Annotated in this window: 100 protein-coding genes and 3 tRNA genes (1 of these 103 only partly in view); 65 read left to right on the forward strand and 38 right to left on the reverse strand. The window is 71.6% G+C overall.

Features of this window, described 5'->3' with window-relative positions:
- The first annotated feature begins 215 nt into the window (after positions 1-215).
- Together hemW and ABZX40_RS17385 are read left to right on the forward strand one after the other, a co-directional pair.
- The gene (gene hemW / locus ABZX40_RS17380; RefSeq protein ID WP_355731526.1) at positions 216-1,448 is read left to right on the forward strand and encodes a radical SAM family heme chaperone HemW; all 1,233 of its coding nucleotides are present in this window, start codon (positions 216-218) and stop codon (positions 1,446-1,448) included.
- A 102-nt stretch (positions 1,449-1,550) separates the two neighbouring features.
- Entirely contained in the window at positions 1,551-2,123 is a 573-nt protein-coding gene (locus tag ABZX40_RS17385) for a Uma2 family endonuclease (RefSeq protein ID WP_355731528.1), read from the forward strand.
- On the opposite strand, the gene ABZX40_RS17390 is transcribed toward ABZX40_RS17385, so the two are convergent.
- Both ABZX40_RS17390 and ABZX40_RS17395 read right to left on the reverse strand, forming a co-directional pair.
- Positions 2,107-2,922, reverse strand: coding sequence for a DUF3097 domain-containing protein (locus tag ABZX40_RS17390; RefSeq protein ID WP_355731530.1), 816 nt, complete (start codon positions 2,920-2,922; stop codon positions 2,107-2,109). The two genes, ABZX40_RS17385 and ABZX40_RS17390, sit on opposite strands and share 17 nt — an antisense overlap.
- 42 nt (positions 2,923-2,964) lie before the next feature.
- Positions 2,965-3,696, reverse strand: a complete 732-nt coding sequence (locus tag ABZX40_RS17395) for an MBL fold metallo-hydrolase (RefSeq protein ID WP_355731532.1) — start codon at positions 3,694-3,696, stop codon at positions 2,965-2,967.
- 196 nt (positions 3,697-3,892) lie between these two features.
- Between ABZX40_RS17395 and hrcA the strand changes: the two genes are divergently transcribed.
- The 8 genes from hrcA (at position 3,893) to ABZX40_RS17435 (ending at position 14,404) form a co-directional block, all read left to right on the forward strand.
- Positions 3,893-4,909 carry a heat-inducible transcriptional repressor HrcA gene (gene hrcA / locus ABZX40_RS17400; RefSeq protein WP_355731534.1) on the forward strand — a complete coding sequence of 339 codons (1,017 nt, stop codon included), beginning with the start codon at positions 3,893-3,895 and terminating at the stop codon, positions 4,907-4,909.
- Positions 4,910-6,046 carry a molecular chaperone DnaJ gene (gene dnaJ, locus ABZX40_RS17405; RefSeq protein WP_355731536.1) on the forward strand — a complete coding sequence of 379 codons (1,137 nt, stop codon included), beginning with the start codon at positions 4,910-4,912 and terminating at the stop codon, positions 6,044-6,046. It abuts the gene before it with no gap.
- A gap of 968 nt (positions 6,047-7,014) precedes the next feature.
- Positions 7,015-8,091: a nitronate monooxygenase gene (locus ABZX40_RS17410; protein ID WP_355731538.1), complete on the forward strand. Its 1,077-nt coding sequence runs from the start codon at positions 7,015-7,017 to the stop codon at positions 8,089-8,091.
- Complete coding sequence (locus ABZX40_RS17415) at positions 8,088-8,831, forward strand: 16S rRNA (uracil(1498)-N(3))-methyltransferase (RefSeq protein ID WP_355731540.1); 744 nt, start codon at positions 8,088-8,090, stop codon at positions 8,829-8,831. Before ABZX40_RS17410 ends, ABZX40_RS17415 begins: the two co-directional genes overlap by 4 nt.
- A 148-nt stretch (positions 8,832-8,979) precedes the next feature.
- A complete protein-coding gene (locus ABZX40_RS17420) occupies positions 8,980-9,555 on the forward strand; it encodes a hypothetical protein (RefSeq protein WP_355731542.1) in 576 nt (191 codons plus the stop codon).
- Between the two features lie 99 nt (positions 9,556-9,654).
- Positions 9,655-12,855, forward strand: coding sequence for a S41 family peptidase (locus tag ABZX40_RS17425; protein WP_355731544.1), 3,201 nt, complete (start codon positions 9,655-9,657; stop codon positions 12,853-12,855).
- Between the two features lie 280 nt (positions 12,856-13,135).
- Complete coding sequence (locus ABZX40_RS17430; protein ID WP_355731546.1) at positions 13,136-13,489, forward strand: histidine triad nucleotide-binding protein; 354 nt, start codon at positions 13,136-13,138, stop codon at positions 13,487-13,489.
- A 6-nt stretch (positions 13,490-13,495) separates the two neighbouring features.
- Positions 13,496-14,404 carry a ribonuclease Z gene (locus tag ABZX40_RS17435; protein ID WP_355731548.1) on the forward strand — a complete coding sequence of 303 codons (909 nt, stop codon included), beginning with the start codon at positions 13,496-13,498 and terminating at the stop codon, positions 14,402-14,404.
- Here the strand turns inward: ABZX40_RS17435 and ABZX40_RS17440 are convergent.
- Complete coding sequence (locus tag ABZX40_RS17440; RefSeq protein ID WP_355731550.1) at positions 14,401-15,648, reverse strand: MFS transporter; 1,248 nt, start codon at positions 15,646-15,648, stop codon at positions 14,401-14,403. The two genes, ABZX40_RS17435 and ABZX40_RS17440, sit on opposite strands and share 4 nt — an antisense overlap.
- Positions 15,649-16,143: 495 nt before the next feature.
- Between ABZX40_RS17440 and ABZX40_RS17445 the strand changes: the two genes are divergently transcribed.
- From ABZX40_RS17445 to era, 8 genes are all read left to right on the forward strand, one after another.
- Positions 16,144-17,265, forward strand: coding sequence for a PfkB family carbohydrate kinase (locus ABZX40_RS17445; protein ID WP_355731552.1), 1,122 nt, complete (start codon positions 16,144-16,146; stop codon positions 17,263-17,265).
- 160 nt (positions 17,266-17,425) lie between these two features.
- Positions 17,426-19,567: a PhoH family protein gene (locus ABZX40_RS17450; protein ID WP_355731553.1), complete on the forward strand. Its 2,142-nt coding sequence runs from the start codon at positions 17,426-17,428 to the stop codon at positions 19,565-19,567.
- Between the two features lie 13 nt (positions 19,568-19,580).
- Positions 19,581-20,078 carry an rRNA maturation RNase YbeY gene (gene ybeY / locus ABZX40_RS17455; protein WP_355731555.1) on the forward strand — a complete coding sequence of 166 codons (498 nt, stop codon included), beginning with the start codon at positions 19,581-19,583 and terminating at the stop codon, positions 20,076-20,078.
- Positions 20,075-21,409: a hemolysin family protein gene (locus ABZX40_RS17460; RefSeq protein WP_355731557.1), complete on the forward strand. Its 1,335-nt coding sequence runs from the start codon at positions 20,075-20,077 to the stop codon at positions 21,407-21,409. Before ybeY ends, ABZX40_RS17460 begins: the two co-directional genes overlap by 4 nt.
- Positions 21,410-21,419: 10 nt before the next feature.
- Positions 21,420-21,782, forward strand: coding sequence for an MmcQ/YjbR family DNA-binding protein (locus tag ABZX40_RS17465; protein ID WP_355731559.1), 363 nt, complete (start codon positions 21,420-21,422; stop codon positions 21,780-21,782).
- A 33-nt stretch (positions 21,783-21,815) separates the two neighbouring features.
- Positions 21,816-22,169: a cytidine deaminase gene (locus tag ABZX40_RS17470; RefSeq protein ID WP_355731561.1), complete on the forward strand. Its 354-nt coding sequence runs from the start codon at positions 21,816-21,818 to the stop codon at positions 22,167-22,169.
- A 239-nt stretch (positions 22,170-22,408) separates the two neighbouring features.
- Complete coding sequence (locus ABZX40_RS17475) at positions 22,409-22,900, forward strand: hypothetical protein (protein ID WP_355731563.1); 492 nt, start codon at positions 22,409-22,411, stop codon at positions 22,898-22,900.
- Positions 22,901-23,006: 106 nt separating this feature from the next.
- A complete protein-coding gene (era, locus tag ABZX40_RS17480; protein WP_355731565.1) occupies positions 23,007-23,957 on the forward strand; it encodes a GTPase Era in 951 nt (316 codons plus the stop codon).
- Between the two features lie 312 nt (positions 23,958-24,269).
- Here era and ABZX40_RS17485 read toward each other — a convergent pair whose 3' ends face one another.
- A complete protein-coding gene (locus ABZX40_RS17485; RefSeq protein WP_355731567.1) occupies positions 24,270-25,130 on the reverse strand; it encodes a helix-turn-helix transcriptional regulator in 861 nt (286 codons plus the stop codon).
- Positions 25,131-25,288: 158 nt separating this feature from the next.
- On the opposite strand from ABZX40_RS17485, the gene ABZX40_RS17490 reads away from it, so the two are divergent.
- Complete coding sequence (locus ABZX40_RS17490) at positions 25,289-26,143, forward strand: NAD(P)-dependent oxidoreductase (RefSeq protein ID WP_355731569.1); 855 nt, start codon at positions 25,289-25,291, stop codon at positions 26,141-26,143.
- A gap of 13 nt (positions 26,144-26,156) precedes the next feature.
- On the opposite strand, the gene ABZX40_RS17495 is transcribed toward ABZX40_RS17490, so the two are convergent.
- The 3 genes from ABZX40_RS17495 to ABZX40_RS17505 all read right to left on the reverse strand — a co-directional run bounded on the left by ABZX40_RS17495 (position 26,157) and on the right by ABZX40_RS17505 (position 29,038).
- Positions 26,157-27,575 (reverse strand): GH1 family beta-glucosidase, encoded by a 1,419-nt coding sequence (locus ABZX40_RS17495; RefSeq protein ID WP_355731571.1) that lies wholly within the window; start codon positions 27,573-27,575, stop codon positions 26,157-26,159.
- 104 nt (positions 27,576-27,679) lie between these two features.
- The gene (locus tag ABZX40_RS17500) at positions 27,680-27,946 is read right to left on the reverse strand and encodes a protealysin inhibitor emfourin (protein WP_355731573.1); all 267 of its coding nucleotides are present in this window, start codon (positions 27,944-27,946) and stop codon (positions 27,680-27,682) included.
- Positions 27,947-27,967: 21 nt separating this feature from the next.
- Complete coding sequence (locus ABZX40_RS17505; RefSeq protein WP_355731575.1) at positions 27,968-29,038, reverse strand: M4 family metallopeptidase; 1,071 nt, start codon at positions 29,036-29,038, stop codon at positions 27,968-27,970.
- 327 nt (positions 29,039-29,365) lie between these two features.
- On the opposite strand from ABZX40_RS17505, the gene leuA reads away from it, so the two are divergent.
- The 6 genes from leuA to ABZX40_RS17535 all read left to right on the forward strand — a co-directional run bounded on the left by leuA (position 29,366) and on the right by ABZX40_RS17535 (position 37,651).
- Positions 29,366-31,087: a 2-isopropylmalate synthase gene (gene leuA, locus ABZX40_RS17510; protein ID WP_355731577.1), complete on the forward strand. Its 1,722-nt coding sequence runs from the start codon at positions 29,366-29,368 to the stop codon at positions 31,085-31,087.
- A gap of 183 nt (positions 31,088-31,270) precedes the next feature.
- Positions 31,271-31,966 (forward strand): TerB family tellurite resistance protein, encoded by a 696-nt coding sequence (locus ABZX40_RS17515; protein WP_355731579.1) that lies wholly within the window; start codon positions 31,271-31,273, stop codon positions 31,964-31,966.
- A 221-nt stretch (positions 31,967-32,187) separates the two neighbouring features.
- Positions 32,188-34,293, forward strand: coding sequence for an MMPL family transporter (locus tag ABZX40_RS17520; RefSeq protein ID WP_355731581.1), 2,106 nt, complete (start codon positions 32,188-32,190; stop codon positions 34,291-34,293).
- Positions 34,294-34,360: 67 nt separating this feature from the next.
- The gene (locus tag ABZX40_RS17525) at positions 34,361-35,599 is read left to right on the forward strand and encodes a histidine kinase (RefSeq protein WP_355731583.1); all 1,239 of its coding nucleotides are present in this window, start codon (positions 34,361-34,363) and stop codon (positions 35,597-35,599) included.
- The gene (locus ABZX40_RS17530) at positions 35,596-36,282 is read left to right on the forward strand and encodes a response regulator transcription factor (RefSeq protein WP_355731585.1); all 687 of its coding nucleotides are present in this window, start codon (positions 35,596-35,598) and stop codon (positions 36,280-36,282) included. The genes ABZX40_RS17525 and ABZX40_RS17530 overlap by 4 nt, the downstream gene beginning before the upstream one ends.
- A gap of 118 nt (positions 36,283-36,400) precedes the next feature.
- A complete protein-coding gene (locus ABZX40_RS17535) occupies positions 36,401-37,651 on the forward strand; it encodes a sialidase family protein (protein ID WP_355731587.1) in 1,251 nt (416 codons plus the stop codon).
- Here ABZX40_RS17535 and ABZX40_RS17540 read toward each other — a convergent pair.
- The 5 genes from ABZX40_RS17540 to ABZX40_RS17560 are packed head-to-tail and all read right to left on the reverse strand — an operon-like array spanning position 37,595 to position 44,202.
- Positions 37,595-38,521: a dihydrodipicolinate synthase family protein gene (locus tag ABZX40_RS17540; RefSeq protein WP_355731589.1), complete on the reverse strand. Its 927-nt coding sequence runs from the start codon at positions 38,519-38,521 to the stop codon at positions 37,595-37,597. The genes ABZX40_RS17535 and ABZX40_RS17540 overlap by 57 nt on opposite strands.
- Positions 38,521-39,588 carry an ABC transporter ATP-binding protein gene (locus ABZX40_RS17545; protein WP_355731590.1) on the reverse strand — a complete coding sequence of 356 codons (1,068 nt, stop codon included), beginning with the start codon at positions 39,586-39,588 and terminating at the stop codon, positions 38,521-38,523. Before ABZX40_RS17545 ends, ABZX40_RS17540 begins: the two co-directional genes overlap by 1 nt.
- Before the next feature lie 28 nt (positions 39,589-39,616).
- Positions 39,617-41,605, reverse strand: coding sequence for a dipeptide/oligopeptide/nickel ABC transporter permease/ATP-binding protein (locus tag ABZX40_RS17550; protein WP_355731592.1), 1,989 nt, complete (start codon positions 41,603-41,605; stop codon positions 39,617-39,619).
- Positions 41,602-42,564 carry an ABC transporter permease gene (locus ABZX40_RS17555; protein ID WP_355731594.1) on the reverse strand — a complete coding sequence of 321 codons (963 nt, stop codon included), beginning with the start codon at positions 42,562-42,564 and terminating at the stop codon, positions 41,602-41,604. Before ABZX40_RS17555 ends, ABZX40_RS17550 begins: the two co-directional genes overlap by 4 nt.
- A 21-nt stretch (positions 42,565-42,585) precedes the next feature.
- The gene (locus ABZX40_RS17560; RefSeq protein ID WP_355731596.1) at positions 42,586-44,202 is read right to left on the reverse strand and encodes an ABC transporter substrate-binding protein; all 1,617 of its coding nucleotides are present in this window, start codon (positions 44,200-44,202) and stop codon (positions 42,586-42,588) included.
- A gap of 749 nt (positions 44,203-44,951) precedes the next feature.
- Between ABZX40_RS17560 and ABZX40_RS17565 the strand changes: the two genes are divergently transcribed.
- From ABZX40_RS17565 to ABZX40_RS17575, 3 genes are all read left to right on the forward strand, one after another.
- Positions 44,952-45,176, forward strand: coding sequence for a hypothetical protein (locus ABZX40_RS17565; RefSeq protein ID WP_355731598.1), 225 nt, complete (start codon positions 44,952-44,954; stop codon positions 45,174-45,176).
- Positions 45,177-45,353: 177 nt separating this feature from the next.
- Positions 45,354-46,100, forward strand: coding sequence for a DNA repair protein RecO (recO, locus tag ABZX40_RS17570; protein ID WP_355731600.1), 747 nt, complete (start codon positions 45,354-45,356; stop codon positions 46,098-46,100).
- Between the two features lie 113 nt (positions 46,101-46,213).
- Positions 46,214-47,047: an isoprenyl transferase gene (locus tag ABZX40_RS17575; RefSeq protein ID WP_355731602.1), complete on the forward strand. Its 834-nt coding sequence runs from the start codon at positions 46,214-46,216 to the stop codon at positions 47,045-47,047.
- A gap of 108 nt (positions 47,048-47,155) precedes the next feature.
- Here the strand turns inward: ABZX40_RS17575 and ABZX40_RS17580 are convergent, their stop codons facing one another.
- From ABZX40_RS17580 to ABZX40_RS17595, 4 genes are all read right to left on the reverse strand, one after another.
- Positions 47,156-47,578 (reverse strand): transcriptional repressor, encoded by a 423-nt coding sequence (locus tag ABZX40_RS17580; RefSeq protein ID WP_355731604.1) that lies wholly within the window; start codon positions 47,576-47,578, stop codon positions 47,156-47,158.
- A 62-nt stretch (positions 47,579-47,640) separates the two neighbouring features.
- Positions 47,641-48,543: a metal ABC transporter permease gene (locus ABZX40_RS17585; protein ID WP_355731606.1), complete on the reverse strand. Its 903-nt coding sequence runs from the start codon at positions 48,541-48,543 to the stop codon at positions 47,641-47,643.
- Positions 48,543-49,325 carry a metal ABC transporter ATP-binding protein gene (locus ABZX40_RS17590; protein ID WP_355731608.1) on the reverse strand — a complete coding sequence of 261 codons (783 nt, stop codon included), beginning with the start codon at positions 49,323-49,325 and terminating at the stop codon, positions 48,543-48,545. Before ABZX40_RS17590 ends, ABZX40_RS17585 begins: the two co-directional genes overlap by 1 nt.
- A 32-nt stretch (positions 49,326-49,357) precedes the next feature.
- On the reverse strand, positions 49,358-50,305 hold the full coding sequence (locus ABZX40_RS17595) for a zinc ABC transporter substrate-binding protein (RefSeq protein ID WP_355731610.1): 948 nt from the start codon (positions 50,303-50,305) through the stop codon (positions 49,358-49,360).
- 196 nt (positions 50,306-50,501) lie between these two features.
- Between ABZX40_RS17595 and ABZX40_RS17600 the strand changes: the two genes are divergently transcribed.
- Positions 50,502-51,884 (forward strand): glycine--tRNA ligase, encoded by a 1,383-nt coding sequence (locus ABZX40_RS17600; protein ID WP_355731612.1) that lies wholly within the window; start codon positions 50,502-50,504, stop codon positions 51,882-51,884.
- A gap of 239 nt (positions 51,885-52,123) precedes the next feature.
- Positions 52,124-52,735: a LysE family translocator gene (locus ABZX40_RS17605; RefSeq protein WP_355731614.1), complete on the forward strand. Its 612-nt coding sequence runs from the start codon at positions 52,124-52,126 to the stop codon at positions 52,733-52,735.
- A gap of 16 nt (positions 52,736-52,751) precedes the next feature.
- Here the strand turns inward: ABZX40_RS17605 and ABZX40_RS17610 are convergent, their stop codons facing one another.
- Positions 52,752-53,831 carry a chitinase gene (locus ABZX40_RS17610; protein WP_355731616.1) on the reverse strand — a complete coding sequence of 360 codons (1,080 nt, stop codon included), beginning with the start codon at positions 53,829-53,831 and terminating at the stop codon, positions 52,752-52,754.
- 305 nt (positions 53,832-54,136) lie between these two features.
- Between ABZX40_RS17610 and ABZX40_RS17615 the strand changes: the two genes are divergently transcribed.
- The 3 genes from ABZX40_RS17615 to ABZX40_RS17625 all read left to right on the forward strand — a co-directional run bounded on the left by ABZX40_RS17615 (position 54,137) and on the right by ABZX40_RS17625 (position 56,961).
- Positions 54,137-55,147, forward strand: coding sequence for an aldo/keto reductase (locus ABZX40_RS17615; protein ID WP_355731618.1), 1,011 nt, complete (start codon positions 54,137-54,139; stop codon positions 55,145-55,147).
- Between the two features lie 26 nt (positions 55,148-55,173).
- Positions 55,174-55,764: a TetR family transcriptional regulator gene (locus ABZX40_RS17620; RefSeq protein WP_355731620.1), complete on the forward strand. Its 591-nt coding sequence runs from the start codon at positions 55,174-55,176 to the stop codon at positions 55,762-55,764.
- 219 nt (positions 55,765-55,983) lie between these two features.
- A complete protein-coding gene (locus tag ABZX40_RS17625) occupies positions 55,984-56,961 on the forward strand; it encodes a zinc-binding dehydrogenase (protein ID WP_355731622.1) in 978 nt (325 codons plus the stop codon).
- A 147-nt stretch (positions 56,962-57,108) separates the two neighbouring features.
- Here the strand turns inward: ABZX40_RS17625 and ABZX40_RS17630 are convergent, their stop codons facing one another.
- Together ABZX40_RS17630 and ABZX40_RS17635 are read right to left on the reverse strand one after the other, a co-directional pair.
- Positions 57,109-57,330: a hypothetical protein gene (locus ABZX40_RS17630; protein ID WP_355732120.1), complete on the reverse strand. Its 222-nt coding sequence runs from the start codon at positions 57,328-57,330 to the stop codon at positions 57,109-57,111.
- A gap of 424 nt (positions 57,331-57,754) precedes the next feature.
- Entirely contained in the window at positions 57,755-58,228 is a 474-nt protein-coding gene (locus ABZX40_RS17635; RefSeq protein ID WP_355731624.1) for a hypothetical protein, read from the reverse strand.
- Positions 58,229-58,804: 576 nt separating this feature from the next.
- Here ABZX40_RS17635 and ABZX40_RS17640 point away from each other — a divergent pair.
- On the forward strand, positions 58,805-59,461 hold the full coding sequence (locus ABZX40_RS17640) for a GntR family transcriptional regulator (RefSeq protein WP_355731626.1): 657 nt from the start codon (positions 58,805-58,807) through the stop codon (positions 59,459-59,461).
- A gap of 138 nt (positions 59,462-59,599) precedes the next feature.
- On the opposite strand, the gene ABZX40_RS17645 is transcribed toward ABZX40_RS17640, so the two are convergent.
- The gene (locus ABZX40_RS17645; protein ID WP_355731628.1) at positions 59,600-61,057 is read right to left on the reverse strand and encodes an MFS transporter; all 1,458 of its coding nucleotides are present in this window, start codon (positions 61,055-61,057) and stop codon (positions 59,600-59,602) included.
- 95 nt (positions 61,058-61,152) lie between these two features.
- On the opposite strand from ABZX40_RS17645, the gene dusB reads away from it, so the two are divergent.
- Complete coding sequence (dusB, locus tag ABZX40_RS17650) at positions 61,153-62,319, forward strand: tRNA dihydrouridine synthase DusB (RefSeq protein WP_355731630.1); 1,167 nt, start codon at positions 61,153-61,155, stop codon at positions 62,317-62,319.
- 46 nt (positions 62,320-62,365) lie between these two features.
- Here the strand turns inward: dusB and ABZX40_RS17655 are convergent, their stop codons facing one another.
- From ABZX40_RS17655 to ABZX40_RS17665, 3 genes are all read right to left on the reverse strand, one after another.
- Entirely contained in the window at positions 62,366-63,931 is a 1,566-nt protein-coding gene (locus tag ABZX40_RS17655) for a CDP-alcohol phosphatidyltransferase (RefSeq protein ID WP_355732121.1), read from the reverse strand.
- A 259-nt stretch (positions 63,932-64,190) separates the two neighbouring features.
- Positions 64,191-66,131: a glycogen debranching N-terminal domain-containing protein gene (locus ABZX40_RS17660; protein ID WP_355731632.1), complete on the reverse strand. Its 1,941-nt coding sequence runs from the start codon at positions 66,129-66,131 to the stop codon at positions 64,191-64,193.
- On the reverse strand, positions 66,128-67,576 hold the full coding sequence (locus ABZX40_RS17665; RefSeq protein ID WP_355731634.1) for a hypothetical protein: 1,449 nt from the start codon (positions 67,574-67,576) through the stop codon (positions 66,128-66,130). The genes ABZX40_RS17660 and ABZX40_RS17665 overlap by 4 nt, the downstream gene beginning before the upstream one ends.
- 121 nt (positions 67,577-67,697) lie before the next feature.
- On the opposite strand from ABZX40_RS17665, the gene ABZX40_RS17670 reads away from it, so the two are divergent.
- On the forward strand, positions 67,698-68,921 hold the full coding sequence (locus ABZX40_RS17670; protein WP_355731635.1) for an ROK family protein: 1,224 nt from the start codon (positions 67,698-67,700) through the stop codon (positions 68,919-68,921).
- A gap of 1,791 nt (positions 68,922-70,712) precedes the next feature.
- Positions 70,713-73,511, forward strand: coding sequence for a pyruvate, phosphate dikinase (gene ppdK, locus ABZX40_RS17675; protein ID WP_355731637.1), 2,799 nt, complete (start codon positions 70,713-70,715; stop codon positions 73,509-73,511).
- A gap of 213 nt (positions 73,512-73,724) precedes the next feature.
- Here the strand turns inward: ppdK and ABZX40_RS17680 are convergent, their stop codons facing one another.
- On the reverse strand, positions 73,725-73,928 hold the full coding sequence (locus tag ABZX40_RS17680; protein WP_355731639.1) for a ferredoxin: 204 nt from the start codon (positions 73,926-73,928) through the stop codon (positions 73,725-73,727).
- Positions 73,929-74,187: 259 nt separating this feature from the next.
- On the opposite strand from ABZX40_RS17680, the gene ABZX40_RS17685 reads away from it, so the two are divergent.
- Complete coding sequence (locus ABZX40_RS17685; protein WP_355731641.1) at positions 74,188-75,348, forward strand: alkaline phosphatase PhoX; 1,161 nt, start codon at positions 74,188-74,190, stop codon at positions 75,346-75,348.
- A gap of 166 nt (positions 75,349-75,514) precedes the next feature.
- Positions 75,515-76,492 (forward strand): superoxide dismutase, encoded by a 978-nt coding sequence (locus tag ABZX40_RS17690; RefSeq protein ID WP_355731643.1) that lies wholly within the window; start codon positions 75,515-75,517, stop codon positions 76,490-76,492.
- A gap of 12 nt (positions 76,493-76,504) precedes the next feature.
- On the opposite strand, the gene nirD is transcribed toward ABZX40_RS17690, so the two are convergent.
- Together nirD and nirB are read right to left on the reverse strand one after the other, a co-directional pair.
- On the reverse strand, positions 76,505-76,858 hold the full coding sequence (gene nirD, locus ABZX40_RS17695) for a nitrite reductase small subunit NirD (protein ID WP_355732123.1): 354 nt from the start codon (positions 76,856-76,858) through the stop codon (positions 76,505-76,507).
- Positions 76,859-76,860: 2 nt separating this feature from the next.
- Complete coding sequence (gene nirB / locus ABZX40_RS17700; protein ID WP_355731645.1) at positions 76,861-79,476, reverse strand: nitrite reductase large subunit NirB; 2,616 nt, start codon at positions 79,474-79,476, stop codon at positions 76,861-76,863.
- 402 nt (positions 79,477-79,878) lie between these two features.
- Between nirB and ABZX40_RS17705 the strand changes: the two genes are divergently transcribed.
- Positions 79,879-80,661: a TSUP family transporter gene (locus ABZX40_RS17705; protein WP_355731647.1), complete on the forward strand. Its 783-nt coding sequence runs from the start codon at positions 79,879-79,881 to the stop codon at positions 80,659-80,661.
- A 74-nt stretch (positions 80,662-80,735) separates the two neighbouring features.
- Here ABZX40_RS17705 and ABZX40_RS17710 read toward each other — a convergent pair whose 3' ends face one another.
- Positions 80,736-81,644, reverse strand: coding sequence for an NAD(P)-binding domain-containing protein (locus ABZX40_RS17710; protein ID WP_355731649.1), 909 nt, complete (start codon positions 81,642-81,644; stop codon positions 80,736-80,738).
- A 124-nt stretch (positions 81,645-81,768) separates the two neighbouring features.
- Here ABZX40_RS17710 and ABZX40_RS17715 point away from each other — a divergent pair, with 124 nt between their 5' ends.
- Together ABZX40_RS17715 and ABZX40_RS17720 are read left to right on the forward strand one after the other, a co-directional pair.
- Positions 81,769-82,119 (forward strand): helix-turn-helix domain-containing protein, encoded by a 351-nt coding sequence (locus tag ABZX40_RS17715; protein WP_355731651.1) that lies wholly within the window; start codon positions 81,769-81,771, stop codon positions 82,117-82,119.
- 156 nt (positions 82,120-82,275) lie between these two features.
- Positions 82,276-82,803, forward strand: a complete 528-nt coding sequence (locus ABZX40_RS17720; protein WP_355731653.1) for a DapH/DapD/GlmU-related protein — start codon at positions 82,276-82,278, stop codon at positions 82,801-82,803.
- 51 nt (positions 82,804-82,854) lie between these two features.
- Here ABZX40_RS17720 and ABZX40_RS17725 read toward each other — a convergent pair whose 3' ends face one another.
- Both ABZX40_RS17725 and ABZX40_RS17730 read right to left on the reverse strand, forming a co-directional pair.
- The gene (locus tag ABZX40_RS17725; protein WP_355732125.1) at positions 82,855-83,475 is read right to left on the reverse strand and encodes a class F sortase; all 621 of its coding nucleotides are present in this window, start codon (positions 83,473-83,475) and stop codon (positions 82,855-82,857) included.
- 138 nt (positions 83,476-83,613) lie between these two features.
- Positions 83,614-84,198 carry a hypothetical protein gene (locus ABZX40_RS17730; protein ID WP_355731655.1) on the reverse strand — a complete coding sequence of 195 codons (585 nt, stop codon included), beginning with the start codon at positions 84,196-84,198 and terminating at the stop codon, positions 83,614-83,616.
- A 371-nt stretch (positions 84,199-84,569) separates the two neighbouring features.
- Here ABZX40_RS17730 and ABZX40_RS17735 point away from each other — a divergent pair, with 371 nt between their 5' ends.
- Together ABZX40_RS17735 and ABZX40_RS17740 are read left to right on the forward strand one after the other, a co-directional pair.
- Positions 84,570-85,175 carry an NAD(P)H-dependent oxidoreductase gene (locus tag ABZX40_RS17735; RefSeq protein WP_355731657.1) on the forward strand — a complete coding sequence of 202 codons (606 nt, stop codon included), beginning with the start codon at positions 84,570-84,572 and terminating at the stop codon, positions 85,173-85,175.
- Positions 85,176-85,334: 159 nt separating this feature from the next.
- Positions 85,335-85,790, forward strand: a complete 456-nt coding sequence (locus tag ABZX40_RS17740; protein ID WP_355731659.1) for a gamma-glutamylcyclotransferase family protein — start codon at positions 85,335-85,337, stop codon at positions 85,788-85,790.
- Between the two features lie 76 nt (positions 85,791-85,866).
- Here ABZX40_RS17740 and ABZX40_RS17745 read toward each other — a convergent pair whose 3' ends face one another.
- Positions 85,867-86,547 (reverse strand): ElyC/SanA/YdcF family protein, encoded by a 681-nt coding sequence (locus ABZX40_RS17745; RefSeq protein ID WP_355731661.1) that lies wholly within the window; start codon positions 86,545-86,547, stop codon positions 85,867-85,869.
- A gap of 211 nt (positions 86,548-86,758) precedes the next feature.
- Between ABZX40_RS17745 and ABZX40_RS17750 the strand changes: the two genes are divergently transcribed.
- From ABZX40_RS17750 to ABZX40_RS17770, 5 genes are all read left to right on the forward strand, one after another.
- Complete coding sequence (locus ABZX40_RS17750) at positions 86,759-87,505, forward strand: sirohydrochlorin chelatase (RefSeq protein WP_355731663.1); 747 nt, start codon at positions 86,759-86,761, stop codon at positions 87,503-87,505.
- Positions 87,506-87,708: 203 nt separating this feature from the next.
- Entirely contained in the window at positions 87,709-88,992 is a 1,284-nt protein-coding gene (locus tag ABZX40_RS17755) for a deoxyguanosinetriphosphate triphosphohydrolase (protein WP_355731665.1), read from the forward strand.
- A 192-nt stretch (positions 88,993-89,184) separates the two neighbouring features.
- Complete coding sequence (locus ABZX40_RS17760; RefSeq protein WP_355731667.1) at positions 89,185-90,450, forward strand: FAD-dependent oxidoreductase; 1,266 nt, start codon at positions 89,185-89,187, stop codon at positions 90,448-90,450.
- Between the two features lie 29 nt (positions 90,451-90,479).
- On the forward strand, positions 90,480-92,381 hold the full coding sequence (dnaG, locus tag ABZX40_RS17765; protein ID WP_355731669.1) for a DNA primase: 1,902 nt from the start codon (positions 90,480-90,482) through the stop codon (positions 92,379-92,381).
- A gap of 187 nt (positions 92,382-92,568) precedes the next feature.
- Positions 92,569-93,870: an RNA polymerase sigma factor gene (locus ABZX40_RS17770; protein WP_355731671.1), complete on the forward strand. Its 1,302-nt coding sequence runs from the start codon at positions 92,569-92,571 to the stop codon at positions 93,868-93,870.
- Between the two features lie 94 nt (positions 93,871-93,964).
- Here ABZX40_RS17770 and ABZX40_RS17775 read toward each other — a convergent pair whose 3' ends face one another.
- From ABZX40_RS17775 to ABZX40_RS17790, 4 genes are all read right to left on the reverse strand, one after another.
- Positions 93,965-95,893 (reverse strand): ABC transporter ATP-binding protein, encoded by a 1,929-nt coding sequence (locus tag ABZX40_RS17775; protein ID WP_355731673.1) that lies wholly within the window; start codon positions 95,891-95,893, stop codon positions 93,965-93,967.
- Positions 95,893-97,626 (reverse strand): ABC transporter ATP-binding protein, encoded by a 1,734-nt coding sequence (locus ABZX40_RS17780; protein ID WP_355731675.1) that lies wholly within the window; start codon positions 97,624-97,626, stop codon positions 95,893-95,895. The genes ABZX40_RS17775 and ABZX40_RS17780 overlap by 1 nt, the downstream gene beginning before the upstream one ends.
- A gap of 225 nt (positions 97,627-97,851) precedes the next feature.
- Positions 97,852-99,309: an FGGY family carbohydrate kinase gene (locus tag ABZX40_RS17785; protein ID WP_355731677.1), complete on the reverse strand. Its 1,458-nt coding sequence runs from the start codon at positions 99,307-99,309 to the stop codon at positions 97,852-97,854.
- 271 nt (positions 99,310-99,580) lie between these two features.
- Positions 99,581-99,886: a YtxH domain-containing protein gene (locus tag ABZX40_RS17790; protein ID WP_355731679.1), complete on the reverse strand. Its 306-nt coding sequence runs from the start codon at positions 99,884-99,886 to the stop codon at positions 99,581-99,583.
- 155 nt (positions 99,887-100,041) lie between these two features.
- Here ABZX40_RS17790 and ABZX40_RS17795 point away from each other — a divergent pair.
- The 3 genes from ABZX40_RS17795 (at position 100,042) to ABZX40_RS17805 (ending at position 100,445) form a co-directional block, all read left to right on the forward strand.
- A tRNA-Asn gene (locus ABZX40_RS17795) sits at positions 100,042-100,114 on the forward strand.
- A gap of 5 nt (positions 100,115-100,119) precedes the next feature.
- Positions 100,120-100,192 (forward strand) — tRNA-Asn (locus tag ABZX40_RS17800).
- Positions 100,193-100,368: 176 nt separating this feature from the next.
- Positions 100,369-100,445: transfer RNA gene (locus tag ABZX40_RS17805), tRNA-Ile, on the forward strand.
- A gap of 70 nt (positions 100,446-100,515) precedes the next feature.
- Here ABZX40_RS17805 and ABZX40_RS17810 read toward each other — a convergent pair.
- Together ABZX40_RS17810 and ABZX40_RS17815 are read right to left on the reverse strand one after the other, a co-directional pair.
- Entirely contained in the window at positions 100,516-102,087 is a 1,572-nt protein-coding gene (locus tag ABZX40_RS17810) for a site-specific integrase (protein ID WP_355731681.1), read from the reverse strand.
- A gap of 93 nt (positions 102,088-102,180) precedes the next feature.
- On the reverse strand, positions 102,181-103,104 hold the full coding sequence (locus ABZX40_RS17815; RefSeq protein WP_355731683.1) for a helix-turn-helix domain-containing protein: 924 nt from the start codon (positions 103,102-103,104) through the stop codon (positions 102,181-102,183).
- Positions 103,105-103,318: 214 nt separating this feature from the next.
- On the opposite strand from ABZX40_RS17815, the gene ABZX40_RS17820 reads away from it, so the two are divergent.
- From ABZX40_RS17820 to ABZX40_RS17860, 9 genes are all read left to right on the forward strand, one after another.
- Positions 103,319-103,543 carry a helix-turn-helix domain-containing protein gene (locus tag ABZX40_RS17820; protein WP_355731685.1) on the forward strand — a complete coding sequence of 75 codons (225 nt, stop codon included), beginning with the start codon at positions 103,319-103,321 and terminating at the stop codon, positions 103,541-103,543.
- Between the two features lie 336 nt (positions 103,544-103,879).
- Positions 103,880-104,635 (forward strand): phage antirepressor N-terminal domain-containing protein, encoded by a 756-nt coding sequence (locus tag ABZX40_RS17825; RefSeq protein WP_355731687.1) that lies wholly within the window; start codon positions 103,880-103,882, stop codon positions 104,633-104,635.
- A complete protein-coding gene (locus ABZX40_RS17830) occupies positions 104,632-104,865 on the forward strand; it encodes a hypothetical protein (protein WP_355731689.1) in 234 nt (77 codons plus the stop codon). The genes ABZX40_RS17825 and ABZX40_RS17830 overlap by 4 nt, the downstream gene beginning before the upstream one ends.
- Positions 104,862-105,122: a hypothetical protein gene (locus ABZX40_RS17835; RefSeq protein ID WP_355731691.1), complete on the forward strand. Its 261-nt coding sequence runs from the start codon at positions 104,862-104,864 to the stop codon at positions 105,120-105,122. Before ABZX40_RS17830 ends, ABZX40_RS17835 begins: the two co-directional genes overlap by 4 nt.
- The gene (locus tag ABZX40_RS17840) at positions 105,119-105,571 is read left to right on the forward strand and encodes a hypothetical protein (protein ID WP_355731693.1); all 453 of its coding nucleotides are present in this window, start codon (positions 105,119-105,121) and stop codon (positions 105,569-105,571) included. The genes ABZX40_RS17835 and ABZX40_RS17840 overlap by 4 nt, the downstream gene beginning before the upstream one ends.
- A gap of 2 nt (positions 105,572-105,573) precedes the next feature.
- On the forward strand, positions 105,574-105,816 hold the full coding sequence (locus tag ABZX40_RS17845; protein ID WP_356162577.1) for a hypothetical protein: 243 nt from the start codon (positions 105,574-105,576) through the stop codon (positions 105,814-105,816).
- Positions 105,813-108,470 (forward strand): hypothetical protein, encoded by a 2,658-nt coding sequence (locus ABZX40_RS17850; protein ID WP_355731697.1) that lies wholly within the window; start codon positions 105,813-105,815, stop codon positions 108,468-108,470. The genes ABZX40_RS17845 and ABZX40_RS17850 overlap by 4 nt, the downstream gene beginning before the upstream one ends.
- A 367-nt stretch (positions 108,471-108,837) precedes the next feature.
- On the forward strand, positions 108,838-110,457 hold the full coding sequence (locus ABZX40_RS17855) for a DEAD/DEAH box helicase (protein ID WP_355731699.1): 1,620 nt from the start codon (positions 108,838-108,840) through the stop codon (positions 110,455-110,457).
- A gap of 285 nt (positions 110,458-110,742) precedes the next feature.
- Complete coding sequence (locus tag ABZX40_RS17860; protein WP_355731701.1) at positions 110,743-111,297, forward strand: hypothetical protein; 555 nt, start codon at positions 110,743-110,745, stop codon at positions 111,295-111,297.
- Here the strand turns inward: ABZX40_RS17860 and ABZX40_RS17865 are convergent.
- Positions 111,248-111,427, reverse strand: coding sequence for a hypothetical protein (locus ABZX40_RS17865; RefSeq protein ID WP_355731703.1), 180 nt, complete (start codon positions 111,425-111,427; stop codon positions 111,248-111,250). The two genes, ABZX40_RS17860 and ABZX40_RS17865, sit on opposite strands and share 50 nt — an antisense overlap.
- Before the next feature lie 159 nt (positions 111,428-111,586).
- Here ABZX40_RS17865 and ABZX40_RS17870 point away from each other — a divergent pair, with 159 nt between their 5' ends.
- Together ABZX40_RS17870 and ABZX40_RS17875 are read left to right on the forward strand one after the other, a co-directional pair.
- Positions 111,587-112,360 carry a hypothetical protein gene (locus tag ABZX40_RS17870; protein WP_355731705.1) on the forward strand — a complete coding sequence of 258 codons (774 nt, stop codon included), beginning with the start codon at positions 111,587-111,589 and terminating at the stop codon, positions 112,358-112,360.
- Positions 112,361-112,368: 8 nt separating this feature from the next.
- Entirely contained in the window at positions 112,369-112,878 is a 510-nt protein-coding gene (locus ABZX40_RS17875; protein WP_355731707.1) for a winged helix-turn-helix domain-containing protein, read from the forward strand.
- A 51-nt stretch (positions 112,879-112,929) separates the two neighbouring features.
- Here ABZX40_RS17875 and ABZX40_RS17880 read toward each other — a convergent pair whose 3' ends face one another.
- Positions 112,930-113,151: a hypothetical protein gene (locus tag ABZX40_RS17880; protein WP_355731709.1), complete on the reverse strand. Its 222-nt coding sequence runs from the start codon at positions 113,149-113,151 to the stop codon at positions 112,930-112,932.
- A 50-nt stretch (positions 113,152-113,201) separates the two neighbouring features.
- On the opposite strand from ABZX40_RS17880, the gene ABZX40_RS17885 reads away from it, so the two are divergent.
- Positions 113,202-113,402, forward strand: coding sequence for a hypothetical protein (locus ABZX40_RS17885; RefSeq protein ID WP_355731711.1), 201 nt, complete (start codon positions 113,202-113,204; stop codon positions 113,400-113,402).
- A 221-nt stretch (positions 113,403-113,623) separates the two neighbouring features.
- Positions 113,624-113,964, forward strand: partial view of a hypothetical protein gene (locus ABZX40_RS17890; RefSeq protein ID WP_355731713.1) — the 5' portion only. 76 nt of this gene lie beyond the right edge of the window; the window shows 341 of its 417 coding nt (coding positions 1-341); the start codon lies at positions 113,624-113,626; the stop codon falls past the right edge of the window.

Consider the following 113,964-nt stretch of genomic DNA (forward strand, 5'->3'; position numbering starts at 1 on the left):
CCCCCCAAGCCATCAACTCGACAGGGGGAGAGAGTCATGCCAACTCCGGAGGCCGGGCGCCCCATTGCGGGGCCACCAAGAAGGTAATGGGGGGGGACGAGGGGCAGGACGGCCGTCCCTGACCACCGCCCGGACGACCGCCCCGGGACCCGGCATCGGTGTGCGGGACAGACGACCGGCCCGGGACCCGGCATCCGTGCGGGACAATGGAGGACATGCCCTCCGCCCTTCCCGACGGCGACCCCGTCCCCGCCGACGGCTCGCTGCCCGCGTCCGCGCTCGCCGGGGCCGCGGACCGCCCCCTCGGCTTCTATCTCCACGTCCCGTACTGCGCGACCCGCTGCGGCTACTGCGACTTCAACACCTACACCGCGACCGAGCTGCGCGGCTCGGGCGGCGTCCTCGCCTCCCGGGACAACTACGCCGACACCCTGATCGATGAGATCCGCCTCGCCCGCAAGGTCCTCGGCGACGACCCCCGCGAGGTCCGCACGGTCTTCGTCGGCGGCGGTACGCCGACCCTGCTGGCCGCCGGTGACCTCGTCCGGATGCTGGGGGCGATCCGTGCCGAGTTCGGGCTCGCGGCGGACGCGGAGATCACCACCGAGGCGAACCCGGAGTCGGTCGACCCGGCGTATCTGGCGGCCCTGCGCGAGGGCGGCTTCAACCGGGTCTCCTTCGGTATGCAGAGCGCCCGCCGGCACGTCCTGAAGGTCCTGGACCGCACCCATACCCCCGGCCGCCCCGAGGCATGCGTGGCGGAGGCCCGCGCGGCCGGCTTCGACCACGTCAACCTCGATCTGATCTACGGCACCCCCGGCGAGTCCGACGACGACTGGCGCGCGTCCCTGGACGCGGCCCTGTCCGTCGGTCCGGACCACATCAGCGCCTACGCCCTGATCGTCGAGGAGGGCACCCAGCTGGCCCGCCGGATCCGCCGCGGCGAGGTCCCGATGACCGACGACGACGTCCACGCCGACCGCTATCTGGTCGCCGACGCCGTCCTCGCGGAGGCCGGATTCGACTGGTACGAGGTGTCCAACTGGGCCACCTCGGACGCCGGGCGCTGTCTGCACAACGAGCTGTACTGGCGCGGCGCCGACTGGTGGGGCGCGGGGCCCGGCGCCCACTCCCATGTGGGCGGGGTGCGCTGGTGGAACGTCAAGCACCCGGGCGCGTACGCGGCGGCACTGGCCCAGGGCCGCTCACCGGGTGCGGGCCGTGAACTCCTCTCCGCGGAGGACCGCAGGGTGGAGCGGATCCTGCTGGAACTGCGCCTGCGCGAGGGCGTCCCCCTGGCCCTGCTCCGCAAGAAGGGCCGAGAGGCCGCCGAGGACGCCCTGGCCTCCGGCCTCCTGGAACCGACCCCGTACGCGGAGGGCCACGCGGTCCTGACCCTGCGGGGACGGTTGCTGGCGGACGGGGTGGTCAGGGATCTGGTGGACTGATCACCCGGGGGAGTGACGCGGCGCGGAACGGGAGTTCGGGCCCTAGCCTGATCCGTAGGCTGTCCGCGTTCTTGCGGCGGCGGAGAGCGGAGGATCACGGAGATGACCGCTGTGGATGATCGCCAGACGCACGAAGCCTACGAGAGTCTCGTCATTCCCGAAGGCTTCAAAGCCGAGCTCATCCGGGGGGAAATCGTGATGATGGCCGGGCCCGACAAGGTCCACAACCGTATCGTCCAGTCCGTGCAGGACCAGATCCCCGCCGACCGCTGGGACCGGCTCCAGACTCAGGACGTGGCCTTTCCTGAGCTGAACAGCGAGCCCCAGCCGGATCTCGTCGTCATGGAACTCGGCGCTGACGACAGCGCGGGACGCCTCGTCCCCGCCCCGGCCGTGACCCTGCTGCTTGAGGTCGTGTCCCGGACCAGCGCCAACCGGGACTATGTGCGCAAGCGGGCCCTCTATGCCGCGGGACGCATTCCCGTGTACCTCATCATCGATCCGTTCCAGGCCAAGTGCGTCGTGCTGTCGGAGCCGTCCGGTGACGGACTCACGGCCGACTACCTGGACGAGCACTCCCGGAAGTTCGGGGACCCGGTCTGGCTGCCCCTCGTCGAGATCGAGCTGGACACCAGCAAGTTCGGCACCCTCCCACCGCTCACTCTGGTGCCGTGACGAAATCGATCAGCTCCTCCACCCTCCCCAGCAGCTCCGGCTCCAGGTCGCGGTAGGAGCCGACCCGTTCCAGGATCGCCTGCCAGACCGCGCCCGTGTTCTCCGGCGGCCAGCCCAGTGCCCGGCACACGCCCGTCTTCCAGTCCTGGCCGTGGGGGACCTTCGGCCAGGCGGGGATGGAGAGGGCGGCGGGCTTCACCGCCTCCCAGATGTCGATGTAGGGATGGCCCACCACCAGGGCGTGGTCGCTGGTCACGGACTGGGCGATCCGCCACTCCTTGGTGCCGGGCAGCAGATGGTCCACCAGGACGCCGAGACGGGCGTCGGGGCCGGGATCGAACGCGGCGACGATCGCCGGGAGGTCGTCGACGCCCTCCAGGTACTCCACGACCACGCCCTCGATCCGCAGATCGTCGCCCCACACCTTCTCGACCAGCTCGGCGTCGTGCCGTCCCTCGACATAGATACGGCCCGCGCGGGCCACCCGCGCGCGGGCGCCCGGTACGGCGACGGAGCCGGAGGCGGTGCGGGTGGGCCGTACCGGAGCCGTGCCCGTGCCGGACGGGCGGACCAGGGTGACCACCCGGCCCTCCAGCAGAAAGCCGCGCGGCTCCAGCGGGAAGACCCGGTGCTTGCCGAAGCGGTCCTCCAGCGTGACCGTGCCCGCCTCGCAGCGGATCACCGCGCCGCAGAAACCGGTGCCGGGCTCCTCCACCACGAGACCGGGGTCCGCGGGGACCTCGGGAACGGGCTTCGGCTTCTTCCACCCAGGGGTGAGATCCGCAGAGTACTGGCGCATTCGGATGACGATAGTTCCGGGCGGGGAGAAGCCGGTGCCCGGTCAGGGCGACACGCCGAAACGGGCCGCCAGCGCGGCCCGCTGTTCCCGGACGAACGCCGCCCCCACCACCGCCCCGTGACCGGGCACATACAGGGCGTCCTCGCCGCCCAGCGCCAGCAGCCGGTCCAGCGCCCCCGGCCACCGCTCCGGCACGGCGTCCGGCCCCGCCTGCGGAGCGCCCGACTCCTCGACCAGGTCACCGCAGAACACCACCGCCGGATCACCCGGCACCAGCACGGCCAGGTCGTACGCGGTGTGCCCGGGACCGGCGTTCACCAGCAGCACCCGCGGGCCGCCGCCCAGGTCGAGGGCCCGCTCGCCGGTGATCTCGTGGGCGGGGGCGGACAGACGGGCGGCGGCCCGCGCCGCGTCCGCCTCCGGCAGCCCGTGGCGCACCGCGTCCGCCCGCAGCTCCTCCCGCGCCCCGGGGGCGGTGAGCGCCGCCGCCAGCCCCGTCGCGCCGAACACCTCCGCCTCCCCGAACGCCGCCATGCCGAGCACATGGTCGAAGTGCGGGTGGGTGAGCGCGAGATGGGTCACCGGGCCGTCCGCCAGCCGCCGCGCCTGATCGCGCAGTGCCGTGCCCTCGCGCGCGCTCGACCCCGCGTCGATCAGCAGCGCCCCGCCCGCGCCGCGCACCAGCCCCACCGTGCAGTCCCAGCCCGGCAGCCGGGACCGTCCGACGCCGGACCGCAGCCGCTCCCAGCCCAGCTCTTCCCAAGTGACCCTCATACGGCGACGCTAGCGGTACGCCCCGCCCCACAGCCCCGTACGGCCCGTCCGGACCGGCCTTGCCCGGCCCGCACCCCACCGCCGTACACTGGGCCGGGCAGGGTTGGCACTCGGTGATGCAGAGTGCCAGGGACAGTGCCGGGGTAGACGGTGGTGGACGGGGCGCGGGACGACGGCCGCAGGAGGTGTGCGCGGGATGCTCAGTGAACGAAGACTTCAGGTGCTGCGCGCCATCGTCCAGGACTACGTCGGCACCGAGGAGCCGGTCGGTTCCAAGGCGCTCACCGAGCGGCACAACCTGGGCGTCTCCCCGGCCACCGTGCGCAACGACATGGCGGCCCTGGAGGACGAGGGCTTCATCGCGCAGCCGCACACCTCCGCCGGGCGCATCCCGACGGACAAGGGCTACCGCCTCTTCGTCGACAAGCTCGCCGAGGTCAAGCCGATGTCCGGCGCCGAGCGGCGCGCCATCCAGAGCTTCCTGGACGGCGCCGTCGACCTCGACGACGTCGTGGGGCGCACGGTACGGCTGCTCGCCCAGCTCACCCGGCAGGTCGCCGTCGTCCAGTACCCCTCGCTGACCCGGTCCACGGTCCGCCATGTCGAACTGCTGGCGCTGGCGCCCGCGCGCGTGATGCTGGTGCTGATCACCGACACCGGGCGGGTCGAGCAGCGGCTGGTGGACTGCCCGGCGCCGTTCGGCGAGGCGTCGCTCGCGGATCTGCGGGCCCGGCTCAACAGCCGGGTGGCCGGCCGCCGCTTCCCGGATGTGCCGCCCCTGGTCCAGGATCTGCCCGAGAGCTTCGAAGCCGAGGACCGGGGGACCGTCCAGACGGTACTCTCCACACTCCTGGAGACGCTGGTCGAGCAGACCGAGGAGCGCCTGATGATCGGCGGCACGGCCAATCTCACCCGCTTCGGACATGATTTTCCCCTCACCATCCGCCCCGTCCTGGAGGCGCTGGAGGAGCAGGTCGTCCTCCTCAAACTGCTGGGCGAGGGGATGGATTCGGGCATGACCGTCCGGATCGGTCATGAGAACGCCCATGAGGGACTCAACTCCACCTCCGTCGTGTCGGTGGGCTACGGTTCGGGCGGCGAGGCGGTTGCCAAGCTCGGCGTGGTCGGACCGACCCGCATGGATTACCCGGGAACGATGGGAGCGGTACGCGCAGTGGCACGGTACGTCGGACAGATCCTGGCGGAGTCGTAAGTGGCCACGGACTACTACGCCGTTCTCGGCGTGCGCCGCGACGCGTCGCAGGAAGAGATCAAGAAGGCGTTCCGCCGGCTCGCACGCGAGCTGCACCCGGACGTCAACCCCGACCCGAAGACCCAGGAGCGGTTCAAGGAGATCAACGCCGCTTACGAGGTGCTCTCGGACCCGCAGAAGAAGCAGGTCTACGACCTCGGCGGCGATCCCCTCTCGCAGGCGGGCGCCGGTGCGGGCGCGGGCTTCGGCGCGGGCGGCTTCGGCAACTTCTCGGACATCATGGACGCGTTCTTCGGCACGGCGTCGCAGCGCGGACCGCGCTCGCGCACCCGCCGGGGCCAGGACGCCATGATCCGCATCGAGATCGAACTGGACGAGGCCGCCTTCGGCACGACCAAGGACATCCAGGTCGACACGGCGATCGTCTGCTCCACCTGCAACGGCGAGGGCGCCGCCCCCGGCACCACCGCGCAGACCTGTGACATGTGCCGCGGCCGGGGCGAGGTCTCCCAGGTCACCCGGTCCTTCCTGGGCCAGGTCATGACCTCCCGCCCCTGCCCCCAGTGCCAGGGCTTCGGCACGGTCGTACCGACCCCCTGCCCGGAGTGCGCCGGCGACGGCCGGGTCCGCTCCCGGCGCACCCTCACCGTGAAGATCCCGGCCGGTGTCGACAACGGCACCCGGATCCAGCTCGCCGGTGAGGGCGAGGTCGGCCCCGGCGGCGGCCCCGCCGGTGACCTCTACGTCGAGATCCACGAACTGCCGCACTCCGTCTTCCAGCGCCGCGGCGACGATCTGCACTGCACGGTGACCATCCCCATGACCGCGGCCTCCCTCGGCACCAAGGTGCCGCTGGAGACCCTCGACGGCATGGAGGAGGTCGACATCCGGCCCGGCACCCAGTCCGGCCAGTCGATCCCCCTGCACGGCCGGGGCGTCACGCATCTGCGCGGCGGCGGACGCGGCGATCTCATCGTCCATGTCGAGGTGCAGACCCCGACCAAGCTGGACCCCGAGCAGGAACGGCTGCTACGGGAGCTCTCCAAGCTGCGGGGCGAGGAGCGGCCCACGGGCCAGTTTCAACCCGGCCAGCAAGGGCTGTTCTCCCGACTGAAGGACGCGTTCAACGGGCGCTGAGACGCCGGGAGGGGATGGGGCGGCTGCCGCCGGGGCTTCGGCTTCGGGTCCGGTGGGCGGCCCGGTCTTCGGGGCGGTGCGGGGCGGTTCGGTGCGGGGCTGGTCTGCGGTCCGGGGCCGCACGGTCTGCGGCCGGGTGCACGGTCCGGTCCCCGGCGTGGTGCGGGGCTGATCTCCGGCGTGGTGCGGGGCTGGTCTCCGTCCGGTGTCGGCCCGATGCGCGGTCCGGTGTACGCGCCCGGTCGGTCTCCCTCCGGCGCGGCGGGTGGTCCGTGGTCCAGGGTGCGACTTGGTGGGCGGTCCCGAGCCTGACCGGCGCGGTCCACGGCGTGGCTCCGTCCGCCGGCCCGGAGCGTCGCCCGGCGCGGTCCAGATCCGACCCCGTCCGGCCGAGGGTGACCTGGCGTGGTCCGCCGCGTGGCCCCGTTCAGCCCGGAGCCTGACCCTGGCGTGGTCCAGAGCCAGCCCTCCGCCCGGCCCGGAGCGCCGCCCGGCGTGGTCCACCACTGCGGCCCGTCCGGCCCGAGCGTGTCCCGCCGTCGTCCCAAGCCAGCCCCGCCCGGCGTGGCCCAGGGCCGACGCCACCCGCCCCCCACCGTCGCCCGGCGTGGTCCGGAGTCCCACCCCGTGCCGTCCACACTCCGACCCTGCGTGGTCCAGAGCCCGGCCCCCGCGTGGTCCACGACGTGACCCCCGTCCGGTCCCCAGCGCCACCCCGCGTGGTCCACAGCATCGCCCCCACCCGGTCCACACCGTGACCCCGCATGGTCCACAACAGCGCCCCCACCCGGTCCGCACCGTGACCCCGCATGGTCCGGAATCCGGCCCCGTCCGGTCCACCCCACCACCCCACCCCCCGGCCCCGAAATCCGCCCCCGCGTTTGTCCCCATCCGTCCCCATGCCTCTGGCCTATGCCGGGCGTAAGGGCGGATTCGGAGCTTCACGGGGGACGTGACAACATGCGGTCATGTCCTCCGCGCTGACCGATCTCTTTCCGCACCCGATCGTGCAGGCCCCCATGGCGGGCGGCGTCTCCGTGCCGCATCTGGCGCTCGCCGTGTCCGAGGCCGGTGGGCTCGGGTTCCTCGCCGCCGGGTACAAGACGGCCGACGGCATGTACCAGGAGATCAAGCAGCTGCGCGGGCTCACCAACAAGCCCTTCGGCGTCAACCTCTTCATGCCCCAGCCCGACACCGCCGACCCCGCCGCCGTCGATGTCTACGCCCATCAGCTGGCCGGTGAGGCCGCCTGGTACGAGGCCGAGCTGGGCGACCCCGACAGTGGCCGCGACGACGGCTACGACGCCAAGCTCGCCGTACTCCTCGACAACCCCGTACCCGTGGTCTCGTTCCACTTCGGGGTGCCCGCGCCCGAGGTCCTGGAGTCGTTGCGCCGGGCCGGGACCCTCACCCTGGTCACCGCCACCACCCCCGAGGAGGCCCTCGCCGTGCAGCGGGCCGGGGCGGGCGGTGTGATCGCCCAGGGCCTGGAGGCCGGTGGCCACCAGGGCACCCACCGCGACCTCGCCGAGAACGACGGCTCCGGACTCGGCCTGCTCTCCCTCGTCGCCCAGATCCGCGAGGCCGTCGCCCTGCCGATCGTGGCCGCCGGCGGCATCATGCGCGGCTCCCAGATCGCCGCCGTCCTCGCCGCAGGCGCCCAGGCCGCCCAGCTCGGCACCGCCTTCCTCATCACCCCCGAGTCCGGCGCCAACCCCCTGCACAAGCGGGCCCTCACCGACCCCCTCTTCGGCCGTACCCAGCTCACCCGCGCCTTCTCCGGCCGCCCCGCCCGCGGCCTGGTCAACCGCTTCCTGCGCGAGCACGGCCCCTACGCCCCCTCCGCCTACCCCGAGATCCACCATCTGACCTCGCCGCTGCGCAAGGCCGCCGCCAAGGCCGGGGACGCCCAGGGCATGGCCCTGTGGGCGGGGCAGGGCCACCGGATGGCCCGGGAGATGCCCGCCGCCCAGCTGATCGAGGTACTGGTCGCCGAACTCGCCGTGACCGGCGCCGCGGTGTCCGCCCAGGGCGGTGCCGGATGACCGCCCCGGTCTTCGTCGTCGCGCACTTCCACGCCGGGGACGGCGGACGGTTCGTGCTGGACGGCGCCGAGGGCCGCCACGCGGTCTCCGTGAAGCGGCTGCGGCCCTGCGAGGACGTGATCCTCACCGACGGCGCCGGACGCTGGGCGGACTGCGTGGTCACCGGCACCGAGGGCAAGGACCGGCTGATCGTCCAGCTGGACAGCGTCGCCGAGGACCCCGCCCCCGAGCCCCGCCTCACCGTCGTCCAGGCGCTGCCCAAGGGCGACCGCGGTGAGGTCGCCGTCGAGACCATGACCGAGGTCGGGGTCGACGCGATCGTGCCCTGGGCCGCCACCCGCTGCATCACGCAGTGGAAGGGCGAACGCGCTGCCAAGGGCCTGGCCAAGTGGCGGAACACCGCCCGCGAGGCCGGTAAGCAGTCCCGCCGCACCCGCTTCCCCGAGATCGCCGCCCTCCACACCGGCAAGGAGGTCGCCGATCTGCTCGCCGCCGCCGACTTCGCCGCCGTGCTCCACGAGAGCGGCGAGAACGCGCTCGCCACGGCCGAACTGCCCGCCACCGGCACGATCGTGCTGGTCGTCGGACCCGAGGGCGGTGTCACCCCCGAGGAGCTCGCGCTGTTCGAGGCGGCCGGGGCCCGGCCCCACCAACTCGGACCGACCGTGCTGCGCACCTCGACCGCAGGCACCGCCGCCGCGGCCCTGCTGCTGGGCCGCACCGGCCGCTGGTCGTCCTGAACGGCCTTCCCCGAACCGCCACTCGCACCGTCACCCGAACCATCACTCGAACCATCACCCGGACTGTCACCCAGAACGAGACCCCGCAATCCCGTGCGCCCCGAAGGCGTACTACCGCGACGGCCCCGACGATGGCACGCTGCCTTCCATGGGGGCAGCAGCGCACCGGGCATGGCGGACGGCACGGCAGACGGTACGGCGGACCCCGGCGGGGCGCCGGGCGCGGCGGGCGGCCGGTGCCGCCCTGGGCGTGCTGCTCGGCGTGGGCGCGACCGTCGCCTGCGAGCCGGTGAACACCCTGTCCACCGCGACGATCACCTTCACCAGCGACCAACTCCTCACCCGGGAACTGGAGCGCCGCGACACCCGGGTGCGCTGGCTCACCTGCACCGCCGACTACGGCGACCGCGCCACCCCCAGCCCCTCCGCGAGCGAGAACACCGTCGCCGATGTCGACTGCGAGGGCCATACCACCGACGGCAAGGACATCACCGTCACCGGCAAGGTCACCCGGGCGGTGAGAGGGGCCTGCATCCGCGGTGACCTCACCGCCAAGGTCGACGGCAAGCAGCTCTTCCAGATCACCGCCCTCGGCGACTGCGACGCCACCGGCGCCCCGCCGGTCAATCAGCCGGGCGGCGGCGCCGGACCCACCGCCACGGTCACCGTCACCCGGACCGTCTACTGCCAGAGCGACCCCCAGTGCTGGCCAGAGGGCAAATGAACCCTCCCTTCCGGGCGCCGGGGCCCGCTCCGCGCCAAGGCCGCGGCAAGTGATCCCAAACCCCTGTGCGGAATCGCCGCACCTGCATAGGGTGATCGGGTGATTCAGTCCCCAGCGCCTGCGTACCTCCGGTTTCCGCATGTCCAGGGCGAGTTGGTCGCCTTCGTCGCCGAGGACGACGTCTGGATCGCCCCGCTGGAGGGCGGGCGGGCCTGGCGCGTCAGCGCCGACAACATGCCCGTCACCATGCCGCGCATCTCGCCCGACGGCACCGCCGTCGCCTGGACCTCCACCCGTGACGGCGCCCCCGAGGTCCATCTCGCCCCCGTCGACGGCGGCCCCTCCCGGCGGCTGACCCACTGGGGCAGCGCCAAGACCCAGGTCCGCGGCTGGACCCCCGACGGCCGGATCCTCGCCCTCTCCACCCACGGCCAGGCCAGCCTGCGCCGCACCTGGGCCCGCGCGCTCCCGCCCGACGGCGGCCCCGCCGAGACCCTCCCGTACGGCCCCGTCGGCGATGTCGTCCACGGCCCCGCCACCGTCCTGCTGTCCGCCCCCATGGGCCGCGAGGCCGCCTGGTGGAAGCGCTACCGGGGCGGCACGGCCGGCAAGCTCTGGATCGACCGCGACGGCGACGGCGGCTTCGTCCGGCTCCACGAGGACCTCGACGGGAACCTGGAGTGCCCGGTCTGGGTGGGGGAGCGGCTCGCGTTCCTCTCCGACCACGAGGGCACCGGAGCCCTCTACTCCTCCCTCGCCGACGGCACCGGCCTGCGCCGCCACACCCCCCTGGACGGCTTCTACGCCCGCCAGGCGTCCGGCGACGGCACCCGGGTGGTGTACGCGTCCGCCGGTGAGCTGTGGCTCCTGGACGACCTGGACCCCGGCACCGCGCCCCGCCCCCTGGACGTACGCCTCGGCGGGCAGCGCACCGACCGCCAGCCCTACCCCGTCAACGCCGCCCGCTGGTTCGGCGCCGCCTCGCCCGACCACACCGCCCGCGGCAGCGCGGTCGCCGTCCGCGGCGCCGTCCACTGGGTCACCCACCGCTCCGGCCCGGCCCGCGCCCTCGCCGCCGACCCCGGCGTCCGCAACCGGCTGCCGCACACCTTCCGCGTCGACGGCGAGGAACGGGTGGTGTGGGTCACCGACGCCGAGGGCGAGGACGCCCTCGAATTCGCCCCCGCCACCGGCACCGCCCCCGACGCCACCCCCCGCCGCATCGGCGCCGGGCAGCTCGGCCGGGTCCTGGAGCTGGCCGTCGCCCCCGACGGCAGCCGGATCGCCGTCGCCGCGCACGACGGACGGCTGCTGCTGGTCGAGCGGGAGAGCGGCGAGATCCGCGAGGTCGACCGCAGCGAGGACGGCGACGTCGCCGACCTCGCCTTCTCCCCCGACTCCGGCTGGCTGGCCTGGTCCCACCCCGGCCCCCGCCCGCTCAGCCAGCTCCGCCTCGCCCACACCACCGACCTCACCGTCACCGAGGCGACCCCGCTGCGCTTCCAGGACTACGCGCCCGCCTTCACCCCCGACGGCAAGCACCTCGCCTTCCTCTCCAACCGCTCCTTCGACCCGGTCTACGACGAACACGTCTTCGACCTCGCCTTCGTCGTCGGCGACCGCCCCCACCTCATCACCCTGGCCGCGACCACCCCGTCCCCCTTCGGACCGCAGCGCCACGGACGGCCCTTCGAGGCGCCGGACAAGGACGAGACCCCCGAGGGCGAGGGCACCCCGGCCACCCGGATCGACCTCGACGGCCTCGCCGACCGGATCGTCCCCTTCCCGGTGGAGGCGGGCCGCTACTCCAACCTCCGGGCCGCCAAGGACGGCGTCCTGTGGCTGCGCCACCCCGTGCAGGGCGTCCTCGGCGCCTCCCGGGCCACCCCGGACGCCCCCGACCCCAAGACCGAGCTGGAGCGCTACGACCTCGCCCAGCAGCGCATCGAGCATCTCGCCGCCGACGCCGACCACTTCGAGGTCAGCGGCGACGGCAAACGCGTCCTGCTGTGGACCGACGGCCGCCTCAAGGTCGTCCCCAGCGACCGGCGGGCCTCCGGCGACGACGACAGCGACAGCAACATCACCGTCGACCTCGCCCGCATCCGCCAGCAGGTCGACCCCGGCGCCGAGTGGCTCCAGATGTACGACGAGACCGGCCGCATCATGCGCGACCACTTCTGGCGCCCCGACATGAACGGCGTCGACTGGACCGCCGTCCTCGACCGCTACCGGCCCCTCGTCGACCGGATCGCCACCCACGACGACCTGGTCGACCTCCTCTGGGAGGTCCAGGGCGAACTGGGCACCTCCCACGCCTATGTCATCCCCCGCGGCCACGGCGGCGGCTCCGCCCGGCAGGGCCTGCTCGGCGCCGACCTCTCCCGCCACGAGGACGGCACCTGGCGCATCGACCGGATCCTCCCCTCCGAGACCTCCGACCCCGACGCCCGCTCCCCGCTCGCCGCGCCCGGCGTCGCCGTCCGCGCCGGGGACACGATCACCGCCATCGGCGGCCGTCCGGTCGACCCGACCACCGGCCCCGGACCCCTCCTGACCGGCACGGCGGGCAAACCCGTCGAGCTGACCGTCTCCCCGGCCGACGGCGGCGACCCCCGCCACGCCGTCGTCGTCCCCCTCGCCGACGAGGAACCGCTCCGCTACCACGCCTGGGTCGCCGACCGCCGCGCCTACGTCCACGACCGCTCCGGCGGCCGTCTCGGCTACCTCCACGTCCCCGACATGCAGGCCCCCGGCTGGGCCCAGATCCACCGCGACCTGAGGGTCGAGGTCGCCCGGGAGGGGCTCGTCGTGGACGTCCGGGAGAACCGGGGCGGCCACACCTCCCAGCTCGTCGTGGAGAAACTGGCCCGCCGGATCGTCGGCTGGGCGGTCCCGCGCGGAATGCGGCCCTACAGCTACCCCCGGGACGCCCCGCGCGGCCCCGTCGTCGCCGTCGCCAACGAGTTCTCCGGCTCCGACGGCGACATCGTCAACGCGGCGATCCGCGCCCTCGGCATCGGCCCGGTGGTCGGCACCCGCACCTGGGGCGGGGTGATCGGCATCGACAGCCGCTACCACCTGGTCGACGGCACCCTGATCACCCAGCCGAAGTACGCCTTCTGGCTGGAGGGCTACGAGTGGGCCGTGGAGAACCACGGCGTCGACCCGGACGTGGAAGTAGTCCAACGCCCCCAGGACTGGGCGGCCGACCTGGACCGCCAACTCGACGAGGCGATAGCGCTGGCGCTGGCCGCCCTGGACACGACCCCGGCGAAGACACCACCGAGGGTGGGCTGAGGGGGCGGGCCCCTTACAACAGGCGGGAGGGGCCAACGCCCTGCTTTTCAGGGGCGCGGGGCTGGTTCCGATGTGCGGCTCCGCCGCGGATACGCCGCAAGGGCCATCGCCCTGCTTTTCAGGGGCACGGGGCTGTGTCGACGTGCGGCTCCGCCGCGTGGGCGCGACCAGCCAGCCACCCACCCGCACTCACCCCCCACCCCCACCACCCCCCACCCCCCAAACACCCACCGACGCTACGATGCAGGTCGTACGCCGCCCACCCCCCGGAGGGACCACCATGGCTGGGGAGCCCCAGGACGACTGCCTGTTCTGCAAGATCGTCGGGGGTCAGATCCCGGCGACCATCGTGCGCGAGACGGAGACGACCGTAGCCTTCCGGGACATCAACCCCCAGGCACCCACCCACGTCCTGGTCATCCCCAAGACGCACTACGCCAACGCTGCCGACCTCGCCGCCGCGGAGCCCCAGATCGCCGCGGACATCCTGCGCGAGTCCCGTGCCGTCGCCGACGACGACCACCTGGAGAGCTACCGCATCGTCTTCAACACCGGCACCGGCGCCGGCCAGACCGTCTTCCACGCGCACGCCCACGTCCTCGGCGGACGCGGCATGCAGTGGCCCCCGGGATAACGCCGGGTGTCCGTCCGTGAACTGGTGGTGCTCGGCACCGCGAGCCAGGTGCCGACCCGCCACCGCAACCACAATGGCTACTTCCTCCGCTGGGACGGCGAGGGCATCCTCTTCGACCCCGGCGAGGGCACCCAGCGCCAGATGCTGCGCGCCTCCGTCGCCGCCCACGACGTGCACCGCATCTGCGTCACCCACTTCCACGGCGACCACAGCCTCGGCCTCGCCGGAGTGATCCAGCGCATCAACCTCGACCGGGTCCCGCACCCCGTCACCGCGCACTTCCCCCGCTCCGGACAGCACTACTTCGACCGGCTGCGCCACGCCACCGCCTACCGCGAGACCGTGTCGCTCACCGAGGCCCCCGTCGACACCGACGGCGACCTCGCGGTGACCCCCGCCTACACCCTCCAGGCCCGCCGTCTCTCCCACCCGGTGGAGTCGTACGGCTACCGGCTGGTGGAACCCGACGGGCGGCGGATGCTGCCCGAACGGCTCGCCGCGCACGGCATCCGGGGCACGGACATCGGCCGGATCCAGCGCGAGGGCACGCTGGACGGGGTCGGGCTCGACCAGGTCAGCGAGGTCCGCCGCGGACAGCGGTTCGCGTTCATCATGGACACCCGGCTCTGCGAGGGCGTCCACGCCCTGGCCGAGGGCTGCGACCTGCTCGTCATCGAGTCGACGTTCCTGGACGAGGACGAGCGGCTCGCCGTCGAGCACGGGCATCTGACGGCGGGCCAGGCCGCCCGCGTCGCCCGCGACAGCGGCGTACGGCATCTGGTGCTCACCCACTTCAGCCAGCGCTACCCCGACCCGGAGGAGTTCGAGCGGCAGGCGCGGGACGCCGGCTTCACGGGCGATCTCACCGTCGCCCACGACCTCCAGCACGTCCCGTTCCCCAAACGCCGGACCTAGCCGCCCTCCCCCGCCGTCCCGGCCGTCCCGTACGCCCGCTGGGAGCTGGGCACGGCCGGGGTGCCGACGGCGATCTCCAGGACCTCCACGGGCTCCTGGGCGCGCGGGCCGCCCGTGCGCACGGCGACCAGGGTCATCGGGACGGCCACCACCGCCAGCCCGGCCGCCAGCACGACCCCTATCGCCGGGAACCCCGCCCACGCGGCCAGCGCACTGCCCACCAGCGGCCCCGCAGCCGTCCCCAGGGACGCCGCCGAGCCCACCAGCACCGCCCACCGGCCGCGCGCGTCGAGCGAGGCGGCGAGACCGATGACATGGGCCAGGACGACCGGATAGACGGCGTTCCAGGCGATCTCACCGACCGCGAACGCGGTCAGACCGGTCGCGGCGGCGCTGAGCGCCATACAGCCGGCGATCAGCGCCGTACCCGCCCCCAGCGACACCGCCGGTCCGAGCCACTGCCCCAGCGCACCCGCCACCAGCACCCCGACCAGCCCCGCACCCAGACCGAGCGCGAGCACCACCCCCACGGTCGCCTCGTCCAGCCGCGCCTGGGTGACGCCGATCCGGCCGCTGACCCCCCACAGCGCGTTCTGCGCCATCGCCCAGAACGGCATCGCGCCGACCAGCAGCAGCCCGTACCGGAGCCGGGCGGGCGGCACGCGCGCGGGCACCGGTTCGGCGGCCCCCGGCACGGACCCGGCCGTACGCGCCTCCAGGCGCCCGGTGAGCGGCCACACCGCCAGCGCGGCCAGCGCCATCACGGCGAACGGCAGCCCATGGCCGGGCCCCAGGTGCGGGGCCGTCACGAACACGGCACCCGCGAGCGTGGACACCGACAGCAGACCGAGCGCGGTCGCCCGGTGCGGTACGGGCCGGGCGGCGATCCCGGTGGCGGCGACCGCCGCCGCCGTACCCGAACCGGCCCCGCCGAGGACCGCGCCGAGGACGACCGCCGGTACGGAGGCGGTCAGCGCCGCGCCGCCGTAGCCGAGCACGGCGAGCGCCAGCCCGGCGCGGGCGAGGAGCCGGGCGCCGATCCGGTCGACCCGGGAGGCCAGCACGAACCCGGCCGACGCCGAACTCAGCAGCAGGGCGCTGCCCATGGCACCGGCCTGGGTGGCGGAGACGGCGAGCCGCGCGTCCAGCCGGCCGACGATGGTCGGAAGCAGATAGGGGGCGAGGTACCCGGCCGTGAACAGGGCGACCAGGGGCCGGGGCGAGGGAGAACGGGGCGCGGACACGGGCGTTCCAAGGCATGCGGAAGGAGCGGCGGAGGTGAGGGGAGCGCGACGACCGTCCAGGGACCAGGGCAAGGACCACGACTGGGACCACGACAGGGACCCGTACAGCGACCAGCACCAGCACCAGCACCAGGACAAGGGCGGGAACGGGGACGCAAACGGGGACCGGAAGGGAACAGGGACGAACCGGAACCCCGACGCCAGGGACGGGAACGCGCGGGCAATTTGTATCAAGCGGGGACAACGGGACGGGAGAGCCGCACGCGTGACGCGCAACATTTTGTTGAGGAGGGGCGTGTCCGCACGGACGAGCGCCCTCACGTACCTCCGGGACCGCTCCCGTACCCCCTCGTACCCCCGCCGTATCCCCTCCGTCCCTCCCCGTACCCCTCCGTACCCCTGACGCGCGCTCCCGCGCGCCCCGCCCCGGGTCACGGACCACTGTCAGTGCCGTGGTGCACACTGACCAGACCCGCACCACGTCAGGGAGCGCAAGTGAACGCCTCCAACGCCACCGCCCGAAAGGCGCCGCCGCACTGCCAGGTCGACCCACTGGCCGAACTCCGCAGACCGGACGACCCCCCGTGGGACGTCTACCTCACCGGCACCGTCTTCCTCGACATCATCTTCACCGGCCTCGACTCGGCCCCCGTGCGCGGCACCGAGTCCTGGGCGCGCGGCATGGGCTCCAGCCCCGGCGGCGTCGCCAACATGGCCACCGCCCTCGCCCGCCTCGGCCTGCGCACCTCCCTGGCCGCCGCCTTCGGCGACGACCACTACGGGGAGTACTGCTGGGACGCCCTGGAGACCGGCGAGGGCATCGACCTCACGCCCTCCCGCTCGATCCCCGGCTGGCACTCCCCGGTCACGGTCTCCATGGCCTACGACGACGAACGCACGATGGTCTCGCACGGCCACGAACCACCCCCCGCCGAAACCACCGCCCCCGACCACCCGCCCCACGCCCGCGCCGCCGTCGCCTCCCTCACCCCCGGCGTCCGCGCCCCCTGGATCGAACAGGCCGCCCGCAAGGGCACCCGGATCTTCGCCGACGTCGGCTGGGACGACACCGGCGCCTGGGACCTGGCCGGCCTCGCCGACCTGGAGCACTGCGAGGCGTTCCTGCCCAACGCCCAGGAGGCGATGCGCTACACCGGCACCGACTGCCCCCGCCGCGCCGCCCACGCCCTGACCCGCCACGTCCCGCTGGCCGTCGTCACCCTGGGCGCGGAGGGCGCCTACGCGGTGGACGGCCGGACCGGCGAGACCGCCGAGGTGCCCGCCATCGCCGTGGAGGCCCTGGACCCCACGGGCGCGGGGGATGTGTTCGTCGCCGGATTCGTCACCGGCACCCTCGCCGACTGGCCGCTCGCCGACCGCCTCGCCTTCGCCGGGCTGACCGCCGCGCTCTCCGTCCAGGAGTTCGGCGGCTCGCTGTCGGCGCCCGGCTGGTCGGAGATCGCCGCCTGGTGGCGCACGGTCCCGTCCCTGCCGGGCCAGGACCCCACGGCCCTGAGACGGTACGCGTTCCTGGACGGCCTGGCCCCCGGCGAACGCGCCAGACCCTGGCCGCTGCGCAGGGCGGTCCCCACCATCGGTTTCGGCCGTACGACCTGACCCCGGCCCGACCCCGCCCTGACCCCCTCGGGACCCGGAGCGACAGCCGCCGAAAAGCCCTACGGCGATGTCAGTGCCCCGTCGTACCCTGGGAACCGCGAGGCCGCCCTCAGCGACGCGGCCGTATCAAGGAGGAAAAGCAGGCGATCTGCGCCGGCCCATGACTCAGACACCCACAGCTCACACCCCCGCGCAGCAGCAGGCGAGAGCAGAGATCACGGTCCCCGCCCAGCACCCCATGGTCACCGTCCTGGGGTCCGGCGACTCGCTCCTGCGCGTGATCGAGAAGGCCTTCCCGGCAGCCGACATCCATGTCCGGGGCAATGAGATCAGCGCGACCGGTGACCCGGCGGAGGTCGCCATGGTCCAGCGCGTGTTCGACGAGATGATGCTGGTGCTCCGCACGGGGCAGCCGATGACGGAGGACGCCGTGGAACGCTCGATCGCCATGCTCAAGGCGAGCGACAACGGGGAGAGCGACGGGGCGGAGACCCCGGCGCAGGTGCTGACACAGAACATCCTGTCCTCGCGAGGCCGCACGATCCGCCCCAAGACCCTCAACCAGAAGCGGTACGTCGACGCCATCGACCACCACACCATCGTCTTCGGCATCGGCCCCGCCGGTACCGGCAAGACGTATCTGGCGATGGCCAAGGCGGTCCAGGCCCTCCAGTCCAAGCAGGTCAACCGCATCATCCTGACCCGCCCGGCGGTGGAGGCCGGCGAGCGCCTCGGCTTCCTCCCCGGCACCCTCTACGAAAAGATCGACCCCTACCTCCGCCCCCTCTACGACGCCCTGCACGACATGCTCGACCCGGACTCCATCCCCCGCCTGATGGCAGCCGGAACAATCGAGGTGGCACCGCTGGCGTATATGCGTGGCAGAGCGCAACCCGTTTTCACGAACGTGTTGACACCGGACGGCTGGCGGCCCATTGGTGACCTTCAGGTCGGTGACCTGGTCATCGGCTCCAACGGAGAGCCGACCCCGGTCCTCGGCGTCTACCCACAGGGCGAGAAGGACATCTACCGCGTCACGGCCCAGGACGGCTCCTGGACCCTGGCCTGCGGTGAGCACCTGTGGACGGTCAGGACGCGGGACGACAAGCGCCGGGACAAGCCGTGGCGGGTCCTGGAGACCCAGGACATGATCGGGAACCTGCGGGCGGGGCATTACCGCCGGTATGAGCTGCCGATGCTGACAGCTCCGGTCAGTTTCCCGGAGCGAGAGGTTCCGATGGACCCGTACGCTTTGGGTCTGCTCTTGGGTGACGGTTGTATCACCGGCAACATCACACCGATGTTCAGCACCGCCGACTCAGAGTTGGCATCTGCGCTGGAGACGGCCATCCCCGGCGTCAGGGTGCGTCACCATGCCGACTACAGCTACTTCCTGAATCGTGTGCCCACTCCGGGTGCTGCTGGTAGCCGGGTGTCCAATCCGGTCACGGCAATGCTGCGTTCTCTGGATCTCCTGGGCACACGTTCGCAGTCAAAGTTCGTACCGGATGACTACCTGCACAATTCTGCGGGAGTCCGGCTTGCTGTGCTCCAGGGTCTTCTGGACTCCGATGGCGGCCCCGTAACCCAGAAGGGCCGCACTTGCCGGGTCCAGTACACGACTACCTCCATCCTGCTCCGCGACGACATGATTGCACTCGTCAGGTCGCTGGGCGGGGTCGCGTACTCGCGCCGCCGAGCTGCCCAAGGGCGTAGTCCCGGAAAGGCCAACGGGCGAGATGTCCACCACCGCCGAGACACCCACGTCGTCGACATCCGCCTCCCCGAAGGCATCGAACCCTTCCGTCTCACCCGCAAACGCGACAAGTACCACGCGGCCGGTGGCGGCGGGCGTCCGATGCGGTTCATCGACGCGATCGAACCCGCGGGGCGGGAGGAGACTGTCTGCATCCAGGTGGCCGCCGAGGACTCGCTGTACGTCACACAGGACTACCTGCTGACGCACAACACCCTGAACGACGCCTTCATCATCCTGGACGAGGCTCAGAACACGAGTCCCGAGCAGATGAAGATGTTCCTCACCCGGCTCGGGTTCGATTCGAAGATCGTGATCACGGGTGATGTGACCCAGGTCGATCTGCCGAACGGGACCAAGTCGGGGCTGCGGCAGGTGCAGGACATCCTGGAGGGGCTGGACGACGTGCACTTCTCCCGGCTGTCGTCGCACGACGTCGTCCGGCACAAGCTGGTGGGCCGTATCGTCGACGCGTACGAGCAGTACGACAGCCAGAACGGCACGGAGAACGGCGCCCACCAGGGTGGTCGGAACAAGCGGAAGTAGACAAGCCAGCACTATGTCGATCGACGTCAACAACGAGTCCGGTACCGAGGTCGGCGAGCAGCGGATCCTCGACATCGCCCGCTACGCGCTGGCCCGGATGCGGATCCACCCGCTCTCCGAGCTGTCGGTGATCGTCGTGGACGCCGATGCGATGGAGCAGTTGCACATCCAGTGGATGGATCTGCCGGGCCCGACGGATGTGATGTCGTTCCCGATGGATGAGCTGCGTCCGCCGTCGAAGGACGACGAGGAGCCCCCGCAGGGGCTGCTCGGGGACATCGTGCTCTGTCCCGAGGTCGCCGCCAAGCAGGGCGCGGAGGCGGAGACCCAGCACTCCATGGACGAGGAGCTTCAGCTGCTCACCGTCCATGGGGTGCTGCATCTGCTGGGGTACGACCACGAGGAGCCGGACGAGAAGGCCGAGATGTTCGGTCTCCAGGCGGCCATCGTGGACGGCTGGCGCGCGGAGCAGGGCCTGACCGGTCCCTCCCCGGCCCCCACGGTGTCATGAGTATCCCGCTGATCACCGGGGCCGTGGCGCTGGTCGTCGTGGCCTGGCTGGCGGCCTGCGCGGAGGCCGGGCTCGCCCGGGTCTCCAGCTTCCGCGCCGAGGAGGCCGTACGGTCCGGGCGGCGCGGGAGCGCCAAGCTGGCGCAGGTCGCCGCGGATCCGACGCGGTATCTGAATGTGGCGCTGCTGGTGCGGGTGGCCTGTGAGATGGCCGCCGCCGCGCTGGTGACGTACGCCTGTCTCCAGGAGTTCCCGGCCACCTGGGAGGCGCTGCTGGTCGCCATCGGGGTGATGGTGCTGGTGTCGTATGTGGCGGTGGGGGTATCGCCGCGGACGATCGGGCGGCAGCATCCGCTGAACACGGCGACGGCGGCGGCGTATGTGCTGCTGCCGCTCGCGAGGATCATGGGGCCGATCCCGTATCTGCTGATTCTGATCGGTAACGCGCTGACGCCGGGCAAGGGGTTCCGGCGGGGGCCGTTCGCCTCCGAGGCCGAGCTGCGGGCGCTGGTGGATCTGGCGGAGCAGGAGTCGCTGATCGAGGACGACGAGCGCCGGATGGTGCACTCGGTCTTCGAGCTGGGCGACACCCTGGTCCGTGAGGTGATGGTGCCGCGGACCGATCTGGTGGTCATCGAGCGGTACAAGACCATCCGCCAGGCCCTCACCCTCGCCCTGCGCTCCGGCTTCTCCCGGATCCCGGTGACCGGTGAGAGCGAGGACGACATCGTCGGGATCGTCTATCTGAAGGATCTCGCGCGCAAGACGCACATCAGCCGGGACGCGGAGTCGGAGCTGGTGTCGACGGCGATGCGGCCCGCGTTCTTCGTCCCGGACACCAAGAACGCCGGGGATCTGCTGCGCGAGATGCAGAAGGAGCGCAACCATGTCGCGGTGGTGATCGACGAGTACGGCGGTACGGCCGGGATCGTTACCATCGAGGATATTTTGGAGGAGATCGTCGGCGAGATCACCGACGAGTACGACCGTGAGCTGCCGCCCGTGGAGGATCTCGGCGCGGGCCGCCATCGGGTCACGGCCCGGCTGGACATCGGCGATCTGGGCGAGTTGTACGGGCTTGAGGCGTATGACGACGAGGATGTGGAGACCGTCGGCGGGCTGCTCGCCAAGTGTCTGGGCCGGGTGCCGATCGCGGGCGCGAGCGCTGTGGTCGAGCTGCCGGACGGGCGGGCGCTGCGGCTGACGGCGGAGGCCGCGGCGGGTCGGCGGAACAAGATCGTGACGGTGCTGGTGGAGCCGGTCGGTCCGGACGGGTCGCCCGAGGGGGCGGCCGGGAGACCGGCGGTGTCGGCGCGGGAGCAGCAGGGGTGAGGGGCGCGGGATGACACCGCAGGAGCTGCGGGCGTTCTGTCTGTCGTTCAACGCGGCGGTGGAGGACTTCCCGTTCGGGCCGGAGACCTCGGTCTTCCGGGTGCTGGGCAAGCTGTTCGCGCTCAGTCATCTGGACGGGCGTCCGCTGACCGTCAATCTCAAGTGCGACCCCGAGGACGCGGTGCGGCTGCGGGCGGATCATCCCGGGCTGATCGTTCCCGGCTGGCATATGAACAAGCGGCACTGGAACACCGTGACGGTGGATGATGCGGAGCTGCCGGACCGGCTGGTCAGGGAGTTGGTGGAGGACTCGTACGACCTGGTCGTGGCGGGGTTGCCGCGGGCCGAGCGGCTGCGGCTGGACCGTCCCTGACGCGGGTGCGCGGGGGGTTCGTATGCTTCGGGCATGACCGACAGCAGCGCGCTCGACGCCGAGGACCGCAAGATCGTCACCCTGGCCCGTTCCGCCCGTGCCCGCAATGGGGTGCCCGAGGGGGCCGCCGTGCGGGACGAGACGGGGCGGACGTATGTCGCCGGGACGGTGGCGCTGGAGTCGCTGCGGCTGAGCGCGGTGCAGACGGCGGTGGCGATGGCGGTGGCGTCCGGGGCGCGGTCGCTGGAGGCGGCGGCGGTGGTGAGCGAGGCCGGGGAGATCGCCCCGGCGGATCTGGCGGCGGTGCGGGATCTGGGCGGGGCGGGGACGCCGGTGTTTCTGGCGGGGCCGGACGGGGAGGTCCGGGTGCGGGTGAGTGCGGGCTGATCGCTTCGGCGGCCCCTTCGATTCTGGTTCACCGCGTGTGACGCGCGTGAGCCGTATGACTTACCGGCGGTAACCTGGCCGGTTTTCGTCCTTACCCCGGTCCGTCGCTCCGGTATCAATAAAACCGCTGGTTCCGGCGGACCGTCAGAAACTCGACGCGTGTCCATGGTCGACGCGTGGCGTGCCGTCTCCCGTTCACCCCCACATGGCATCCCCCTACGGGAAGGGAACGCATCCCCATGAGCATCCCCCTGACACGCAAGCGAACAGGTATGAGCGCGGCCCTCGTGGTCGGCGCCCTCGCGGTCACCGGACTCGCCCTGGCGCCCACGGCGCTCGCCGTCACCCCCGCCACCGCCACCATCGACGCCGACTGCGGCAGCCTCGGCGGCGGCGCGGCCACCCTCACCGCCACCCAGAACGGCTCGGCGGCCACCGTCACCCTCACCTCCACCGACATCACCGCCCCGGTCGCCCTGGGCGCCGACTCCATCGTCGCCACCCTGACTCTGGTGAAGGCGGGCGGCGGCACTGTCGCCTTCTCCGGCACCGAGAACCCCGCCATGAACGCCGGTGACCCGGTCACCGTCGGCCCGCTGAGCGGCACGGTGGCCTCCGGCGACCGGCTGGAGGCGTTCGGCGGCGAGCTGAAGATGACCATCTGGGGCTTCATCACCCTCACCTGTACGGCGACCGCCCCGCAGTCGCCGGGACCGTTCGTGTTCGACTGACCGACCCCCCACGGGCCGGGCCACGGGCCGGGCTGCGGGCCGGGTGTCCTCGGGCGTCCGGCCCGCACGTGCGGCGGCTCCCTGTGGATCAGGGACAATGGGCGCCATGAGCGTTCGAACCCCGTCCTCCGAGCCGTCCGCGGCATCCCACCGCGCCGGCTTCGCCTGTTTCGTGGGCCGCCCCAACGCGGGCAAGTCCACCCTCACGAACGCTCTGGTCGGGCGGAAGGTCGCGATCACCGCGAACCAGCCGCAGACCACGCGGCACACCGTCCGCGGCATCGTGCACCGCCCCGACGCCCAGCTGATCCTGGTCGACACCCCCGGCCTCCACAAGCCGCGCACGCTGCTCGGCGAGCGGCTCAACGATGTCGTCCGCACCACCTGGGCCGAGGTCGATGTCATCGGCTTCTGCCTTCCCGCGAACGAGAAGATCGGGCCCGGCGACCGGTTCATCGCGAAGGAACTGGCCGGGATCCGCAAGTCGCCCAAGGTCGCCGTCGTCACCAAGACCGACCTGGTCGACTCCAAGACCCTCGCCGAGCAGCTCATCGCCATCGACCAGCTGGGCAAGGAGCTGGGGTTCGAGTGGGCGCAGATCGTGCCGGTGTCGGCGAAGTCCGGCAAGCAGGTCGAGCTGCTCGCGGATCTGCTCATCCCGCTGATGCCGGAGGGGCCCGCCCTGTATCCCGACGGTGAGCTGACCGACGAGCCCGAGCAGGTGATGATCGCGGAGCTGATCCGTGAGGCGGCGCTCGAAGGGGTGCGGGATGAGCTGCCGCACTCGATCGCGGTTGTGGTCGAGGAGATGCTGCCGAGGGCCGACCGGCCGGTGGATCGGCCGTTGCTGGACATCCACGCGTATCTGTACATCGAGCGGTCGAGCCAGAAGGGGATCGTGATCGGTCCCAAGGGGAAGCGGCTGAAGGATGTGGGGATCAAGTCGCGCAAGCAGATCGAGGCGTTGTTGGGGACGCCGGTGTTCTTGGATCTGCATGTGAAGGTGGCGAAGGATTGGCAGCGGGATCCCAAGCAGCTGCGGAGGCTTGGGTTCTGAGGGTTGCGGGTGCGGTGGCCGTGGCGGTGGCGGGGGCGGGTTGTTGGGTGCGGGTGCGTTGTGGCTGGTCGCGCAGTTCCCCGCGCCCCTAAAAGCCTGGGTTCTGGCCCGCGCTTCCTGGCAGCCGAAGAGCCTGAAAGCCTGGCCACTGGCCCGCGTTCCCTGGTAGCCGAAGAACCCCAAAGCCCAGCCCTAGACCCGCGTTCCCTGGCACCCGAAGAGCCTGAGAGCCCAGCCCTAGACCCGCTTCCCCGGCACCCGAAGAACCCCCAAGCCCGGCCCCCGACCCCCGTTCCCTGGTAGCCCAAAGACCTAAACGCCCTCCCCGCCTGCCGTAGAAGCGAAGTTCTGCGTGCCGATCACCCTCAGCAGCCTCAGGCGTTCATAGGTTTCCGTGTTCGGGCGGGCCGTGTGGATGATCAGGAGGTGGCGGTGGCCGTGGCTCAGGAGGATCTCGCAGTCCAGTTCCAGCAGGCCCACCACCGGGTGGATGAACCGTTTGGTCGCGCTGTCGCGCTGGGACACCTCGTGCTCCGTCCACAGGGACGCGAACTCCTCGCTGCGGGAGCGGAGTTCGGCCACCAGTGCCGCCGGTTCCGGATCGTCCGGGTGGGCCGCGGCCACCGCCCGCAGGCTCGCCACATGGCCCCGGGCCAGCGCCGCCCGGTCCTCCTCGGGGAACAGCGCCCGCGCCCCCGGGTCCAGAAAGAAACGGCGCCGTAGATTCCGATTCCGTCGCGGCTCGGCCATCACATCGCCGATCATCGCCTTGGCCAGCGCGTTCTGCGCGAGCAGCTCACCGCAGTCGTTGACGATGTGCGCGGGCGCGTCGTCCAGCCGGTCCAGGACCAGCAGCAGCCCGGGGCGGACATGCGCCGACGCCATCTCCCGCCGGGGCGGCTCCTCACCGGTCAGATGGAAGAGATGGTCGTGCTCCACCTCCGTCAGCCGCAGCGCGCGGGCCAGGGCGGTCAGGGTCTGCCGGGACGGCCGCGGGCCGCGTGACTGCTCCAGCCGCGTGTAGTAGTCCACGGACAGCCCCGCCAGCCCCGCCACCTCCTCCCGCCGCAGTCCGGGCGTACGGCGCCGGGGGCCCGCCGTCAGGCCCACATCGGCCGGGGTGATGCGGGCCCGCCCCCGGCGCAGGAAGTCCGCGAGTTCCGTTCGGTTCACCCCTCCACCCTGCAACGTTCCGCCCGTCTTATCCAGGGACTCCCGATCCCCCGATCGACAGGTCTCTCCCGCCGCCCCCGTCCCCACCCGAGGCTGGACACGGCGATCACCACGATCGCCACCATCACCACCATTACGGCGAGAGAAGGCGAGTGCCCATGCCCACAACACTGGTGACCGGTACGACCGGGCAGGTCGGGCGGCGTTTTCTGCCCCGGCTCCTGGCCCGGCGGCAGGGGAGCGACCAGGTGAGGATCCTGGTGCGGGACGCGGCCCGCGCCGCGCCCTTCGCGGAGCTGGGCGCCCAGGTCGTCGTCGGCGATCTGCGGGACGAGGAGGCGCTCGGGAAGGCGGTGGCCGGGGCGGACGCCGTGGTCAACATCGCCGCCTCCTTCCGCGGGGTCCCCGACGAGGAGGCATGGGCGGTGAACCGGGACGCGGCCGTCGCCCTCGGCAAGGCCGCCCAGTCGGCCGGGGTGCAGCGGTTCGTGCAGGTCAGTACGGGGGTGGTGTACGGCATCGGGCGCGGGCGTCCGCTTGTCGAGGAGGACGAGAACCGGCCGGGCGGCGAGCTGTGGGGCGCCTACCCGGAGTCCAAGATCGCGGCCGAGCGGGAGCTGCTGGCCCTGCCCGAGCTGGACGTCCGCATCGGGCGGCTGCCCTTCGTGTACGGGGAGGGCGATCCGCATCTCGCCCAGTCCCTGCGCTGGGCCGCGCACTGGGCCAGAGCCCAGCGCCTCCAGATGGTCCACCACATGGATGTCGCCCAGGGCCTGCTGCGGCTGCTGTGGGCCCCGGGCGCCACCGGCGTCTACAACATCGCCGACGACGCCCCGGTGACCGCCGTGGAACTGCATCAGCTCAACGGGATCGAGCCCCCGGCACAGCCCGAGGACCGTACCGACCCCGACCCCTGGTTCGGGATCATGTCCACCGAGCGGATCCGCCGGGAACTGGGCTACCGGCCGTATTTCCCGAGCGTCTGGAACGCCCGGGACGCCGGAGCCCTCTGACCGGCCGCCCGGTTCAGCGCTGGGCGCGCAGCAGCTCCCGGTACCAGGCGTACGACGCCTTGGGGGTGCGCCGCTGCGTCGCGTGGTCGACGTGCACCAGGCCGAAGCGGCGGGCGTGGCCCTCGGCCCACTCGAAGTTGTCCAGCAGCGACCAGACGAAGTAGCCGCGGATGTCCACGCCCGCCTCGATCGCCCGGTGCAGGGCGCGGACATGGCCGTCCAGGTAGGCGATCCGGTCCTGGTCGTCCAGGCCGTCGTAGGAGCAGCCGTTCTCGGTGATGACGACCGGGGGGAGCCGGTCGCCGTAGCGGTCGCGGAAGGTGGTGAGGAGTTCGGTGAGGCCCTCCGGGAGCACCGGCCAGCCGAAGTCCGTCGTCGGGACGTTCTCGATCTCCCGGACGGAGAAGGGCAGTTCGGCGGGCATCCGCACCCCGCCGAAGTCGATCTCGGTGCCCTGGGGGGTGCCCACCCGGGTCGGGGTGTAGTAGTTGACGCCGTAGAAGTCGAGCGGTTCGGAGATCACCTTCAGGTCGGCCGCCACGTCCCCCGGCATCAACTCGCCGAGCCCGGCCGGGTACTCGCCCAGGAGGAGGGGATCGGCGAAGAGGCGGTTGAGGAGGACGTCGTAGAAGTCGGCGGCCTCGGTGTCCGCGCGGTCGGCGGAGGCCGGCCAGGTGGGGCCGTGGGAGTTGGCGATCCCGATCTCGCCCGCCCCGGCCGCGCGCAGGGCCCGCACCGCACAACCGTGGGCGAGGAGCTGGTGGTGGGCGACCGGCAGGGCGTCGAACAGCAGCCGCTCGCCGGGGGCGTGGAGGCCCAGGGCGTGGCCCAGCAGGGTGTGCTCGGCGGGCTCGTTGAGGGTGATCCACCGGGACACCCGGTCGCCGAGCCGCCCGGCGACCACCGCCACATGGTCGGCGAACCGGGCGGCGGTGTCCCGCTCGCGCCAGTCCAGCGCGAGCGGCAGCTCCCAGTGGAAGAGGGTCGGCACCGGCCGGATCCCCGCCGCGCACAGCGCGTCCACCAGCCGGTCGTAGAAGTCGAGGCCGCCGGGGGAGTTCACCCGGGGCCAGGAGATCGAGAAGCGGTACGCGTCGACGCCCAGACCGGCGAGGAGCGCCACGTCCTCCGGATAGCGGTGGTAGTGGTCGCAGGCCACGGCCGGGTTCGAACCGTCCTTGATCCGGCCGGGCTCCGCGGCGAACACATCCCACACGGAGGGTTCGCGCAGCTCGGCCGCGCCCTCGATCTGCTGGGCGGAGGTCGAGACCCCCCAGCAGAATCCCGCCGGGAACCGGGGGACGGTGGCCGGATCAGCGGTCGGTGCCGCGGTCCGCGCGGGTGCCGGTGCCGGTGCCGGTGCCGGAGTCGGGGTCGGCGCGGGAGTCGGTGCCGCGGCCGGGGTCGTGTCCGTGCGTCGGTCGGTCGCCATGCGCGGATCATCCGTACCCCTGGTAACAGAAGTCAACGGGTAGGGGACGGGTCGGAGAGGTCAACCGGCCGGGGGAGAGCGGAAAGCGGAGACCCCTCGCCGGGTCAGGCGCCTTCCTTCAGCACCCGGCGGACCAGCTCGCGCTGTTCGTCGGTGAGCCGGGGATCCGAGCAGCGGACGGTCCTGTCGTCCACGGTGATCTCGTAACTGAAACCGTCCGGCACCCCGGCCGGCGGTGTGCCCCGGCCGGCGACGACCGCCCGCTCGGCCAGGGCCTGCCACTCCGCGGCGTCGGGCCGCCCCGAGGTGTCCACCTCGGCATGCCGCTCGATCCCCGCGAACCCACCCGTGCGCCTCACCTGAATCCGCATGGGTCCCTGTCTAGTACGGAATTACGCCTCGCGCACCCCGACCCGCTCCCACGCCTTCTGCACGGCGAGCAGTTCCTCGCCGTCACCGAACCGGGTCCGGGCCGCGGCGAGGGTCAGCTCGGCGAACTCGGCGAAGTCGGCGTCCGCCGTCAGCTCGCCGCCGGTCAGCACGTCGTACCAGATCCGGCCCGCGCGCTCCCAGGCGTGGCCGCCGATGGTGGTGGCGGCGAGGTAGAACGCGTGGTTGGGGATACCGGAGTTGATGTGCACCCCGCCGTTGTCCTGGCCGGTGCGGACGTAGTCGTCCATCGTCGCGGGCTGCGGGTCCTTGCCGAGGACGTCGTCGTCGTACGCCGTGCCCGGGGCCTTCATCGAGCGCAGGGCCGTGCCGGTGACGCGGGGGGCGAGCAGTCCGGCGCCGATCAGCCAGTCGGCCTGGTCGGCGGTCTGGCCCAGGGTGTACTGCTTGATGAGCGAGCCGAAGACGTCCGAGACCGACTCGTTGAGCGCGCCGGGCTGGCCGAAGTAGGTGAGGTTCGCGGTGTACTGGGTGACGCCGTGGGCGAGTTCATGGCCGATGACGTCGATGGGGAGCGTGAAGTCGAGGAAGATCTCGCCGTCCCCGTCGCCGAACACCATCTGCTCGCCGTTCCAGAACGCGTTGTTGTAGTCCCGGTCGTAGTGGACCGTGGCGTCCAGCGGGAGGCCGGAGCCGTCGATCGAGTCGCGTTCGAACGCGGTGAAGAAGAGTTCGTAGGTCGCGCCGAGGCCCGCGTACGCGCGGTTGACGGTGGCGTCCTGGCCGGGCTCCGAACCCTCGCCGCGGACCTTCTTGCCGGGCAGGCTGGTGCGGTGCTGGGCGTCGTAGATGGTGCGCTGCGGCTTGCCGGGCGCGGCGGCGGCCGGGGCGGTGACGGCCGGGGCGCCCAGGACGGTGGTCAGCCGTCGCTGGGTGCGCTCGAAGGCGTCGCGCTGGAGGGTACGGCGGGCGGCGTTCGCCACGGCGGGTTCGTCGGCACGGGCGAGGGTGTCGAGGACGTGGGGCGGGATGATCGTGCAGAAGATGGGCTCGTGGCCCCCGTTTTCCTTCATGTACGACACGGTGGCACTCCGTTGGGTCGGTGTCACTAGCGGTTACCGGGAATGGTGAAATGCGGGGCGTTGGCGGGGCGGGATGGTTGCGGTGTGTTAGGGGTGCGGGTGAGTGGGGGCCCTCTGCATGCATGAGGGGCGATCCCGCATCGTGATACACGGGCGTCATGACTCGGGAACCTCGGTTAGAGTGCTCGGCATCATGCGTTTCGGGCTGCTTCTTCTTAGCTGCCGCGGCGAGGGCCTGTAGTCCAGGTCGACTCCCTCCCCGCGGAGCTTCGTGTTGCCGTCGGCCGTCCCTTCCGGACACCCTCAGGAGCCCCGATCATGGCGAACCGCCAGCAGCCCAGCTCGATGCCCATCCGCAAGTACGGCCGCTACGAGCAGGTCGACATCCCCGACCGCACCTGGCCCCAGCAGCGCATCACCACCGCCCCCCGCTGGCTCTCCACCGATCTGCGCGACGGCAACCAGGCCCTGATCGACCCGATGTCCCCGGCGCGCAAGCGGGCGATGTTCGATCTGCTGGTGAAGATGGGCTACAAGGAGATCGAGGTCGGCTTCCCCGCCTCCGGTCAGACCGACTTCGACTTCGTACGGTCGATCATCGAGGACGAGGGCGCCATCCCCGAGGACGTCACGATCTCCGTGCTGACCCAGGCCCGTGAGGACCTGATCGAGCGGACCGTGGAGTCCCTGAAGGGCGCCCACCGGGCCACCGTGCACCTGTACAACGCCACCGCGCCCGTCTTCCGCCGGGTCGTCTTCCGGGGCTCCAGGGACGACATCAAGCAGATCGCCGTCGACGGCACCCGGCTGGTCATGGAGTACGCGGACAAGCTGCTGGGCCCGGAGACCGCCTTCGGTTACCAGTACTCCCCGGAGATCTTCACCGACACCGAGCTGGACTTCGCGCTGGAGGTCTGCGAGGGCGTCATGGACGTCTGGCAGCCCGGCCCGGACCGCGAGATCATCCTGAACCTGCCGGCCACCGTCGAGCGCTCCACGCCCTCCACCCACGCCGACCGGTTCGAGTGGATGGGTCGGAACCTGAGCCGCCGCGAGTACGCCGTGCTGTCCGTGCACCCCCACAACGACCGGGGTACGGCGGTGGCGGCGGCCGAGCTGGCGCTGATGGCCGGGGCCGACCGCGTCGAGGGCTGCCTGTTCGGCCAGGGCGAGCGCACCGGCAATGTCGACCTGGTCACCCTGGGCATGAACCTGTTCTCCCAGGGCGTCGACCCGCAGATCGACTTCTCCGACATCGACGAGATCCGCCGTACGTGGGAGTACTGCAACCAGATGGAGGTCCACCCGCGCCACCCCTACGTGGGCGACCTGGTCTACACGTCCTTCTCCGGCTCCCACCAGGACGCCATCAAGAAGGGCTTCGACGCCATGGAGGCCGACGCCGCCGCGCAGGGCGTCACCGTCGACGACATCGAGTGGGCCGTGCCGTATCTGCCCATCGACCCCAAGGACGTCGGCCGCTCCTACGAGGCCGTGATCCGGGTGAACTCGCAGTCCGGCAAGGGCGGTATCGCCTACGTCCTGAAGAACGACCACAAGCTGGATCTGCCGCGCCGGATGCAGATCGAGTTCTCCAAGCTCATCCAGGCCAAGACGGACGCCGAGGGCGGCGAGGTCACCCCGAAGGACATCTGGGCGATCTTCCAGGACGAGTACCTGCCCAACCCGGACAACGCCTGGGGCCGGATCCAGGTCCGCACCGGCCAGTCCACCACCGACACCGACGGGGTGGACACGCTCACCGTGGAGGCCACCGTCGACGGCGCCGACACCGTGCTGTCCGGCTCCGGCAACGGTCCGATCTCGGCCTTCTTCGACGCCCTCCAGTCCGTCGGCGTCGATGTACGCCTGCTGGACTACCAGGAGCACACCATGAGCGAGGGCGCCTCCGCGCAGGCCGCCTCGTACATCGAGTGCGCGGTCGGCGACAAGGTGCTGTGGGGCATCGGCATCGACGCCAACACCACCCGCGCCTCCCTGAAGGCGGTCGTCTCCGCCGTCAACCGGGCGGCCCGCTGACCGCTCCCACCGGGGGTTTACGGATCCCGCCCACCCTCGCCGGTGGGCGGGATCCCGTCGTTCACCGGCGAACTCACGCCAAGGTCACGGAAAGGTCTCGTCCAAGGTACTGACTACAGCTCATCAATGTGGCTAACATCACGCCAGCGCGGCGATGTTGCCGTGGGGTTACGGAGGTGCGACATGCTGCCAGAACGGGGACAAGACGGCCGTGTCGCCAGGTATTCCCGCATCCTGGGCACCCGTACCGCGTGGACGACCGTCGGCGACGGGCAGTTCTTCTGCCCCGGCTGCGGCGGCGACCGCAATTTCCAGCGGCTGACCGGCCGCCGCCGGTTCACGCTGCTCGGGGTGCCGGTGCTGCCACGCGGCGAGACCGGGCCCACCATCGAGTGCGCGGCCTGCCGCCGGCACTTCGGCACGGAGGTGCTGGACCACCCGACGACCTCGCGCTTCTCGGCGATGCTCCGGGACGCCGTCCACACGGTCGCCCTCGCCGTGCTCGCCTCGGGCGGCACCCGGGCGCGTACGTCGCTGTCGGCGGCGGCGGGGACGGTACGGGCCGCCGGGTTCGACGACTGCACGGAGGAACAGCTCGACGCGCTCGTGGAGGCGCTCGCGGCGGACACCGGGCGGGTGTACGGGCGGCCCTGCGGGCCGGGGCTGGCCATAGAGCTGCACGAGGCGCTCGATCCGCTGGCGCCGCATCTCGCACCGGCGGGGCGGGAGGGGATTCTGTTGCAGGGGGCGCGGATCGCTCTCGCGGACGGGCCGTACACCTCCGCGGAGAAGGAGGTGCTGGCGACGGTGGGCTCCGCCTTGACCATTGCTGCGGATGAGGTGTCTCGGTTGTTGGCGGCGGCGGGGACGCCGAGTTGAGTGCGGTGGGTGCGGGTCCGGTGGGGGCTGGTCGCGCAGTTCCTCCCCCAGAGGGGGTACCCCCAGCGCCCCTAAAAGCCTTGTACTCCCCCGGGAGTAATCGAGGGCCGGGGACGCCTGGGGTAGTACCCCGTGGCTCGGTCTTTTGTGTGACGTAAATGAAGGGTCCTCCCGACACGCTTAGGACGTCTGGTCAGTCCTGAGGGAGGGAGGCCCGGTTCATGGGAGCCGTGGGGAGTTCGTCGCGGTGGCGGGTCGTGCCGTGGGTGGTGCTCGGGTTGTGGATCGCCGTGATGGTGGTCGTGTCGCCGTTCGCGGCCAAGCTGGGGGACGTACAGCGCGACCGGGCCGTGGACTATCTGCCGAACAGTGCCGATTCGACGCAGGTCGCGAAGATCCAGGAGCGGCTGCCCGGTGGTGAGAGCACCGAGATGGTCCTCGTCTACCACCGGGACGGCGGGCTGACGGAGGCGGACCGGGAGGTCGCCGCCGGGCAGATCGAGGAGATCGCCGGGGCCCACACCCTGGTCGCCGAGCCCGTCGGGGTGCCGTCCGAGGACGGGACGACCCTGATGTACCCGGTCGCCAGCAATGAGCCGGGGCAGGACGAGGACGCCCGGGACGCGCTGGTCAACGAGGTGCGGGAGGTCGCCGGGGGCGGGGACGGGCTGAGCGTCGAGGTCGGGGGCGAGGCCGCGCTCGCCACCGACGCCGGGGAGGTCTACCAGTCGCTCGACGGGCCGCTGCTCTACACCACCGTCGCCGTGGTCGCCGTTCTGCTGATCATCATCTACCGCAGTCCGTTCCTGTGGCTGGTGCCGCTGGTCGTCGCCGGGATCGCGGACTTTCTGTCGATGGGCGTGGCGTACGGGCTCAACCAGTGGTTCGGGACGTCCGTGTCCGGGCAGTCGTCCGGGATCATGACGATCCTGGTGTTCGGCGCCGGGACGGACTACGCGCTGCTGCTGGTCTCCCGGTACCGGGAGGAACTGCGGACCGTCGAGCGGCCCTACGACGCCATGGTGCGGGCGCTGCGCGGCTGCGGGCCCGCCGTCCTCGCCTCGTCGGGGACCGTCGCCGCCGGGCTGCTGTGCCTGCTCGCCGCCGATCTGAACTCCAGCCGGGGCATGGGGCCGCTCGGCACCGTCGGGGTGCTGTGCGCGCTGCTCGCCATGCTGACCCTGCTGCCCGCCCTGCTCGTGCTGCTGGGACGCCGGGTGTTCTGGCCGCTGGTGCCGCGCTACGGCAGTACGCCCAAGGCGCGACGGTCGCTGTTCGCGGCGATGGGCTCCTCCGCCGGGCGCCGGCCGCGGACCGTGCTGCTCGGCGGGGCACTGCTGCTGGGGGCGCTCGCCCTCGGCGCGTTCAACCTGCCCGGCGACCTCAAGCAGGAGGACTCCTTCACCAACACCCCGGAGGCCGTCGCCGCCATGGGCACGCTCGCGAGCGCCTACCCCGAGCGCGGCACCCAGCCCATCACCGTCATCGCCCCCACCGGCCGGGCCGACAGCGCGCTGGCCGAGGCGCGGGACACCGGCGGGGTGGAGAGCGCCGAACGCGGGCGCAGCGGGGGCGGCTGGACGGAGATCACCGTGCTCGCCGCCGCGCCGCCGCAGTCCGCCGGGGAGACCCGGACCATCGAGGACCTGCGCGACCGGCTCGACGGCTCCTATGTGGGCGGGCCCAGCGCCGAGCAGCTCGACCTCAAGGACACCAACGCCCGGGACCAGACGGTCGTCGTACCGCTGGTGCTGCTCTCCGTGCTGCTGATCCTGGTCGCGCTGCTGCGCAGCCTGGTCGCGCCGCTGCTGCTGGTGGCCGCCGTGGTCGCGGTGTGGGGGGCCGCGCTCGGCATCGGCGGGCTGGTCTTCGGGCCGCTGTTCGGGTTCGAGGGCACGGATCCGGGGCTCGGGCTGCTGTCCTTCGTCTTCCTCGTCGCCCTCGGCGTCGACTACGGCATCTTCCTGATGCACCGGATGCGCGAGGAGGCCCTCAAGGGCGCCGAACCCGTCGCCGCCGCGCTCACCTCGCTGCGCACCACCGGCGGGGTCATCGCCTCCGCCGGGCTGGTCCTCGCCGCGACCTTCGCGGTGCTCACCACCATGCCGATGCTGCAACTCGTCCAGCTCGGCTTCGTCATCGCGGTCGGAGTGCTGCTGGACACCTTCCTGGTGCGGACCTACCTCGTGACCAGCGCGAGTGTGGCGCTGCGGCGGAAGGTGTGGTGGCCGGGGCCGCTGTCCCGGGCACCCCGGACCCCGGACGGGCCGCAGGGGCGGGACGACCGGGACGAGTCCCGGGCGGTGGGCGCTGCCGCCGGCCGCTGATCCCGACCGGAAACCCCTGGTGCCCCCTCCCTCCCGGAGGGGGCACCCCCTAGCGGAGGATGAGCCCGTGCAGGCATCCACCAGGGCGGCCCGGCCCCGCCGTATCGGCGAGCGGGTCATGGCCGCGATCAACCGCGACCCGCTGACGGCACCGCACGCCCTGCGCAACGACGCGGTGCTCGCCGTCGTCACCGCGCTGCTCGGCACCTGGTTCGCGCGGATGGGCGAGCACGGGCTGCGCCCCGACGCGCTCGGCTGGGCCCTGCTCTACGCCGCCCATGTGCCGCTGGTGTGGCGGCGGCGGCACCCGGTGCTGGTCCTGCTCGCGGTCGTCGCCTGCCTCGCCCCGTACCACGCGCTGGACTACCAGCACACCGCGCCGATCCCGGCGACCGTGATCGTCCTCTACACCCTCGCCGCCACCGGCACCGTCCGGCGCACCCTGGTCACCGGCGGCACCCTCCTCGGCACCGCCCTCCTCGTCAACGCGCTCACCAACCCCGACGGGCTGCGCGAACTGCTCCGGATCTCCGGGTGGATCCTCGCGGTGCTGTTCTGGGGCATCGACGTGCGCTACTACCGGCAGTACTTCGCCGCCCTGGTGGAGCGCGCCGAACGCGCGGAGCGCACCCGGGAGGAGGAGGCCCGGCGCCGGGTCGCCGAGGAACGGCTGCGGATAGCCCGCGACCTGCACGATCTGCTGGCCCACAGCATCACCCTGATCGGTGTGCAGACCTCCGTCGCCGCGCATGTCCTCGCCGCCGACCCCGAACGGCTCGACCGGGCCGCCGTCGCCGCCGCCCTCGACGACATCGCCGAGACCTGCCGTTCCGCCCGCGGTGAGCTGCGCACCACCCTGGAGGTGCTCCGCGCCCAGGACGGCGGCGACCACCGCGGCTCCCTGCCCGGTCTCGGCGGCCTCGGCGACCTCGCCGACAGCGCCCGGCTGGCCGGGGCGAAGGTCGATCTCGCGGTCAGCGCCGACGGGGTGGCGCCCGCGGTGGGCGCGGCCGTCTACCGGATCGTCCAGGAGGCCCTCACCAACGCCGTCCGGCACGGCGGGCGCGACGACCTCACCGTCCGGGTGCGGGTCGAGGACGACTCCGGGGCGCTGCGGGTCGCGGTCGTCGACGACGGGGCGGGCAGCGGCACCGGCACCCCGGGCCACGGTCTGGTCGGGATGCGGGAACGGGCCCGCAGTGTCGGCGGCACCCTGGACGCCGGGGCGCTGCCGGGCGGGCGCGGGTTCGAGGTGAGCGCGGTGCTGCCGCTGGGCGGCGCCGGTGAGGGAGGGGGTGCGGGGTGAACGCGGGGACCGAGCCGATCCGGGTGCTGCTCGCCGACGACCAGACGCTGGTGCGGTCGGCGTTCGCGATGCTCGTCGAGTCCGCGAAGGACATGGAGGTCGTCGGGCAGGCCGCGACCGGGCGCGAGGCGGTCGAGCTGGCCCGCAGCGCCCGCGCCGATCTGATCGTCATGGACATCCGGATGCCTGACCTCGACGGGATCGAGGCGACCCGGCTGATCGCCGCGGACGACGCTCTCGCGCGGGTGAAGGTGCTGGTGCTGACGACGTACGACAGCGACGAGAACATCGTCTCCGCGCTGCGGGCGGGGGCGGCGGGGTTCCTCGTCAAGGACACCCGGCCGGCCGATCTGCTGGACGCGATCCGCACGGTCGCGGCGGGGGAGTCGCTGCTGTCGCCGGGGCCTACGGCGCGGTTGATCGCGCGGGTGCTCGCGGCTCCGCCGGGGGTGGGGGGCGTGGGGGGTTCCGGGGGGCCCGAGTGTCTTTCGGCGCGGGAGCGGGAGGTGCTGGTGCTGGTGGCGCGGGGGTTGAACAACGCGGAGATCGGGGGTGCGCTGGGGGTGAGTCCGCTGACGGCGAAGACGCACGTCAGCCGGATCATGGGGAAGCTGGGGGTGCGGGACCGGGCGCAGTTGGTGGTGGTGGCCTACGAGTCGGGGGTGGTCAAGGCCGGAGGGTAGGTGCGGGTTCGTGGGGGCTGGTCGCGCCCGCGCGGCGGAGCCGCACATGTGACACAGCCCCGCGCCCTATCGGCGTTGCTGTGGAGGGTATTGATGGGGTGTCGGTGAGCATGGGCGGATGAGACTTCTTGGTCGTGTGCTGGTTGCCTCTGCCGTGCTGTTCACGCCCCTCAGCGGCGCCCTTCCGTCCCATGCCGCCGGAGGATGTGAGGCGTCCGTCCCCTACACCGCCTCCCGAGGCGGCTACGACACCTACCGCATCCCCGCCGTCGTCCGCACCCCGCAGGGGACCGTGCTGGCGTTCGCCGAGGGGCGGCGGGACGGGGCCGGGGACAGTGGGGACATCGATGTCGTGGTGCGGCGGTCGGGGGACGGGGGGTGCACCTGGGGGCCGGTGAGCGTGGTGGCCGCGGGGGAGGGGGACACCCGGGGGAACCCGGCGCCCGTGGTCGACCCGGGGACCGGGGACGTCGTCCTGCTCACCTCCTCCAACGGCGGGCAGGTCACCGAGGCGCAGATCATGCGGGGGGAGGTGACCGCGGAGCGGAGCAGGCGGGTTTTCGTGCAGCGCAGCGCGGACGACGGGCGGTCCTTCGGGGCGCCCCGGGAGATCACCGGGCAGGTGAAGCCGCCGGGCTGGCGCTGGTACGCGACGGGGCCGGGGCACGCCGTCGCCCTCACCCACGGGCGGCACCAGGGGCGTCTGGTCGTCGCCGCCAACCACTCCGCCGCGCCGCCCGCCGGGTCCGCCGACACCGGCCAGGAGCCCCGCTGGTACGGCGCCCACGCCCTCTACAGCGACGACGGGGGCGTGAACTGGCGGATCGGGTTCGTGGACGACACGTACGACGGCGTCGACAACGCCAATGAGTCCAGCGCCGCCCAGCTCACCGACGGGCGGCTCTACTTCTCCGCCCGCGACCAGCACGGCACCGGTACCGGCAACCGGCTGCACGCCTGGTCCCGCGACGGCGGCGAGAGCCTCGTCCGGCCCTACGCCGTCCAGCCCGCCCTCGATGACGTACCGATCGTGCAGGGGAGTGTGCTCCAGATGCCGGACGAGGGGCCGCTGCTGTTCTCCGGGCCGTCCGTGCCCACCGCCCGTCAGTCCATGGCCCTGTGGAGCAGTGCCGACGGCGGGCGGAGCTTCCGCACGGCGCTCACCCTGTCCGAGCGGCGGGCCGCCTACTCGGACCTCGTGCCGCTCGGCCCGGAGGCGGTGGGGGTCCTGTACGAGACCGGGGTGTCGAGCGCGTACGAGACGATCGAGTTCCGGCGGCTGGGGGACTTCGGGGAGCAGGGGTCGGCCGGGTCAGAGGAGTCCGGCGGTGGCCAGGTACTTGCCGACGTGTTCGACCTCGTCCGGTGACAGCGGGATCTGGGGGGCGGCGGTCGCCGGGCAGGCGATGACGCCCCGTAGGTGCAGGGCCGCCTTGAAGGCGCCGAGGGCGGAGGAACTGCCGCCCATCCGGGCCGGGTCGCCGACGCCGACCAGGCCGAACAGGGCGCACAGCCGTTCCTGTTCGGCGCGGGCCCGCTCGGGGTCGTTGGCGCGGGCGAGCCGGTAGAGGCGGACATAGCCGTGCGGGTCGACATTGGCGAGGCCGGGGACCGCCCCGTCGGCGCCGAGCGCGAGGGCCGCGTCCACCACCACCTCGGAGCCGGTCAGCACGCTGAAGCCGGGGATCGCGCGGGCCCCGAGAACGACCTCGCGGAAGCCGCCGAGGTCGCCGCTGGAGTCCTTCAGGCCCGCCAGGACACCGTCGGCGGCCAGGGCCAGGACCAGGGAGGGGGAGAGCTTGGAGTGCACCGAGCGGGGGAGGTCGTAGGCGACGACCGGGAGGGCGGAGCGCTCGGCGAGCAGGCGGTAGTGGCGGTCGATCTCGGCGGGGTGGGTGCGGGTGTAGAACGGGGCGGTGGCCACGACCGCGTCGGCGCCCGCTGCCGCCGCCGCGGCGATGTGGTCCAGGACCCGGGGGGTCGTCATGTCGATCGCGCCCGCCAGGACCGGCAGGGAACCGCCGAGATGTCCGGCGACGGTCTCCACCACCTGCCGGCGCTGGGCGTCCGTCAGATAGGCCGCCTCGGAGGTCGAACCGAGGACGAACAGGCCGTGCACCCCGCCCGCCACCAGATGGTCCACCAGCCGCTCCAGCGAGGGGACGTCCACCTCGCCCTCGGGCGTCAGGGGCGTGCAGACGGGCGGGACGACACCGGTGAGGGGGGCGGGCAGGGGCATCAGATCTCCCGGGGGTGGCTCCGGCGGGCGAGATCGCGGGTCGACTCGTCCTCCTCCACAGGATGGTGACAGCGGAAGCGGTGGCCGGGCTCAGACGTGGCCGTAAAATCAGGCAATTCGTCCATGCAGACCTGGTCGGCCTTCCAGCAGCGGGTGCGGAACGGGCAGCCGCTCGGCGGGCGGGTCGCCGACGGCACCGGGCCCACCAGCGGGATCGGGTCGATCGGGTGCAGCAGTCCGGGCGTTGCCGAGAACAGGGCCCGGGTGTAGGGGTGTCGGGAGTGCTCGGTGACCCGGGCGGCCGGGGTCTCCTCCACGATCCGGCCCAGATACATGGTGATCACCCGGTCGCTCATCCGCCGTACCGTCTGGATGTCGTGCGACACGAAGACCAGGGCGAGGCCGAGGCGTTCCCTGAGGTCCAGCAGGAGATTGAGGATCTGGGCGCGGACCGATACGTCGAGGGCGCTGGTCGGCTCGTCGGCGACCACCAGCTCGGGGTCCAGGGCGAGGGCGCGGGCGATGGCCACGCGCTGGCGCTGACCGCCGGAGAGCTGGCCCGGAAGGGCGTCGGCGAGGGCGGGCGGCAGCCCCACCAGGGCCATCAGCTCCCGCACCCGCTCCTCCCGCCCGGCCCGGTCGCCGCGGGCGTGCACATCGAGGGGGTCGCGCAGGATCCGGCGGACGGTCAGCCGACGGTTCAGCGCGGTCGAGGGGTCCTGGAAGATCATGCCGGTGGAGCCGCCGATGACGGTCCGCCGCTCACCCGGCGACATCGCCCACAGGTCCCGGCCCCGGAACGCCACCGTGCCCGACGCCGGGCGCTCCACGCCCACCAGGACCTTCGCCAGGGTGGACTTGCCGCAGCCGGACTCGCCGACCACCCCGACCGTCTCGCCGGGCGCGATGGTGAGATCGGCGGCGGTCAGGGCGTGGACGCGGTCGCGGGTGAAGACGCCGCCGCTGCGGGCCTTGTGGACGACATGGGCGGCGGTGACGGTGACGAGGGGCGGGGGCGGGGGGCCGTCCGTCTCGCCGAGGCCGTCGGGTTTGACGAGGGCGTTCATCGTGTCCGCTCCCCTCCGCCGGGCAGGTTCATCCGACCGGCTCGCTCTCCGTCGACACCAGGGCGATCGCCGGGTGGTGGCAGGCCGCCAGATGGGTGGCCGTGCCGGTCAGCGCGGGGGCCGTCGTCCGGCAGCGTTCCGTCGCGCGGGGGCAGCGGTCGGCGAAGCGGCAGCCCGGCGGGAAGTCCGCCGGGGACGGGACGACGCCCCTGATCTGCGTCATCCGCTGCGCCCCGCCCTCCAGGGACAGCACACTGCCGAGCAGCCCCCGGGTGTAGTGGTGGGCCGGTGTCTCCACCAGGTCCGCGGTCACCCCGCTCTCCACGATCTGGCCGCCGTACATCACCACCACCCGGTCGGTGATGTCGGCGATCAGGGCGAGGTCGTGGGAGACCAGGACCAGGGCGAAGCCCAGTTCGGCGCGGAGCCGCAGCAGGAGTTCCATCACCTGGGCCTGCACGGTGACGTCGAGCGCGGTGGTGGGCTCGTCGGCGACGATCAGCCGGGGGTCGCGGGACAGGGCCATGGCGATCAGGACGCGCTGGCGCTGGCCGCCGGAGAGTTCGTGCGGATAGCTGCGCAGGGTGCGTTCGGGGTCGAGGCCGACCAGGGTGAGGAGTTCGGCGGGGCTGCGCCGGCCGCCGCGCCGGACGACCTGTTTGAGCTGGGCGCGGATGGTCATCGCCGGGTTGAGGGAGGACAGGGCGTCCTGGTAGACCATCGCCATTTCATGGCCGAGCAGCCGCCGCCGTACCCGGACCGGCTCGGTGAGCAGATCGCGCTCCCGGAAGCGGATCCGGCCGCGCACCCGGGCCCCTTTGGGCTCCAGGCCCATCACGGTCAGCGCGGTCAGTGACTTGCCGCAGCCCGACTCGCCGACCAGCCCGAGCACCTCACCTGCCCGTACCTCGAAGCTGATGCCGTCCACGATGTCGACGCCCCCGTGGCGGCCCGGGAACCCGATCGCCAGGTTCTCCACCGCCAGCACCGCCGGACCACCGGGCAGCGGCCGGGCCCGGGACCGCAGCCGCCGGGCGGCGTCGGTGAGACCGGGCAGCGCAGGCACCTCGCCGGTGCCGGGCTCGGGGGACTCCAGCGGGTCGGTGTGCCCGTCGGCGCCGGGGCGGACCGGCACCTCGCGGGGCGCCGGGGCGGCCCAGGCGTCCGAGACGCCCTCGGACAGCACGTTCAGCGACAGCACGGTCACCAGCATCAGCAGCCCGGGGAAGACCGTCGCCCACCAGCCGCCGGTCAGCACCATGTTCTTCCCGTCGGCGATGACACTGCCCCAGGACGGGTCCGGTGGCCGCACCCCCGCCCCGATGAACGACAGCGACGCCTCGAACACGATCGCCTCGGCGACCTGGACCGTGCAGAACACCAGCACCGGCGCGGCGCAGTTGATCGCCACGTGCCGCCACACGATGTGCGGGGTGCGGGCGCCGATGACCCGCTCGGCGGTGACATAGTCCTCGCCGTACTGGTCGAGCACGTTCGCCCGCACCACCCGCGCCACCGGCGGGGTGAACAGAAACGCGATGGCGCAGATCAGCACGGTGATGCCGCCGCCGAACACGGCGACGAGGACCGCCGCCAGCGCGATCCCGGGGAACGCCATCACCACATCCAGACAGCGCATCAGCGTCTCGTCCACCGCCCGGCGCGAGGTCGCCGCGACCGCGCCGATGACCGCGCCCGCCACCAGCGCCAGCCCGGTCGCCCCGAGGCCGATGGCGAGGGACCAGCGGGCGCCGAAGACCAGCCGGCTGAGGATGTCCCGGCCGACGCTGTCCTGGCCCATCCAGTGCGCGGCCGAAGGATGCCCGCTCCCGTCGACCGGCGGGAACTGCGCCAGCGGGTCATAGGGCGCGACCAGGGGCGCGAGGACGGCCACCAGCACCACCAGGGCCAGGAAGCACAGGGCGAGCTTCGACAGCAGCGGCAGCCGGCGCCAGCCGCGCAGCCGGACCCCGGGACGGGCGAGGGCCTCGGTCAGGGCCTTGCGGGTCATGATCATGCGGTCGAGTCCCTCAGTCGCGGGTTGACCAGCAGGTACAGGATGTCGATGACCAGGTTGACCACGACGAACCCGATCGCCGTGGTGATCACGACTCCCTGGACGACCGCCGGGTCGCCGTTCTTCACGGCGTCGATCATCAGCTTGCCCATCCCGGGCAGCGAGAAGATCGTCTCGATGACGACCGCGCCGCCCAGCAGATAGCCGACCCGCAGCCCCAGCACGGTCAGCGGGTTCATCAGGGCGTTGCGCAGCACGTTCCGGCCGACCACCACCCGGGGCGGCAGCCCGCTGCCGATGGCGGTGCGGACATAGTCCTTGTCGAGTTCCTCGACCATCGAGGTGCGCACGATCCGGGTGAGCTGGGCGGCGACCGGCAGGGACAGCGCGAGGGCGGGCAGCGTCAGGGTGCGCAGCCAGCCGGTGACCGAGTCGGCCGGGTTGATGTAGCCGCCCGCCGGGAACCAGCCGAGGCCGACCGCGAAGTACTGGATCATCAGCAGCGCCAGCCAGAACCCGGGCGCCGCGACCCCGATCAGCGAGACGACCCGGATGATCTGGTCCGGCGTCCGGTCCCGGTAGATCGCCGCGGTCACCCCGCCGATCAGCGACAGCACCACCGCGATGCCCAGCCCCAGGAACGTCAGCTGCACGGTCAGCGGCAGCGCGGTCAGCACCTGGTCGAGGACCTCGCCCCGGGTCAGCGCGCTGGTGCCCAGATCGCCGTGCAGCAGATCGCCCACGAAGTGCAGGTACCGCACCGGCAGCGGGTCCAGCAGACCGTGCTCCGCCCGGAAGTCGTGCAGCTGCTCCGGCGTCGGATTGGCGCCCTGGAAGAACGCGGACGCCGGATCGACGTCCGAGAACCCCATGACGACGAAGACGAACAGCGCGATGCCCAGCATCAGCGGCACCAGCAGCAGGATCCGGCGGACGAGAATCCGGACGACGGCGACCACGCGCGACTCCCCTCCGTTCGGTCAGACCCACTGGGCCTGAAGCAGATTGATCCCCGGGTACGGCTGCGCCCTGACCCCGCCGAGCCGGCGCGGGTCCCAGGCGGTCATCAGCGCGTTGTGCACCACCGGGTACAGCACCGCCTGCTCGGCGACGAGATCGATGTAGTCCTGGACCAGGGCCTTCTTGCGCTCCGGGTCCGGCTCCCGGGTCGCCCGGTCCATCTCCCGGAACAGCCGCATCGCCACCGGGTCGGCCGCCCACCGGGTGTAGCCCATCCACAGGTTCTCGGGGCCGTAGTTGTAATGCATGATCAGATCGGCGTCGATGCCGAACTGGTTGGGGTTCGAGGCCGCGGCCACCACCTGGTAGTCCTGCTTCTGGTCCAGCTTGGTGAAGACCGCCGTGGTCTCCTGCGGGGCGAGGGTGGTCCGCACCCCGATCGCGTCCCAGGACGCCTTGATGGTCGGCAGACAGTCCATGATCCAGCTGACGTTCGACGCCATCAGCTCCACGCTCAGCCCGCCCGCCCCCGCCTCCTTCAGCAGCGCCTTGGCCCGGTCCGGGTCGTACCCGTAGACGGTCCTGGCTCGCCGGTACGACGGATTGCCCTCGTCCAGGAACGAGGTCGCCGCCCGGCCGTGGCCCTTGAGCGCCACCGCCACGATGGTGTCGGTGTCCACGGCGTAGCGCAGCGCCTGCCGCACCCGGACATCGCCGAACGGCTCGTGCGCGGTGTTGAACATCAGGAACAGGTTGTTCATCCCGGCCCCGCTGCCCACCGCCATCCCCCCGCCCTCCAGCTGGCCGATGTTGGCGTACGGGATGTTGTCCGCGATCTGCACACCCGCCCCGGCGCCGGAGATCATCGCGACCCGGGGGGCGGCGTCCACGATGGTCAGCCAGTTCATCGACCGGAAGGCGGGCGGACGCGGCCCGTTGTAGCGGTCGAACGCCTCGAAGGTGGTGTTGGACTTCGGGTGGTGCGCCGACTGCCGGTACGGCCCCGAGCCGACCGCCAGCCCCTTGATCGCGTCGTCCCAGGCACCCGGCCGGGAGAACACCCGCCGGGGCATGACCTTCGCCAGGGTCAGCCGGGACACCCCGTCCGGGAAGGGGAACTTCAGCTCCAGCCGCACCCGCCGCGCGTCGACCCGGGTCACCGCCTTCAGCCAGGGCGCGAAGAACCCCTTGGCGAGGGTCGGGGTGTCCGGATCGAGGATCCGGTCGAAGACGAACACCACGTCGTCCGCCGTGACCGGCGACCCGTCGTGGAACCGCGCCCCCTCCCGCAGGGTGAACGCCCAGGTGGTGGCGGACGGGTCCGGCGGCAGCGCGGTGGCCAGCGCCGGGTAGGGCGCCCGGGAGATCGGCTCGGTGTCGACCAGTCCCTCGTAGATGTGGTGGTTGGCGGCCATGGCGAACGCGGACGCCGTCTGCGTCGGATCCCAGTTGCCGTCGTTGCCGTAGCCGATCACCGCGGTCAGCGAGCGGTCGCCGCCCGAGCCGCCGCCGGTGTAGATGGTCGACTCGGGCCCGCACCCGGTCAGCGACACCGCCGCGACGGCGCCCAGCGCCCCGGTGTGCTTCAGGAACGCCCGGCGCGACGGCACCGGAACGCCACGGGACACATCGCGCACGGGTCCTCCAGCGGTGGGGGGAGAGGAAACGTGGAGAAGTGGAGAAGTGGAGAAGTGGGGAGCGGGGAGCGAGGGGGGAACGGGGTGGGAGTGGCGGCACGGACAGAGGCGTAAATCAGGAGATACGACGTTCTATATCCTGATCATCGCGACCATAGGAAAGCCACACTGTGTAGTCAAGGGGGCACACACGAATGGCCGAAGCGCCCCCTCGGCGGCGCCGATGTGACGGCTCCGGCCCCACCTCCCGGACGGCCCGCCGCCCCGCGTCCCCGGCGGTCGCCCGGCGGCTCCCCGGAGGGCGCCGCTCCGGTCGGCGGTAACTCTCCCCGCCCGCCTCGAATTCCCCCGCAACTGCTCGAAAACGGCGCCGATTTACGGAATGGGGCCGAAGCCCGGTTAAGGGCCGCCACAATTTTGGCCGAGATTTTCCCGACGGCGCGGTACGGTCTCCTCAAGGCCGGTCACGCACCCCACACCAGGTACCGAATCGGCTCCTGGTCATGCCCAACACCCTTGAATGGCCAGGCACTTGTATCCCGGCGGAACAAAAGAGGCCGTGAGTCTACGGCCCGCCGTACCGCCATGAAGCCAAAAGCATGAGATACGGAAAAGCCGGGGAGTCACGGGGCAGTACAGGGCGCGGCGCGATGCGCCGAAGAGGTGGAGGGAACGTTGAAAAAAATGCGGGCCGCAGGCGAAAAGGCCGGGATTTCTCCGGTACCCGGGCGCATCGAGGCGGCTGCGCTGTGAGTACACCGAAGCCGCCGATCGGCTCGTACGTCGTCGACACCCGTACGGGTCAGGTCGGCGTCGTCATGGGCCATGAAGGGCCGTACATCCAGTTGCGGCCCTTCGGCGGCGGCCGGGAGTGGGACTGCCCGCCCGGTACGGTCCGGGCGGCCAGCGGGGCCGAGCGGCTGCGCGCGGCCACCGCCTACCAGAACGCGCGCAGCCGGGGCGAGGTCCCTTGAAGGGGCTGCGGCGACCACGCGCACCGGTCGCGTGGGCAAGAATGGGGCCATGACCCCGTCCCGCGCCGACACCCCGCGTCCCCCGCACCCGGCGGGTGAGCCGCACCGGCAGGCGCCGCGCCCTCCCGGGGGACCGACCGAGGTCTCCCGGACCCGCACCGATGGAGGTGCGCGGCGATGAGCCTGTTCCGGGACGACGGCATCGTGCTGCGGACGCAGAAGCTCGGTGAGGCCGACCGCATCATCACCCTGCTCACCCGGGGCCACGGCCGGGTCAGGGCGGTGGCCCGCGGGGTGCGCCGCACCAAGTCCAAGTTCGGCGCCCGGCTGGAACCGTTCTCCCATGTCGATGTGCAGTTCTTCGCCCGTGGCGGCGAACTGATCGGCCGCGGTCTGCCGCTGTGCACCCAGAGCGAGACCATCGCCGCGTACGGCGGCGGCATCGTCACCGACTACGCCCGCTACACCGCCGGCACCGCCATGCTGGAGACCGCCGAGCGGTTCACCGACCACGAGGGCGAACCGGCCGTCCAGCAGTATCTGCTGCTGGTCGGCGCGCTGCGCACCCTCGCCCGCGGCGAGCACGCCCCGCACCTCGTCCTGGACGCCTTCCTGCTGCGCTCCCTCGCCGTCAACGGCTACGCGCCCAGCTTCGGCGACTGCGCGAAATGCGGTCTGCCCGGCCCCAACCGCTTCTTCTCGGTCGGCTCCGGCGGCTCGGTCTGCGGGGACTGCCGGGTACCGGGCAGCGTCGTACCCTCACCGCAGAGCCTCGCCCTGCTCGGGGCGCTGCTCACCGGCGACTGGGACACGGCGGACACCTGCGAGCCCCGGTACGTCCGGGAGGGCAGCGGGCTGGTCTCCGCCTATCTGCACTGGCACCTGGAACGCGGCCTGCGCTCCCTCAGATACGTCGAGAAGTAAGCCCACAGCACCCCACAGCCGTCACGGCACACAGCCCCTCACAGCACACGCAGCACCTACAGCCTCACAGCCCTCACAGCACTCAGCTCACAGCACAGGGAGACGAGAAACACATGGTGGTACGCGGGATCCTGGGACGCCAGCGCCGCGAGTACAGCAGGCCGGAACCGCACCCCTCCGGCGCCCGCCCGCCGAAGCTGCCCGGTGAACTGATCCCGCGCCATGTGGCGATCGTCATGGACGGCAACGGCCGCTGGGCCAAGGAACGCGGGCTGCCCCGCACCGAGGGCCACAAGGTCGGCGCGGAGCGGGTGCTCGATGTCCTCCAGGGCGCGATCGAGATGGGCGTCGGCAGTATCTCCCTGTACGCCTTCTCCACCGAGAACTGGAAGCGCTCGCCCGACGAGGTGCGGTTCCTGATGAACTTCAACCGCACCTTCATCCGCAAGTCCCGCGACCAGCTCGACTCGCTCGGGGTGCGGGTCCGCTGGGTGGGCCGGATGCCGAAGCTGTGGAAGTCGGTGGCGAAGGAACTCCAGATCGCCCAGGAACAGACCGTCGACAACGACCGTCTCACCCTGTATTTCTGCATGAACTACGGCGGCCGGGCCGAGATCGCCGACGCCGCCAAGGCCCTCGCCGAGGACATCCGCACCGGCCGTCTCGACCCCGACAAGGTCAACGAGAAGACCTTCGCGAAATACCTGTACTACCCGGATATGCCGGATGTGGATCTGTTCCTGCGCCCCAGCGGCGAACAGCGCACCTCCAACTACCTGCTGTGGCAGAGCGCCTACGCGGAGATGGTCTTCCAGGACGTCCTGTGGCCCGACTTCGACCGCCGCGACCTCTGGCGGGCCTGCCTCGAATACGCCTCCAGGGACCGCCGCTTCGGAGGCGCGATCCCGAACGAGGAACTCCTGGCGATGGAAGGCCGACAGCCCTAGCGGGGGGTCTGGGGGGGGCCGCAGGCCCCCCCACGAAGGGGCGCGGGGAACTGCGCGACCAGCCCCCACCACGGGAAAGCCCGAAACGCAGCTCAGCCAAAACGGCGCTCACGCCCCCGAAGACCCCGCAGCGCACTCCTCACACGTACCGAAAATCTCCACGGTGTGCGCCACATTCACAAACCCATGCTCCGCGGCGATCGCCTCGGCCCAGGACTCCACCGCGGGCCCCGCCACCTCCACCGCCTTCCCGCACGCCCGGCACACCAGATGATGATGGTGCTCCCCGGTGGAGCACCGGCGGTACACCGACTCCCCGTCGGACGTGCGCAGCACATCGACCTCACCGGCGTCGGCCAGCGACTGGAGCGTCCGGTACACCGTGGTCAGCCCGACCGCGTCGCCCTTGTGCTTGAGCATGTCGTGCAGTTCCTGGGCGCTGCGGAACTCGTCGACCTCGTCCAGAGCGGCGGCCACGGCGGCACGCTGCCGGGTGGCGCGGCCCTTCACGGGCGGTCCAGCGGTGGTCACTGGTTGCCTCCTTGCGTCTGCGTTGTGCCGGGCGCCATTGTGCCAGCCCGGCTGGTCCGCGGTCAGACGCCGATCTCCCTACCCGCTCCACGAGCGGCTGGAACCATGCATTCCGCGGGGTCCGAGGCGGGGTGCGCGGCGGCGGCGAGCCGTGCCCGGCGCCGGGCCAGCGGCAGCGACACCGCGGTCAGCACCAGGAACGCGCCGATGGTCAGCAGCACGATCGTCGCCCCGGGCGGCACATCCTGGTAGTACGAGGTCACCGTACCGCCGAGGGTCACGGCCACCCCGATCGCGACGGCGACCGCGAAGGTCACCGCGAAGCTCCGGCTGAGCTGCTGCGCCGCCGCCACCGGCACCACCATCAGCGCCGACACCAGCAGCAGCCCGACCACCCGCATCGCCACGGTCACCGTGACCGCCGCGGTGATCGCGGTCAGCAGATTCAGCGCCCGCACCGGCAGCCCCGTCACCCGCGCGAACTCCTCGTCCTGGCTCACCGCGAACAGCTGCCGCCGCAGGCCCAGCGTGACCAGCATCACGAACGCCGCGAGCAGGCAGATCGCGGTCACATCGGACGACGACACCGTCGACAGCGAGCCGAAGAGATACGAGGTGAGATTGGCGTTGGAGCCGCCGGGCGCGAGATTGATGAACATCACGCCGCCGGCCATACCGCCGTAGAAGAGCATGGCGAGGGCGATGTCGCCGCGGGTGCGGCCGTACCAGCGGATCAGCTCCATCAGGACCGCGCCGAGCACCGAGACCAGGGTGGCCATCCACACCGGCGACCAGGACAGCAGAAAGCCGAGGCCGACGCCGGTCATGGCGACATGGCCGATGCCGTCGCCCATCAGGGCCTGGCGGCGCTGGACGAGATAGATGCCGACGGCGGGGGCGGTGATGCCGACCAGAACGGCGGCGAGCAGCGCCCGCTGCATAAAGGCGTAGTCGAGGATCTCCATCAGCTGAGCAGTCCTGTACGGAGGGGGCCGGCACCCTGGGGTGCGTGCGGGTGGACATGGTCGTGGCCGGGCAGGGCGTGCTGGCCGAGGGCCTTGGGCGGCGGGCCGTCGTGCAGGACACAGCCGTCGCGGAGCACCACCGCGCGGTCGATGAGCGGCTCCAGCGGTCCCAGTTCGTGCAGCACCAGCAGCACCGTCGCACCGGCGGCGACCTGGTCGCGCAGGGCGGCGGCCAGCACCTCCTGGCTGGCCAGATCGACGCCCGCCATCGGCTCGTCCATGATCAGCAGTTCCGGCGCGGAGGCCAGCGCGCGGGCGATCAGCACCCGCTGGTGCTGGCCGCCGGAGAGCGCGTCGACGGGGTCCTTCGCCCGGTCGGCCATCCCGACCAGTTCCAGGGCCCGGTGCACCGCCGCGCGGTCGGCCTTGCGGAAGACGCCGAAGCGGGTGCGGGAGAGACGGCCCGCGGAGACCACCTCGCTCACCGTGGCGGGCACCCCGCCCGCGGCCGTGGTGCGCTGTGGGACGTACCCGAGGCGTGCCCAGTCGCGGAAGCGGGCGCGGTCGGTGCCGAACAGCTCGATCCGCCCGGCGCCCACCGGCACCTGCCCGATCACCGCGCGCACGGCGGTGGACTTGCCCGAGCCGTTCGCGCCGAGCAGTGCGACGACCTCGCCGCGGCCCACCGTGAAGTCGATCCCGCGCAGCACGGGCCGTCCGCCCAGCTCGGCGCGCACTCCGCGCACGGAGATCACGGCCTCCGCCGCACCGTTCCCGCCCATGGCATCCTCCGTAGCCGTTGCCGCTGCTGCCGTCATTCGCTGCCCAGGGCCTGTTCCAGTGACGCCAGGTTGGCGTCCATGACCTGGAGGTAGTCGTCGCCCTTGGACCGGTCGGTGATGCCTTCGAGGGGGTCCAGGACATCGGTGCGCAGACCCGCGTCCGCGGCGAGGGTCTTCGCGGTCTCGTCGGAGACGAGCGTCTCGTAGAAGACGGTGGTGACTCCGTCGGCCTTGGCCTCTTGCTGGAGTTCCTTGATCCGGGCCGGGCTGGGCTCGCTCTCCGGGTCCAGGCCGTTGATGGCCTCCTGGGTGAGCCCGTAGCGCTCGGCGAGATAGCCGAAGGCGGCGTGGTTGGTGAAGAAGACCTTGGTGGTGGTGTCCTTGAGGCCCTCGGTGAAGCGCGCGTCGAGCGCGTCGAGCTTGCCGGTCAGGGTCTCGGTGTTCTTGCGGTAGTCGGCCGCGTGGTCCGGGTCGGCCTTCTCGAAGGCGGCGCCGACGCCCTCGGCGATCTCGGCGTACTTCACGGGGTCCAGCCAGACATGCGGGTCGAGGGCGTGCTCGTCCTCGGCCGGGGCGTCCTCGCCCTCGTGGCTGTGGCCTGCGCCGCCGTGGTCCTCCAGGGCGGTCAGGGAGGCGGCGTCGATCTTCGTACCCACCTCGGACTGGGAGACCGCCTCGTCCACGGCGGGCTGGAGGCTCTTGAGGTAGAGCACCGCGTCGGCCTCGCCGAGCTGTGCGGTCTGCCGGGCGCTCAGCTCCAGGTCGTGCGGTTCCTGGCCGGGCTCGGTCAGGGTGGTGACGTTCACATGGTCCCCGCCGATCTGCTCGGCGAGGAACTGCATCGGATAGAACGAGGCGACGACATCGAACTTGTCGGTGTTGCCCGCCGCGGAGCCGGTACCGGACGAGCAGGCGGTGAGGGCGGCGAGACCCAGAGCGGTCACGGCCGCCGTGGGTATGAGGTGTCGTCGTACGTTCATGACAGTCATTTTCAACAATTCTGGAAACGATTGTCAACAAACCGTTCCCGGCCGCCGGTGGCCGCGGGGTGCCGCTCGGCGGGATCGGACCGGGGCCCGCACCGATTTGGCCGAGGGGGAGCCCCCGCCGGTAACCTGAAGCATTCGCTCTGAAGCATCTCGCTTCGTCGCCCGTCGTCGTAATGAAGAGAGCACCGTGGCCGCCGACAAGATCGACACCATCGTCAGCCTGAGCAAGCGCCGTGGCTTCGTATTCCCCTGCAGTGAGATCTACGGCGGACAGCGCGCCGCCTGGGACTACGGGCCGCTGGGTGTCGAGCTCAAGGAGAACCTCAAGCGCCAGTGGTGGCGCTACATGGTGACGTCGCGCGAGGACGTCGTCGGTATCGACTCGTCCGTCATCCTGGCCCCCGAGGTGTGGGTCGCCTCCGGCCATGTCGCCACCTTCACCGACCCGCTCACCGAGTGCACCTCCTGCCACAAGCGGTTCCGCGCGGACCACTTGGAGGAGGCGTACCAGGAGAAGAAGGGCCGCGCCCCCGAGAACGGCCTCGCGGACATCAACTGCCCCAACTGCGGCACCAAGGGCCAGTTCACCGAGCCCAAGTCGTTCTCCGGCCTGCTCTCCACCCATCTCGGCCCCACCCAGGACACCGGCTCGGTCGCCTACCTCCGTCCGGAGACGGCCCAGGGCATCTTCACCAACTTCGCCCAGGTGCAGACGACTTCGCGGCGCAAGCCGCCGTTCGGCATCGCGCAGATGGGCAAGTCCTTCCGCAACGAGATCACGCCCGGCAACTTCATCTTCCGCACCCGTGAGTTCGAGCAGATGGAGATGGAGTTCTTCGTCAAGCCGGGCGAGGACGAGACGTGGCAGGAGTACTGGATGGAGCAGCGCTGGAACTGGTACACCGGCCTGGGCCTGCGCGAGGAGAACATGCGGTGGTACGAGCACCCGAAGGAGAAGCTCTCCCACTACTCCAAGCGCACCGCCGACATCGAGTACCGCTTCCAGTTCGGCGGCAGCGAGTGGGGTGAGCTGGAGGGCGTCGCCAACCGCACCGACTACGACCTCGGTGCCCACTCCAAGGCGTCCGGCCAGGACCTGTCCTACTTCGACCAGGAGGCCCAGGAGCGCTGGACGCCGTATGTCATCGAGCCGGCGGCCGGTGTCGGGCGGGCGATGCTGGCATTCCTGCTGGACGCCTATGTCGAGGACGAGGCGCCCAACGCCAAGGGCAAGCTGGAGCGCCGGGCCGTGCTGCGGCTCGACCACCGGCTCGCGCCGGTCAAGGTCGCCGTGCTGCCGCTGTCCCGCAACCCCGAGCTGTCGCCGAAGGCGAAGGGGCTCGCCCAGGCGCTGCGGCAGAACTGGAACATCGAGTTCGACGACGCCGGCGCGATCGGCCGCCGCTACCGGCGCCAGGACGAGATCGGTACGCCGTACTGCGTGACCGTCGACTTCGACACGCTGGAGGACAACGCGGTCACGGTGCGTGAGCGGGACTCGATGAAGCAGGAGCGGGTGTCTCTCGACCAGATCGAGGGGTACTTGGCGGGGCGCTTGCTGGGCTGCTGAGGTCCGGGTTTCCGGGTCACTTGGTTTTCCGGGCACCTGGTTTCTCGGTCACTTGGTGTGACGCCGACCTGGTGTGTCGACCATCTCCGGTGACGCCCACCCACCACCCGATTCGGTCGGGAGGAGGGTGGGCGTTCTGCTTGTCCGGCGTGTGTGCGGGGGCGGCGCGATGTGGTCCCCGATAACCGCCCCCCATTGGCCCTGTGGCGGCGCCGGGCCCGGCCGCCAGGGTGGGGCGTATGAGTATCGCGTTTCTGCTGACCACCCTCGTGGTGGTCGCCACCCCCGGGACCGGCGTCGTCTACACCCTCGCGGCCGGGCTGTCGCACGGGCGGCGGGCCAGCGTCGTCGCGGCGCTGGGGTGCACGGTCGGGATCGTCCCGCACATGCTGGCCACGATCACCGGTGTCGCCGCGCTGCTGCACACCAGCGCCACCGCGTTCCAGGTGCTCAAGTACGCCGGGGTCGCCTATCTGCTCTACATGGCGTGGGCCACCCTCAGGGACCGGGAGGCGATCGGCGTCGAGGGCGGGGGCACGCCGCTGTCGTCGGGGCAGATGATCTGGCGGGGTGTGCTGATCAATATCCTCAACCCCAAGCTGACCATCTTCTTCTTCGCGTTCCTGCCCCAGTTCGTCAGCCCCGGTGAGCCGCACGCGCTGGTGCGGATGCTGGCGCTGAGCGGGGTCTTCATGCTGGCGACGTTCGTGGTCTTCGCGGTGTACGGGGTGCTGGCGGCGTCCGTGCGCAGCCATGTCATCTCCCGGCCGAGGGTGATGGCATGGCTGCGGCGGAGTTTCGCGGGGTCGTTCGTGGCGCTCGGCGCGAAGCTGGCGGTCACCTCGCGCTAGGCCGCCGTCCCTCGCCTCAACGGCCTTGCAGGGCCTTCACATTGTCGCCGAAGGTCCAGTTGCGGGAGCCGTCCCAGTTGATGGACCAGGTCATCAGGCCCTTGAGGCTGGTGCCGTAGTTCCGCCACGCCTGGGAGACCAGGGACGGGGACATGTAACCGCCGCCCGCGCCGGACTGGGCGGGCAGTCCGGGCACCTGCTTGTCGTACGGGACGCGGATCGTGGTGCCCTGGATGACCAGGCCGCGGTTGAGGCAGTCGGTCTGGGCGATGAAGCCCTGGACGGTGCCGGCGGAGTAGGAGTCACCGGAGCAGCCGTAGAAACTGCCGTTGTAGTACTGCATGTTGAGCCACCACAGGCGGCCGTTGTCGGCGTACTTCTTGATGATCGGGAGGTACGCGCCCCAGATGGAGCCGTAGACGACGCTGCCGCCGGTGACGTAGGCCGTCTCCGGGGCCATGGTGAGGCCGAAGTTGGACGGCATCTGGGCGAGGATGCCGTCGATGATGCGGATCAGATTGGCCTGGGACGCGGAGGGGGTGTTGATGTTGCCGCTGCCGACGAGACCGGTCTCGATGTCGATGTCGATGCCGTCGAAGTTGTACTTCTTCAGGATCGGCACGATGGTCGCGATGAAGCGGTCGGCGACGGTGGCGGAGCTGAGGTCGATACCGGCGGTGGCGCCACCGATCGACATCAGGATCGTCTGCCCGGCCGCCTTCGCGGCGCACATCTCGGACGGCGTGGCCACCTTCACCCCGGTGTCCATGCCGTCCTGCCACAGCGCGGTGCCGTCGGAGAGGATCACGGGGAAGGCCGCGTTGATGACGTTGTAGCCGTGCTGGCCGATCCGGGAGTCGGTGATCGGGGTCCAGCCGAAGGGCGGGTGGACCCCGTTGGCGGCGCCGTCCCAGTTCTCCCAGTAGCCCTGGAGCACCTTGCCGGCGGGCCGGGACTTGACCGCGCAGGTCTCGACGGCGGCGGCGGGCTGGGCGAGGGCGATGGTGAGGGGGGCGAGACAGACGGTCGCGAGCGCGGCGGCCAGCAGCCGCGGTCTGCGGCGGGCCGTTCCGGCTGCACGGAGCCTGCGGAGCATTCGGGACCACATACGGGACCGCATACGGGACCTCCAGGGTCTTCTGGTGGGGCGACCGAGCCGTGGGTGTCGCGGGTGTCGTGGGCGTCGTGGGGGGCGTCATGGATGTCGTAGACATGACAGTCGCGCGGTCCAGACCATTCGTCAATAGGTCTGGACCAATTGCAGCCATGAGGGTGGGGGCGATGACTGACGACCGACAAGAGGGCGCCTGACGCCTGACGCCCGGCACCTGACGTCCGGCACCTGACACATGACAGCTGACAGATATTGAAATCTGTCAGCTGTCATGTCATGGTGGAGGTATGAGCACACAGACCCGCTCCCTCGGCACCACCGGCCCCCAGGTCTCCGCCCTCGGTCTCGGCTGTATGGGCATGTCCGCGCTGTACGGCGAGGCGGACCGGGCCGAGTCCCTCGCGACCGTCCACGCCGCGCTGGAGGCCGGTGTGACCCTGCTGGACACCGGCGACTTCTACGGCATGGGGCACAACGAACTGCTCATCGGCGAGGCCCTGCGCACCGCCCCCGCGGCCCGCCGTGAACAGGCGCTGATCAGCGTGAAGTTCGGCGCCCTGCGCGACCCGGACGGCGGCTGGAGCGGCTACGACGGCAGACCCGCCGCCGTGAAGAACTTCGCGGCGTACTCCCTCCAGCGCCTCGGCGCCGACCACATCGACATCTACCGGATCGCCCGCCTCGACCCGGACGTCCCGGTGGAGGAGACCGTCGGCGCCATCGCCGAACTGGTGGAGCAGGGGTACGTCCGGCACATCGGCCTCAGCGAGGTCGGCGCCGAGACCCTCCGGCGGGCCGCCGCCGCAGCCCCGATCTCGGACCTCCAGATCGAGTACTCGCTGCTCTCCCGCTCCCTGGAGACCGAGATCCTGCCCACCGCCCGCGCGCTGGGCATCGGGATCACGGCGTACGGAGTGCTCTCCCGCGGTCTGATCTCCGGCCACTTCAGAGCCGACCGGCAGCTCGGCGCCCAGGACTTCCGCGCGATGTCCCCGCGCTTCCAGGGCGAGAACCTCCGGCGCAATCTGGAGCTGGTCGAGTCCCTGCGCGAGATCGCCGGGCGCAAGGGTGTGAGCGTCGCGCAGATCGCCATCGCCTGGGTGCTGGGCAGAGGCGACGACATCGTGCCGCTGGTCGGTGCCCGGCGCCGGGACCGGCTGACGGAGGCGCTCGGCGCGCTGGATGTCACGCTGGACGAGGCCGACCTCGCGGCGATCGAGCGGGCGGTCCCGGCCGGGGCGGCGGCGGGCGAGCGCTACCCGACGGGACAGATGGCCCACCTCGACAGCGAACGCTGACCGGTCCGCCCGGTACGGTCGACGCCATGCCACCCACCAGTGAGACCCTCACCGCCGAGCGCATCCTTGAGGCGACCGAAGAGGTGCTGCGCCGCCATGGACCGGCCAAGGCCACCGTGGTCGACGTGGCCCGCGCGCTCGGCGTCAGCCACGGCAGTGTGTACCGCCACTTCCGCACCAAGGCGGCGCTGCGCGAGGCGGTGACCAAGCGGTGGCTGGACCGTACGTCCGAGAGTCTGGCCGTGATCGCCGAGGGGGACGGCGACCCGGAGGAGCGGCTGCGCTCCTGGCTGTGGGCGCTGTTCGAGGCCAAGCGACGCAAGGCGGGCGAGGACCCCGAGCTGTTCGCGACCTATATGGTCCTGGTCGACGAGGCGGTCCAGGCGGTCGACGACCACATCACCGACCTCACCGCCCAACTGGCCCGGATAGTCGGGGACGGGGTGACGGCGGGCGCGTTCCACACGGCCGACGAACAGCTCACCGCCCGGGTGCTGTTCCAGGCCAGCGGCCGGTTCCACGACCCGTGCTACGCGGCGGAGTGGGTGCGGCCGGAGGTGGAGACCGACCTGGAGGCGATGCTGGGGCTGCTGGTCGGGGGGCTGCGGTCGTCGTAGCCGAGCGCCTGCCTGGGCATCCCGGGGTGGGTGACCCGGCGCCCGCCTCGGTGGTCGGCCCGGCGGTCGGCCCTTCCCTTGACCTCAACCGCGCTTGCGGTTCTACGGTTCCCAGCGGAGGCCGGTCATGGAAGTGCCGGCCGGACAGCCGGACGGACGTGGAGCGAGCGCCCAGGGGCGCCGCCCGGCGTCGGTTCCTGAACGGGAGTGGTGAGAGCGATGCGGGCTATTCAGATACGGGAGTTCGGCGGGCCGGAGGTCATGGTCGTGCGGGAGGTCGCCGACCCGGTGGCCGGACCCGGGCAACTGGTCGTCGGGATCGCCGCCGCCGATGTCATCTTCCTGGACACCCTGCTGCGCGCGGGCTGGGGCGGGGACTACTTCCCGCTGGAGCTGCCCTATGTCCCCGGGGGCGGCGGCGCCGGGCGGGTGCTGTCGGTGGGGGAGGGGGTGGACCCCGGCTGGATCGGCCGACCGGTGCTGGCCCGGGGCAGCGGCGGCTATGCGGAGCGGATGGTCGCGGAGACGGCGGATGTCGTGGAGATCCCGGAGGGGGTGGCGTTCCCGCAGGCGGCGGCGCTGCTGCACGACGCGGTGACCGCGCAGATCCTGATCGACGAGGCGCGGATCGAGAAGGGCGCCTGGGTGCTGGTCGCGGCGGCGGCCGGGGGCGCGGGCTCGCTGGTGGTGCAGTGGGCGCGGGAGTCGGGAGCGCGGGTGATCGCGGCGGCCCGGGGCGACCGCAAACGCGCGCTGGCGGCGGAGCTGGGTGCCACCCTCACGGTGGACTACAGCGAGCCGGACTGGCTCCGGCACGTGCGGGAGGCGACGGACGGCGCCGGGGTGGAGGTGGCGTTCGACGGCGCCGGTGGCCCGCTGGGCCGGGAGGTGTTCGAGACGGTGGCCAAGGGAGGCCGCTTCCTCACCTACGGCACGTCGGACGGCTTCGCGGACATCGACCCGGAGACCGCGCGGCGCCGGGGGGTGACGGCGATCAACACCCTGGAGTCCGGCCCGCCGGGCCCGGAGATCGTCCGGGAGATGCTGACCCGGGCGCTCGCACTGACCGCGCGGGGCGGTCCCCGGCCGGTGATCGGGGCGACGTATCCGCTGGAGCGGGCGGCCGAGACGCATGAGGCGCTGGCGCGGCGGACGGCGGTGGGGAAGTCCATCCTGGTGCCGGGGGACCGGGAATGAGCCGGAGGAGCTGATGCCGGGTCGGGGGTGAGGCGGAGGGGGCTGACGCCGGGTCGGGGGTGAGGCGGAGGGGGCTGACGCCGGGGCCGGGAACAAGGCGTAGTGAGGACTGACACCGGACCGCGAACGCCGGGCCCACCCGGGGGTTCAGCCCGTGCCGGGGGAGGGCGCGGCGGGGTCGACGGTGGCCTGGTGGGCCTCGGCGAGATGCTCCTCGGCCTTCAGCCAGGGCAGGAACTGGGCACGCCGGAGCCAGCCGCAGGTGTCACAGGTGAGCGTGCGCTGCACCCCGGTACGGGCGACACGCACGATGTGCTCCCGCCCGTGCTGATCCCAACGGCTGACCTTGCTTGTGTCGATCTGCGGCATGACGACTCCAGCATTCGTTTCGACGATCAGTTCGATCCGGGTGAACCCTTTCACGCGGCTGGGAGTGTGCGGCAGTAACGGCATCAACAGGGCGGACTTCACGGGAACTTCGGAAGTCGACGCGGAGGGAAGGCGGCGTGGGAGAGTGGGGAGCGGGCGGCCGATGCGCTCCTCCGTCCGGGTCGCGCCGAGCACCGGACGGAGGGGCGCTCATGGGCTACCGGACAGCACGCGGTCCGTGGCCGGCGCGGCAGCGGGGGCAGCGGCAGGGGGGGCCAGCGGAGAGTGTCGGCGAGGGCCAACGGGCCGGGTCCGGGGAAGTAGGTCCGCTGCCGGGTGTGGTCGACACGCTCGCCGTCCGGGCGGACCCGGTACGTCTCGATCGTCATGCGTGAGGTGCCCGGGGCGGGCGGGGTACCGGCGTTCACCGCGTGGCCTCCCCGTCCCCGGGAGGTTCCGGGGCGCGTTGGACAACAGCCTTGAGGACGGTGGAGACGGCCCGCTGGAAGTCCGGGCTGTGCGCGATGGATTCCTGTTCGGGGTCGGTGTACTGCCAGGAGTGGCATCCCGGATGACCGGCGTACAGGGTGCACGCCTCGTCTTTGGGGGTGGGGCCGGAGAGGGTGTCGCAGTCGGGCACGACCCGGAAGGCGTCGGGGGCTTCCCCGTCCGCCCACTGGACCCACACCTCGCCCTCGCTCGCGTCATCCAGCTCCCATACGAGGTCCTGGTGACGACCTCTGGTGTGCTCCTGGAGCTGGCAGCGCAGCAACAGCCGTACGTTGCCGGGGGCGCTGGAGTCGTGGATCGACGCGAACATCACCGCGATCAGATCGACGGGCATCATCGTGGTGGCACCACAGACCCGGGGCCGGGGGGTTCCGGTCAGCGTGACCACACCGCACCCCTCGCCATCGTCCGCAGCTCAGACGCGTCCACGGCCAAGGGACCGACCGGGCCGTCAGCCGCCTCCCAGCTGAGCCCCAGCCTGCGCAAGCGGTGACGCTCCCGCTCCTGCCAGCCCCGGAGCCGTTGCCGTTCCCGCTCCGGCGCCGCCTCGGACTTGGGGAGGTACGGCCGGACCAACTCGGCCGTACCGGTGTCCAGAAGAACCCCGTCCCACCCTTCGGGGGAAACCTCCCCGAAGGGCTGTCCTCGCCTCCGCAGTGACCCGGGCGCGGTCACGGAACCCGATGTCACCGCACCCTGCCCACCGGCCGCGAGCGGCAGACGGGCACGACTACGCACGAACGGCGGCAGTAACAGCCGCAACAGACAGTCGAAGACCGGACCAATACGCTTCGGCACGTCAGCAACTCCTCAAATTCCGGGCACAGGAAGTCGGCCCGACCAGGTCTGGGCAACTTCCTGTAGGAAGTAACTTCCTGTGGGAAGTTAGGACACTCATCGGGTACGGTCAACCACATCTGATAGGAAGATTGAGGAGGCGACAGTGGCAGGCACCGTGGCTCGGATGGCCGCCTACCTGAAGGCCCGTATTGACCTGGGCACTCTCGAAGCCGGGGACAAACTCCCGCCGACTCAGGCCCTGATGAAGCAATTCGAACTGAGCGACAACGCCGTGTACCGAGGAATCGCCCTGCTCAAGGCGGAGGGTTACCTCTACTCCCAGCAGGGCAAGGGCGTGTTCGTCTCCGACCGCCGCAGGCTGATCGTTGGCGAGAAGCGGATCGAGGGCATCGCTCAGCGGAACGAGACCATCAATCACCAGCGGAGCATCCGGGTGGAGGCCCCCGACTGGGTCGCCGCACACCTGGGCTCGGGTCAGTGCGTGAACCGCGCCCGGACGGTGACCCGGGGGACCGTTGTACTGCAAGCGTCGCAATCCTGGGTGCACCTCGACGTCGCCGAGATCGTGCCCGAAGTGGATGAGCCCCGGGCGTGCGACCCCACATGGCAGGCCGTCTACCAGGACCGTTCAGGTAACACCGTGCAGGTCGCCTCAAAGACCGTGGACACCCGGATGGCCACCGCCGACGACCGCGAGGCGCTCGAACTCACCGAGCCCGCACCCGTACTGGTGATGCGCAGCGTGTATGTGACGGGGAACAAGGCGATCGGCGTCGGCGAAGGCCTGTACGCCCCCGGTTATCCTCTCTCGCTCACCTGAGCCCCAACTCGGCTCCGGACAGCGCCCGAAGAGGTGTGAGGGGCGGCAGCCGGGCAACGCGATGGCCGACGGAGACGAGGGCGCCTTGAGGAAAACCGCGGCCACGCCGACCCCGGCCCACGATGACGTGTCTGACGGTCACCGCCCCATCCCCACCACCTCCCGCGCCTCCCCCGCCCTCAGACGCTCCGCCGTGCGTTCCGCGGTCGCCGTCGCCCACCGGCCGCTGGTGAGCGCCCCGACCGCCAGGACCGACAGCCCGCACAGCACCAGCACCCACCACCCCGGCTGGGCGGCGGACACGAAGCCCTCCGCGTACGACAGGCCGCCGAGTCCGGCCGCGAGCACCGCGCCGACGATCGCGACGCCCAGGGTCTGGCCCAGTTGGCGGCTGGTGGAGGCGACGGCCGAGGCGACCCCGGCCTGGGACAGCGGCATCCCCGACACCGCCGTATTGGTGATCGGCGCGTTCACGAAGCCGAAGCCGACGCCGAAGAGGGCGTATCCGAGGAAGAGGGTCGCATCGGAGGTCTCGGCGTGGAACGCGGCGAACATCAGGGAGCCCGCCGTCATCGCCAGCCCGGCGATCAGCAGCGGTATCCGTGGCCCCCGGCTGCCGACCAGCCGCCCCGACAGGGGCGCGCACAGGAACGTAGGGACGGCCATCGGCAGCATCCACAGGCCCGCGTGCAGGGCGTCCAGGCCCCGGACGTTCTGGAGGTACAGCGTCGACAGGAACAGAAAGCCGCCCAGCGCGGCGAACGCGCTGATCGCGATCACCGTCGCCCCGCTGAACGGCGCCGACCGGAAGAACCGCAGATCGATCAGCGGCTCCGCCCGCCTCGGCTCCACCCGCACCAGCGCCACCAGCGCGATCACCGCGACCGCCGCGAACGGCAGGACGTACGACAGCTCCGAGTGCGGCGCCTCGATGATCGCGTACGTCAGCGAACCGAACAGCAGGATGATCAGGAGCTGCCCGACCGGGTCCGCCCGGCGGGGCTTCGCCGCCCGCGACTCCGGTACGAACCGCCAGGTCAGCAGCAGCGCGGCGATCCCGACGGGGAGGTTGATCCAGAAGATCGCCCGCCAGTCGACCGCCTCCACCAGCAGACCGCCGATCAGTGGACCGGCGGCCATCGAGACACCCACCACCGCGCCCCAGGCGCCGATCGCGCGGGCACGCTCCCGGGGCTCGGTGAAGGTGTTGGTGATGATCGACATGGCGACCGGGTTCAGCATCGAGCCGCCCACCGCCTGGATCATCCGGAACACCACCAGGGTCTCCAGACTCGGGGCCACGGAGCACAGCGCCGAGCCGAGGGTGAAGACGATCAGGCCGACGACGAAGACCCTTTTGCGCCCGATCCGGTCGGCCGTGGACCCGGCCAGCATCAGCAGCGAGGCGAGGACCAGGGTGTACGCGTCGATCGTCCACTGGAGCCCCGAGGTACTCGCGTGCAGATCGCGCTGCATGGAGGGGAGCGCGATGTTGAGTACCGTGTTGTCCATGCTCACGATCAGCAGGCTCATACAGCAGATCGCGAGCACCAGCATCCGGCGGCGGGGACTCGGCCGGGAACTCAGCTCGGACATCTCTTCAGGGTACGTCGATACCGATAGTGCGGCTAACTAACGAATATGCCTCCGGTGAGGTGCACGCCGATCCCGGCACCCGGCACAATGGGGGAATGCCCACGCCCGTCCCGCCCGTCGCCCCCGAGCAGCCGTCGTCGCTGCGGATCGGTCCGCACGCCGTCCGGCCGCCCGTCGTCCTGGCCCCCATGGCCGGGATCACCAACGCGCCCTTCCGCACGCTGTGCCGGGAGTTCAGCGGCGGGAAGGGGCTGTTCGTGAGCGAGATGATCACGACCCGGGCGCTGGTCGAGCGCAATGAGAAGACCATGCAGCTGATCCACTTCGACCCGAGCGAGACACCGCGCTCGATCCAGCTGTACGGGGTGGACCCGGCGACCGTCGGCAAGGCCGTCCGCATGATCGCGGAGGAGGGCCTCGCCGATCACATCGATCTGAACTTCGGCTGCCCGGTCCCCAAGGTGACCCGCAAGGGCGGCGGCTCCGCCCTCCCCTACAAGCGCCCGCTGCTCCGCGCGATCCTGCGCGAGGCCGTCACCGGCGCGGGGGACCTGCCGGTCACCATGAAGATGCGCAAGGGCATCGACGACGATCACCTCACCTATCTCGACGCGGGCCGGATCGCCGTCGAGGAGGGCGTCACCGCCATCGCGCTGCACGGCCGTACCGCCGCCCAGCACTACGGCGGCACCGCCGACTGGGACGCCATCGCGCGGCTGAAGGACCACGTCCCGGAGATCCCCGTGCTCGGCAACGGCGACATCTGGTCGGCGGACGACGCGCTGCGGATGGTCCGTACGACCGGGTGCGACGGGGTCGTCGTCGGGCGGGGCTGCCTCGGGCGGCCGTGGCTGTTCGCCGATCTGGTCGCGGCGTTTGAGGGGCGGGCGGGGCAGGTGGCCCGGCCCTCGCTGCGGGAGGTCGCCGAGGTCATGGTCCGCCATGCCGCGCTGCTCGGGGAGTGGATCGGGGACGAGGCGCGGGGCGTCATCGACTTCCGCAAGCATGTCGCCTGGTACCTGAAGGGGTTCGCGGTCGGCTCGGAGATGCGGGGGCGGCTCGCCGTGACCTCGTCGCTGGGGGAGCTGCGGGGCGGGCTGGACGAGCTGGACCTCGACCAGGAGTGGCCGGGCGGCGCGGACGGCCCTCGCGGGCGGACGTCGGGCAACAACCGGGTCGTGCTCCCGGACGGCTGGCTGAGGGACCCGTACGACTGCGCGGGCGTCGGGGAGGACGCCGAACTGGACACCTCCGGCGGTTGACCGGTGAGCGAACGCGGCCCCCTCAATCCCCCTTGATCAATCTCCCTCAACCCCTGACCGACCCAAACGCCTCCAAGAACCGATCCCGAAACGCGCTCATCCTCCACACCCCCGCCCCCGCCCCCGGCCGCAGGCCCTCCGTCCAGCCCCAGTCCGTGATCCGGGACAGCACCGCCGGATCCTTGGTGACGATGGAGACCGGGACGTCCCGGCTCGCGGCGGGGCCGGTGACCTTGGCCAGGGGCTGATGGTCGCCGAGGAAGACCAGGACCGTGTCGTCCGTCCCGTACCGTTCCAGCCATTCCGTCAGGCTCGTCAGCGAGTAGGACACCGCCTTGCCGTACTCCTCCTTCGAGCGGGAGCCGCTCGGCGCTATCTCGGAGGGGCGGTGGCCCTTCGCCTCGATCGCGTCGTAGAGGGAGCCGTCGCCGAGGTCGTCCCAGTCGACCATCTCCGGCAGGGGCGCCCACGGCTGGTGACTGGACGTCAGGATGATCTCCGACATCAGCGGCCTCTCCCGCTCCCGGCCGTGCTCCAGGCGTTCGAACGCCTCCAGCGCGTACTGGTCCGGCATCGTCGACCAGCTGAACTTCGGCCCCTCATAACCCAGTTCGAAGGCGTCGTACACCCGGTCCAGGCCGAAGAAGCGCTGTTCCGGCCAGCCCTTCTGCACCCCGGGCATCACCCCGACCGTGTCCCAGGCCCCCGTCTTCTGGAACACCTTGGTGAGGGTGAGCCGGTCGTCGGCCGCCGTCACCGTCCGGTACCGCTGCTGGTTGTCGATCCACAGGCCGGACAGAAACGTGGAGTGGCCGAGCCAGCTGCTGCCGCCGAAGGTCGAGGACGTCAGCCAGCCGCTCCTCGCCCGGAACCCGGCCGCCTCCAGCGCCTCGCCCCGGGCCGCCAGCGTCCCGGTGACGCCGGGCGCGGTCACCGGGTCCTCGATCGCCGTACGGCCATAGCTCTCGATGAAGGCGAAGACGATGTCCTTGCCGCGCAGCTCCGGAACCAGCTGCTCCGCCGGGGTGGTCCCGTAGGGGTCGGTGCCCGCCTCCTTCGCGAACTCCGCCTCGTCCCTCAGCGTCCACCGCACCAGCTTCGCCTTCGCCTCCACCGCCGCCCGCGCCCGGTCCGCGGCCATCGGCACCCCGGCGAACTGCACCCCCAGCGTGGCGCAGCAGATCCAGACGGTCGCCGCGATCAGCGTCCCCCGGTGCACCGCCCCCTGGTGGTGGCCGAGGAGCCGGGCCAGCCGGACCGCCGCCGCTCCGGTCGCCGCCACCAGGGCCACCGCGCCCGCCACCGCCCCCACCGTGGCGACCCAGGTGGTGGTCCGGCCCATGGTGTCGACCAGGTAGGAGTGGGCGTCGTCCAGCAGGCCCCAGTCCAGCACCGGGTTGAAGCCGCGCCCCAGGTATTCGCCGAACCCCAGGTCCAGCAGATTCACCACGGTCACCGCGCCGAGCCCGGCCCCGATCACCCCCGCCGCCCACACCCGCGCCCGGCGAGGCAGCGCCAGCAGCACCGCCGCCGCGACGATCGGCTCCGCCGGGATCCGTACGAACGCGGCCGGCCGGAGGTCCTCCGCCGCGTTCGGCAGCACCGAGGTCATGAAGAGGAGCAGGGCGGCCCCCGAGGTGAGCGCCGCCCGGCAGCCCCGGGCCACCCCGGGCCGCGCCGCCAGCCAGCGACGTACGATCCGCCGGGGCCGCGACAGCCGGGGGAGCAGGTGAGCGAGTACGGCCACCAGAGGGGTCCTTCCGCACGGTCACGGTCACGGTCACGTCATGGCTCGACACCGTTCCGTACGGACCACCCCTGAGGCTCGTTCACCGCGTCGCCGTTCTTTTGGGAAGGCTCCCGGCGTACCCCTAGACGCCGCCCCCCACCGCGGTCAGCAGCCCCAGCGGTGTCGCCGCCGCCCGGGACTCCCTGACGCACGCGTGTGCGTACGGGACCGGGCCCTCGCCCTCGCCCCGGTCGTACCCGGCGTACACCTCGGGGAGCCGGCCGCCCATCGCGACCGCCGCCGCGACCACGCCCTGGGCCACCGTCCGCGCCTCGTCGTGCAGCCCGTAGCGGGCCAGGCCCAGGGTGATCAGCGCGTTGTCGTGCGGCCACACCGAACCGCGGTGGTAGGAGAGCGGGTGGTACGCCGGCTGCCCGGCCGCCAGGGTCCGGACGCCCCAGCCGGAGAAGAAGTCGGGCTCCAGCAGCCGCCGGCCGACCGCCTCCCCGTACTCCTTGTCGAGGAGCCCGGACCAGAGCAGATGCCCGGCGTCGGAGGCCAGCGCGTTCAGGGCCCGGCCCTCGCCGTCCAGCGCCAGCGCCGGGAACGCCCGGTCCTCCATCCAGAAGTCCCGCTGGAAACGGTCCCGCAGATCCGCCGCCGCCTGTTCGAGGAGCGCCGCGTACACCTCGTCGCCCCACACCGTGCGCGACAGCCACGCCGTGCGGCGCAGGGCGTCGTACGCGTAGCCCTGGGCGCCCGCCGCCATCACCGGGCCGGTCGGCCGGGTGCCGTCGGCGGCACAGATCGCGCCGGGGGAGTCCTTCCAGTTCTGGTTGGCGAGGCCGCCGCGGTCGGCGCGGTAGACGAGATAGCCGCGCGAGGTCAGCCCGCCGTGGTCCAGCATCCAGCCGACGGCGGCCCGCGCGTGCGGTTCCAGCCGGCGGGCCAGCACCCCGTTGCCGGTCTGCTCCACATACGCGCCGAGCAGCACCAGGAAGAGGGGCGTGGCGTCGACCGAGCCGTAGTAGCGGCCGTAGGGCACCTGGCCGAAGTGGGCCAGCTCGCCGTGGCGCACCTCGTGCACGATCTTGCCGGGCTGGGCGACCGACTCGGTGACGGTGTCCTTCGCCTGGGTCGCGGCGAGCGCGGGGAGCGTGGCGGCGGCGAGCTGGGGGCGGTAGGGGAGGGCGAAGAGGGAGGTGAGGAGGGCGTCCCGGCCCAGCAGGCTCAGGAACCAGGGGGCTCCGGCGGCCGGGACCTGGAGTTCCTCGCCGTCCGGACCGGTCGCGGGGACATGCAGTATGGCCAGGTCCGCCAGGCCCCGGGTACAGGCCGCGGCCAGTTCCGGCCAGTCGGTCGGGAAGGCCACGCCCTCCATGAACGCGGCTTCCCGCGCGCGGACCCGCTCGGTCACCGCGCGCGGGGAGCGGGGCACCCGCAGCGCCCGCTTCTCGCCGTGCGGCCGGGCCATCACCCGCAGCAGCAGTTCGGCGGTGCCGTGGGCGGGCAGTTCCAGGGTCCAGACCAGGCGCCGGGCGCCGGTGCCGGTCTCCTCCACCGCGTCCGGGGCGGGCTCGGCGGTGACCGTCGTACTGGAGCGCCATTCGCCGCGCCGGTAGCCGAACTCCACCCCGTCGTCGAGGATCTCGCGGCGCCGCACCGCGCCCGTCTTGGCGTAGGTGCGGTGGTCGGAGCGGAGTTCGAACTGGTCGGTGAAGTCGGCGTCGACGGTCAGCGCCAGCCGTACGGTGACCGGCACCGGGCGGTTGCTGGTGACCCGCAGCGACTCCACGAAGGCGCTCTCCGCGACCGCCTGTTCCCGGAACAGGGTGCAGGCGGGCGGCTCGGTGCGGCCCCCGCGCGGGACGAGGACACAGCGCGCGGTGTCGCCGCCGCCGACCGGCGCGAGCGCCTCCGGCACCGCCCCGTCGACGGTGAGCTGCCAGCGGCTCAGATGCCGGGCGTCCCGGACGAACAGCCCCTCGGGGGAGCCGCCGTGCCGTACCCCGCTGATGTCCCCGCTGTCGTCGACGGCGGCGAACGTACCCCCGTACACGAGCAGATGATGCCGGTCCGTCATCGCCGGTCCCCTCCCTCGGCTCCCTCGGCCGTCGGGTTCTCCGCGGCCGGTTCCATGGCGTGCAGCAGGTCGAGCGTGAGCGCGGCGGTCCAGCCGAAGCCGGCCGCGCCGCAGGCCGCGCCGGTGTACGGGTCGACGTACTCGGCGAAGCCGGATGTCAGCGCGCTGTCCACGAGGGCGGCGCGCAGGGCGTCCGCCCGCCGGGACTCGCCCTGGACGCGCAGTCCGCGCTCCAGGAGCCAGCCGGTGTTGAACCAGGCCGGTCCGCGCCAGTAGCGGTGCGGGTCGAAGGACTCGCCGAGCAGGTCGTAGCTGGGCACCAGCCGGGTGCCGGCGCCGAGCCCGAAGTGCGGTCCGGTCAGGGTGCGCAGCAGGGTCCCGCCGATCTCGCGCGGCAGCTCGGGCAGCAGCAGCGGGATCAGCCCGGAGACCCCGCGCTCGGGGATCAGCGCGGACGGCATCCCCCGCCCGGTGCGGGGCCCGGGTCCGCCGCGCAGGTCGCGGCAGAGGAACATGCCCGCCGCCGGGTCCCAGAGCCGTTCGATCAGGACCGCCGTGAGGCGTTCCGCGCGGGCGTGGCGGGCGGTGCCGCTGGCGCCCAGTTCGCGGGCGATACGGGCGAGGGCGTGCTCGGAGGCGATCAGCAGGGCGTTGAACGCGGGGTCCTCGACCATGAACGAACCCGGGGCGTCCGCGTACCCCCCGTCCCGGTAGTCCGCCGCCAGCCGTACGTACCGGCCGTAGTCCAGATCGGTCGGGCGGTCCTCGGGGGCACCGTGGTCGAGGTCGGCGCGGCGGAAGGAGCGGGCCGGGGCGGGCACCACCCGGGCGAGCGGGGCGTCCCAGGCCGGGCTGTTGTCCATGCCCTGCTCCCAGGGGTGGACCACGGACGCCAGCCCGGCGCCGCCCAGGTCACGGCGGTGCAGCAGATACCGGTGCCAGGCGGCGAGCTTGGGGTACATGCCGGTGAGAAAGCCGCGGGCGCGGGAGAGGCCGGGGTCGGCCAGGTGCGTCAACCAGACAGCCAGCGCATGCACCGGTGGCTGCACGATGCCGGACGTTTGTACGGTTCCCGGAGCGCCCGCCGCGCGGCCCGCGGTCGAGGAGCGCCAGAAGTCGGGGCTCGGGAAGTAGGCGTCGAGCGGTACGGAGGGGTTGAAGACGATGTGCGGGACACGGCCGTCGCCCCACTGGGCGCGGAACAGGGTCTCCAGCTCGGTCTGGGCCCGTAACGGCGACAGATGCCGCAGTCCGATCGCGATGAACGCGGAGTCCCAGGACCACTGGTGCGGGTACAGCGAGCGGGAGGGCACCGTCGAGGTCCCGGTCCAGTTCCGCTCCAGGACACGGGCCGCCGCGAGCCGGGGCGAACCGGGCGGCGGCGGAGGATCGTATGCGATCTCTCGATGCGCAGGTCGGGCGGTGAGTTGGGCGGTGCGATCCACTCGGGGCTCCCCGAAAGACATCCGGTCGGGTCGGTTCGGTCTTGGCCATCGTAGAGTTACGTCTATTTAACACGCAAAACCTAGGATGTAATGCAGACTTGGGAAACACAAGGGGGTGCGCATGAACGGTCGGAACGGGACTCGGAACGGGACTCAGACCAGCGCCGGTGACCTGCTGGAACTCGTCCGCAGCGGCCGTGCCGTCACCCGAGGTGCCCTCCAGCAGGCCACCGGACTCTCCCGGGCCACGGTCGGTCAGCGCCTCGACCGCCTCTTCCGCGCGGGTTGGCTGCGCGAGGGCGCGGGCGGCCCGGTCGGCTCCCCGCTCGGCGGGCGCCCCTCCATCACCCTGGAGTTCGACGCCGAGCACGCGATCGTCCTCGCCGCCGACCTCGACACCCGGCACGCGCGTACCGCCCTGCTCACGCTGACCGGCGAGATCCTCGCGGAGAGCGGGGGCACGCTGGTGGTGGAGGACGGCCCGGAGCCGGTGCTCGGTGAACTCGGCGGCTGGCTGGCCGAGTTGCTGCGCAAGGCCGGGCGGCGGCCCGAGGAGGTCTGCGGCATCGGCCTCGCGGTGCCCGGCCCGGTCGAGTCCGGCACCGGCCGCGTGGTGCAGCCCCCGATGATGCCGGGCTGGGACGGCTACGACATAAGGGGCCGCCTGGCCCGCTCCTTCGCCGACCACACCGGTTCCACCGCCCCGGTCCCGGTCCTGGTCGACAACGACGCCAACCTCATGGCGTACGGCGAGCAGCGCGCCGGGCACCCGGACTGCGCGGCGTTCGTACTGGTCAAGGTCTCCACCGGCATAGGCGCGGGCGTCGTGGTCGACGGCGCCCTGTTCCGGGGGATAGACGGCGGCGCCGGGGACATCGGCCACATCCGCGTCCCGCAGGGCGCGAGGGCACTGTGCCGGTGCGGTTCGTACGGCTGTCTGGCGGCGGTCGCCAGCGGGGGCGCGGTGGCCCGGCGGCTGGCCGAGGCGGGGGTGCCGGCGGCATCCGGCTCGGATGTGCGCGAACTGCTGGCCGCGGGGCATCCGGAGGCGGCGGCGCTGGCCCGCGAGGCCGGGCGCGGTGTGGGGGAGGTCCTGGCGACGGTGGTGACCCTCCTCAACCCCGGGGTCCTGATGATCGCCGGGGACCTGGCCGGGATCCCCTTCCTGACCGGGGTGCGGGAGCTGCTGTACCAGCGGGCGCTGCCCCGCTCCACCGCCCACCTGGAGGTCCTGACCTCCCGCCTGGGCGACCGGGCGGCCCTGGTCGGGGCGGGCGCGCTGGTGGTGGAACACCTGTACGCCCCGGACCGCGCGGAGGAGCGGCTGCGGGCGTTGGGGGTTTGAGGACGGGGCCGCGTCCGCGGGGGTGGGGGGACTGGACCTGGGGTGCGATTGCGGGGGTGGGCGGGCAGGGGGAGTGGTGTGGTTGCGGGGGGTGGGCGGGGGGAGTGGTGGAGGTGTGGTTGCGGGGGTGGGCGGGGCTGGAGCTGGGGTGCGATTGTGGGGGTGGGCGGGGTGTGGGGCAGGGGTTCGATTGGGGGGCTTGGGCTTGGGGCGTGGTGTTGGGGTGCGATTGAGGGGGCGGGGCTCGGGGCGTGGTGTTGGGGTACCTGGAGGTGCGGTCATGGGGTTGGGGTGCTGCCGAGTGGGGTTGGGGTGTTGGGGAGGGGGGTTGGGGTTTTGGCGGCGAGGTGTCTGGGGGTGCGGTCGCGGGGCTACCGGTCTGCGCCCGGTGTCGGGGTGCTGCGGAGTGGGTTCGCGGGGTCGGGGGTCCTGGTGGTGGGGTGCCCGCGCACGCGGTCGCGGGACTGTCGGCCGCAGGGCGTGCCCGGCGCGGGGGATGCGGCGGAGTGGGTTCGCCGGGCCGGGATCTTGCCATCGGCGTTCAGATGCGTGGCCGCCGCGGGCGGCGAGGCCGGGGGTCCGGCGAGGGCGGCCCGCGCGGGCCCTCGTGCCGGGCCAGCCCCCCGGGGCCCCGTGCCGGGCCAGCCCTCGGACCCTCCGCGCCGGACCCGTGCCGGGTCAGCCGCTGGAGCCTCACGCCGACCAGCCTCCAGAGCCCCGTGCCGGGCCAGCGTCCGGGCCCCCGGTGCCGGGCCGGGATCTTCCTATCCGCATCCAGATGCGTGACCGCCGCGGGCGGCGAGGCCAGGGGTCCGGCGTGGGCGGCCCGCGCCGGAGCCTCGTGCCCGGCCAGTCCTTGGACCTCCCGCGCTGGGCCAGCACCCGGAGCCCAGTGCCGGGCCGGGATCTTCCCCTCCGCATCCAGATGCGTGACCGCCGCGGGCGGCGAGGCCAGGGGTCCGGCATGGGCGGCCCGCGCCGGACCCCGTGCCGGGCCAGCCCCCCGACCCCCCGCGCCGGACCAGCCGCCGGAGCCGCGCGCCGACCAGCCTTCGGCCCCCCCGCGCCGGACCCCCGCGCGCTGGACCCGTGCCGGGCAAGCCCCCGGAGCCCCCCCGCCGACCAGCCCCCGGACCCCCCGCCGGGCCACCCCCGGACCCCGCGCGTCGGACCCCCGCGCGTCGGCCCCCGCGCCAGCCCAACCGCCGCAGCCCCATGCCGACCAGCCCCCGGCTCCCCGCCCGGCCCGCGCAGGGCCAACCCCCGCCCCGGCCGGAGGCCGTCATCGCCCCCCGGCCGGAGGCCCGTCGCGGTTGCGGTGCCCGGAGGGCAAGCGCACGCTCGGTGCATGAGAGGCAGCAGGTTTCCGCCCGGAGAGGCAACGGGTTCCGCCTGGAGGGGCAACCGGATTCCCCCCCCGGAGAGGCAACCCGTTTCCCCTTGGTTGCCGTTGGTTGCCGTTGGTTGCCGTTGGTTGCCGTTGGTCGCCGGGCGTCCGCATGGTGATACCCGGTCGCCCATAGGGGCGCTCCCGCGGCGTGATTCTCGCCACCCTTGATAAGGCTTGCGCTCAGATGAGCGGATCATGGGCGACTGCACTTCTCAAAGAGTGGCACTGAGTGCCAATCGATGATCGTTCATCGGGCGAACTCAGGCGTGCTGGAGGGCGCTCATGTGAGCGCAATAGAAGGCCGTGGACGCGATCCGGCTTCAAGAAGTGAACACATCATCGCCCGATTTCTTGCCAAGCCTTGACTTTCGATCCTGTGGCGGATGCCTGGTTACAGGCACATGACGCGCAAGTGGACCTCCCCAGACGCCTTGGATCTGGGTATGTTCCTCGCCGTCAGGGCAGCCACCGCGTCCTCCGAGGAGTTGGGACCCGTGTCGGAAAACCACAAGTTCGTTTACGACTTCACCGAGGGCAACAAGGATCTCAAGGATCTTCTCGGTGGTAAGGGCGCGAATCTCGCGGAGATGACCAACCTGGGCCTTCCGGTGCCGCCCGGGTTCACCATCACCACCGAGGCATGCAAGGTCTACCTCGACAGCGGCGAGGAGCCCGCGGCACTGCGTGACGAGGTGAGTGCGCACCTCGACGCGCTGGAGCAGCGGATGGGCAAGAAGCTCGGCCAGGCCGACGACCCGCTGCTGGTCTCCGTACGCTCCGGCGCGAAGTTCTCCATGCCCGGGATGATGGACACCGTCCTCAACATCGGACTCTCCGACACCTCCGTACAGGGGCTCGCCCAGCAGGCCGGTGACGAGCGGTTCGCCTGGGACTCCTACCGGCGCCTCATCCAGATGTTCGGCAAGACCGTCCTCGGCGTCGACGGCGACCTCTTCGAGGAGGCGCTGGAGAAGGCCAAGGCCACCAAGAAGGTCGCGGTCGACACCGAGCTGGAGGCCGCCGACCTCAAGAAGCTGGTCACCGCCTTCAAGAAGATCGTCAAGAAGGAGGCCGGGCGGGACTTCCCGCAGGAGCCGCGCGAGCAGATGGACCTCGCCATCAAGGCCGTCTTCGACTCCTGGAACGGCGACCGGGCCAAGCTCTACCGCCGCCAGGAGCGCATCCCGCACGACCTCGGCACCGCCGTCAACGTCTGTTCCATGGTCTTCGGCAACCTCGGCCCCGACTCCGGCACCGGCGTTGCCTTCACCCGCGACCCCGCCTCCGGCTACCAGGGCGTCTACGGCGACTACCTCCAGAACGCCCAGGGCGAGGATGTCGTCGCCGGGATCCGCAACACCGTGCCGCTCGCGGAGCTGGAGTCCATCGACAAGAAGTCGTACGACCAGCTGATGCAGATCATGGAGACGCTGGAGAACCACTACAAGGACCTCTGCGACATCGAGTTCACCATCGAGCGCGGCCAGCTGTGGATGCTCCAGACCCGGGTCGGCAAGCGCACCGCGGGCGCCGCCTTCCGGATCGCCACCCAGCTTGTGGACCAGGGCCTGATCGACGAGGCCGAGGCCCTCCAGCGGGTCACCGGCGCCCAGCTCGCCCAGCTGATGTTCCCCCGCTTCGACGACGAGGCCAAGGTCCAGCGGGTCGGCCGGGGCATCGCCGCCTCGCCGGGCGCGGCCGTCGGCAAGGCCGTCTTCGACTCGTACACCGCCGTCAAGTGGTCCCGCTCCGGCGAGAAGGTCATCCTGATCCGCCGCGAGACCAACCCCGACGACCTGGACGGCATGATCGCCTCCGAGGGCATCCTCACCTCGCGCGGCGGCAAGACCTCCCACGCGGCCGTCGTCGCCCGCGGCATGGGCAAGACCTGTGTCTGCGGCGCGGAGGAGCTGGAGGTCGACACCAAGCGCCGCCGGATGACCGTCCCCGGCGGGCATGTGGTGGAGGAGGGCGACCTCATCTCCATCGACGGCTCCTCCGGCAAGGTGTACCTGGGCGAGGTCCCGGTCGTCCCGTCCCCGGTCGTCGAGTACTTCGAGGGCCGGATGCACGCGGGCGCCGACGACGCCGACGAACTCGTCGAGGCCGTCCACCGGATCATGGCCTTCGCCGACCGCAAGCGCCGGCTGCGAGTACGGGCGAACGCCGACAACGCCGAGGACGCGCTGCGCGCCCGCCGCTTCGGGGCCCAGGGCATCGGCCTGTGCCGCACCGAGCACATGTTCCTGGGCGACCGCCGCGAACTGGTCGAGCGTCTGATCCTCGCCGACCACGACGAGGAGCGCGAGGAGTCCCTCAAGGCCCTGCTGCCCCTCCAGAAGCGTGACTTCGTGGAACTCTTCGAGGCCATGGACGGCCTCCCGGTCACGGTCCGCCTCCTGGACCCGCCGCTGCACGAGTTCCTCCCCGACATCACCGAACTCTCCGTCCGGGTCGCGCTCGCCGAGTCCCGCCAGGAGCCGCACGAGAACGAGCTGCGCCTCCTCCAGGCCGTCCACCGCCTCCATGAGCAGAACCCGATGCTGGGCCTGCGCGGGGTCCGTCTCGGCCTGGTCATCCCCGGTCTGTTCACCATGCAGGTCCGCGCCATCGCCGAGGCGGCGGCGGCCCGCAAGGCGGCCAAGGGCGACCCGCGCGCGGAGATCATGATCCCGCTGGTCGGCACGGTCCAGGAACTGGAGATCGTCAAGGACGAGGCGGACCGGGTGATCGCCGAGGTGGAGGCCGCCACCGGCACCTCCCTGAAGCTCTCCATCGGCACGATGATCGAACTCCCGCGCGCCGCGCTGACCGCCGCTCAGATCGCCGAGGCGGCCCAGTTCTTCTCGTTCGGCACCAATGACCTCACCCAGACGGTGTGGGGCTTCAGCCGCGACGATGTCGAGGCGTCCTTCTTCACCGCGTACCTGGAGAAGGGCATCTTCGGGGTCTCCCCCTTCGAGACCATCGACCGGGACGGCGTCGGCTCCCTGGTCGAACTCGCCGTGAAGGCGGGCCGCGCCACCCGCCCCGACCTCAAACTCGGCGTCTGCGGCGAGCACGGCGGCGACCCGGAGTCCGTCCACTTCTTCCACGAGGTGGGCCTCGACTACGTCTCCTGCTCCCCGTTCCGTATCCCGGTGGCCCGGCTGGAGGCGGGCCGGGCGGCGTCCCAGTCCAAGGGCAGCGACCACCGCTGACCCCTGCCGGGGGCCCACAGGACACCGGAACCGTCACTGCTGACCCCCGCCGGGGGCCCACAAGACACCGGAACCGTCACTGCTGACCCTGACCCTCGCCGATGCGGGGCGGTTCCGGGGCACGAAAGGAAGAGGGGGCGGCACCCTTGTGCGGGGGTGCCGCCCCTTCCCTCACATTTCAGTGCCCGCCTACTCCTCTGCTCCTCTACTCCGCTACTCCTCGCGGACGCTGATCGCCTGTGCCGGGCAGCCCCGGGCGGCCTCCCTGAGCAGCGGGTCGCCGCCGCCGTCCGCCGCCTCGGGGCGGACCGTCCCGAAGCCGTCGTCGTCCTGGTCGAACACACCGGGCGCGGTCAGATAGCAGTTGCCCGCACCGATGCAGTGATCCGGGTCGATCGACACCGTGGTCGTCGTCATCGCAGCTCCTAGCCGTGGGGGAGGGAGGGCGGAGCGAGTCGCCGCCCTGGCCGTCAGAGTGCCCGGCGCGGTCGCGGACCCAGCCCTTCCGGGCGCCCGCTTCGCCCCTTCGGGTGAGGGACAGGGCCCGCCCGCCGACCGCCCCGCTTCCGTCACGGCATGTCCATGACTTGTCCATCCCGCTCGCCTAACGTCCCGGACCGCACCACCCCGCCGCCGACCGGTGGCGGGGCCGGTCACGGCACCTCTTGGAGTGAGAGTGGAACGTCGTCACCTTCTGCGTGCGGCCGTCCTCGGCGGCTCCGCCGCCGCCTTCGGCGGCAGCCTCTGGCGCGGCGCCGCCTACGCGGCCCCGGCCCAGCCCGGCACCGGCCCCTACGGGGCCCTCGGCGCACCGGACGCCAACGGCATCAGACTGCCCAGCGGATTCACCGGCAGAGTGATCGCCCGCTCGGGCCAGGCCGTCCCCGGCACCTCGTACACCTGGCACAACGCCCCCGACGGCGGTGCCTGTTACGTGGACGGCAGTGGCTGGATCTATGTGTCCAACTCGGAGATCAATCCCTCGGGCGGCGCGAGCGCGGTGAAGTTCTCGGCCACCGGCACGGTGACCGCCGCGTACCGGATCCTGTCCGGCACCCGCACCAACTGCGCGGGCGGCAAGACCCCCTGGAACACCTGGCTGTCCTGCGAGGAGGTGTCCCTGGGCTATGTCTACGAGACCGACCCCTGGGGCGTCGGCGCCGCGGTCCGCCGGGACGCCATGGGCCGCTTCAAGCACGAGGCCGCCGCCGCCGACCCGGTCCGCCGGGTCGTCTACCTCACCGAGGACGAGACCAACGGCCGCTTCTACCGCTTCGTCCCGACGACCTGGGGCAACCTCTCCACCGGCACCCTCCAGGTGATGGTGGCCGGAACCGCCACCTCCGGCTCCTTCACCTGGGCCAATGTCCCCGACCCGGACGGCTCCCCGACCACCACCCGCACCCAGGTCTCCGGCTCCAAGTCCTTCAACGGCGGCGAGGGCTGCCACTACGCCGACGACACCGTCTGGTTCACCACCAAGGGCGACAACCGCGTCTGGCAGCTCAATCTGACGAACAACACCTATGAGCTGGCCTACGACGACTCCCTCGTCACCTCCGGCACCGCTCCCCTGACCGGCGTCGACAACATCACCGGCTCGGCCTCCGGCGATCTCTACGTCGCCGAGGACGGCGGCAATATGGAGATCTGTGTGATCACCCCGGCCGATGTGATCGCGCCCTTCCTGCGCATCGACGGCCAGTCCGCCTCCGAGATCACCGGCCCCGCGTTCTCCCCCGACGGCCGCCGCCTCTACTTCTCCAGCCAGCGCGGCACGAGCGGCAGTTCCTCCGGCGGCATCACCTACGAGGTCACCGGCCCGTTCCGCGCCTAGCCCGGCGGACCGGTGAGTGGCGGGTGGGACGCGGGGGAACTCCCGCTGGCCGTACGGGCGTTGACCCCTCGCAGGGAGCACGCACCCGAGCCCGAGTTCCTAGAGTTCCCCGAGTTGCCAGAGTCCCCCGCGTCCCACCCGCTCACCGCCCCCGGAGGCATGACCCATGACCACCCGGACCACACCCCCCGCCCGCACCACCCGCCGCGCCTTACTGACCGGACTGGCCGGACTGACCGGCGCGGCCCTGACCGCCGCGACCACCGGCACCGCCACCGCCGCCCCTGCCCCCACTCCCCCCCCCGCCTCCTGGCCCACGGAGTTCCCCCTCCCCGACGGCTTCCTCCCCGAGGGCATCACCATCGGCAGCCGCCCCTACGCCTATATGGGCTCCCGTGCCAACGGTGCCGTCCTGCGCACCGATCTGCGCACCGGCCAGGGCGAGATCCTCCACCCGGGCACCCCGGGCACGGCCACCATCGGCCTGAAACTCGACGGCGACGGCACGCTCTACCTCGCCGGCGGCGCCGGCGGCACCGCCCGCCTCGTCGACGCCCGCACCGGCGCCCTGCGCACCACCCACACCCTCACCACCGCCACCCCCGCCTTCATCAACGACGTCGTCCTCACCGGCGACCGCGCCTGGTTCACGGACTCCCGCAACCCCGTCCTGTACGGCGTCCCGCGCGGCCGGAGCACCGCGGGCGTCCGCGCCCTCCCGCTGACCGGCGACTGGGTCCAGATCCCCGACATCAACAACGCCAACGGCATCGTCGCCACCCCGGACGGCAAGGACCTGATCGTCGTCCAGAGCAACCCGGGCGCGCTGTACCGGATCTCCCTGCGCACCGGCGCCGCCCGCCGCTTCACCCTCACCGGCGCCGAGTCGGTCCTCTACGGCGACGGCCTGGTCCGGGTCGGCTCGACGCTCTACGTCGTCCAGAACCGGCACAACCTGGTCTCCGTCTGGGACCTGGACCTCACCCGGACCCGCGCCACCCTCCGCCGTACGATCACCGACCCCCGCTTCGACGTCCCCGCCACGGCCGCCCGCTTCGGCAACCGCCTCTACCTGGTCAACGCCCGCTTCACCAGCCCGCAGCTGCCGAGCACCACGTTCACGGGGGTCGGCGTCCCGCTCTGACGCCCCCAGGGCTCAGGCCGCCCGCACCTCGTACACCCGCACCCCCACCCCCTCCTCGTCCAGGCACCGCCCCGACTCCAGGTCGAAGCGCTGCTTGAGGAGGGGGGAGGCGACGAACGGGCGGCCCGCGTGGGTGCCGGTCAGGCCGCGGGAGAGCACCGCCGCCCCGCCGAACGGATCACGGTTGTCGATGGCGTACAGCCGTCCCGCGCGGTCGCGGAACAGGGCCGCCTGGCCGCCGTCCGGCAGCAGCGCGGCGACGCCCCGGCCGGGGAGCAGGGTGTCCAGGTCGCAGACCGTCAGCCAGCTGTCGGCGGAGAGCCGGATCTGCACCTTGACGTCGGTCTTCTCAGGAGCGGGAGCCATGGTCATCGCGGGGCGGTTCCTTCCAGGACGGGACCCGCGCCGGGGCGCAGTCCGATGGCGAGCAGGGGCAGGTCCGGCTTGATCTGATCGCGCTCGGCGACGAAACCGACCACCGGGTCCGGGGTGTCGGGGGCGTTCACGAAGGACACGAAACGGGCCAGCTTCTCGGGGTCGGCGATGGTCGCGGCCCACTCGTCGCGGTAATGCGCCACATGGTCGGCCATCAGCCGCTCCAGCTCCTCGCAGATGCCCAGCGAGTCCGCCACCACCACCTCCCGGACATGGTCCAGGCCGCCCGGCAGCCGCTCCAGCCAGGTCGAGGTGCGCTCCAGGCGTTCGGCGGTGCGGATGTAGAACATCAGGAAGCGGTCGATCAGGCGGATCAGTTCGGTGTCGGTGAGGTCCTGGGCGAGCAGGTCGGCGTGGCGCGGGGTGGCGCCGCCGTTGCCGCCGACGTACAGGTTCCAGCCGTTCGCCGTGGCGATCACGCCGAAGTCCTTCGACTGGGCCTCCGCGCACTCCCGGGCGCAGCCGGAGACCGCCGACTTCAGCTTGTGCGGGGAGCGCAGCCCCCGGTAGCGCAGCTCCAGGTCGATCGCCATCCGCACCGAGTCCTGCACGCCGTAGCGGCACCAGGTCTGCCCGACGCAGGACTTCACCGTGCGCAGCGCCTTGCCGTAGGCGTGGCCCGACTCGAAGCCCGCGTCGACCAGCCGGGTCCAGATCAGCGGGAGCTGCTCCACCCGGGCGCCGAACAGATCGATGCGCTGACCACCCGTGATCTTGGTGTAGAGCCCGAAGTCCCGGGCGATCTCCCCGATCACGATCAGTTTCTCCGGGGTGATCTCACCGCCGGGGATGCGCGGGACGACGGAGTAGGACCCGTTCTTCTGGAGATTGGCGAGGAAATGGTCGTTGCTGTCCTGGAGGGTGGCCTGCTCGCCGTCCAGGACATAGCCGCTCACCCCGATCGTCCCGGCCAGCGAGGCGATGACCGAGCCGACGGCGGGCTTGCAGATCTCGCAGCCGTCGCCGTCCCGGGCGCCCTCGCGGCCGTAGCGGTCGAGCAGTTCGCGGTGGGTGGTGATCCGCAGGGCGAGGACGATCTCGTACAGCTCCTCGCGGGTCTGGCCGAAGCAGCCGCACAGCCCCTTGTCGACCTCGACACCGCTCGCCTCCAGTTCGGCGCTGACGAGCTGGCCCAGCACCTTCACACAGCTGCCGCAGCCGCTGCCCGCCCGGGTGCACTTCTTCACCTCGGGGACGGTGGCGCAGGAGTGGTCGGTGACGGCGGCGCGGACGGTGCCCTTGGTGACGTTGTGGCAGGAGCAGACGACGGCGTCGTCCGGGAGGGCGGAGGGGCCGAGCGAGGCTCCTCCGGAGGAGGCGGGCAGCACCAGCGACTCCGGGGCGACCGGCGGCACGGAGCCGGTCAGCGCGCGCAGGGTGCCGTACGCGTCCGCGTCGCCGACCAGGATGCCGCCCAGCAGGCGGCCGTCCCGGGCGACGACCAGCTTCTTGTAGAGACCGGACCGGGCGTCGGAGTACACCACGTCCAGACAGTCCGCCGCCGTGCCGTGCGCGTCGCCGAAGGACGCCACATCCACGCCGAGCAGCTTCAGTTTGGTGGAGAGGTCGGCGCCGGTGAAGGACGCCTCGTCGGCCGCGAGGGTCGCCGCCGCCGTCTCCGCCTGCTCATAGCCCGGCGCCACCAGCCCGTACACCCGGCCGTCCGCGCTCAGCGCGCACTCCCCGATCGCGAACACCGCGGGATCGGTGACCGTACGGCACTGCTCGTCGACCGCGATGCCGCCGCGCTCGCCGACCGCCAGCCCGCAGTCCCGGGCGAGTTGGTCGCGGGGGCGGACACCGGCGCTGAACACCACCAGATCGACGGCGAGTTCCGACCCGTCGGACAGCCGCATCCCGCTGACCGCGCCCGCCGGGCCCGTGACGATCTCCTGGGTGCCGGTCCCGGTGTGGACGGTCAGCCCCTTCTCCTCGACCGTCCGCAGCAGGGCCGCGCCCCCGCCCTCGTCCACCTGCACCGGCATCAGCCGGGGCGCGAACTCCACGATGTGCGTGGCGAGGCCGAGCCCCTTCAGCGCGCCCGCCGCCTCCAGCCCCAGCAGCCCGCCGCCCACCACGGCGCCCGTCCGGGCCCCGGCCTTCGCGTACGCCTCGATGGCGAGCAGATCATCGATGGTCCGGTACACGAAGCAGCCCTCGGCGTCCCTGTGCGGCACCGGCGGCACGAAGGGGTAGGAGCCGGTGGCCAGGACGAGGGTGTCGTAGCGGACGACCTCGCCCGAGCGGGCCCTCACCGTCCGGGCCGCCCGGTCGATCCGCTCCGCCGGGTCCCCGAGCCGCAGCTCGATCCCGTGCGCCGCGAGGAAATCCGGGTCGGTGAGGGACAGCTCCTCCGGGGTACGCCCCGCGAAGTACGACGTCAGCCCCACCCGGTCGTACGCCGGCCGCGGCTCCTCGCAGAGCACCACCACCCGGTGGGTCGCGGTCAGGCCCCGCTCGGCGAGCGCCTCCAGGAACCGCTGACCGACCATGCCGTGGCCGACGAGCACGATCGTGGGCGTGGGCGGGGTCCCCGGGGTGTCGGTCATACGCGGCAGCCTCCGTCGTCCGTGCCAGCGGGTGGTGGTGCCGGTGTTTGTGGCGGTGGGGTGGTGATGCCGCTGTTCGTACCGGCGGGTGGTGGTGCCGGTGTTCGTGCCAGCGGTGGTGATGCCGCTGGCCGCACCGGCAGGTGGTGATGCTGGCAGCGTGCGCGGTGGGTGTTTCCCGACCGCATCGCACCTGTTTCCCGGGGGGAACGCTGCGCTCAGCGGGGGCGGGGGGTGGGTGTGAGGGCCCTTCGGCCACGAGGGGTGGGGTGCGGTTCTCCCCGGCTGCGGGTGCGGTTCTCCCTGGCTGCGGGTGCGGTTCCCCCCGGCTGCCGGTGCGGTTCTCCCCGGCTGTCGGGGGCGGGTGCGAGGGTTGTTCGGCCAGGTCCTAGGGTCGCGATCATGCCTGACATATCCCTGACCACCCTCGCCGTGCTCTGCCTCGCCGCCCTCGCGGCCGGCTGGATCGACGCGGTGGTCGGCGGGGGCGGGCTCCTGCTGCTGCCCGCGCTGCTGCTGGGCCTGCCCGGCTCCACCCCCGCCGTGTACGCCCTCGGCACCAACAAGGCGGTCGCCATCGTCGGCACCACGGGCGCGGCGATCACCTATGCCCGTAAGGCCCCGGTCGATGTCCGCACCGCCGTCCGGATCGGGCTCGCCGCCCTCGCCGGTTCCTCGGGCGGCGCCTTCTTCGCGGCCGGGATGAGCACCGAGGTGCTCAAGCCGGTCATCATGGTGGTGCTGCTCGGCGTCGCCGCCTTCGTCATCCTCAAGCCCGCCTTCGGCTCCGCACCGGCCCCGGGACCGGTCACCCGCCGCCGCAGGCTCGCCGCGATCGGCCTGGCCGGCCTCGGCATCGGCTTCTACGACGGGCTGATCGGCCCCGGCACCGGCACGTTCCTGGTCCTCGCCCTGACCGCCGTCCTCCACCTCGACCTGGTGACCGCCTCCGCCACCGCGAAGATCGTCAACTGCTGCACCAACGCCGGGGCGCTGGCGATGTTCGCCTGGCAGGGCACGGTGCTGTGGCAGCTCGCGGCGCTGATGGCGGTGTTCAACCTGGCCGGCGGCACCCTCGGCGCGCACACCGCGCTCAAGCGGGGCAGCGGCTTCGTCCGGGTGGTGCTGCTGACGGTGGTGTTCGCGCTGGTGGCGAATCTGGCGTACGAGCAGTGGATCGCGTAGGCGGGAAGGGTCGACTGGTGGATCGTGTGGGTGGGAAGGGTCGACTGGTGGATCGCGTGGGCGGGAAGGGTCGGCTAGGTGAGCAGCAGGTCGACCACCCCGGTGCTGCCCTCGTCCGGGTGGCCCTGGGCCAGACGCAGTTCCATCAGCCGCCAGATGGGGGTGAACAGCTCGGTGGTGACGCCCTGTTCCTCGGCGGCGCGGCGCATGGTCCGGCTGCCGGTGACCATCATGGCGAGGTTGGAGACCACGCCGGTGCGGTAGTCGCCGCTCTCCAGTTGCTGGGCCACCTCGTGCGCGGCCGGAGCCATCGCCACCAGCCAGTCGACCAGCAGCGGGGCGAACGCGCTCGGCGCGATGTCCTCCCGGCGCAGCAGCGCGAAGGCGTGCAGCACCCCGGTGAACACCCCGTCCAGCCCGCTCAGCAGCGCGATGTCGTACAGCGCGGCGAAACCGGGGTCCGCGCCGACGTACGTGGTCCCGGCCGGGCGCGCGAGCGTCTCCCGGTGCTCCTCGAACAGCTCCGCCGACCCGCTGTAGAACACATACCCGCCGGACGAGGCATCCCCGATCATCGGCGGTACGGCCATGATCCCGCCGTCCAGGAAACGCGCCCCGCGCGCCTTTGCCCACGCGGCCCGGGAACGGGCGTCGCCCGGGGTCCCGGTGGTGAGGTCGACCAGATCGCGTCCGGTGAGATCGGCGTCCGCGAGGGCCTCGCCGACGGAGGCGTCGTCCAGCAGACAGACGATGACCAGCCGACCGGCGGCGACCGCCTCGGCCGCGCTCGCGGCGACGGTGGCGCCCTCGGCGGCGAGCGGTTCGGCACGGGCGGCGGTGCGGTTCCAGACAGTGACCGGGTGCCCGGCGGCGAGCCAGGCACGGGCCAGGGCGGTACCCATGGCACCAGTGCCGAGGAGGGTGACGGGGGTGGGGGGCTTCGGGGTCGCGGGGGTGGTCTTCGTGATCGCGGTGTCGGTCATGCGGTTAGCCTCGGGTCGGGGAACATGCCTGCTCAAGTACGTACTTTGGAGTGGGCGGTTACCTCGGGGATAGCGTCCTGCTCAGCGGGGTACCGGACGCCGGTGACGACAGAAGGGGGCCGGGATGTCGAACGGACGACGGCCGGGACGGTATTTCTGCGGGATCGATGCCGCGATGGATGTGATCGGCGGTAAGTGGAAGGTGCTCATCCTGTGGGCGCTGGACGAACGGCCGCACCGCTTCGGCGAGCTGCGCCGGGAACTGCCGGGCGTCACCGAGAAGGTCCTCGCCGCCCAGCTCCGCGAACTGGAGGCGGACGGGATCGTGCACCGGGAGGAGTACGACGAGGTGCCGCCGAGGGTCGAGTACTCGTTGACGGCACGCGGTACGTCCCTCAACGCGGCGCTGGAGCCGCTCGGGGCGTGGGGGAGGGCGAACGTGGAGGGGGTACCACCGGAGCCGGCACTGCCGTAACCCTCGCAGGGCCTCCCCACCCTGGGTCCCCCCACCCTGGATCCCACAACCCCGGATCTCACAACCCTTGGTTGTGTCTGCTGAGGGTGAGGTTGTTTGATCCAGTGGGCCGCGCGGTGATGAGATCGGCGCATGTCTACTCGCACAGAGCAGGTCATGTATGTACGTACACCTGAGTTCGCGCGTCACGCGGAGCGAATCGCGGAGGTGACCGATGCGACCTCTCGGCTGAACGTGCTTCCGTTCAGCGACGAGCAGGGCCGCGCGGAACAACTCTCCGTTGTGTTCGGTGGCCCGCTGCCGGAGTCGGTGGTGATCTACCCGCCGTTCTACACCGAGCACGGGCTGAACACGACGTTCGGGCGTAACGTCTTCGTCAACCAGGGATGCACCTTCATGGACAAGGGCGGCATCCGCATCGGGAACGGCGTCATGATCGCCCCCAGGGTCAGCCTGATTACCGGAGGCCATCCGCTGCCCCTGGCCGAGCGCCGCGAGTACCTCTCCTTCGCCCCGATCGTCATCGGGGACGACGTGTGGATCGGGACGGCTGCCGTGGTCACCCAGGGAGTGACCATAGGTGCCGGTGCGGTGGTCGCGGCCGGTGCGGTGGTCACGCGGGATGTTCCGGCCGGCAGCGTGGTCGCGGGAGTGCCCGCCAGGGTGATCAAGTCGATCGGCTGAGCCCGGCCGCGGCGCTCACCCGGTGTCCGCGGTACAAGGGACGCGCCCTGGCTAGCGACTCCCCGTGAGATGGGCGAACACCACCACATTCCCCTGGTACCCGGTGTCCCGCGAGTACCCCCCGCCGCAGGTGATCACCCGTAGCTCGGGCCGGTCGGCGGCCCCGTACACCTTGTGGTCCGGGAAGGCATCGGCGTCATAGACCTCCACGGCGTCGACGGTGAACTCGGCGACCGAGCCGTCCCGCCGGTCCACCTCGATGCGGCCCCCGCGCTGGAGCGCGCCGAGCCGGTAGAACACGGCGGGTCCCTGCCGGTTGTCGACATGCCCGGCGACGATCGCCGTGCCGGTCTCCCCGGGGGTGGTTCCGGCCTCGTACCACCCGGCCAGGTTCTTGTCGGCGGCGGGCGGGACGTCGAGGCTGCCGCCGGGGGTGAGGCCGAGGCCCATCAGCGGGGCGTCGACGCGGATGCCGGGGACGCGGATACGGTCCGGCGGCGAGGGCGGCAGCGCGGGCGCGGCCCCGCTCCGGGCTCCGGGGCCGGTGCCCGCCTGGGCGGCGGACGGCTGGGGCGGTGTCTCCCGCGCGGCGCCGGGTCCGAGCAGCCACAGGCCGGTGCACAGGGAGACGACGGTCATCCCGGCTATCGCGGCGTTCCCCACAGAGCGCATCACGCCCCCTCTCCTTCTCTTCCCTCTCTTCTTCCCTCTCTCCGTTCTCCCCGTGCCCCCTCCGGGCCGCGAGGGGCGTCGGACCAGGAGGGGGCCGGGGTCGTGCGGTACCGGTGGACGGACAGCGGAGGGTGTCCGTCACATCCCATCGCCTCTCGCCCGGCGATGCAGGAGCCAGGTACCGCCCGCGGCGGCGACGGCCAGTGCCGCCACTCCGGCCGCGGTCTGCACGGGGTCGGGACCGAGTGCGCCGCCGACCCCCGTCTTCACACTGCCGCGCGGATGGACCGCCGCCGCGCCGTGCGCCGGGCCCAGGGCCACCACCAGATCGCCCAGCGCCTGCCGCCCGCTCTTGGCGCACTTCGCGACGATCTCGTACGTCCCCGGCACCGCGCTCTCCGGCACCTTGAACTGGCCGAGCGCCCGGCCCTCGTCCGTCGTCGGCGCCAGTGTGAACCGCCCGGCGCCGACCGCGCTGGCATCCCCGTCGGCCGCCCCGTTGTCGCCGCACACATCGGTGGTCGCGGTGACATGGGTGCCGGGTGCCACCGTGCGCGGCGCCACCTCCAGGGCACCGGAGGGCGGAACCCCGGCGCCCGGCGTGACGCGCGGCGCCCCGTCCGTCGCGGGCGTCCCGCCGCCGTACGCGGGTGCGGCGAGGCCGCCGCCGGCGGCGGTCACGGCTAGCGCGGTGGCGGCCAGCAGCCGGGCGGTACGTCGCATCGGTGCTCCTTCGAGCGGTCGGCTCAGCGGTCGGTTCGGCGGTCGGTTCGGCGGTCGGCCCAGCAGTCGGTTCTGCGCGCCGCGTTCCGTGCGTGCGTCACGGGCGTGTGCCTGCCCCTTGAGGAAAAGGGCCCCGCGCCGGGCCCGCTTGTCGAGGAAGCGCCCGAACCGCGGTGAACGGGTGGCCGCGCGCCCCTCCCGCCCCCGGCCTCCGACGCGTTTCAGCAGGTCATGGGGGAGAGGGGGACCGCCACCGAGAAAGTCTCCGAAGGACACCCGGCAGGGGTGTGAATGGGTGACCGCCCCCGCGCCCCGCCCACCCCCTCACCCGGCTTGACCTCAACCAAAGTTGAGGTACCAGCCTGTCCCGCATGACCACCGAGAGCACCACCCCGCCCGCCGCGCCCGCTCCCCTCGATGTCGCGGTCGTCGTCGGCAGCAACCGGCACGGCCGCTTCGGCCCCGTCATCGCCGACTGGCTCCTGGACCGCGTCCGCGCCCACGACGGCCTCGTCCCGCACCTCGTGGACGTCGCCGAGATCCCGCTGCCCACGACCATGCAGCGCACCCCGCAGGCCACCGCCGCCCTCGCCGAGGTCACCCCCCGGCTCGCGGCGGCCGACGCCTTCGTCGTCCTCACCCCCGAGTACAACCACTCCTTCCCGGCCGGTCTGAAGAACCTGATCGACTGGCACTCCGGCGAATGGCGGGCCAAGCCCGTCGCCCTGGTCTCCTACGGCGGACGCTCCGGCGGTCTGCGCGCGGTCGAGCAACTCCGCCAGGTCTTCGCCGAACTGCACGCCGTCACCCTCCGCGACACCGTCTCCTTCCACAACGCCGGCGCCCTCTTCGACGACTCCGGCCGCCCCAAGGACCCGACCGGCCCCGACGCGAGCGCCAAGGTGATGCTCGACCAGCTCGTCTGGTGGGCCCACACCCTCCGCGAGGGCCGCGCCCGCCGCCCCTACGCCGGATGACCGGCACACCCGCGACGACCGTCACGCCCCGACGACCAGCACACCCCCGACGGCCAACTCACCCCTGACGGCCAACTCACCCCTGACGACCGGCACACCCCCGACGACCGGCACACCCCCGAGGTAGCTCGAACACACGGACGGGAGACAATCCCGTCCGTGACCCTCCCGCCAGTCCCGCCCCTTCCTCCCCTCCCACCCCTCCCCTTCTTCGTCTACGGCACCCTCCGCCCCGGCGAGGCCAACCACCACGCCTTCCTCAGCGGACGCACCCGCGCCGAACACCCCGCCCGACTGCCCGGCGCGGTCCTCTACGACGGCCCCGGCTACCCCTACGCCGTCCCGGCGCCCGGCGGAGTGGTGCACGGCGAGCTGATCACCGCCCGCCCCGACACCTACGCCGAACTGCTCCGCACCCTGGACGAGTTGGAGGAGTACGTCCCCGGCGACCCCCGCAGCCTCTACGAACGGGTCACCCGCGAGGTCGTCCAGGACCCGGACGGCACGCCCGTCCACGCCTGGGTGTATCTCGCCGCCCCGCGGATCGCCGCCGGACTGCGCACCCACGGCACCCTCATAGAGACCGGCGACTGGCGCACCCGCACCGCCCGCTGACCCCGCCGCCCCCTTCGAGGAGGCGACGGCCCTGCGGACGGCCCCGCGGACGCCCCCGCGAACGGCCCTCTCCGCCCTACTCCCCGCTCGCCAGCGCCTGCCGTACCCCCTCCTCGCGCGGCCCCAGGAACGCCGGATCGGGCCGCACCACCACATCCCACGCCGCCTTCCCGGCCGCGAGGATCTCCCGCACACCCCCGGAGTACGAGGGTCCGGGTCTGTAGTCGGGCACCCCGATGCCGTACCCCGACACCCCGGCCGCCTCGCACAGCGCCACCGCCCGGCGGATATGGAAGTCCTGACTGATCAGCACCGCCTCGTCCACCCCGAAGATCTCCTTGGCGCGCACGCACGAGTCCCAGGTGTCGAAGCCCGCGTAGTCACTCACGATCTGCCCGTCCGGAACGCCCAGCCGGGTCAGATAGGCGCGCATGGCGTCCGGCTCGTCGTACTCCTCCCGGCTGTTGTCACCCGTGACCAGCACGACTCTGATCTGTCCCGCCCGGTACAGCTCCGCCGCCGCGTCCAGCCGGTCCGCCAGATACCGCGACGGCTCGCCGTCCCAGCGCAGCCCGGCGCCGAAGACCACGGCGACATCCGTGCGCGGCACATCGGCGATCGTCCGCAACCGGTCACCGGTCGTCAGCCGCAGCCAGGTCGCCGGCAGCAGCGCCAGCACGCACATCGCCATCACGATCTGCGTCAGCCGCCGCTTCCCGGCCGTGCTCCTCGGTATCCGCGGACGCGCCCACCGCACGCGGCGAAGCCCCCTGGACCACCTCGACCCCACCCTCACTTCTCACCCCTCATCAGCCCCACATCCACCCGTCACCAGCGAAAACGTGTTCCAGACCCGTGAGAGTTCCCGCCCCTCCTCACACCAAGGGGTGAACCGCCGTGAAGCCACCGCAAACAGCCATGACGGGCCGGGCAACGGCCAGGCAACCTCGCCGCGTCACCATCGCCTCATGACCGCCCCGCCCGACCGTCCGGCCGCCCTCGTCCTGGTCGCCCACGGCAGCCGCGACCCCCGCGCCCTCACCACCGTCCACGCCCTCGCCGCCCAGGTCCGCGCCCTGCGCCCCGACCTCCCCGTCCACCTCGGCCACATCGAGCTGAACGCCCCGCTCCTCCCCGACACCCTCGCCACCCTGCCCGCCGACGAGGCGATCCTCGTCCCTCTCCTCCTCAGCCGCGGCTACCACGTCAAACGGGACATCCCGGACCTGGCGGCGACCACCCCCCTCCGCACCACCGTCGCCGCGCCCCTCGGCCCCCACCCCCTCCTCGCCGAGATCCTGCATACCCGGCTGACCGAGGCCGGCTGGCCGACCCGGCTGACGGACCGCGACCGCCGTACGACCGCCGTCGTCCTGGCCGCGGCGGGCTCCCGCGACCCCGAGGCCGCCCTCGACACCGCCCGCACCGCCCGTCTCCTCGCCACCCGCCTCGGCGTCCCCGTCCGCCCCGCCTACGCCTCCGCGGCCCACCCGACCGTCCTGGAGGCGATCAGCACCCTGCGCGCGGAGGGCCGCCCCCGCATCGCCGTGGCCTCGTACTTCACGTCCCCCGGCCGCTTCGCCACCCAGTGCGCCACGGAGCCCCCCTGGCTGGCGTCGTCCCCCCTGGGCCCCCACCCCTCCCTCCCCCACCTGATCCTCCACCGCTACACCCAGGCCACCTTCAAATCCCACATCCACACAGCGCCCCTTTAGGGGCGCGGGGAACTGCGCGATCAGCCACCCCCAACCCGCACCGGCAAGACAACAAAAACCCGCCACACGAGCCGCCCTCCAGGGGCGCGGGGAACTGCGCAACCAACCACCCCCAACCCGCACCGGCAAGACAACAAAACCCCGCCACACGAGCCGCCCCCCCAAACCCCACCCCCACCACTCCCTCCCCTACTGTCAACCCCATGGTCGACACCCCGGAAGCCACCCCCTACGAACCGTCGGCGACAACCCGCTGGGCACCGGAGCCCGACAAACGCCCCGGCCGTACCGCCTTCCAACGCGACCGCGCCCGCATCCTGCACTCCGCCGCGCTCCGCAGACTCGCCGGGAAGACCCAGGTCGTCACCCCCGGCGGCACCTCCCAGGCATGGGACCCCAGCCCCCGCACCCGCCTCACCCACTCCCTGGAGTGCGCCCAGGTCGGCCGGGAACTCGGCGCGGCCCTCGGCTGCGACCCCGACCTCGTGGAGGCCGCCTGCCTCTCCCACGACCTCGGCCACCCCCCCTTCGGCCACAACGGCGAACAAGCGCTCAACGAGTTCGCCGAGGACTGCGGCGGCTTCGAGGGCAACGCCCAGTCCCTGCGCCTCCTCACCCGCATCGAGCCCAAACGGTTCACCCCGGAGGGCTCCGTCGGCCTCAACCTCACCCGCGCCGCCCTGGACGCCGCCACCAAGTACCCGTGGCCGCGCGGAGCGCACCCCACCGACCCCGCCTCCCGCAAATTCGGTGTCTACGACGACGACCGCCCCGTCTTCGACTGGGTCCGCGAGGCCGCCCCCGGCACCCGCAGCTGCTTCGAGGCCCAGGTCATGGACTGGTCCGACGACGTGGCGTACTCCGTCCACGATGTCGAGGACGGGCTGCACGCCGGCCATATCGACCCCAACTGCCTGCACGCCGAACCCGAACGCCAGGCGGTCTTCGCGGTCGCCGTCGGCCGGTACGTCCCCGCCGGCACCGACCCGGCCGAACTCGCCGCCGCCCTGGACCGCCTCCTGGACGCCGAGTGGTGGCCGCACGGCTACGACGGCTCGGCGGTCGCCCAGGCCCGCCTCAAGGACGCCACCAGCCAGCTCATCGGCCGGTTCTGTCTGGCCGCCGAGGGCGCCACCAGAGCGGCGTACGGCGGGGGCCGCCTCACCCGGTACGGCGCCGAACTCGTCGTCCCGCGCGCCACCCGGATGGAGTGCGCGGTGCTCAAGGCCGTCGCCGACCGGTATGTGATGCAGCGTGACGAGCAGGCCCGGATCCGGGCCGATCAGCGGATCGTGGTCGCCGAACTCGCCGAGGCGCTCACCGCGCGCGCCCCCGACGGCCTGGACCCGCAGTTCCGCGCCCTGTTCGACACCGCCCCGGACGACCGGGCGCGCAAGCGGGTGATCGTGGACCAGATCGCCTCGCTCACCGACGCCTCCGCCCGCACCCTGCACCACCGCCTGACCGCCCCGCGCGCGGGGGCGTGACAGCGGGCGGCCAAAAGGCGTCAAAGGCACCCGGAAGGGACAGCAGAGGCACCCGGAAGAGACGCAGAGGCACTCGAAGGTGACCCTCCGTGGCCTGATCGGGTCACCCCCTCTTCCCCCATCACGCTGCGTGCGGGACGCTCGCCTATGGCGGCACTCTTCTGTGGCGGCATTTTTACGAGGAGGCATCAAGTGGTCGACGCGGATCAGACATTCGTCATCGTCGGAGGCGGACTCGCCGGGGCGAAGGCGGCCGAGACGCTCCGGGCGGAGGGTTTCAACGGGCGGGTGATACTGATCTGCGACGAACGCGACCACCCGTACGAGCGCCCGCCGCTGTCCAAGGGCTATCTGCTCGGCAAGGAGGAGCGCGACAGCGTCTTCGTCCACGAACCCGCCTGGTACGCCCGCCATGACATCGAGCTGCATCTCGGCCAGACGGTCGACCGGATCGACCGCGCGGCGAAGACCGTCCGCTTCGGCGACGACGGCACCCTCGTCCACTACGACAAGCTGCTGCTGGCCACCGGCTCCGAGCCGCGCCGCCTGGACATCCCCGGCACCGACCTGGCGGGCGTCCACCATCTGCGCCGCCTCCACCACGCCGAACGCCTCAAGGGCGTCCTGTCCTCCCTGGGCCGGGACAACGGGCACATCGTGATCGCCGGGGCCGGCTGGATCGGTCTGGAGGTCGCGGCGGCGGCCCGGGAGTACGGCGCCGAGGTCACCGTCGTCGAGTCCGCGCCGACCCCGCTGCACGGGGTGCTGGGCCCGGAGCTGGGCGCCCTCTTCGCCGAGCTGCACCGCTCCCGGGGGGTGCGGTTCCACTTCGGGGCGCGGCTCACCGAGATCGTCGGCCAGGACGGCCTGGTCCTGGCCGCCCGTACCGACGACGGCGAGGAGCACCCGGCGCACGACGTGCTCGCCGCGATCGGCGCCGCCCCTCGCACCGGTCTCGCCGAGTCGGCCGGTCTGGCGATCGCCGACCGCGCGGACGGCGGCGGCATCCTGGTGGACGAACAGCTGCGCACCTCCGACCCCGACATCTACGCCGCCGGTGATGTGGCCGCCTTCCCGCACGCCCTGTTCGGGGCCCGGGTCCGGGTGGAGCACTGGGCGAACGCCCTCAACGGCGGACCGGCCGCCGCGCGGTCGATGCTCGGCACGGACACCCCGTACGACCGGGTGCCGTACTTCTTCTCCGACCAGTACGACCTGGGCATGGAGTACAGCGGCTGGGCCCCGCCGGGGTCGTACGACCAGGTGGTGATCCGGGGGGACGCGGCGAAGCGGGAGTTCATCGCGTTCTGGCTGACGGAGGGGCGGGTGCTGGCCGGGATGAATGTGAACGTGTGGGATGTCACAGACCCGATCCAGCAGCTGATCCGCTCCGGGGCCCCGGTCAGCACGGACGATCTGGCGGACCCGCATATTCCGCTCGAAAACCTCGTCCCGTGAGTGTCGGTGCGCCCCCGTAGACTCTCCTCGTGGCTGGACGGATCAACGACGAGGACGTGAAGGCGGTTCGGGACACGGTCCCGATCGACGCCGTGGTGTCCGAGTACCTCCAGCTGAGGAACGCGGGCGGGGGCAATCTCAAGGGCCTCTGTCCGTTCCATGACGAGAAGTCGCCGTCCTTCCAGGTCAGCCCGAGCAAGGGACTCTTCCACTGCTTCGGCTGCCAGGAGGGCGGCGACACCATCACCTTCGTGATGAAGGTGGACCACCTCTCCTTCTCCGAGGCGGTCGAGCGCCTCGCCGCCCAGGCCGGCATCACCCTGCGCTACGAGGAGGGCGGCTACAACCCCTCCCATCAGCGCGGCGAGCGCATCCGCCTGGTCGAGGCCCACAAGATCGCCGCCGAGTGGTACGCGGAGCAGCTCGCCACCGGCCCCGAGGCCGAGACCGGCCGGGCCTTCCTCACCGAGCGCGGCTTCGACCACTTGGCCGCCGTCCACTTCGGCGTCGGCTACAGCCCCCAGGGCTGGGACCACCTCACGCGCTATCTGCGCGGCAAGGGCTTCACCGACAAGGAACTCCTGCTCTCCGGCATCGCCCAGGAGGGCCGCCGCGGCCCCATCGACCGCTTCCGGGGCCGTCTGATGTGGCCCATCCGGGACATCGCGGGCGATGTCGTCGGCTTCGGCGCCCGCAAGCTCTACGAGGCGGACACCGGCCCCAAGTACCTCAACACGCCCGAGACGGCGATCTACAAGAAGTCCCAGGTCCTGTACGGCATCGACCTCGCCAAGAAGGACATCGCCAAGTCCAGCCGCGCGGTCGTCGTCGAGGGCTACACGGACGTCATGGCCTGCCATCTCGCCGGGGTGACCACGGCCATCGCCACCTGCGGCACCGCCTTCGGCGGCGACCACATCAAGATCCTGCGCCGGCTGCTGATGGACAACGGCTCCGCGCGGGTCATCTTCACCTTCGACGGCGACGCCGCGGGCCAGAAGGCCGCCCTGCGCGCCTTCGAGGACGACCAGAAGTTCGCCGCCGAGACCTATATCGCCGTCGCCCCCGACGGCATGGACCCCTGCGATCTGCGGCTCGCCAAGGGCGACGACGCGGTGTCCGACCTGGTGGAACCCCGCACGCCGCTCTTCGAGTTCGCCCTGCGCCAGATCGTCGCCCGCTACGACCTCGACACCCCCGCCGGGCGCGCCGCCGCCCTGGACGAGGCCGCCCCGGTCGTCGCCCGCATCAAGAACAGCGGCGCCCAGCACGAGGTGGCCGTCCAGCTCGCCGGGCTCCTCGGCATCCTCGACACCCAGTTCGTCGTCAAGCGCGTCGGCCAGCTCGCCCGCTGGGCCCGCGACCGCGGCGGCCGGGGCCCCGCCTCCGCCCCCCCCCAGCAGCCGTACGCCATGACGGGCGCCGCCCCCGCCCACTCCGGCCCGGCGCTGACCCTGCGCAACCCGGTCTTCGCCACCGAGCGCGAACTGCTCAAGCTCGCCCTCCAGCGCCCCGAGCTGGTCTCCCCGGCGTTCGACGCGTACGGGGTCGACGAGTTCACCGCCCCGCCCTACGCGGCCGTCCGCCAGGCCGTGCAGGACGCGGGCGGCGCCGAGTGGGGCACCCAGGACCCGCAGGAGTATCTGATCCGCGTCCGCGAGGCGGCCCCCGACGACACCGTCCGCGCGATGGTCACGGAACTGGCGGTCGAGGCGATCATGCGCAAGAACGTGGACGAGGTGTACGCGGGCGAGCAGCTCGTCATGGTCCGCCGCAGAGCCGTCGACCGCCGTATCCAGGACGTCCAGTCCTCCCTGACCCGCCTCGGCACGGGCGGCGACGCGGCCCGCCTCGCCACCGTCCAGAACGAGCTGTGGATCCTCCAGCAGTACGGACAGGCCCTGCGCGTACAGGGCGCGGCAGCGCTCTAGCGACAGCCCTCGGGCGGCAGCCTTCCGGTGGCGGCCCTCGCGCCGGCCCTCCGACGACAGCGCCCTCGCGCCAGCCCTCTGGCGGGGCCGCCCGTCCCTCGCGTCACCGGCCGGTCACGGCCCGGACGCAAAAAGTCACCGCACGCCCCTCGTGGCGGCGATGTGTCGTACCCCACACTGGGAAGCGGTGCCTGAGTCCTCGGAGCGCGGCCGACCCGTCCCCCACGGGTCCCACACCCCCGCGGTTCCGCTCATCGCGTACGGGACGGACAGCGGCAAGGCCGTCGACTCCGCCCCCCAAGCAGCGCTGCCGCACGCCTCAGCAGCGATCATCCTGGAGGTCGCCCCCGTGCAGACCCAGACCCTCGTACAGAACGACAGCACCGCCACCGACGCCGGCCGGCCGGACCCGGAGACCGGCGTCCTGGTCGCCGTGCCACCGCAGCACCTGACCGAGGGCCACCCCGAGGCCACCGGTACGACACCGGACGCGGACGAACCGGACGGCCCGCCCCCCACGGCACTGGACGCCGTCGAGCCCGTCGAACCGGCCCGCCCCGCCCGCGCCGACACCAGCGGCCCCACCTCCGACCTCTTCCGCCAGTACCTCCGCGAGATCGGCCGTATCCCGCTGCTCACCGCCGCCGAGGAGGTCGACCTCGCCCGCCGGGTCGAGGCCGGACTGTTCGCCGAGGAGAAACTCGGCTCCACCCCCGCACTCGACAGCGAACTCGCCCTCGATCTCGACCGGCTCGTCGTCCTGGGCCGGATGGCCAAGCGCCGCCTCATCGAGTCCAACCTCCGCCTGGTCGTCTCGGTCGCCAAGCGGTACGTCGGACGCGGACTGACCATGCTCGACCTGGTCCAGGAGGGCAACCTCGGCCTGATCCGCGCGGTCGAGAAGTTCGACTACGCGCGCGGCTACAAGTTCTCCACCTACGCCACCTGGTGGATCCGCCAGGCCATGTCCCGCGCCCTCGCCGACCAGGCGCGCACGATACGGGTCCCCGTCCATGTGGTGGAGCTGATCAACCGCGTGGTCCGGGTCCAGCGCCGGATGCTCCAGGAACGGGGGTACGAGCCGACGGCGGAGGAGGTCGCGGCCCAGCTCGACCTGGCGCCGGAGCGGGTGGGCGAGGTCCTGCGGCTCGCCCAGGAACCGGTGTCGCTGCACGCGCCGGTCGGCGAGGAGGACGATGTCGCCCTCGGCGACCTCATCGAGGACGGCGACGCCGCGAGCCCGGTGGAGTCGGCGGCGTTCCTGCTGCTGCGGGAGCATCTGGAGGCGGTGCTGTCCACGCTGGGCGAGCGGGAGCGGAAGGTCGTCCAGCTCCGGTACGGGCTGGCGGACGGGCGTCCGCGCACGCTGGAGGAGATCGGCCGGATCTTCGGCGTGACGCGGGAACGGATCCGGCAGATCGAGTCCAAGACCCTCAACAAACTCCGCGATCACGCGTTCGCGGACCAGCTGAGGGGTTATCTGGACTGAGGGTTCGGTTTCGTCCGCGGGTGGGCGCTGGGGGTACCCCCGCTGCGGGAGGCACCCCGCTCGCGCGGGCAAGCGCCCACCCCCACCGGCACCCCTAATCCACCTCCGCCACCGCCTCCGCGAACTGCGCCCTGTACAGCCGCGCGTACGCGCCCCCCGCCTCCACCAGTTCCGTGTGCGCCCCCTGCTCCACGATCGACCCGTTCTCCATCACCAGGATCGTGTCCGCGTCCCGGATCGTCGACAGCCGGTGGGCGATCACGAACGACGTCCGCCCGTGCTGGAGCTTGGCCATCGCCTTCTGGATCAGCACCTCCGTGCGGGTGTCGACGGAGGACGTCGCCTCGTCCAGCACCAGGATCACCGGATCCGACAGAAACGCCCGCGCAATCGTGATCAGCTGCTTCTCACCCGCGCTGACCCCCGTCCCCTCGTCGTCGATCACCGTGTCGTACCCGTCCGGCAGCGTCCGTACGAACCGGTCGGCGTGGGCCGCCCGTGCCGCCTCCTCGATCTCCCCGCGGCTCACCTCGCGCGCGGCGCCATAGGCGATGTTCTCCGCGATCGTGCCGCCGAACAGCCAGGTGTCCTGGAGGACCATGCCGATCCCGGCCCGCAGCTCGTCCCGGGTCATCGCGGCGATATCGACCCCGTCGAGGGTGATCCGGCCGCCGGAGACGTCGTAGAACCGCATCAGCAGATTCACCAGCGTCGTCTTGCCCGCCCCCGTCGGGCCGACGATGGCGACCGTCTGGCCGGGTTCCACCGTCAGGGACAGCTCCTCGATCAGCGGATGGTCGGGGTCGTAGCGGAAGGAGACGGACTCCAGGGCCACCCGCCCGCGCAGTTCCTCCGGCCGCGCCCCCGGCTTCGGGTCCGCGGACTGCTCCCCGGCGTCGAGGAGTTCGAAGACCCGCTCGGCGGAGGCGACCCCGGACTGCACCAGGTTCGCCATCGACGCGACCTGGGTGAGCGGCATCGAGAACTGCCGGGAGTACTGGATGAACGCCTGGACGTCCCCGATGGACAGCGCGCCGGAGGCGACCCGCAGCCCGCCGACCACCGCGACCAGCACATAGTTCAGATTGGACACGAACATCATCAGCGGCTGCATGATCCCGCTGTTGAACTGCGCCCGGAACCCGGCCTCGTACAGCTCCTCGTTCTGCTCGGCGAACTGGGCCGCCGACTCGTCCTGACGGCCGAAGACCTTGACCAGGGTGTGCCCGGTGTACATCTCCTCGATATGGGCGTTGAGTTTTCCGGTGGTGCGCCACTGCGCCACGAAGTGCGGCTGGGACCGCTTGCCGACCCGGGTGGCGACGACGAACGACAGCGGCACGGTGACCAGCGCGACCAGTGCCAGGATCCAGGAGACGTAGAACATCATCACCAGCACGCCGATGATCGTCAGCACCGAGTTGATCAGCTGGCCCATGGACTGCTGGAGGGTCTGGCCGATGTTGTCGATGTCGTTCGTCGCCCGGGACAGCACCTCACCGCGCTGGCGCTTGTCGAAGTAGGACAGCGGCAGCCGGGACAGCTTGGTCTGCACGTCCTCGCGCATCCGGAACATCGTCCGGTTGACGGCCCGGTTGACCAGCCGGGTCGCCACCGCCATCAGCAGCCCGGCGATCAGGAACACCGCGAGCGCCAGCAGCAGCACCTGTCCGACGGCGGTGAAGTCGATGCCCTCGCCGGGGGTGAAGTCGGTGCCGGAGAGCATGTCGGCCATCCGGCCGTCACCGCGCTCGCGCATATCGGCGAGCATCTCCGCACGGCTGATCCCGGCCGGCATCTCCCGGCCGATGATCCCGGCGAAGACCAGGTCGGTGGCGTCCCCGAGGATCTTCGGCCCGATCACCGACAGACCCACGCTGATCACCACGCACAGCAGCAGCGCGTAGATCGTCAGCCGTTCCGGGCGGAACTGGCCGATGAGCCGTTTCGCCGAGTTCTTGAAGTCGAGCGAGCGGCTGTCGGGGCCGGTGCCGGCCATCATCCGCCCCGCGGGCCCGGCCATCAGGCAGCCTCCGCTTCCGTGAGCTGGGAGAGCACGATCTCCCGGTAGGTCTCATTGCCGGCCATCAGCTCCTCGTGCCGCCCGGCGCCGACGATCCGGCCCTCGTCCAGGACGACGATCCGGTCGGCGTCGCGGATGGTCGACACCCGCTGCGCGACGATCACCACCGTCGCGTCCGCGGTCTCCTCGGCCAGCGCGGCCCGCAGCGCGGCGTCGGTGGCGTAGTCGAGGGCGGAGAAGGAGTCGTCGAAGAGATAGATCTCCGGGCGCTGGACCAGCGTCCGGGCGATGGCGAGCCGCTGGCGCTGACCGCCGGAGACATTGGTGCCGCCCTGGGCGACGGGCGCGTTCAGCCCGCCCTCCAGCCGCTCCACGAACTCCTTCGCCTGCGCCACCCCGAGCGCGTGCCACAGCTCGTCATCCGTGGCGTCCGGATTGCCGTACCGCAGATTGGTGGCGACCGTCCCCGCGAAGAGATACGGCCGCTGCGGCACCAGCCCGACGGTCCGGGCGAGCAGCCGCGGCTCGATCTCCGTCACCTCCGTGCCGTCGACCAGCACCTGTCCGTCGGTGGCGTCGAACAGCCGGGGCACGAGACCGAGCAGCGTGGACTTGCCGCTGCCCGTCGAGCCGATCACCGCCGTGACCTCGCCGGGCCGGGCCACCAGATCGACGTTGCGCAGCACCGGCTCCTCGGCGCCCGGGTAGCGGAAGCCCGCCCCCCGGATCTCCAGATACCCGTGCCGGCGCAGCTCGGTGACCGGCGCGACCGGCGGCACCACACTCGACTCCGTCTCCAGGACCTCCTGGATCCGCTCGGCGCAGACCTCGGCCCGCGGCACCATCATGAACATGAAGGTGGCCATCATCACGGACATCACGATCTGCATCAGATAGGAGAGGAACGCCGTCAGATCCCCGATCTGCATCTCCCCGCCGTCGATCCGGTGCGCCCCGAACCACACCACCGCGATCGACGACACATTCACCACCGTCATCACGATCGGGAACATCAGCGCCAGCAGATTCCCGGACTTCAGCGATACATCGGTCAGCTCGGTGTTGGCCCGCCGGAACCGCTGCTGCTCGTACTCGTCGCGGACGAACGCCCGGATGACCCGGTTGCCGGTGATCTGCTCGCGCAGCACCCGGTTCACCGTGTCCAGGCGCACCTGCATCGACCGGAACAGCGGGCGCAGCGCCCGCACGATCAGCGTCACGCTGAGCCCGAGCACCGGGACGACGGCCACCAGCACCCCGGACAGCGGTACGTCCAGCCCGAGCGCCAGCACGATGCCGCCCACGCACATGATCGGCGCCGACACCATCAGCGTGAACGTCATCAGGGCCAGCATCTGGATCTGCTGGACGTCATTGGTGGTCCGGGTGATCAGCGAGGGCGCCCCGAAGTGCCCCAGCTCCCGGGAGGAGAACGACTGCACCCGGTCGAAGACGGCGGCCCGCACGTCCCGGCCGAGCGCCGCGGCGGTCCGGGCACCGTAGAAGACGGCCCCGATGTTGCAGACGACCTGGGCCAGGGAGATCCCGATCATCAGGGCGCCGTAGCCGATGATGTAGCCGGTGTCGCCGTTGACGACACCGTTGTCGATGATGTCGGCGTTGAGGGTGGGCAGATAGAGCGTGGCGCAGGTCTGGAGGAACTGGAGCAGCACCAGCAGGACGATGGGTTTTCGGTAGGGCCTGAGATAGGTCCGCAGAAGTCGTATGAGCACGCTGAGGTCTCTCGGGTTCGGCGAGGTGAGTCAAGAAGCGGGGAGTGGGGAGCGAGGAGTGGGGGGAGTGGGGGGAACGGTGGGGGCGGTCGCCCCCTCGGCCCCCATCGTCGGACACTCCACCGGCGTTACCTCAACCGAATTAAGCCGCCGGTGGTGCCCGCAGCGGCTGTCCGGGCCCCTTACTACCGGACTCTTACATTCCGAGACCCGTGCCGGAACCCGTCACACCCGGAATGCACCCGGATGAGTCTGCTCCCGTACCGCCACGAACTGCTGGCGCACCGCCTGCCCCACCGCCAGCTCGTCCCCCGGATCGAGCACCTGGGCCGCCGGTGCCCCCTGCCAGCCCGGCGGAGTGCGCGCGTCCAGCGTGCCCTGCGACACCCCGAGCGCCCAGGCCGCCTGCCGCGCGGCCCCGATCGCCCCGTAGTCGGCCGGCTGCACCACCACGACCTGCGCCCCGAACAGCGCCGGCGCCGCCGCCTGCACGGCCGGCAGCCCGGCCGCCGACCCCAGCAGAAACACCCGCCGTACGTCCACCCCGCGGCCGCGCAGCACATCCAGCGCGTCCGCGAGCCCGCACAGCATCCCCTCGAACGCGGCCCGCGCGAAGTGCTCCGGCTTCATCGACTCCCGCCGCAGCCCGGCCAGGGTGCCCGCGGTGTGCGGCAGACTCGGCGTCCGCTCACCCTCCAGATACGGCAGCAGCACCAGCCCGTGGGCCCCTGGCGTCGACTTCATCGCCAGCGCGGACAGCCCCTCCAGATCCCCGACCCCGAGCAGCTCGGCGGCCCCGCGCAGCGTCCGTACGGCATTCAGCGTCGTCACGACCGGCAAATGCATCCCCGTCGCATCCGCCAGCGACGTGATCATCCCGCTCGGATCCTGGAGCGCCTCGGGATGCACCGCCATCACCGACCCGGACGCCCCCAGCGACACCACGGCGTCCCCGACGCCGAGCCCCAGCCCGAGCGCGGCGGCCATGGTCTCGCCGGTCCCGGCGGAGATCAGCAGCCCCTCCGGCGTCGTACCGGCCGCGTCGGCCGGACCGATCACCTCCGGGAGCATCGCCTGATGCCCGAGCGCCAGCTCCACCAGATCCGGCCGGTACGCCCCGGCCGCCGCCGACCAGTACCCGGTGCCCGAGGCCCCGCCCCGGTCGGTCGTCCGCCGCACCGGCCGCCCCAGCAACTGCCACACCAGCCAGTCGTGCGCCTGCATCAGGACGGCGGCCCGCCGGGCGTTCTCCGGCTCGCTCCGGCTGAGCCAGCGCAGCTTGGTCACCGGGTGCGCCGCCTGCGGCACACACCCCACGGCATGCGCCCACGCCTCCCGCCCCCCGAGCGCGTCCACCAGATCGGCGGCGGCGACCTGCGCCCGCTTGTCCCCACCGACCAGCGCGGGCCGTACGGTGTTGCCCTGCGCGTCCAGCGGGATCAGCGCGTTCTGCTGCGCGGACACCCCGATGGCCTGCACGCCCTCCAGCAGCCCACCCCCGGCCGCCTCGCCCAGCGACAGCAGCCATGCCTGTGGATCGACATCACTGGGCCGGACCCCGCCCGACCCCTCGGGCAAGGGGTGCGGCGCGAACCCGGTACGCAGCACGGAACCGCTGTCCGCGTCACAGACGACGATACGAGTGGAATCGGGTGAGCTGTCCAGCCCGGCGACTATCCCCATGCCCTTGATTTTGCCGTATGAGAGGGGTGATCCCGTCCGGGAGGCGGGTGGGGGTTGGGGGAGGGGGCATGGGCGGGGCCGGAGGAGGGGTCGTGGCCGGGCTGCCGGAGGGGCGCGGTCGGGGTGCGGTCGGACCCCTATTTCTGCGTGGACTGCGTGCCGATCACCACGGCCACGCAGCACGGAGACAAGAGAAGACAAGAGAAGACAAGAGAGGTACGACCGCCACCACCACCGCCACCACTGATACCGCCGGTGATGCCGCCGGGCACTACGTGTTGCTGGTCCCCCAGTCGTCCTCCGCGCCCGCGCCGGCGGTGCGCTCCCGCAACGAGCGGACCCGGTCGGCCACCGAGTCGGGCATACGGTCGCCCACCTTCTCGCTCACTGCGTGGTACGCCTTGCCCGCGAACTCGCGCCCCTGCTGCGCGGCGGTCTCGGCGGTGTTGCGCACGGCCGGGTTCTCGGCGATCTGCCGGGCGGACTTCTTCAGCTGCTCGTAGCGCTCGCGTCCGGCCCTGGTGCCCAGCACGTAACCCACCGCGAGTCCGGCGACGAACATGAGCTTGTAGCGCACGGCGTCCACCCTTTCTTGACGTGTCCAGCAGTCGGCGTCGGGCCCGGGGGAACCGATTGGCGGAGCACCCCCCTGCTTGCGCTAATGTATGTGTCGCAGCGAGCCCACGCCCCCTGGCGAATACCCAGGTAGGTACGTTCGATGCAACGAGGCATTCCTCCGTAGCTCAATTGGCAGAGCAGCCGGCTGTTAACCGGCAGGTTACTGGTTCGAGTCCAGTCGGGGGAGCTCGGTCCTCCGTAGCTCAATTGGCAGAGCAGCCGGCTGTTAACCGGCAGGTTACTGGTTCGAGTCCAGTCGGGGGAGCCTGGTGAACGAGGGCCCCAGAGGGGTCCTTTTTCATGTCCGGCGGAACCGTTCGCGGCGGCACGGAGTCCTCAGGTCATGAACGCCGTGGGAAGCCGACCATCTGGAGCAGGAGATCGTATGAGCGGCTATGCTGCGGCAGACGGCGCGCACAAATGTGCGCGACACGCCGCTATGGGGCGGTAGCTCAGCCGGTTAGAGCAGCGGACTCATAATCCGTCGGCCGTGGGTTCGAGTCCCACCCGCCCCACCAGCGTGCTGCGAGGGAGAACCGTTTCCACCAGCGATCGAGCGTCCCAACTGGTTTAGACCGGGCGGGACGCTCACTCGTTTCCGGGCGTCTGCGTGAGCGATGCGTGAGCGGGGGTCCCCGCGTCCAACGGCCGCCGGGCGCGCGGCACGACTGTCTCAGCGTTCCTCGCCACCTCCTGGTCGACCTGGGGGAGCAGGCTGGTGTACGTGTCGCCCGCGAGCTGGATGGTGCCGTGCCGCAGCGTCTCCTTGATGGTCTGGAGATCGCCGCCGCCCGCGTGGATGAGTGTCGCCGCGACGTGCCGCAGATCCCTCAGATTGATGGGCGGGAGGTCCGCCTCCCGGTACAGCCGGCGGAAGACGTCCGACACCTTCTCCGGGTGCAGCCACGCCCCGTCCTCGTCGGCGAACACCTTCCCGGTGTCCTGCCACGGCAGGCCCTTGTCCACGCGCTCCTGACGCTCGGCCTGTTGACGCACCCGGTGGTCCGCGAGGACTTGCAGGGCCGCCGGACCGAGCGCGATCGTTGCCGCGCTGTCCTCCGTCTTAGGGTCGCTCTCCACGGGCGTCCATCCGTCCTGGATGATCGTCTTGGAGACGGTGAGCTGAGCCTTGGCGAAGTCGATCCCGGTCCATGCCTGCCCGACGGCCTCGCCGCGGCGCAGGCCCCGGAACGCGATCAGGTGGAACAGCGCGTAGAGCCGGTCCGACTCGGCATGGTCGAGGAACTGCCCGACCTGGACCGGCGTCCACACCATCACGCCTGACGGCTTCTCACCGGTCTCCCGCCACCGCTGGACGTGCTCGTCCGTCCACAGGACCGCCTTGGGCCGCTTGCCCGACGCCAGCTCGACGTGCGCGGCCGGGTTGAAGGTGAGCAGCTGCCGGGAGATCGCCGCGTTGAGTGCGGCCCGCAGGGTCGCGCGTATCCGCTGCTGGGTCGCCGCCCCGGTGGTCCGCCGGTACGGGGGCATCGCGTCGAGCTTCTCCCGCTCGGCGGCGAGCCGGACCCGCTCCGACTCCGGCGGCCGGGACCGCTTGCCCCACGTCGCCCGCCGCTGCTGCTCGCGCCGCTGCTGGTTCTCCGCCTCGATCGTCTCGTTCTCGGTGTCGATGGCGTCGAAGAACTCCACCAGGTGCGCGATGTTCAGGCGGTCGAGGAGGATGTGCCCGATGCCGGGCTTCAGATGAACCCGTATGTGGGAGCTGTAGCCGTTGAGGGTGGACTTCTTCCGCTTCTTCGACTCCCACCACTCGTCCAGCCAGTCGCCGACGGTCAGCTTCGACGTGAGGGGCTGGCCGGCGCGGAAGCGGCGCCGGGTCTCGATGAGGTCGGGCAGGGGAGCAGTCTTGCTCTTGCTGACGCCTTCGAGGAGGTCGCCGATCTTCGTCTGTGCTTCGGTGTCGTCGCCGTCGGCGAGGGCGAGGAGCGCACGGACGGCGTCGAGGGCCTCCTGCGCCCTCTTGGCGTTGTCGTAGCCGGAGCGGGAAAAGGAGCGGCGGGTGCTGTCACCGCGTGGCGGCAGCTCCTGGCGTACGGCGTACACGCCGTGCCGCTTGCTCGACAGTTGCGGGCATGCCTTGCCGAGTGCCTTGCCGTTGCTGTCGCGGCAGTAGCAGCGGCGATACGTTGAGCCCTTCATGTAAATCTCCTCAAATCAGATCCATCTCGCTCTGCCCAGCCTCGGTTGTTTCGAGGCGGTCGTCTTGGACTGGAAGCCGGGAGCTGGCAGTGCTCATTGACCGGATTCAGGGAACTCACGTTCTGGTCCTCCAGAGTCCTTCCATTCTCGGTAGCCCTTCATGGCCTCGCCGATGTGGTCTTTTTCTCCGCGCTCCTCATTGAACAAGCGAACCAGAGGCTCAGACGGCACACCCAGGGAATTTGCCATCAATTCAATATAGACCGGAGCATGCATGAAAGCGCCAGGAAAATTGAAGTCATCTGCTTCAATCATCTGAATCATTCTGACGGGCACCCGTGACGCCTCGGAGAGAGCCTCAACAGTCATCCCCCCTGCAAGGCGTGCATCGCAGAGCTTCGCTCCGACCGTGTTGCGCTCACCCTCAGGGTCGATGATTAGGGCGCTCCACCCCAGGTCGGGGCGCGTTGGGTCGGTAATCTTCTCGCCCTGTTGCTCCAGTTCCCTCAGGAAGCGAACCACCTCCGCAGGGCCGTGCCCCGGAGAGAGCATGTCCATAAGAAGGTTGTCTACGGCCTCTTTGTAGCGCTCAATTGCCGCTTCACTTGAGTTCCATCTGTAGGCAAGGTCCGCGAAACTCATGGCCAGTTTCTTGTATTGCAGTGCTTCAGCAATAACTGGAATTAGGATTCTTGCCTTTGGGTCGCTTACCTCTTCAGGATCGCGCAGTCGAAGCATGCGTTCATGGTTTCCCTCAACTGCATAAAACGGACCACCGCCCGTCAAGATGTTCTCGAAGCTGCCCATCGCGAACTGCAAGGCTTTCTCTACTCGAAGATAGCCGGGCGACATCTTGCCGCGTGCTGGCACCCGACCTCGCTCGTAATTCCCGATGGTGTTTTCCGATACGTCGGCCGCCTCTGCGAGTTGCTTCTGATCCATGCCCAACTCCTTGCGGCGCCCAGCGATCCACTCGCCAAGTTCCGCCCACGGGTCAGGGGCTCTCGTTGTGGCCACAGGTTCAACCTTCTCCGTTGCTTGCCGTCAGTGGCCAACAGCATCCATAACGTTGCAGCCGTCGGCAAGTGCACCCTTGCCGTGGCGGGGTCACTTCGGCCACAACGATCTGCAACGTTGTGGCCGTTGTTGTTGACTGGTGCCCACAATGTTGCGTATGTTGTGGGTGGGCCACAATGGGGCCCAACGTACTCATCAAGTGAGGAGTCCTCTCATGTCCGCTACCACGGAGGATGCGGGCCCCGCCTCTCAGGGCGCATGTAGCCACACCTGGGTTTCTGTCGATGATCTCGCCGACGAGCTCCAGATCTCCAAATCCACGATCTACGGTTGGAAGACCCGCGGGCTCGGCCCGGCTTGGGTCCGCGTCGGCAAGCACCTCCGTGCCCGCCGGACCAGCGTTGACGCCTGGCTTGACGCCCTGGGCGAGTCGGCATGACTGCCCCGACCTTGTCCATTGCCGAGATCCTCGACCTGCCCGCCGTCGTCCCCCTTTGGCCGACCGTGGGGCAGGCTCTGTCTCTTGCCGAGTCCACCACCTATCAACTGGCGGCCGAGAACAGGCTGCCCATCGAGGTCATCCGTCTGGGGCGTCGACGCGTCGCCAGGACCGTGGACCTCCACCGATTTCTCCGGCTTATCCCGCCGGAGTCTGGCGCCGGTCCCGCGTGCGAGGCGGGACCGTCTGCCGGAAACGACGAAGGAGCCGTGTGCGAGACGGCCCCTCCTGTCGAGTCCATCCGCCCTACCGACAAGTAAGAAGCGAGACAGCTCTATGCAAAAGGTACACCTCAGGGCGGCAGCGTCGCCGCCCGACCCCACCGCGCCCGCTGAGGTCTCCCGCGTCCCGTTCCACGGGGCCTACCTGCACACCGTCCTAGACGGCGACGAGCCGGTCGTCATCGTCAAGCCCACGATCGAGGGCATGGGCCTGGACTACTCCGGCCAGCTCAAGAAGCTCAAGACCCGCTCCTGGGGAACCATGGGCGAGACTGCCACGGTTGCCGAAGACGGCAAGGTGCGGCTGATGGCCAGCGTCACGCTGGACACCTGGTCGATGCTGCTCGCCAACATCGACGAGAACAAGGTCAACGCCTCCGCCCGCCCCCTCGTCATTGCCTACCAGATGGAGTCCGCGCAGGCCCTGCGCGACTACTGGACCAAGGGCGGCGCGATCAACCCGCGCGCCGTCAAGCAGCCCGATGACGACCTCGACGTGATCGAGGGCATGGTCCGCGCGATCCGTGCCGACCGTGAGCGTCTCGGCGCCGTCGAGCAGGCCCAGGCCGTCACCGCCGCGAAGATCGCAGCGATCGAAGGGCAGTACGAGGAGTTCACCGCCCTCGCCTACGCCAAGCTCCACGACCACCCCACCGGCCGCCCGTACCTGGCCCAGATCGGCAAGCGCGCCACCGCGATCATGCGGGAGCAGGGCGCGGAGCCGCACCGGAGGCAGGACGCCACGTTCGGCCTGATCAACATCTACCCGGTGCCGGTGCTGGAGCGCGCGTTCTCGGAGGTGGCCCGATGACGCAGCAGACCATCCCGCCCGCCCTGGACTCCGGCGTCAGCCTGGATCAGCTGTTTGCCGCCCTGCCTGAGGTGGTCGACACCGCGCTGAGGAGCGCGGCCCCCGAGCACTACACCCCGAAAAGGGCCGCGCAGATGGCCGTGGTCATGGCCGAGATCCTGCGCGTGGAGTATGACGCTGACCGGATCATGGCCGCCATCCGCAGCACCGCCACGGCGGTGATGGCATGACGGCCGCCGCCATCACCGACCAGGACCAGGACGCGCGGGACGCGGTCCGGGAGTTCGAGACGCTCACCGCCGGTATGGACGTCGAGGAGCGGGACCCCGCCGAGCTGCCCGACGGCCTCGCCGACAAGATCCTCGCCGTGTACGTGGAGCGCAGGGACGGCGCCCGCCCCGAGCTGACGGTGTTCTCCGGGCAGGACCCCGTGATCCGCCTGCATGTGGTCCGCCACATCCTCGCTCAGGCGGAGGTGTCGGGATGAGGGCCGCCGCCGAGATCATCGCCAAGTTGGAGGCCGGGCACGCCGTGATGAACGCGGCCGGGCTGGGCAGCGCAGCGCTCGACGCGTTCTACGACCTGTTCGTCAAGGCGGTCGCCGGGTCCTCCGACCCGGACGCGACGGTCAGCGAGATGGTCCAGTTGATCGCCCGCGAGAACGACCGGGCGGCCCGCTGCCGCCTGCACCCCGACTGGTGTGTGCAGACCGGCCCGCACTACGACCACGAGAGTGCGAGCGTCGAGGTGGTCGACACCAAGGGCGAGACCATGCTCGACGCGTTCGCCCTGCACTTCTCCGAGTCGACCCCGGGTGTGTGCATCGGGGAGTCCGACTTCACCGCGGAGCAGGCGCGGGACAAGGCCGCCGAGCTGCGCAGGTTCGCGGACCGTGTGGATGAACTGGCCGCGCACGTCGACAAGGCCAGCGCGTGAGGATGCTGGCCATCCCGGTGGCTGGGCGGAACGTTCCGCCCAGCCACCGGGCCCGGCCCTCCTCTCCGCCCGGCGTGTTCGGCGCGCTGTTCGTCGACCTCGAAGGTGTCCGCGCCCGCTACGAGTGCCTGCGTCCCGGCTGCCCCCGGCCCGTTGAGGGCCCCGTGCACGGTGCCGACGTGAAGTCGTTCGTCGACGACATCAAGACCAACCACCTGTCCCGGTACCACAGGGAGCACCGTTGACCGACGCCCAGCCGCACCCCGACCTCCGGGCCTCCGCCCGCGAGATGCACGACGCTGGCCTGTGCGTCCTCCCCATCAAGGCCGACGGCAGCAAGGCCCCGGACGTCCGCTCCTGGACCCCGTACAAGGTCAACCGCAGTACCCCCGCCGAGCACGACCAGTGGTTCGGCGGCACTCGTCCCCACGGCATCGCAGTGGTGTACGGGGCCGTGTCCGGCGCCGCCGAGATGATGGAGTTCGAAGGGCTCGCCATCCGCGAGGGTCTCCTCGAAGAGGTCACGGAGATCATGCAGGCGTCCGGTCTCGGCGAGCCCTGGAACGCCATCCTGAACGGGTGGGCGACCGAGTCACCCAGCGGCGGCCGGCACTACCGCATCCGTCTCGACGGCGCCCCGGTCCCCGCGAACCGCAAGCTGGCCACTCGCCCGGCGCGCGAGGACGAGTACACCCCCGAGGAACGGCAGCGCGTCGCCGAGAAGCCGAACACCAAGGTCGTCCGCGTCCTCGTCGAGACGCGCGGCGAGGGCGGCTACGGCCTGGTCGAACCCTCCGGCGGGACAGTCCACGCCACCGGGCGGCCCTACGTCCGGCTCGCCGGTGGCCCGGACACGATCCCGGTCCTGGACCCGGACACCATGGACGCGATCCGGGACGTCTGCCGGATGGTCGACCAGATGCCCCTGCCGGAGGCGCCGAAGACCGCACCACCCCCGCGCGACCCGCTGCCCGACGGCGGCCTGCGCCCCGGCGACGACTTCAACGTGCGCGGCGACTGGACGGAGATCCTGCATGGGATCTTCCGGCCGGTCATCACCCGCGGGCACACCACGTACTGGGGTTGGGCCGACGGCGCGCGCGGCCTGAAGGCGACCACCGGCCGCGATCCCGAGCACGACCGGCTGTGGGTGTTCGCCACCAGCTCGGAGTTCACGGCCGACACGCCGTACAGCAAGTTCGGCGCGTTCGCCCACCTCCACCACGGCGGCGACCACAAGGCCGCCGCGCGGGAGCTGCGCCGCCGGGGATACGGGTCCGCGCCGCAGCGCCGCCGCCTGAACCTCGTCGGGTCGCAGCAGTTCAGCGACGGGTCGTCCGCCCTCGACCCCGACGCTGCGCCGGACGCCGGAGAGGAGCGGGGGGCTTCCCCGGACCTTCGGGTCGTGCCGTCCCGGCCCGAGCTGGACATCACCAACGAAGCCGACGCCCTCGATGGAGTCCTGGCGCTCATGGCGCAGGGGCACCTGCCCGACCTCTACAAGCGCTCCGGCGGGCCCTGCTGGGTCCACGAAGACGACAACGGCAACCCGCTCATGCAGCAGCTCGGCACCGACAACCTGCGCGCGTACCTCGCCGACAACGTCACCAGCTATGTCATCCGGCGGGATCCCGACGGCGGGGAGAGCGAGGAGCGCGAGCTGTTCATGCCGAAGACCTGCGGGACGGTCCTCGGACGCAAGGACTGGCCGCTGCCGCCGCTGCGCGGAATCGTCACCGCTCCGGTGATCCGGCCGGACGGCACCCTGTTGCAGGCGCCCGGCTACGACCCGGCCACCGGCCTGTACCTCAAGCCGCGTGTCCCGCTGCGCCGTCTCCAGCCGCAGGTCACCAGGGACAGCCTGGCCGCTGCCAAGCGCATCGTCCTGGACGAGATGCTGGCGGACTTCCCCTGGGCGCAGCCCGCCGACCGCGCGCACTACATGGGAGCCCTGCTCTCGCCGATCCTGCGGCCGTACTTCTACGGGCCGACCCCGATGTTCGCCATCACCGCGACCGCGCCGAGCAGCGGGAAGAGCCTGCTCAAGGACATCTTCAAGTACGCCTACGGCATCGCCGAGACAGCATGGCCCGAGAACGACACCGAGCTGCGCAAGAGCATCACGACCCAGCTCTACACCACCGGGCAGCCCGTCGTGGTCCTGGACAACCTGCCGAACGGGCACGTCATCAAGAGCCCTGTCCTGTCCTCCCTGCTCACCGCCGAGCACTGGGGCGACCGCGTCCTGGGCTCCACCGCGTCGGTCACCATGCCCAACGACCGGCTGTGGATCGTCACCGGCAACGCCCTGCGCACCGGCGGGGACAACGGGCGCCGCACGATGTGGGTCCGCCTCGATCCCAACTGCCCCGACCCGGACCAGCGCGACGGGTTCCGTGTCGGCGACCTTCGGCCGTGGCTCCGCCAGAAGGCGTCCACCATCGTCGCCGCCCTGGTGACGATGGTCCGGGCCTGGCTGGCGGAGGGCGCCCCGATCGTCCGGGTCCGCAAGGGCGACTACTCGCAGTGGGCGAGTCTCATGGCCGGTCTGCTCGGCTACCTCGGCGTCGACGGGTGGATGGCCGACCGTGACCAGGTCTTCGACCAGGACGACGAACTGCTGGAGTGGACTGCCTTCCTGGAGATGTGGCGGGTGAAGCTCGGGGCCCAGGCCGTCACGACCAGCAGCATCATCGCGGCCGTCTCCGACCAGATCCCCCGCCACCCCAAGACCGGGGAACTGCCGACCGCCAATCTTCTCGGCGGCTGGCTGAAGAACCGGGCGGGCCGCTACTTCGGAACCCACAAGGTCGTCCGGGTCTACGACAGCCACCTCAAACAGAACACCTGGCGTGTCGACGTCCACGCCGACCGTGGCACAGGACGGCACGAGTCGTGACCGGCTACTCGCGCGATGCGGGGAGTGCGGGGACTTTGCGGGGACCCGGGCGGGGACCCGAACCACTCCCCGCACCTGCCCTGAGCTGCACCTATGCGGGGAAGCGGGGAGTTGCGGAGGCAGTTCCCCACCCCTCCTACTGCACGCGCGTCTCACACACCTCACGCAGCACGCATCTGCATGTGTGCAACACGACCGTCTTCAGCTCCCCCATTGCGAAGACCTGAGACGAACTCCCCGCAACTCCCCGCGTCCCCGCAAAACAGCAGGCCACAGGACACAGCGTGTCCCTCCGGCCTCCCCGCAGCGTTCCCGCTGCCTCCCCGCACTCCCCGCAAAACACCAGCACCCGAACCGAGGTGACCCCATGTCCGAAGCCTTCACACCGCGCCCGTACCAGCGCGACGCGATCACCGCGCTGCGCGACGGCTGGAACGGCCCTCACAACCGGCTCGCCGTCGTACTGCCCACCGGCGCCGGGAAGACCGTCGTGTTCTCCAACCTGATCAGCGAGCACCAGCCCCACCTGCGCGGGCAGCGCGCCCTGGTCATCGCCCACCGCGAGGAACTCCTTGCCCAGGCCGCCGCCAAGGTCCGCGCGGTCCGCCCGGACCTGCGGGTCGGCATCGTCAAGGCCGGACGCGACGAGCACCGGGACGCCGACGTCATCGTGGCCAGCGTCCAGACCCTCGCCGTACCGCGCCGCCGGGAAGCCATCACCGACATCGGCCTGATCATCGTGGACGAGTGCCACCACGCCGCCGCCCGCACCTACATGGAGGTCCTCGACCACTTCGGGGCATGGAGGGGCGTCCCCACCGCCGGGTTCACCGCGACGATGACCCGCACCGACGGCGGTCTCGCCGAGGTCTGGCAGGACATCGTCTTCACCCTCGACATCCTCGACATGATCACGGACGGGTACCTGTGCGACGTGCGTGGCAAGCGCATCACGGTCGACACCCTCGACCTCGACACCGTCCGCACCCGCAACGGTGACCTCGTCGAGGGACAGCTCGGCCGGGCCCTGGAGGACTCCGGCGCGCTGGACGCCATCGCCAAGGCGTACCGCGACCACGCCGCCGACCGCCCCGGCGTCGTCTTCACCCCGACCGTCGACACCGCCCAGCAGGCCGCCGAGTCGCTGCGCGCGGCCGGTATCACCGCCGCCCCCGTGTGGGGCGAGATGAGCCGCGACGACCGGCGGGCCACCCTCGCCCGCTACGAGGCCGGAGACGTCCAGGTCCTGACCAACTGCATGGTCCTCACCGAGGGGTTCGACGCCCCCCACACCAGCTGCATCGTCATCGCCCGCCCCACCAAGAGCCCCGGCCTGTACGTGCAGATGGCCGGCCGGGCTCTGCGGCCCTCGCCGGGGAAGACCGACGCCCTGCTGCTGGACGTGATGGGCGCCTCCACCCGGCACAAGCTGGCGTCGATGGTCGACCTCACCGGCCGCGAGATAGGGCAGGCCGCCGACGAGGACCGGACCCTGCGCGAGATCGCCGAGGAGGCCATCGTCACCGAGCGACGGCGGGCCCTGGCCGCCCGGATCCAGGCCGAGGAGATCAACCTGTTCGGGCAGTCGCCGGTCCGCTGGCTCCGCACGCCAGAGGGGACCTGGTTCATCCGCCTCACCACCGAGATGTTCGTGTTCCTCGTCCGCGACCCCGGCACCAGGCTGTACCGGATGCGCCGGTGGCGCGCGCACGAGGGCGTCGTCGCCCCCCGCGAAGACACCCCGCGGCCCCTGGCCGACGCCCTGGAGTGGATGGAACATCTGGCCCGCGACATGGCGCCGCGCGCGTTCGTGAACCGCCAGGCAGGCTGGCGCAACCGCGCCCCGAGCGGAAAGCAGACCGGCTTGTGCCGCCGCCTCGGCATCGCCGTGCCCCGGGGCAGCACCGCGGGGGACGTGGCCGATCTGATCGACGTCTACAGGGTCTCTGCCGTCCTCGGCGCGCTGATCCTGCCCACCGCCGTCTGACGGCCGGGCCTGTCCTCACCAGGCCCGGCCGCTCACCCAGCACACCACAGAACGGAGGCCACCATGGATGCCCCGAACACGACGCGAGCCCCCCGCACGGCGGGACCGGGCGGGAGGCTCGCAGCGTCGCAGCCAGCAGACGCGGATGATGCCCCCACCGTAGAGGCAGCCACTGACACTGCATGCGAACTCTGCGGCGACCCGACCGGCAGCCGGTACCTGTGCGAGAGGGACTCCCGCAAGCTGGGTGAGCGCCTGGAGGAACTTCCCCGCCTGCGCGAGGAGATGGTGCAATGCCTCGTCCCTCGCCAGCTCGGCCTCGGTGAGATCGTCGCCACCCGGGGCGCGGCCGGCCCCCGCTCCCCCCTCAACGAGGACGTCCTCGACGAGATCCACGACGGCAACATGGCGGCCGTCGTGCACTCGTGGCGGGTGGACGTGCAGCGGGTGCGGTGGCCGCAGCACGGGCCGCCGGACCCGGCCGCCGGGCTCGCCGCGGACTGCCGGTGGCTGGCCATGGAGCTGGAGTGGATCACGGCCAACTACCCGGCCGCCGGGGATCTGGCGCGCGAGGTGCGGGAGCTGGAGGGGGCGGCGCGGTCGATCGTCGGTGATCCGGCGCCCCGGCCGCAGCGGCTCGGCCTGTGCGTGGCGGTGACGGACGACCAGGGCACGGTGTGCGGGGCGGTCCTGACCCGGCTGCCGGGCGGGCCGGTGCGCTGCCGGTGGTGCCGGACGGAGTACCGGACGGAGCAGGACCTGCTGCTGCTCCAGCACCACCAGCCGCGGGCTACTCCGGCTTCGGGGGCCGCTGGGGAAGCTCATCCGTCTCGTGTGTGAGCCAGCGCAGGAACAGGACCAGATGCCCGTTCATGTCCGACCCGACCTCGGCGACCGCGTCCTTGGCCCGCTCGTACAGGTCGGGATCGGGGCGGAAAGTCTTCGCGGGGTTCTTGTGGACGGAGGGCATGCCGAATCTTCCCACGGTGTATTGCCACCCGTCCACGGGCCTGAATACAGTGGTGGCTAGCCACCTAGAACAGCAACAACTAGGCGGCCCCCGCCGGTGCTACCAACACCGGTCGAGGGCCTGACCGAACACCCTGACACAACCAGGAGAACGGCTGTCATGGATCATTCCCCGCGCCCCGACGCGCCCGCAAGTTCATCGCCCCTCGCCGAGCTGCACGCCCAGTGCCGCGCGGACTACGCCCTCGGGCAGGCCCAGCGTGCCGCCGCCCGGCCCCCGGCCGCCTACACGCCCTTCCCGCCCGCCGCCGAGCTGTCCGAGATGGACGTCGCCATCCGCACCGCCCAGCAGCTCCTCGACAGCGGCCAGCTCCTCGCCGTGCGCGAGGGCCTGCGCCTGCTGCTGCGCGCCCTCGGCGGCGAACCGAGCAGCCAGGAGGACACGCAGAGTAGTGCGACTCGCGCAGATCTGCGCACCCCGAACACGGACGTCGAGAGGGGTACCCAGGTCGTGGGTACCCCCGACGCAGCCGAGGCGGCCGTCGCCCGCTCCGTGGCCGCGCAGTTCCCCGTCATCGCCGCGTTCCTCGCCGCCGACGAGAAAGGGTCCGGACTAGTCCGGACCCTTGGCGGCAACCAGCCCGACGACGTCGACGACAAGGGATACGCGCCGGTCCCGACCCCTGGCCACGACCATGCCCCAGCCGAGCCGCCCGCCCCGGTCGGCCCCGGCTGCGGTGCCCCCGCCACCGCCCGCATCGAGGGCTACAGCCCGCGCAACGGGCTCGACCTCGCTGTGTACGCCTGCGCCGACCACACCGAGCAGGCCCGTTCGGAGTGGCTCGGCGGCCTGCTCCCGCACACGTGGCCCATCGCGGTCGCCGCCCGCTGCGGCCACAGCTTCGACTACACCACCCTCACCGGTCGTGCGTGATGGCTGCCATGTCCCGTGCGACCCGCCGCATCATCGTCGCCCACCTCACCGACCACGGCATGAACCCCGCCGAAATCGCCGCTGAGCTGAAGGTTTCCCCCGACACTGTGCGCAGGGACCTCCGCGACCACACCCAGCCCGCACCCACCCCGGACCCCGAGCCTGCGGCACCCGCTGCGGCCGGTCTGCTGCTCCCCGACCACCCGCAGACACGCCGCAACCTCGAACTCCTCACCACCGCACTCGGCGCGCAGCCCGAGGACGCCGCCCGGTACGCGATCCACCAGGAAGCGAGGCGCGTGCGCCACTGGCAGACCACCCGCACCCAGCAACACCCTCGACGAGCAAAGGAAGATGCACCCATGACGGAATCCACACAACTCCCGCCCGAATGCGACGCAGTCGCCCCCGATCAGGAATGCGGCGAGTGCGAGAGCTGCATCGAAGCCCAGGAACTGGGCAAGCAGCGCGAGATCGAGATGGGCCTCACGCCCGACCATCCCGGGACGGCACTCTGAGCCCACCCGGCCTCCGTTCCGGCCCCCTCCCGAGAGGGGCCGGAACGGCCCTCACTCGTCTCCCGGCACGTGGAAGTAGACGGTCCCCGACCACCAAGGGCCGTGCTCGGTCATCTCCGAAGCGATCACCACGTCCTGGACCTCACCAGGGCCCAGCGCTTCGACGGAGTCGGCCAGCCGCCGCAACAGTGCCGGAACGCTGTCGCAGCCCGGACCAGCCGGGTTGGCCTGCGAAAAATGGCGCACGGTCCAATGCTTCGAGCTGTCAACCATGAGGAGATCGTAAGACCTCCCCCACCTGGCCAGCAGGCCATCATGGGCCCATGGAGTCCCAGAACATCCGCCCCGGCCACTTCACCGCCCACCAGACCGCCCGCCAACTCGGCATCACCCTCGGCGGCGTCCGCCAGCTCGCGAGGCGCGGCCGACTGAAGCGCTCCGGCGGCACACCCCGCCAGCCCTGGTACACCGTCGAAGACGTCACCACCCTCATCCTCGAACGCCGCACCACCAACGCCGCTTGACCGCAGGTCAGAGCCGTGTCACGATCTCCGTGTACACCTGTGCCCTCAACCGGCACCCCAGACACACGCCACGCCCCGGACCGGACACCGGCCGGGGCTTCGCCATGTGGGGCGATCCTGCCGGATACGCACTTTCGTCACAGACTCGTCACACCGCCCACACAAGCCGCGCGGGCACCAGATGATGACCCCTCATCCGAAACATCCCTTGGGGGGACACCATGCGCACACGCACCACCGCCGCGGCCATCACAGCGTTACTGGCACTCGCACTCGCCGCCTGCACACCCGCGCCCGAAACCACCGCGGACGAGCCCAAGACCAGCCAGAGCACGCCCGCCGCGGACACCGCGAGCGAACCGGAAGAGCCGGCCGGGGCAGAGGACGCCGCCGAGGAAGTGGTGGAGGAGGAGACGGCGACGCTGCCCGACCTCACCGGCCAGGACCTCCAGGCCGCCCAGGACGCCGCGCAGGAAGCAGGCTTCTACATCCTGACGTCGTCCGACGCCACCGGCCAGGAACGCATGCAGGTCATGGACCGCAACTGGATCGTCTGCTCACA

Source organism: Streptomyces sp. NPDC004610, assembly GCF_040609715.1.
Classification (GTDB): Bacteria; Actinomycetota; Actinomycetes; order Streptomycetales; family Streptomycetaceae; genus Streptomyces.

Bases quoted from the DNA above. Each gene is read 5' to 3' on its own strand.
- ABZX40_RS17720 (WP_355731653.1), top strand. From the start codon at position 82,276: ATGTATGTACGTACACCTGAGTTCGCGCGTCACGCGGAGCGAATCGCG.
- ABZX40_RS17825 (WP_355731687.1), top strand. From the start codon at position 103,880: ATGCAAAAGGTACACCTCAGGGCGGCAGCGTCGCCGCCCGACCCCACC.
- ABZX40_RS17670 (WP_355731635.1), top strand. From the start codon at position 67,698: ATGAACGGTCGGAACGGGACTCGGAACGGGACTCAGACCAGCGCCGGT.
- nirD (WP_355732123.1), bottom strand. From the start codon at position 76,858: ATGGCTCCCGCTCCTGAGAAGACCGACGTCAAGGTGCAGATCCGGCTC.
- ABZX40_RS17625 (WP_355731622.1), top strand. From the start codon at position 55,984: ATGCGGGCTATTCAGATACGGGAGTTCGGCGGGCCGGAGGTCATGGTC.
- ABZX40_RS17465 (WP_355731559.1), top strand. From the start codon at position 21,420: ATGACACCGCAGGAGCTGCGGGCGTTCTGTCTGTCGTTCAACGCGGCG.
- ABZX40_RS17750 (WP_355731663.1), top strand. From the start codon at position 86,759: ATGACCGCCCCGCCCGACCGTCCGGCCGCCCTCGTCCTGGTCGCCCAC.
- ABZX40_RS17870 (WP_355731705.1), top strand. From the start codon at position 111,587: ATGGATCATTCCCCGCGCCCCGACGCGCCCGCAAGTTCATCGCCCCTC.
- leuA (WP_355731577.1), top strand. From the start codon at position 29,366: ATGGCGAACCGCCAGCAGCCCAGCTCGATGCCCATCCGCAAGTACGGC.
- ABZX40_RS17490 (WP_355731569.1), top strand. From the start codon at position 25,289: ATGCCCACAACACTGGTGACCGGTACGACCGGGCAGGTCGGGCGGCGT.
- ABZX40_RS17615 (WP_355731618.1), top strand. From the start codon at position 54,137: ATGAGCACACAGACCCGCTCCCTCGGCACCACCGGCCCCCAGGTCTCC.
- ABZX40_RS17430 (WP_355731546.1), top strand. From the start codon at position 13,136: ATGGCTGGGGAGCCCCAGGACGACTGCCTGTTCTGCAAGATCGTCGGG.
- ABZX40_RS17680 (WP_355731639.1), bottom strand. From the start codon at position 73,928: ATGACGACGACCACGGTGTCGATCGACCCGGATCACTGCATCGGTGCG.
- ABZX40_RS17415 (WP_355731540.1), top strand. From the start codon at position 8,088: ATGACCGCCCCGGTCTTCGTCGTCGCGCACTTCCACGCCGGGGACGGC.
- ABZX40_RS17395 (WP_355731532.1), bottom strand. From the start codon at position 3,696: ATGAGGGTCACTTGGGAAGAGCTGGGCTGGGAGCGGCTGCGGTCCGGC.
- ABZX40_RS17880 (WP_355731709.1), bottom strand. From the start codon at position 113,151: ATGGTTGACAGCTCGAAGCATTGGACCGTGCGCCATTTTTCGCAGGCC.
- ABZX40_RS17835 (WP_355731691.1), top strand. From the start codon at position 104,862: ATGACGGCCGCCGCCATCACCGACCAGGACCAGGACGCGCGGGACGCG.
- ABZX40_RS17730 (WP_355731655.1), bottom strand. From the start codon at position 84,198: ATGCGACGTACCGCCCGGCTGCTGGCCGCCACCGCGCTAGCCGTGACC.
- ABZX40_RS17520 (WP_355731581.1), top strand. From the start codon at position 32,188: ATGGGAGCCGTGGGGAGTTCGTCGCGGTGGCGGGTCGTGCCGTGGGTG.
- dusB (WP_355731630.1), top strand. From the start codon at position 61,153: ATGCCCACGCCCGTCCCGCCCGTCGCCCCCGAGCAGCCGTCGTCGCTG.
- ABZX40_RS17545 (WP_355731590.1), bottom strand. From the start codon at position 39,588: ATGAACGCCCTCGTCAAACCCGACGGCCTCGGCGAGACGGACGGCCCC.
- ABZX40_RS17705 (WP_355731647.1), top strand. From the start codon at position 79,879: ATGCCTGACATATCCCTGACCACCCTCGCCGTGCTCTGCCTCGCCGCC.
- ABZX40_RS17840 (WP_355731693.1), top strand. From the start codon at position 105,119: ATGAGGGCCGCCGCCGAGATCATCGCCAAGTTGGAGGCCGGGCACGCC.
- ABZX40_RS17735 (WP_355731657.1), top strand. From the start codon at position 84,570: ATGACCACCGAGAGCACCACCCCGCCCGCCGCGCCCGCTCCCCTCGAT.
- ABZX40_RS17540 (WP_355731589.1), bottom strand. From the start codon at position 38,521: ATGCCCCTGCCCGCCCCCCTCACCGGTGTCGTCCCGCCCGTCTGCACG.
- ABZX40_RS17500 (WP_355731573.1), bottom strand. From the start codon at position 27,946: ATGCGGATTCAGGTGAGGCGCACGGGTGGGTTCGCGGGGATCGAGCGG.
- ABZX40_RS17515 (WP_355731579.1), top strand. From the start codon at position 31,271: ATGCTGCCAGAACGGGGACAAGACGGCCGTGTCGCCAGGTATTCCCGC.
- ABZX40_RS17595 (WP_355731610.1), bottom strand. From the start codon at position 50,305: ATGAACGTACGACGACACCTCATACCCACGGCGGCCGTGACCGCTCTG.
- ABZX40_RS17660 (WP_355731632.1), bottom strand. From the start codon at position 66,131: ATGACGGACCGGCATCATCTGCTCGTGTACGGGGGTACGTTCGCCGCC.
- ABZX40_RS17575 (WP_355731602.1), top strand. From the start codon at position 46,214: ATGGTGGTACGCGGGATCCTGGGACGCCAGCGCCGCGAGTACAGCAGG.
- ABZX40_RS17865 (WP_355731703.1), bottom strand. From the start codon at position 111,427: ATGCCCTCCGTCCACAAGAACCCCGCGAAGACTTTCCGCCCCGATCCC.
- ybeY (WP_355731555.1), top strand. From the start codon at position 19,581: ATGTCGATCGACGTCAACAACGAGTCCGGTACCGAGGTCGGCGAGCAG.
- ABZX40_RS17550 (WP_355731592.1), bottom strand. From the start codon at position 41,605: ATGATCATGACCCGCAAGGCCCTGACCGAGGCCCTCGCCCGTCCCGGG.
- ABZX40_RS17460 (WP_355731557.1), top strand. From the start codon at position 20,075: ATGAGTATCCCGCTGATCACCGGGGCCGTGGCGCTGGTCGTCGTGGCC.
- ABZX40_RS17775 (WP_355731673.1), bottom strand. From the start codon at position 95,893: ATGGCCGGGCCCGCGGGGCGGATGATGGCCGGCACCGGCCCCGACAGC.
- ABZX40_RS17495 (WP_355731571.1), bottom strand. From the start codon at position 27,575: ATGGCGACCGACCGACGCACGGACACGACCCCGGCCGCGGCACCGACT.
- ABZX40_RS17855 (WP_355731699.1), top strand. From the start codon at position 108,838: ATGTCCGAAGCCTTCACACCGCGCCCGTACCAGCGCGACGCGATCACC.
- ABZX40_RS17475 (WP_355731563.1), top strand. From the start codon at position 22,409: ATGAGCATCCCCCTGACACGCAAGCGAACAGGTATGAGCGCGGCCCTC.
- hemW (WP_355731526.1), top strand. From the start codon at position 216: ATGCCCTCCGCCCTTCCCGACGGCGACCCCGTCCCCGCCGACGGCTCG.
- ABZX40_RS17810 (WP_355731681.1), bottom strand. From the start codon at position 102,087: ATGAAGGGCTCAACGTATCGCCGCTGCTACTGCCGCGACAGCAACGGC.
- ABZX40_RS17755 (WP_355731665.1), top strand. From the start codon at position 87,709: ATGGTCGACACCCCGGAAGCCACCCCCTACGAACCGTCGGCGACAACC.
- ABZX40_RS17470 (WP_355731561.1), top strand. From the start codon at position 21,816: ATGACCGACAGCAGCGCGCTCGACGCCGAGGACCGCAAGATCGTCACC.
- hrcA (WP_355731534.1), top strand. From the start codon at position 3,893: ATGCTCAGTGAACGAAGACTTCAGGTGCTGCGCGCCATCGTCCAGGAC.
- ABZX40_RS17585 (WP_355731606.1), bottom strand. From the start codon at position 48,543: ATGGAGATCCTCGACTACGCCTTTATGCAGCGGGCGCTGCTCGCCGCC.
- ABZX40_RS17505 (WP_355731575.1), bottom strand. From the start codon at position 29,038: ATGAAGGAAAACGGGGGCCACGAGCCCATCTTCTGCACGATCATCCCG.
- ABZX40_RS17535 (WP_355731587.1), top strand. From the start codon at position 36,401: ATGAGACTTCTTGGTCGTGTGCTGGTTGCCTCTGCCGTGCTGTTCACG.
- nirB (WP_355731645.1), bottom strand. From the start codon at position 79,476: ATGACCGACACCCCGGGGACCCCGCCCACGCCCACGATCGTGCTCGTC.
- ABZX40_RS17885 (WP_355731711.1), top strand. From the start codon at position 113,202: ATGGAGTCCCAGAACATCCGCCCCGGCCACTTCACCGCCCACCAGACC.
- ABZX40_RS17620 (WP_355731620.1), top strand. From the start codon at position 55,174: ATGCCACCCACCAGTGAGACCCTCACCGCCGAGCGCATCCTTGAGGCG.
- ABZX40_RS17640 (WP_355731626.1), top strand. From the start codon at position 58,805: ATGGCCGCCTACCTGAAGGCCCGTATTGACCTGGGCACTCTCGAAGCC.
- ABZX40_RS17785 (WP_355731677.1), bottom strand. From the start codon at position 99,309: ATGGGGATAGTCGCCGGGCTGGACAGCTCACCCGATTCCACTCGTATC.
- era (WP_355731565.1), top strand. From the start codon at position 23,007: ATGAGCGTTCGAACCCCGTCCTCCGAGCCGTCCGCGGCATCCCACCGC.
- ABZX40_RS17725 (WP_355732125.1), bottom strand. From the start codon at position 83,475: ATGCGCTCTGTGGGGAACGCCGCGATAGCCGGGATGACCGTCGTCTCC.
- ABZX40_RS17845 (WP_356162577.1), top strand. From the start codon at position 105,574: ATGCTGGCCATCCCGGTGGCTGGGCGGAACGTTCCGCCCAGCCACCGG.
- ABZX40_RS17420 (WP_355731542.1), top strand. From the start codon at position 8,980: ATGGGGGCAGCAGCGCACCGGGCATGGCGGACGGCACGGCAGACGGTA.
- ABZX40_RS17820 (WP_355731685.1), top strand. From the start codon at position 103,319: ATGTCCGCTACCACGGAGGATGCGGGCCCCGCCTCTCAGGGCGCATGT.
- ABZX40_RS17630 (WP_355732120.1), bottom strand. From the start codon at position 57,330: ATGCCGCAGATCGACACAAGCAAGGTCAGCCGTTGGGATCAGCACGGG.
- ABZX40_RS17450 (WP_355731553.1), top strand. From the start codon at position 17,426: ATGACTCAGACACCCACAGCTCACACCCCCGCGCAGCAGCAGGCGAGA.
- ABZX40_RS17655 (WP_355732121.1), bottom strand. From the start codon at position 63,931: ATGACCTCGGTGCTGCCGAACGCGGCGGAGGACCTCCGGCCGGCCGCG.
- ABZX40_RS17645 (WP_355731628.1), bottom strand. From the start codon at position 61,057: ATGTCCGAGCTGAGTTCCCGGCCGAGTCCCCGCCGCCGGATGCTGGTG.
- ABZX40_RS17690 (WP_355731643.1), top strand. From the start codon at position 75,515: ATGACCACCCGGACCACACCCCCCGCCCGCACCACCCGCCGCGCCTTA.
- ABZX40_RS17385 (WP_355731528.1), top strand. From the start codon at position 1,551: ATGACCGCTGTGGATGATCGCCAGACGCACGAAGCCTACGAGAGTCTC.
- ABZX40_RS17390 (WP_355731530.1), bottom strand. From the start codon at position 2,922: ATGCGCCAGTACTCTGCGGATCTCACCCCTGGGTGGAAGAAGCCGAAG.
- ABZX40_RS17605 (WP_355731614.1), top strand. From the start codon at position 52,124: ATGAGTATCGCGTTTCTGCTGACCACCCTCGTGGTGGTCGCCACCCCC.
- ABZX40_RS17715 (WP_355731651.1), top strand. From the start codon at position 81,769: ATGTCGAACGGACGACGGCCGGGACGGTATTTCTGCGGGATCGATGCC.
- ABZX40_RS17610 (WP_355731616.1), bottom strand. From the start codon at position 53,831: ATGCTCCGCAGGCTCCGTGCAGCCGGAACGGCCCGCCGCAGACCGCGG.
- ABZX40_RS17410 (WP_355731538.1), top strand. From the start codon at position 7,015: ATGTCCTCCGCGCTGACCGATCTCTTTCCGCACCCGATCGTGCAGGCC.
- ABZX40_RS17710 (WP_355731649.1), bottom strand. From the start codon at position 81,644: ATGACCGACACCGCGATCACGAAGACCACCCCCGCGACCCCGAAGCCC.
- ABZX40_RS17875 (WP_355731707.1), top strand. From the start codon at position 112,369: ATGTCCCGTGCGACCCGCCGCATCATCGTCGCCCACCTCACCGACCAC.
- ABZX40_RS17830 (WP_355731689.1), top strand. From the start codon at position 104,632: ATGACGCAGCAGACCATCCCGCCCGCCCTGGACTCCGGCGTCAGCCTG.
- recO (WP_355731600.1), top strand. From the start codon at position 45,354: ATGAGCCTGTTCCGGGACGACGGCATCGTGCTGCGGACGCAGAAGCTC.
- ABZX40_RS17590 (WP_355731608.1), bottom strand. From the start codon at position 49,325: ATGGGCGGGAACGGTGCGGCGGAGGCCGTGATCTCCGTGCGCGGAGTG.
- ABZX40_RS17860 (WP_355731701.1), top strand. From the start codon at position 110,743: ATGGTGCAATGCCTCGTCCCTCGCCAGCTCGGCCTCGGTGAGATCGTC.
- ppdK (WP_355731637.1), top strand. From the start codon at position 70,713: ATGACGCGCAAGTGGACCTCCCCAGACGCCTTGGATCTGGGTATGTTC.